Below are 115343 nucleotides of genomic sequence, written 5' to 3'. Positions count from 1 at the left end.
GCGTCGAGCACCTTCCGCTCGGCCTCGCTCCCGGTCCGCCACCGGGCGGCGACGACCGCCGCCGCACCCGCGGTGATGGCCGCGCGGACGAACCCGGGCCGTTCGTCGCGGCCGCGTTGCTGCGTCATGCCGGACTCGCAGGCGCCGAGCACGACCGTGCCGCACGCGCTGAAGTCCATCTGCCCCAACGCTTCCACGGTCACCTGTCCGTCGCCGAACTGCAGCCAGGACTGGTCGGGGTTCATGCGGTCGTGCATGCCGTGCGCGTTGATGCGGACGCGCTGGAAGCGGCCCGTTTCCAGCGTGCGCAGCAGCTCCGAGGCCTCCTCGACGACCACCGCCTCGTCGCCCCGCAGCTCCTGGGAACGTCGTCGCAACGGTCGCAGCGCGGACAGGCACGGCAGGCTGGACAGCGCGTGGGTCATGCCCAGGAACAGGTTCGCGCCGGGGACGGGCAGGCCCGCCAGCGGGATGTCGGCGAGGACGTCACCCGCCACCACCGCGATCCTGGTGGCCTTGGACGGCAGGGCTCCGACCACCTCGTCCAACGCGATCAGACCGGCCAGCTCGCCGAGCAGCGCACCGAGGATCGCCTTGTCGTACTTGGGTTTCCACGCCTTGATCCGGCGGATCGTGTCGGTCAGGTCGCCGATGTGGACGTCCGTCGTCACGTGCGCGGTCCTGCGCCCGATGATCAGGTGGTGGAGCCGGTCCGGCGTCGCGTGCATCATCCACACGACCTGGTCCTTCGGCAGGTGCCTGGTGGCGCTCGCGAGCCAGCGCCTGGCCGCCCGCAGGTCGGTGAAGCTCGGGAGCTCGCGCGGTTCGGGGAGGATCGACGTGCCCCGGGCGGCCTCGACGGCCACCACCAGCCCCGCCAGCGCTTTGTCGCCCTCCCGATGAACGCGCCGGGCCGCGGCCCGCACCCGGCCGTCCTGCACGCCGGGGGCGGCGCGCAGCATCCGGAGTTTGACGCTGGGGCTGTCCCGGTGGTCGGTGATGGTGTCTTCGATCCGGTGCGACTCGGCCCAGTGCTGCGCGGCCAGGTCCTCCTGACCCGCGTCGGCGAACGTGTCACCGAGTTCGCGCAACGCCAGCGCGGTGAGCTCGGGGTGCCCCGACCGGCTCGCGACCTCGAAGTGCGGCACGGCCTGGTCGAGCCGGCCCAGCGCGAACGCGAGCTCGGCGGCGGTCAGGTGCCACAGCGGGGAGTTCCCCTCGCCCAGCAGGCCTTCCGCCTTGATCAGCTCGTTCTCGGCGATCAGCCGGCGGACGTGCGAGAGCCTGCGTTCCGGGCTGAACGTCTGCGTGGCGTCCGGCAGCTGTGACACCACCTCCGGCCCGGCCGCGGCGACCAGCAAGGGGAAGAGCCTGCGCGCCGCACCCGCCTGCCGCGTCATGACCAGCAGCACCGTCAGCTCGTACAGCACCGCGAACCTCAGCGCCGCCTCGATCTGGTAGCCGGTGACGCACCTCGTCATCAACGCCAGCGCCTCGTCGTAGCGCACCTCGCGGCGCAGCGCGGCTGCCTGTTGCAGGAACTCGATCGGGGTGCGGGGCGTCCTGTCGTCGAGCTTCGCGACGCGGGTGCCCCTGCGCACGTCCAGCAGGAGCCGGTCGCGCCCGATGTGCTCGAGGTACTCAGGACGTCCGGCCCGGCGGAAGTGCCGCTCGGCGGCGTCCAGCTCGCTCTCCGCGGTGGGGTAGTCGTAGAAGTCCGCCGCCGCCAGCGCGGCGACCCGCGCGAGCCTCGCCTGCTCCAGTTCCGTGAGCTTCAGCCTCCGCAACTCCCGCACGTCCTGCTCGGCGGTGAGGTGATCCGTTGCGGCACTGCGGATCTGGGCGCGCAGCACGCGCAGAGTGGTGTCGTTGCCCGCGCTCAGGTACTCGTCGCACCGTTGCGCGGCCTTGGTGATCGCACCGAGGTTGAGCAGGGTCGAGCAGTGGTCGTGGGCCACGGCCGGGCTGATCCTCGCGGCCTTCTCGTAGGCGAGGTCGACGCCGAGCACGTTGCCGCGCAGGGCGGCGGACCTGGCGGCCTTGACCGCGTCCGCGAGTGGGGTGCCGGGTTCGATGCGCATTCAGTCCCCGCAGCCCCCGGCGGTCGCGAACGACACCGCTGAGCGGGGTTGTTGTCGTTGTGCCTTCACGGGTTGAAGCGTTCGTTGGCGCATGCACGTTCCTCCGTGCGTCGCAGATTAACGATCCAGACGGCCCACAGATCGTTTGTCAACTTTCTGTCCATGAACTCCTCAAACGATCTTGTCGGTGCTCCTCGGCACACTGGATCCACCACCGATCCGAGGAGACCACCATGTGCTGGGACTGCGACCACCCCGCCGACCGGATGGAAGAACACCTGGCCACCCTGCGCCGCTGCATCGACGCCCGCGGCTGGGCCGTGCAGGCAGTGGAACGAGACCGCGCCCACCCGCCCTGGGCCTACACCGTGGGCCTGAGCCCCCGCGGCCTCCCGGAACTCGTCGTGACGGGCATGGCCGTCCTGGAGGCGGGCCGCCTGCTCGACGACATGGCCGAGCACCTCGCCCACAGCTGCCTCCCCGCACCGGGAAAGCGCTTCACCGTCCCCGGCGGCCCGCTGCTGGAGGTCGTCCGCGTGGCCCGCCCCTGGGCCCACCTGCTGGTGTCCGCGCGGTTGTACGGGGAGGGCATCGAGGCCCTGCAGCTCGTGCACGCCGACGAGTCGGGGCGCTGGCCGTGGGACCGGTCCTACGAGGGGGTGGTGGGAGGTCAGCCGGTGCTGGGGGTGAGAGCGGGGCCGCCCGACGGGTGAGTGGTGCGGCGCTGGTACGCCGTGGTCCGGCTGGCCGGGGCTCGCCTGGTTCCTCGCGGACGGGCGTCACGTCCCGGCCGGGTGACTCCAGCAGCCGGTCGGTGGCAGCGCCGTGGCCCCGCGCCGCGGGTGATCCACCAGGGCGTCAAAGACCGCCGCGACGCCGTAACCCGTCGCACGGCCGATCCGCCAAGCGTCACAGGTGGTGTCCCGAACCCGGTGGGTCTAGCCGGCGCGTCCCCTCCAGCGGGTCCTCTGGTACCCGTTCGCGGTGCTGCGGGTCCAGCTACTGGTCCGCGGCGCCGGGCCGCCCCACCGACCGGCTGATCCGCTCACCCAACCCCCGAAGGTGCCCGATCAGCTCATCCGGCCCGTGCACCACGAAGTCACACCCCAGCAAGGTGAGGCGGAAAGCGAGGTAGTCGACGGTGTCCTCGACGCTGTGCCAAGAACACGAACCATCGTCGACAGCGGCCAGCTCACCGGCGAAGTCGGCCAACCGAGCCCGCGCCAGCTCCACCGGCAGCCGCAGCGTCACGCGGGCCCGGAACGTCGGGGCCGAGTCGTACATCTTCTGCGTCACGAACGCCGTCGCGTCCCCACCGGGCGGCACGCGAGGTGCGAAACGGGCCCCGGTCGCCACCGCGGAGGAGACTCGGTCCAGCCGGAACGTCCGCCAGTCGTCCCGTTCCACGTCGAAGGCGAGGAGGTACCAGCGCCGGTCGAGCGCTACCAACTGAATGGGCTCCACGTGCCGCTTGGACACCACGTTCTCGTTGGCCACGTAGGTGAACCGCACCCGTTCGCGGGCGGCGACCGCGCCGGCGACCAAGGTCAGCTGGCCCGGGTCCACCAGCGTGGCGTAGGTGGCCGAGGTGGGTGCGGTGGCCGACGTCAGCGACGAGACCCGCCGGGCCAGCCGGGGCGGCAGCACCTGCTGCAGCTTCGCCAGGGCGCGCAGGGAGGCCTCGGCGATGCCCGCCACCGGTTGCCGGGCGGCAGTGCGCAACCCGACCGCGATGGCGACGGCCTCTTCGTCGTCGAGCAGCAGCGGGGGCATCGCCGCGCCCGCGCCGAGCCGGTACCCGCCGAGCACGCCCAGCGAAGCCTCGACGGGATAGCCGAGGTCGCGCAACCGGTCGACGTCGCGCCGCACCGTCCGCGGCGTGACGCCCAGCCGGGCGGCCAGTTCGCTGCCGGGCCACTCGCGCGGGGTCTGCAGCAACGACAGCAGGCGCAACAACCGGGCAGCATCACTCATGCCGCAAATCTAGGCGAGAAATAGGACTGAACCCGTCCTACTTCGGGCATACGGTCGCCCCAACGAGCAAAGGGGAGACCAGATGAACGTCGTGCCCGAGGGCTACCACACCGTCACGCCGTGGCTGATCACGCAGGGCCGCACGGCCGAGCTGATCGACTTCATCGTCGAGGTGTTCGACGCGACCGAACTCGGCCGCGTCGGCGAGGCGCCGGAGATCGGCCACGCCGAGGTCCGCATCGGCGACTCGGTGGTGATGCTGTTCGACGTGCCGGCCTGGCCGCCCACACCCGCTTTCCTGCGCCTCTACATCGCCGACGACGCGGCCACGCTCAAGCGCGCCGTGGCACTGGGCAGCAGGGTCGTCACCGAGCCCACCGAACTGTTCTGGGGCGACAGGGTCAGCAGGTTCGCCGACCCGTTCGGCAACCTCTGGTGGCTGCACCAGCGCGTCGCCCAGCCCACCGAGGCCGAGGTGCACGCCCGCATGCAGGACCCGGCGTTCGTGGAGGCCATGGCCTACGTGCAGAGCGCGGACTTCACTCCGCAGAGGTGAACGGGCCGTGTCGCGGTGCCGCCCAAGCCCCACGGCGTCGAACTCGGCGTGGTGCGAGCCCTTCACGACACCGAGCCACCGGAGCGCGAGGGGGATGGGGGAGACGTCCGGCACCGGTCGCCCTCCTCCCGCACCAACGGCCCGAGCACGCCGCGCCCCGCGTCCCAGACCTGGGCCCGCTGGAAACCGTTGCCCCCGAAGTACTCGGCGTCCACGAACGCGACCGGCCCACACGCCGACCACCCCGCCAGCCGCTCGACGGACGCCCCAGCGGACAACGGCAGCACCTGTCAGCCGGTGACCCGCTCCCGCTCGTCCGCCGTCAGCGTCGGCTCCGGCGACCGAGACCGGGGCCCGCGCAGGGTCGCCCACATCATCTTGGGACTGACCAGGTTCGCCATCGGCGCGGACAGGGTGAACGCCTCCAGGAACGCACGGGTCACCGGCGCCTCCGTGGTCGCCGTGCGCACCAAACGGTCCACGTACCGCTGCAGCACCCGCCCGGCCAGCGGCAAAGGCTTCCCGACCGCGCCCGGATACAGGATGTCCTGGTTGGTCGCCATCGCCCAGGCCCCGTCGACCACCTTGCCGATGCCGCGCTGGATCTGCTGCGCGGACTGCCCGGCCGCGAGACCGGCGTCCAACGCCTGCGCGCTCTGCGCCGCGATCGACATCCCGTGCCCGTAGACGGGGTTGTAGGTCGCCACCGAGTCACCCAGCGCCAGCACCCCGGAGGGCCAGGACTTCAAGCGCTCGAAGAACATCCGCCGGTTCGCGGTGCTGTGCGAGCCGTACACCGGCGACAGAGGTTCGGCCGAGGCGATCAGCTCGCCCACGACCGGGTTGCGCACCGACCGGGCGAAGCCGACGAACTCCGCCTCGTCGGTCGACGGCTCGCCTCCGCGCGTCCCGGACAGCGTGACCAGCCACTTGCCGTCCTCGATGGGCAGCAGGGTCGCGGTGCAGCCGGGGAACGGGTCACGCGGGTTCGCCTGCACGTTGACGAGCGGGAACCCGGAGGCCGCCGTCGGGGGAGCCCGGAAGATCCTGGTGGCGTAGGCGAGTCCGGAGTCGACGCTCTCGGACTGCACGTCCGGCAGCCCGAACTCGGCCAGCCACGCGGGCAACCGGGAGCCGCGCCCGGTCGCGTCCACGACGAGGTCGGCCTCCAGCGAGATCCGCTCCCGCGAGATCCGGTCCTCGACGAGCACCCCGGTCACGGCGTCGCGGGAACCGAGCAACGACACCGGCTCGGTGCCGGTCAGCACGGAGATCTTGTTGTCCCGCAACGCCCGGCCGCGCACCACCCAGTCGAGCAGCGAACGACTGCACGTGACGATGAACTGCATCTCGGGGAACCTCGGCACCCACCCCTGGGCGCTCAGCGACACCAGGTCGTTCGGCACCCCGATCCGGTGCGCGCCGGCGGCGAACAGCGCGTCCAGCGTGCCGGGCAGCAACGCCTCGATCGCCCGCGCGCCACCGGACATCAGCAGGTGCGCGTGCCGGGCCTGCGGCACCCCGGAGCGGGACTCGGGGCCGTCGGGCAGCTTGTCGCGCTCCACGACGGTGACCTCGTCCACGTGCCGGACGAGAACGGACGCCGCGAGCACGCCCGCGAGTCCACCGCCGAGCACAACGGCGTGTGTGGGTGCCATCTAATCCATTCCCCCTGCTGCTTGCACGCGTGCCGCGTCGGCGACGGCGGCGTCGACTATCGGCGAGTGCTGGTACGCACGCGAGATCCGGACCCACCTGTCGTGCTCGACGGCGAGGTCGGTGCCGTCGACGATCTCCGCGGCGGGCCGGCGCTGGGGCGCTCGCGAGCGGCCACCGGACGAACCCGCCGCCCGCAGCTGGGCCGCCTCCACGACGGCGGCCACCTCGTCCTTGGTCAGCGAGGCCCGGTGCGCCAGCGAGGTCGCGGCCTCGCCCACCGAGAGGTCGAAGTACGGCGTGAGCGCCCAGCGCCAGTCGTTGAGCTCGATGATCTGCCGGCGCACGCGGTGGTGCGGGTTGAGGAACTTGCCGGGCGCCACCAGCACGATGCCGGGGTTCACGTGCACCAGCGCGCGGTGCAGCGGCCGCAACGCGAAGTACGTGCGCCAGCGCCGCACCCACTGCGAGGGCGACGGGCGGTTCGGCCCGAACACCGGCAGCGCCATCGCGATCACCAGCGGGATCATGCTCAGCGACGCCATCAGCGGCGCTGTCGTGCTCAGCACGTCGAAGCTGCGCTCACCGGCCCAGTCCATCAGCAGCACGAACAGCTTGATGACCGCGAACGCCATGGGGAACAACGCCGCCGCGCAGTACCACCGCAGCCCGAGGCGCAGCCACGGCCGCGCGGAGATCGCCTCGTCGCGCGAGCCCTGCCAGCAGTGGTAGGCCTGACCACCGCAGCCGATCATGGTGGAGACGAGGTAGATGAACAGGAAGACCGCGATCGTCGGCTGGGTCGCGTAGTAGGTGTCGAAGTCGATCTGACGTTCCTCGCCGACCTCGGACTTGAAGAACAGCACGACCATCGCGGCGACGACGGTGGCGTAGCTGACGACGATCAACCGGACCCGTTGCCACGCCTGGGCCGCCGGGTACCGCCAGTACAGCACCAGCGCGAACGCCGAACCGGCGAAGCAGACCACGAGGCTGTAGACGAGCAGCGCGGCGAAGTTCGGCACACCGGTCGTCCAGTTGATCCAGGTGATGTTCGCGGGTGCCGCGAAGAGGATGGCGAACGCCGAGAAGAACACCGTGCCGATGAGGGCGACGACCCGGGGACTGCCCCAGCTCGAGCGCAGCGCGCGGATCTTGTACGCGAGGAGGAAGAGGCCGACGACACCGCACGAGAGGTAGATCAGGTTAAAGATCGCCACGACGCACCCAGCGGGATCTTCCCTCGAGAGACTCGGCCACGCGGCGCACGTGCGCGGGCTCCTCGGTGGCGGCCGTGTCGGCCCACACCCGGTGCTCCGTCAGCCTTTCCAGCAGGTGGTCGGCGAGGTTCTCGGCCTCGCGCTCCTCGTCCTCGGTCACCGTCGTGCGCCCGGCGATGATCTTCGCCATCCGCGGCAGCAGGTGCGGGGCGAGCCTGCGCAGGCCCTCGTCGCGGCTCAGGGCGACGGGCTGGTGCTCGAGGAGCACGTGGGCGAACTCGTGCAGCAGCACGTGCAGGCGGTGGTACCAGGACGGGGAGTCGGCGCAGATGACGAGGTACGTGCCGTTCTCGAGCAACGCGGTCGCGCCGCTGAGGCAGACCGCGTTGGTGATGGCGGCGAACCGGACGTCGACGCGGCGCCCGAGCCGTTCGCTCATCAGCTCGCAGACCCGGCGGCTCGCCTCCTGGTGCGTGGCGTCGGGCGGCAGGCCGAGGTCCCTGGCGACCTCGTCGACCAGCTTGCGCAGTTTCCTGCGGTTCACCCGTCGCCTCCTCTCGATGTCGTCTGCAGCGGCCCAGGCCGAGATCTTCACGCCGTCGTCATCAGGTGTGGTCCGCGGAGGAGCGGCGGCTGTTCAACGGGAACGACCACCCCTCGCCGACTTCGAGGGCCTGCCGGAACCCTTCTACCGCAGCAGCCCTGGCCTGTGGGGAGAGATCGCCCGTGCGTTCGGCCAGACGGGTGACGAATTCGACGACGCCGAGTTCGCGCAGTGCCAGGAAGTCCGTCAGTTCCGAGTCGACGCGCGCCGCCAGTTCGTCGTCGAAGAAGTACGCGGGGTCGGCGCCGAAGTGATCTGCCAGGCCGAGGATGTGCTTGAGCCGCGGGTTGTCGCTGGTGTTGCTCAGGAGCTCGCGGATGTAGCTGGCGGAGATGCTGCCGAACTGGCCGGACGAGCTGATCGCGGCCGCGACCTCCTCCGGGGACCAGGGCCCGCGGTCCGGCGGGTGCACGGCCTCGAAGAGCGTGCTCAACGCCGTGGGCCTCCAACCAGGCCCTTCTGCCGTGCGCAGCTCACGGCGCCCACCCAGGAACACCGCGGGGTGCACGCCGAGCGCGCCGGCGAGGTCGACGATCGCCTGGCAGGTCGGGTTGTCCTTCACGCCGAGCCGCAGCTGCGAGATGTAGCCGTGCCCGATGTCCCCGCCCCGTGACTTCACGGCGGCGGAAAGCGCTACGTTGGTGACCTTGCCCCGGCCGTCGGGCGGGTTGTTGCACAGCTCGTTGAGGACCTCGGCGAACGGCCTCACGCCACACCTCCGCTGGAGCGACTCAGGGCCAGAGGATCGTTCCACTGCTGTGGAACCACGAGAGCATATGGCATCACAGGGGTTGAATCCACCAATCCGTAGTCCTATGATCACACTCCGCCGCTTGCACTGATGTGTCGCGTTTGACCCGAACGACGTCACCTCAGTTGAAGGGGGCAGATCGGACCGGTCAGAGCTTCCGGGGGGACTCATGGCGACAGCGCGGATGGGGCTACCGGTGGACCACGGTTCTCTGCGCCTGCACGACGAGAGCGCTCCCTCGCGCTGCGGTTCGTGCGCACAACCGGTCGGCGCCTGGGCGACGGACCGCCTGACGGGCCTCCTCGGCCGCTGGGGCTGGGACGACCAGGCGCCCGCGACGTACCGCCGCGCGCAGCGCCGGTGGGAGCAGGTCGCGCTCCTCGTGGTCGACCTCGACCGCTTCAAGAAGATCAACGATGAATACGGCCACCCGGCCGGCGACGTGGTCCTGACCGACGTCGCCGAAGTCCTCAAGGCGCACACGCGCCCAACGGACCTCGTGTGCCGCCACGGCGGCGATGAGTTCCTCGTGCTGCTGCCCCAGACCACGGGCAGAGAAGCGGCCATGGTGGCCGAACGAATCCTGCGCGGCATCCGCGCATTGCAGACCGAGATCACCACGAACGACGGCTACCACCTCACGCTGCACGGCCAGACGGCGTCCATCGGCGTCGCCTCCCACGTGCCCAGCGGCGAGGACACGCTGATCGACCTGGTCCGCGACACCGACGCGGCCTTGCAACGCGCCAAGCGAGGCGGCCGGGCCCGAGTCCACCTGCACGACCCCGGCGCGTACACCGCAGAGCGCACCGACACCTCGGCCCTGCACCACCTGCTCGCGTTGCAGGACCTGATGAGCAGCGACCAGCTGCCGCAGGTCCTCGTGTCGCTGTCCGACGGCCCCAAGGCGGCCGAGGACCTGGTCCAGGTCCTCGGCCCGCGAGTGATCCTCACCCTGGAACGCCTGCAGGACAACGGTCTGGTGCTCCGCCGGGCCTCGCGCTACGAGCTCACCGCCGCCGCCCGGGAGTGGATCACGGACGTGCTGCCGGCCGTCGCCGCGTGGACGAACCGCCACCACGGCCTGGTCCACTAGCTACTTCGTGAGCATCGCGATGGCCTGCCGCGCCAGCCACGCCTCAGCCTCGTCCCACGACCAGCCGCACTCCTTGACCAACGTCCGCCAGGCCCCGAAGCCGAAGCAGAACCACAGCACGTCGGCGGCCTTCTCGACATCGATCTTCAGCAATCCCTTGTCCCGCAGGTGTTCCGCGGTGTCCCGCAGCGCCCGCCGGTAGCTCTCCGTGCTGTGCTCCCACAACGCGGCGCCGTTCTCGTGGGCGGGAATCGCCGCGAAGAGCACCTCGACGACCTGCTGCTCGCTCTCGTTGCCCATCCGGGTTCCCCTGGCCAGCACCGTGATCGCCGCCGCGACGTCCTCGGTCCGCCGGATCGCCTCCGTCGCCGAGGCCGCGTCGCTGCGGGCGATCGACTCGCTGACGACCTCGTGCAGGATCTCGGACTTGCTGCCCGCGCTCGAGTACACCGTCTGCGGCGCGACCCCGGCCCGCTTGGCGATCTCCGCCACCGTGACGCGCGCGTACCCGTTGGCGGAGAACAAGTCCGTGGCCGCACGCAGGATGTCCCGCCGGGTGTCGGCGGCGTCCTGCGCGCGGCGCGGGGAGTGGTAGGACCTCGTCACAACCGGGCTTCCAGCGTCGCGGCCACCTCGTGCGCGTCCGGCATCGCGGCGATCTCCTTGGCGACCGAGGTGACGTTCTCCCGGATGTGCACGTCGGCCAAGACCGTCCGCACCGCGTCCGCCAGCGCCTGCGGCGTCTGCGAAGGCGGGTCGAGCGCGATGCCGACCTGCGCGGCGGCCACGCGTTCGGCCTGGAAGAACTGGTCGGCGCCCTGCGGCAGCACCACCAGCGGCACGCCCTTCATCAACGCGGCCGACGTCGTGCCGGCCCCGCCGTGCGTCACCACGACGTCCACACCGTCGAGCAAGTCTTCCATCGGCGTGAACCCGACGAACGTGACGCGCTCGTGGTCAACCTCGAACTCCTCGGCCTTCGACAGCAAACCCAATGTCACCACAACATCCGCGTCCACAGTGGACAGCTCGCGCAGCAACGGGCTGAGCTTGGCGGGATCACCGAAGAACGTCCCGAACGTCACGAGCACCCGAGCCCGCTCGGAGATCGGCAGCGCCACGGACTTCGCGCCAGGCTCCCGGAAGGCCTCGGGCCGCAACGGCGACCAACCCTCGAGCTCCTCCCACCCGTCCGCGCGCATCGACGCGGGCCACGTGTCGAGCAGCCACTTCCGAGGCTCCCACGCCACACCACGCGCGTCATGCCGCTTGCGCGCCTGAGCCTCCATGGCATCGGTGAACACCGGCGGCATCGGCGGCCCGAACGCCAAGGTCGCAACCGGCGCTCCCATCGCGGCCGCCACCAACGGCCCCACGAAGTCGCAGGCCTCGGCCACGACGAGGTCCGGCCGGAAATCCGCGGCGACGGCCAGCGCCTCGTCCGCCGTGAGGTCGATCCGCGTCCCCGCGAAGAACTCGGCCACCGAGTCGGGCGTGGGCGCGTGGGCAGGGTCGGCCCCGGTGCGGCGCGCGACCTCGGCGAACAGCACGTCCGGCAGCGGCCCGGCCGGCAGGTGCCCGAGCCCCTGAGCCGCGATCACCGGCGCCATGCCCGCGGCCGTCAGGACGGCGACCTCGTGGCCGCGCTCCCGGAACGCGCGGGCGAGGGGGAAGAGGGGCAGCAGGTGACCGTGCTGGGGAACGCTCGAGAAGAGGATGCGCATATTGATCAGAGTAGCCATCTAACGAATGCGCGTGGTGTCATGTGGATCACGCGGTCGAGCCGACACCCTTGATCCGGCCGTCCCGGAACGCGTCCACGAACAGCCGGTGGTCCTCCCGCGTCTGCTGCGCGTAGTCCAGCGCGAACTCGACGATCGAGTCGCAGAACTCCTCGTCGCGGCCCTCGAGCACGGACGCGATCGCCTCCTCGCACTGGAAGTCGACCAGGGTCTGCGAGGAGTCGGAGTCGGCGACGCAGTGCATCTTCGCGGTGGCACGGCCGAGATAGTCGAGCACGGGGAGCATGTCGGCGGGCTCGGTGAGGTCGGACCAGTCCAGGTCGGCCTCGTACGGGGAGAGTTCGGCGACGACGTAGCCGACGCCGTCGATCTGGGTGTGGCCGAGCCACGGGTCGGCGTGGGCCTGCAGGGCTCGCTGCGAGACGGCGGTGCGGTGGCCGTGGTCGGTGAAGTACTCGCGGATGCGCTCGTCGGGGACGATGCGGCTGGGGGCCGCGATGTTGGCCTGCTTCATCGACAGCACGACGTCGTTCTCCAACGCCTGGGAGCGGCCCTCGACCAGGATGTTGTAGGCGTGCAGGCCGGCGGAGCCGATGCCGAAGCCGCTGCGGCCGACGGCGTCCTTGACGGCGTAGGTGCGGCTCGACGCGCGTTTGCCGGTCGGGATGGTGTCCAGGTAGGACTCGAAGGCGCGCAGGACGGCCTCTTGGACCTCCGGCGGGAGTTCGTGGATGCCCTCGCGGTCGCGGCGGAAGCGGCGTTCGTAGTCGACGATCACGGTCTTGTCGTCCAGCAGGCCGATCCGGGTGGCGAGGCGGGCCCGTTGCAGGACGCGGTGCAGGGCGCCCTCGGTGCTGTCGAGGCGCAGGCTGAAGAGCTCGTCGTTCGGGTGCTCGGCGAACGAACGGACCTGGGCGACGTACGAGAGCACGTAGGTGCGGATCAGGTCGGTGATCGCGGTGTCCGGCAGAGCCTTGCGCCAGCCGAGCAGGGCCATCGAGGCGGCGAAGCGGCGGAGGTCCCACGTGAACGCGCCGAGGTAGGCCTCGTCGAAGTCGTTGACGTCGAACACGAGCGTGCCCTCGGAGTCCATGTAGGTCCCGAAGTTCTGCGCGTGCAGGTCGCCCTGGATCCAGATGCGGCCGGTGCGGTCGTCGGCCCATTCATCGGGCATTTCGGCCATGTCGGCGTAGAACAGGCACGCGCTGCCCCGGTAGAACGCGAACGGCTCGGCCGCCATCTTGCGGAACTTGTGCCGGAACGCGGCGGGGTCGGCGGTCATCAGCCCGGAGAAGGCCTCTTCGAGCACGCTCACAATGCGTTCGCCGCGATCGGTCATGGTGCATCCCAGCACGCGGAGACCCGAACCAGAAGGGGCAACACCGAGCAGGAATCGAGAAGCTCGGAAGAACGCCACCACCTAGCGTGAACAGCATGTGCTTCATGTTCGGAGCGAGCGAGGAACAGGTCCGCCGCGTGCTCGAGGACGAAGCGGACGAAGGGGAAGAACCGGTGGCCGAAGACTGGTCGCAGGACTAGGGATCGCGTTCATACCCGGCAGAACACTTCCGGGTATGAACGGATCGATGTCTCGCCGGAGCGTCCTCGCCGCAGGTGTGGCGGGCTCAGCGGCGGTTCTGCTCGGCACCGCGAACGCCTCCGCGGCGACCCTCGTCACCCACAGCGAGATCAACTCGCAGCCGACCTTCTACGAGGTGAACGGCGCCGCGTCGTCGTTCCGCTACGAGCCCGCGTTCTACGCGCGTCTGGAGGCGTGGCACGTGCACTGGCGCAACTGGACGCCGTACCACTGGACCGCGCCGCACAAGATCTACTCGTACGGCGCGTACGTGAACAAGTCCGGCATGCACGGTGAGGGCAGGGCGTTCGACCTCGCGCGCATGCTCATAACGAACCGCGACACGGGCGCGACGTTCACCGCTTTCAACGCCCGGTACGACCAGTGGAAGAACTCCACCGGCGACGCGCTGCGCACCGCGCGGATCCGTTACTGGGGAACGATGGCGTCGCTGCACTACCACTTCCGGCACGTCATCTCGTACCTGGACAACGCCGAGCACCACAACCACGCCCACGTCGACAACGCGATCTCGGGCAGCGCCGACTCCAGCTTCAACACCGGCTCGGCGACCCAGACGTACTTCGTCCAGGCCGCCTGCCAGTACGTCTGGGGCATCTCGACCGGCATCGACGGTGACTGGGGCCCGCAGACTCAAGCCAACTCCTCCGCCGCCCTCGCCCGCGCCGGTTCCGACGGCGCGATCACCACGCAGAGCCGCTGGCTCGCCTTCTGCAAGGCCAGCGCGCAGCAGGCCTGGGCGCTGGTGCCCTGACCGTCACGCGCGGCACTCCAGCAGTTCCTGCTCCGCACCACCTCCGTAGGCGCTCGGGTCCACCGGGGAGCAGTGCTGGGAGATCCACTCCTGGCGGCCGTTGTCGTCACGGCCGCCAGGGCCGCCCATCCGGTCACCGCCGCCGAGCACGAACTTCAGCCTGCCCTCGCCCACCCAGGACTGCAGCTGGTCGACCGACGGCGCGTCGTCCGAGCCGGAGAACCCACCCATGCCGATCACGACCTCGTCGGAGCCCATGATGAACGGCGAGGCCATCTGCGCCGAACCGGCGACCGCGAGGGTGATCTCCGCACCACCGCTGTTCTCCTTGGCGTAGTTGAGGATTCGCTTCTGCTCGTCGGTCAGCTCACCCCGGCCGGCACCCGGAGGAGCACCTCGCATCGGCCTGCCGGCGCGAGCGCCAGGGGGCGGCTGCCCGTTCGCGAAGATCTCGAAGCCGCCTCCGCCGCGTTCGTTCGGTCCGGCAGCGGGCATCACGCCGTTGGAACTGGCCGTCGCGGCGGTGGCGGTCGACCACACGGCGGGCACCAGCAGCACCGCGACGACCGCGGCCACCAGCCCGGCCCGGCGCAGTCCCAGCAGCAGCACGACCACGGCGGCAGCGCCGACCCCGAGCGCCGCCCACCGCGCCCACCCGTGGAACGACGTGTCGCGCGAGGCCACGACGAACGCCCACCCGGCCGTGATCACGACCGACAGCGGCAGCAGGAAGCGGACGAAACTCCTGGCGCGCCAGAACATCACGATCCCGGCGGCGCTGATGGCGGCGACGGCAGGAGCGAGCATCGTCGTGTAGTACGGGTGGAAGATGCCCTGCGCGAAGCTGAAGACGGCAGCCGTGACCAGCAGCCAGCTGCCCCACATGAACCAACCCGCGCGTTCGGCGGGATCGCCGGGGATCTTCTGACGCCACCGCAAAACGCCCGCGACCGACACAGCGATCAAGACCAGCAGGCACAACGGCAACAGCCACGAGATCTGGCCACCGACCGAGGCGTCGAACATGCGCGCGATGCCCGGCTGCCCGCCGAACATCGCCCCACCGGGACCGCCGAACTCCACTGTCCCCTGGCCACCCGAGGGCATGCTCCCGCCACCGCGGTTGCCGCTACCGCCGAACACGCGCCCGAGGCCGTTGTACCCGATGATCAGGTCCCACGCGCCACCGTCGGTGCTCCCACCGATGTACGGCTTGGAACCCGGCCAGAGCGCGTGCAGCGCCACCCACCAGAACGACGACGCCACCAGCACGGCACCGGCCCCGAGCAGGTCGAGAATCCGCCGCTTGAGCGGACCGGAAGTCCCCACCAGGTAGGCCACAGCGAAGCCAGGAACGACGATCCACGCCTGCAACATCTTGGTGAGGAAGCCGCAGCCGATGAAGAAAGCGCACCACAGCAACCACTTCGTGCGCTGCCGGCTGTCAGAGGCCTTCACAGACCGCGTGAAGGCGTAGGCGGAGGCGACGAGCAGCAACACCAGCAACGTGTCGGGGTTGTTGTCGCGGTTGATGGCCACGGTGATCGGCGTCAGCGCGAAGATCAACGCAGCCAGCAGCGCCACCTTCTCGTCCGCCCACAGCCGGACGGCGCGGTGCAGCAGGAACACCGCCGCGACACCCTCGACCACCTGCGGCAGCAGCACCGCCCAGCCGTGGAACCCGAAGACCCACACGGCGGCGGCCTGCGGCCACAACGACATCGGCGGCTTGTCGACGGTCACGACGCCGGCCGGGTCGAACGAGCCGAACAGGAAGTTGGTGAACGACGTCGACATCGACTTCGCGGCGGCCGCGTAGTACGCGTTGCCGACCTGGCCCGCGCCGATCGCCCACACGTAGAGCCCGCCGGCCAGCACGCAGATCACCACGAGAGCCCATGCGGGCCAACGGGACGGGCGTGGTGCGACGGGGTCGCCGGCGGGGGCTGCCACTTCGGCGGTGGCGGTCATGCCTGGTCCTTTCGGTCGGTGCGGCGGAACACCCAGCTCCGCAGCAGGAAGAAGCGCCCCACCGTGCCCAGCGCCGAGGAACCGAGCAGCACCACCAGTTCGAGGGTGCGCGGTGGGTCGGGGGAGACCGCGTGCAACACGAGCAGCGCGGCCGAGGTGAACGCGAAGTAGAGCCCGAACACCACGAAGCCCTGCAGGTGCGTCCTGCCGCGGGAGGTGTTGCGAGCCGTGAAGGTGAACCGCCGGTTGGCCTCCGTGTTGAACAGCGTGGTGATCACCAGCGCGGCGAGGTTCGCCGCCAGCACCGGCCACCAGAGCCGGAAGGCGCCGTACAGAGCCAGGTTCGCGAGCGTGGAGATCACGCCGATCACCGCGAACGACAGCACCTGCCAGGAGAGCCCGCCCTCGCTGCGGCTCAGCACGGCGTCCGGGTGGATGGCGCGGGGCTGCGGCCGGCGCGGCAGCCCGTTCACGAGGGCCGTGCCGTTGGCCTTCGCACGGGCCACGCGGATCAGCCCCTTGATGTCGTCGATCGCGGTGCCGACCACGTCGACCCGGCTGTCCACGTCCTCGACCCAGTCGACCGGCACCTCGTGCACGCGCAGACCGTTGTGCTCGGCCAGGAGCAGCAGCTCGGTGTCGAAGAACCACGCCTCGTCGCGCGCCTGGCCGAGCAACGGCCGCACGACCTCGGTGCGCGCGGCCTTGAACCCGCACTGGGCGTCGCTGAACCGCGCGCCGTGCGTCAGCCTGATCAACGCGTTGTAGGCGCGGGACACGATCTCCCGCCGCGGCCCGCGCACCGTCCGCGAACCGGGTGCGAGCCGTGAGCCGATCGCGAGGTCCGAGTGCCCGTTGAGCAGCGGCGCGACCAGGGGCAGCAGACCGTCCAGCCCCGTCGACAGGTCGACGTCCATGTAGACGACGACCGCGGCCTCGCTGGCACCCCACGACTCCCTGAGCGCGAGTCCGCGGCCCTTGCGGTCGAGGTGGTGCACACGCACCCGTTCGTGCTTCTCGGCCAGGCCCCAGGCGACCTCCAGCGTGCTGTCGGTGCTCGCGTTGTCGACGACGACGATCGACCAGTCGAACGGGAACTGCTCGCCGAGGAACTCGTGCAGCACCTCGACGCAGCCGGGCAGTGCGCGTTCCTCGTTGTAGACGGGGATCATGATGTCGACCGTTCCCGTGGCTTGCGCGGTGCTCACCGCCGTCATGGCAACTCCGTTCCACTGTGGACACAGCGGCGACCGCTGCACGACCGAGCGTGCTGACGGAGTCGTGAGAACGTCCTTGGCCCGCGCTGAGAGATTCGTGAGAGCGCGGATGCACAGCTGGCTCACAGCGAACGGCCCTACCGTCCCCGGCATGAGACTGCTCGTGGTGGACGACGACCCGGACGTGCGGGACAGTCTGCGGCGCAGCCTCGAGTTCGAGGGCTACGAGGTCACCACCGCCGCGGACGGTGCCGAGGCGCTCCCGCTCGTGCACCGCGCCGACCTGGCGATCCTCGACCTGATGATGCCGAACCTCGACGGTTCGGAGGCCTGCCGCCGCCTCCGCGCCGCCGGTGAACGCCTGCCCGTGCTGATGCTCACCGCCCGCGACGCGCTCGGCGACAGGGTCACCGGCCTGGACGCCGGCGCCGACGACTACCTGGTCAAACCGTTCGCGCTGGAGGAGCTCCTGGCCCGCGTCCGGGCGCTGCTCAAGCAGAACCGCCGCCGCCCGGCACCGCGCACGCTCCAGTTCGCCGACCTGCGGATGGACCCGCAGGCCCACGAGGTCGTGCGCGGCGGCGAGCGGCTCGACCTGACCCCGACCGAGTTCGACCTGCTGGCGGTCTTCCTGAACGACCCGGACCGGCTGCTGACCAAGCAGCACCTCAAGCACGCCGTGTGGGGCAAGGACCAGGGCACCAACCTGCTCGACGTGTACATCGGCTACCTGCGTCGCAAGACCGAGTCAGGTGGTCGCCCCCGCCTGCTGCACACCGTGCGCGGCATGGGTTTCATCCTGCGCGAGTCGCCATGAGCCGCCCGGTCCTGTTGCGCAGCAAGCTCGCGCTGATCACCGCGTTCGTCGTGGCGGTCGCGATCGCCGGGATCAGCGTCGTCACGTGGATCGCCACCGAGCACAATCTGAGCTCGCAGCTCGACAAGTCGTTGATGGCGAGCCTTCCGCCGGCACGGTTCAAGATCCGGTGCGACCTGGGCGTGCCCGCCGAAGGACTGCGGCAGGTCCTGCAGGGCATCCAGACCCTGTCCCTCGACGGCCCGAGCTGCGCGCCACCCGGCGTCGACCCGGTCGTCACCTCCGCCGCGGACTTCGTGACCACACCGACGTTCCGCGACGGCGTGACCGAGTCCGGTGCCGAGGCACGCGTTCTCCTGCAACCGATCGCCCCCGGTGAGGTGCTGGTCCTGAGCCGCAGCAAGGCCGAGATCACCAGCACGCTGAACACCCTCGCCGGAGTCCTGGTCGCCGTGTCGGTCCTCGGCGCGTTGCTCGTCGCCGGAGCGGGCCTCTGGCTCACCCGACAGGCGCTGGCCCCGATGGAACGCCTCACCGCGACCGCCGAGCACATCGCGCGCACCGAGGACCTGACCACCCCGATCACCGTCGACGGTCAGGACGAGGTGGGCAGGCTGGGCCGCGCGTTCACGTCGATGACCGCCGCACTGGCCGAGTCCCGCCGCCGCCAGAAGGACCTCGTCGACGACGCCGCGCACGAGCTGCGGACCCCGTTGACCAGCCTGCGCACCAACATCGACCTGCTGGTCCGCAGCGAGCGCACCGGACGTGAACTGCCTCAACGAGCCGAGGTCCTCGACCGCCTCCAGGCCCAGAGCGAGGAGTTCAGCGACCTCGTCACCGAACTGGTCGTGCTCGCGCGCGACGACGGCGAACTGGCCAGCGACCCCGTCGACGTGGCCGGCGTCATCGACAGGGCCGTCACCCGCGCCCGCAGCCGCGCTCACGACCACGTCTTCGACGTCGACCGGGCCGAGTGGTCGGTCGTCGGCGACGCTGGAGCGCTGGAGCGCAGCGTGCTCAACCTGCTCGACAACGCCGTGAAGTTCTCCCCGGCCGGCTCCGCGATCACCGTCCGCTCGAAGCCGGGCTGGCTCACCGTCAGCGACGAGGGTCCCGGTGTGCCGTTCGAGCACAGGACCTCGGTCTTCGAACGGTTCTGGCGCGCGCCCGGCGCCCGCGGCCTGCCCGGATCCGGTCTGGGGCTGGCGATCGTGGCGGACGTCGTGGCCGCCCACGCCGGCAGCGTGCGGTTCGTGCCGAGGCCGCGCGGTGCGTCCGTTCGCGTCGACCTGCCGGAAATTCGTTGAGCTGCAGACGATCGACGGTGGCTGGCACGGGCCGTTCTGCACCACGGTTGGGGCATGAAGCGCACACACCGGCGCCCTGCCTTGCTGATCACCGCGCTCCTCTGCATCGCGATGGTCAACGTCGGCAACTCCGCCGCAGCCCCTGACGAGCCGGCGAACCACTGGCAGTACGACCACTGGCCGCAGCAACAGCCGTGGCAGCAGACGAGGGACTCCGCCCGCGTGCTGTCGCAGGCCGGGTTCCCGGGCCCGATCGACCCGCAGAACTGGGTCAACCCCGACCACATGACGTGGGAGCGGGACTACAAGAAGATCCCCGGCACGAACTGGGCCGACCCGGCGGTCAAGGGCTCGGTGCGCAACTTCAAGGGCGCGCTGGTGCTGCTGGACTACCCGAACCAGCCGTTCGTCGTCACACAGGCCAAGAACTCCACGGTGTTCGGCAACCCGAGCGCCGAGGCCGCGGGAGTGCCCCGCGAGCAGGTCGGCCAGTTCTACCAGGACTTCCTGAACAAGCCGAACGGCCTCAACCGCGGCCACACCGTGCACGAGTACTGGATGGAGACCTCCGGCGGGCGCTACGGCGTCGAGCTGAAGGCGTTCGGCCCGTACACGATGCCGGGCAAGGACCACGAGTACGCCATGGAGTTCCAGGGCGGGACCGCCTGTCCCGCGGGCGACTCCTGCAACCGCAACATCCGCACCGACGGCCGTGCCGCGTGGGTGGCCGACGCCGGCGCGGAGGTGCCCGCGGGCTACGACTTCATCTACTACCTGTCGGCGGGCCAGGACGAGTCCGGCACCTGGCAGGAGTTCGGGATGATGAAGTTCCGGACCAAGGAGGACGTGACCGACGCGTTCGGCCCGCCGGACCCGGCGCTGCCGAACTGGTCGAACACCCGGTACGTCGACTGGACGTCGTGGGCGGCCGGCTCGTCGATCTGGCCCAACGCGGGCGGCGGTTCGTCCACCCAGGCCGAGAGTTCCGGCCAGGGCGTCTACGCCCACGAGCTGAGCCACATCCTCGGCATCGGCGACAACTACAACAACCCGTACGGCAGCCCGCCGCGCCGTGACTACAGCGGCCCGTGGGACATGCTGTCGCGCGGCTCGTTCAACGGCCCGGGCGGCCCGCACTCCCGGTGGACGATCCCGGCAACCGGCGGCGCGTCGCTCGGCGCGCAGCAGACCCTGCGCAACAAGATCAAGCTCGGCATCGTCGACGAGAAGAACGTGCTGCGGTTGTCCCGCGAGGCCCTCGCCGGGTCCGGCACGGTCATCGCGAAGATCACCGCTCGTGAGGTCAACCCCGGTGCCACCGGCCTGACCGGCATCAACCTCGCGCTGGGCACCGGCGACAAGACGCCCTCCTGCAACGTTTCCGCCGACCCGTTCTGCGACGGCGGCGGTTACAACAACTACACGCTCGAAGTCGTGGACAGGATGGGCGCGGACTCGTTCACCCCGGACTCCGGCGTGCTCCTGGCCAAGACCAAGAACGTCGACGCCGCACCGTTCACGTGGGTGATCGACTCCAACCCGCAGGACATCGGCATGACCGACTACGTCCTGCCCGACGGCACCAAGGTCCCGATCACCATCGGCGACTACCGCCAGCTGTCCGACGCGCTGTTCCACGCGGGCACGAACTCCGGCAGCGAGTTCGAGTTCGTCGACACGGCCAACCGCCTGCACTTCTACGTGCTGGACCTGCAACGCGACTCCCGCGGCGTGCTGTCCTACACGGTGGCGATCCGGTCGCTGGACGGCGCGGGCCCGCAGCAGCGCGGCGTGCGGGTCACCCCGACGGCGGCTCGCGTTGACTCTTCGGGCGTGGCGACCTGCCGCTTCCCGCTGACCAACACCGGGCGCGCGGCGGTGCCTGGCGGCCAGCACCCGGAACCCGTCGACCAGTACCTCGACGGCGACGTCTACCGCGTGACGGCGAAGGCGGCGGACGGCTGGACCGTCTCGGTGCCGAACGCGCTGGCCACGGCCAAGTTCGGCGGCCGCGTCGACGTCCCGGTGCACGCGCAGCGGGGCAACGGCCCGCTGATGTCCAAGGTGACGCTGACGGCCGTGTCGGAGAGCAACCCCGGCAGGTCCGCGACCGCCACCTGCACGGTGGTCGGCCGCTAGCGGTGACGGCTCCGGACCGGCCTGCGCCGGTCCGGAGCCTGCTGCGGCACCGGTCCCGACGTCAGCATCACGAAGCACGCGAGCAGCAGGATGGTTCCGCACGCCAGCCACGTCAGCGTCTGGACCGTCCCGACCGGTGCGATCACACCGATGCTGAACAGCAGCAACGGCATGCCGAGCGCGTAACAGACTCCGGCCGCGAACGTCCGCCCCGACCCGTTGAGCAGCAACGGCACCGCGGCGATCGCGGTGCTGACGGCGAACACCAGCCACGCGTACGTCATCCCGGTGTGCAACGCGATCGTGAGGTCCAGCCCGTCCTTCGCCCGGATCGCGGCCTCCACCTCCGCCGCGTAGCTGAACCCGACGGCGGCCCTCGTTCCCGCGGCGACGGCTGTGAGGAGCAGCGACGCCCCCAGGATGGTGCGACCGCGCCGGACGGGATCGACTCGCTTCCTGGTGTTCACGCACCCCAGTCTGTTGGCAACTCCCGGCCGGGTGCCGCGCCACACGCCCAAGTGCACTCAGTGGTGGTACGGGATGCGGGCCATCGGCTCGACCAGTTCCCCCTCCTCGTAGGACAGGTGCGACAGCAACGTGTCCGTCAGCAGGTCGACCGCTTCCTGCACCTCGATGATCTTCTGCGGCTCCGCGACCGCGGCCACCAGCGCCGCATCAAGGCGTTCGAGCACACCGTGGATCACCTGGTGCTCCTCGGTAAGCCGGTCGAGCACCGGCCCGAGCCGCGGGTCCCCCTCCCGCAGCTGCGGGTAGAGGCTCGTGTCCTCGAGCGTGTGGTGGATCGTGACGAGCCGGCAGTAGCTCTCGCAGTACGCGCCCATCGACCAGTTGTTCTGGCGCATGGTCATCGTGTTGATCTCGGACCGCGCCTCACCCACACCGGTGACGCCGTCCACGACCTGCTCGACGATCGAACGGACCTTCGTGAGCTCGTCGCGCAGGTGGTTGTGCACCCCGACCAGCTGACGACCCAACGCCCTGCCCGAAGCGCTGTAGACGGCGCCCGCTTCAGGCGCCGGACCTTTTGGGCGCGTCGACTCGTCCCACAGCGGTCGCGAACCGCGCTCCTTCTGCACGATCTCCCGCACGGCAGGAGCGACTTCCTCGGCGAACGCGCGCAGCTCGTCGTCGGTGTTCACCATCAGCACGAACCCGCTCATACCTTCGTCGAGCGCGAGCTCCGCGAGCTGCTCGGCGTTGAGTTCGGGCGTGATGTTGTAAAGCCTGCGGATGTCCTTGGGCGCACGACCGGCCTCGAGCGCGGCCTCGTCGATGATGGCGTTCATCGCTCGGAGGTCTTGCGGCGGCGCATACGGACTCGACGGCAGCCACCCATCGGCCTTCCGCCCGGTGAGCTGCAGCATCCGCTTCTTGTAAGCACCCAGCCAGATACCGATCTCGTGCGTCGGAATCGGTCCGGGCCGCGCCCCGTTGAGCGAGTAGTGCTTGCCCTGCAAGCGAACCCCGCGACCGGGCGTCCACAACGCCCTGATCACCGCGATGGCCTCTTCCAGCGCCTCGACCGACTCCGGCGCCGTGCGATGCGGCCCACCCATGGCGGCGATGGCGTCCCAGAACCCACCCGCGCCAAGCCCCAACTCCACGCGCCCACCGGTGATGACGTCAAGACTCGCCGCCGCCCGCGCAAGCACCGCCGGCGGCCTGAGCGGCAAGTTCGCCACGTTGGGAAACACACGCACGTTGGTGGTCGACGCAGCGATGACCGACAACGACGTCCACGTGTCGAGGTTCGCCGCGTTGTACGGGTGGTCCTGGATGCTGACGAGGTCAAGTCCCAGCACGTCAGCGGCCTTCGCAAGCCGCAACGTCTCGCTGAACCGCTCCGCCGCGGGCGGCAGGAACACCCCGAACTCCAGCGGGTGGCCATAATCTGTCATGCCGAAAGTATGCCACGCAGATGTTCTGCTGGACAGACGTTCTGTCCGGGCTATCATTGGCCGGGTGACCGCGCTCGAGGACGACTTCGGCTGGACCCTGGGCGTGGTGTTCCGCGCCTTCATCAAGGCCACGAACGCGGCCGTGGGTGACCTCCCGGGCGGCCATCGCGGTTACCAGATCCTCACCGCCTCGGTGCGTGACCAGCCGGAGAGCCAGTCCGCGCTCTGCCAGCAGCTGGGCATCGACCGCACGGTCATGACGTACCTGCTGGACGACCTGGAGCGCGCCTCCCTGGTCTCCCGCAAGCCCGCCCCCACCGACCGCCGCACGCGCCTGGTCGTGGCGACCGATGTCGGCCGCGCGCGGTTGGAGGAGCTGGACCTCCGGCTCTCGCACGCCGAGGCGCACGTGCTGTCCGGCCTTTCCGCCGCGGACCGGGGGACGTTCAAGGCGTTGCTCTGCCAGCTGGCCGGTCACGTCAACGAACTGGACCCGGTGCCGAGCGCGTGCGCGGCCGTGCAGGACATCGCGGCGAGCACGCCCTAAAGCGTTCGAACGCGAATGGTTGATTCGGCCAAATGCTGGATTTCGACTGGTCCGATCTGGACGGATCCGAGGTCGAGCAGCCACCAGGTGAGCGCCAGCATCGCCGTGATGACGGCCAGTGCGACCAGCAATCTCAGCAGCGCGCCCCAGGTGGCGGTGAGCCGGTGAACCAGCGCGGGCCACGTGCCCGGATCCTTCGGGGTCTTCATCGGAATGCTCCTCGGCGGGTCGTGCTCTTGATCTCTGCCTGAATTCAACGCAGTCGTCGAAGCCGTTGTCCAAAAGAATTCGGGCAAGTCGCCGGCAATTTTGTTATTTGCTGATTGTTTGCGGCAAGAGTTCGGCAAATCTGCCGATGGCAGGCAAATCTGCGGCAAGTTTGCAGCAACTTGACCACTTTCTGTCCATCTTTGCGGGAGCCTGCCCGGGTGGAATAGGTGTCGTGAGGTGTGCGAGGGGCGGGATCGGCTACGATTTCGGCTCCCCATAGATCTTCGTGCGTGCGCCGAGGAGTCCCCCTGTGTCCGTTCTCAATGAGTCGTCCCTGCACAAAGGGCTGGGCGTGCGCAGGCCGGACATCGCACACATCCGGATGTCACCGCTCGCCGGCCTGCTCCACATCGGACCCGACGACGAGCCCCTCGTCGTGCTGGCCAAGCTGTTGTGGCAGGTGAACCACGTGATCGAGCGCATCACGCAGGACCTGGTCAAACGGGAGGTCCTGAGGGTCGGCTACAACCTCCCGCAGGACGAGGAGCTGAACCGCCTCATCCACACGCAGCGGTTGGCGCTGCTGGCGCACGTCAATCATGGGAAACCAGGCTTCGCGAAGAACTCGAGCAACAAGACGGTCTCGGACAAAAGGCCGCTGATCAGCGAGTTCTGGAGGTTGAGGAAGAACCCTCCGGTCCCGCCGGAGCAGCTCGGGCAGATCGTGCTCGCCGAGGAAAAATACGAGCGCACGCGCATCGGCGCGGTTAGGCTCGTCCGCCCGAACATCACTCTTCAAGACTTGCTGCGCGACTTCAACGGCGCGCGGCTGGCGACCGTTGAAAGGACGCTGCCGCATTCGTCGCTGTTCTTCGAGGTGAGCGCGGCGGGATACGTGGTGACGGTGGAGGCCGGCGAGTACGAACAGTTGCCGGTGTTCACGACGGCCGAGCAGTTCGAAGCGTTCGCGGGTCCCGGTCACAAACCGGTCGAGGCGACCGGCCGCGAGGTGCTCGAACTGCTGGCCGATCACCGCGAGGTCGGACTGTCGGTGAACCCGATCGTCGGCGACGAGGAGCAGTGCCACTGGACCGCGCAAGAGGTTGCGCGGCTCAGGGAGGACGCCAGGAGAGGGGAGGCGTGAGGTGGAGAAGGTCGAAGCCGACCTCGACGAGATCGAGGCCGTGGCCCGCAAGTTCCTCGACATGGCGGAGGACGTGCGCGACCACGTCGCGTGGAAGTACGACGTCGACACCGAGCGCTGGCCGGCGGACGACCCGGTGCGAGCCGCCGTGATCACGTACCAGCAGAGCCTGCGGGCGGTGATGGAACGACTGTGCCTTCGCGCCGAACGCATCGCGATGACCCTGCGCGAGACCGCGGGGACGTACCGCGACGCCGACGAGGAGATCATCGCCAGGCTCAGAGCGTTCGGGGCCGGTGAGGCACCTTGACCGAGCCGCTCCCCGGCCGCCCGCCCGGCCACCCCGACTGGCTCCGCATCCTCGTGGAGACGAACGCCGCCCAGCGCGTCCCCCTCGCCGACGGCGCGGAGCGGACCGGTGCCATCGACCCGGCCCACTGGACAGGTGCCGCACGGAACGGGTTCACGGCAAGCGTGCTCAAGCTGGCCTCCCAGTTCCGCGCCGCGCTCGACGTGCACGGTGCGACCAGCGACGAGATCGGCGGCTACACCCGGTTCGTCCACGAACTCCAGCACCTGTGGGCGGACGAACCCGCGGAACGGCACCGCTGGAACGCCTTGTACAACACGACGTCCAGCCATCTCGCGCAGGTTCTCCAGGCGAAAGCGGCCCGGCTCGACGAACTGGTTCGCGACCCGGCGCCCGCCGGTGTGCCCGCAGCGCCGGTGCCTCTCCGCGAACACCGGCATCCCGAACCTCACAAGCCCGAGCCCCAGAAGACCGAACCTCGCAAGCCCGGGCGGCGGGAGCCTGAACCGCAGGACACCACCCACACCAACGTGGCGGAGGAGCCGAGGTTCGAGCCGAGGGCGGACCCGGCCGCGTTGTTCAGGGAACGCGTCCGCGACCACGAACTGCTCACCGAGCTCATGCAGGCGGGCCGGAGGATCGAGCGGATTCCGTGGAGGCGCCCGCTCGTCTGACCACCGGGAGGACGTGGTCCTGCCCGGCGTTCGTCATGCCGCCGGAGCCCATTCCGCCGTTGCAGCGGCACGCCCGTCTCCGCTGTGGAATCCTTTGGGCCGTACGGTCGAACGTGAACTGGGGGACAGGGTGAAGACGCCCGAGGAGTGGATGCGCGACTTCGAGTCGAAGATCGCCGACGCGCAGGCGAAGGCCGCCGCGGTCCAGGAGGGGCTGGCGCAGGCGGGCGGTTCGGCCTCGTCGAAGGACGGGTCGATCCTCGTCAGCGTCGCGCCCAACGGCGCGTTGACCGGGCTTGAGCTGACCGCGGACGCCATGCGGAAGTCGCACGGCCAGCTGTCCGCCGAGATCCTGGAGATCGCGCGCAACGCCCAGCGCGGCGCGGCCGTGAAGGTCGCCGAGACGTTCGCCGCGGTCGAGGGCGAGGGCTCCGAGACCTACCGCGTGATCACCGAGTACCTGCCGCCGCCCGAGGAGGAAGAGCAGCCGAAGCCGGCGGGGTACTCGTTCAACGAGGAGTACGAGGAGCGCGCCGCGACGGCGCCGCCTCCGCCGCCCGTCCGCCGTCCCGCGCCGCGTCCGAGCGCCGATGAGGACGACGACTTCGGTGGCGACTCGATCTTCAAGAAGCAGTAGGGGCTGGGGGAGCCGTGGCTGAGGAGAACAGCACGACCACGTGGTCGACCGGGGCGGGCGTGGTGGACAGCGTCGCCGGCTTCGTCGACACGTTGACGTCGGAGTCCGAGGGCGAAGGGCCGGACGTCATCGACGTCGCGCTCGGCGGTGCCGGCGTGGTGGTGGACGTGGTCGCCACGATGGCGAACCCGTTGGGAATGCTGGCATCCGCCGGTGTCGGCTGGTTGCTGGAGCACGTCGACTTCCTGCGCGAGCCGCTGGACGCGTTGCTGGGCGACCCGGACGAGATCAACGCGAACACCGACCAGCTCAAGCAGGCCGCGCTGCAGATGAAGATGGTCGCCCAGGAGCACCGCGAGGACATGCGCGCCGTCTCCGACTGGGAGGGCGCGTCGGGGGACGCGTTCAAGCGCGAGATGGACCAGATGGCCGGCGAGTACGACGCGCTCGGCAAGACCATGGACGGCACCGCGGCGATCTACGCGCTCTCCGGCGCGCTCGTCTGCGAGCTGCGGTCGCTGGTGTTCGGCTGGATCTCGGACCTCATCGGCGAACTGATCGCGAGCGCGCTCATCGCCGCCGCGTCGGCCGTGGTCACGCTCGGCAGTTCCATCGCCGCGTTCGCCGGCTACGCGGGCACCCGTGCCGCCATGATGGCCACCAAGATCGCGGGCAGGCTCTCGAAGCTCGCGTCCGCGATGGCGCGATTCGGCGGTCGCATGGCCAAGCTCGCCGAGAAGATGCAGGGCCTGGTCAAGGGGCTCGAACGGTTCTCGGAGTACGGCGGTTACGCCAAGTCCGCCTACGACGCCGTGAAGCCTTATGACATGCCGGCCGCCAACGCCTGATGACCGGCCGGACTCGGGGGTCCTCCTCTCATCACGGCGGCGGCTCGCACAGCAGCAACACGCCGTCGCCCTCACCTTCACCGTCACCGTCACCGTCGACGCCGGGCGGCGTCGGTGGTCGCGGCACCCGGATGGACCCGGACGCCGTCGAGTCGCTCGGCGGCAAGATCACCGGCCGCGGTGACCAGGTCCGCTCCTCCGTCGCGAGCAAGCTGAACATCAACGCCACCTCGGGCAGCGCGGGCGTGTTCGGCCAGGTGGCGATGCAACACGCCGACAAGGCGATCCAGACCGCTCGCGGCGGCGCCGAGAAGGCCGCCGCAGCCGCCGAACACGCGGGCACCAAGACCAGGGAGACCGCGCGCACCGCGCGCGACGCCGACCAGTCCGCCGCGTCGTCGATGAACCGCATCCAGTCGAAGGCGCCGGCCCAGACCTCCGCCACCGCGTCGACCAGCACACCTGCTACGTCCTCGTCGTCCGCGGGCAACCGGGCCTCCGCGCCACCTTCGATGCCGGGTGCCGCCTCGGGCAGCGGCCCCACCAGGACGCCCGCGCCGTCCGGACCACCGGTGACGCTGCCCGGCAACGCCACTCCGGCCGGGCCTTCGACCTCCACGACAGCGGCAGGCACCGGCCAGGGCGGGCGACCCTCCACATCCAGCCCGGTCCCGTCCGCGACCGGTGGTGCGTCTCCTCCGGGAGGAGGTGCACCACCGCGCACACCGAACTCGTCAGGTGGTCCTGGTCCGGGTGGTGCGCCTCGTCCCGGTGGCCAGGGGACCGGCACGGCACCCGCGGGCGGCCAAGGGCGTGCGCCCGCCGCAGGCCCGCCCTCGGGCATGCACGCAGCCGGAGGACAGGCACCCGCCGGCGGTTCACCTGCCGGCGGTCAAGGGCGTGCGCCTGCCGGCGGCCCACCTTCCGGTGCGGCCGCGGCGGGTGGTCAGGGGCGTGCTCCTGCTGGGAGCCCACCGGGTGGAGCAGCGGGTGGGCAGGGTCGCGCGCCCGTCGCCGGCTCGCCCGGTGGCCAGGGCCGTCCGCCAGGAGCGCCTGGGCATCCCGGTGGCGCGGCTGGACCGGGAACGCCAGGAGCGGGGCGGGTTGGACCCGGACAGGCCCCTGCCGGACCTGGTCAGAGAGCAGTCCACGCCAACCCCGGCGGATCGACTCCCGCGTCGGCTCAGGGCTTCGGGGGCCCGCACGGTGGCCCGGCTCCCGGTGGACAGGGACGCGGTGCGCCCAACCCGCACGCGCCTGGAGGCCCAGGCCAAGGGTTCGGGCAGAACGCCGGTCCTGCCGGACGCAACGCACCCGGCGCCCCTCCCGCCGGCCAGGGCATGCGCCCCGGTGCACCGCCTGGCACACGCCCGGATGGTCGCGGCATGCCGCCCGGCACCCACATCGGGAATCCCGGCGTGCCGCAGAACGGTCAGGGCATGCGCCCTGGCGGACCTGGTGTACCGCCCGGTGGCCCCGGCACACGTCCTGGCACACCGCCGGGTGGTCACGGGATGCCGCAGGGTGCTCCGGGCATGCGCCCCGGCATGCCCGGCAACGGTCAGCACACGCGTCCCGGCACGCAGCCGTGGGGACAGAACACGCATCCCGGCTCCCACCCCGGCGTTCCGAATGCACCCGGCTCCCACCCCGGCGTTCCGAACGCGCCCGGCTCCCACCCCGGTGTTCCGAACGCGCCCGGCTCCCACCCCGGTGTCCCGAACGCGCCCGGCTCCCACCACACCCGTCCGAACGCGCCCGGCGCCCACCGCCCAGGCGGCCCACCTCCGGGCCTGCACCAGCAGCCCCCGCCCGCGCACCGCCCGCCCGGCATGCCGGGACACGGCACCGCGCCGGTTCCGCAGGCCGGCGACCGGCGTCCCGGTGGTCCGCCGCAGTCGTTCGCGCCTCCGGCACGTCCGCACCAGGGCATGCCGCAGGCTCCCGGCACGTTCGGCCCGCCGGGTGGGCAGCACCCCGGCACCGGGCCGGCGCCGGACGCGCACCAGCCGACTCCGGAAGAACCGCCGAAGCCGCACCCGTCCTACACGTCGCCGCTTCCCGGACCCGACGGCGGGCCGCCGGTCGCCATCCGGGGCCTCGACCCCGTCCACTACGGCGTGGACCCGTCGAAGGTCGTCTACCGGGACGTCCCCGGCTGGATGAGGGACGAGAACGTCCTGTACCGCGGCGACACGCGCTCGCCGGAGGAGATCAAGGCGGCGGGCGGCTTCGACGTGCCGAGGCACTGGGAGGAGCCGGACTTCCGCCGGCACGTCGACGCGCACACCAACGCTTTCGTCAGCACCACGCCCAACGAGAAGGTCGCGATGGAGCGGTCGGGCACGGGCGAAGGCAAGGTGTACGTCATCAAGGCGCCAGGCGGCATCATGACCGACGCGACGCTGGACAACGTCGTCCACAACCGCAGGTACGCCGAGAACGAGACGCTCTTCCCCGGCGGCATCGACTGGCGCTACGTCGAGGGCTGGCACCAGGTCAGCTACGACGGCGGGCGGGTGCTCGGGCCGTTCGTGCCGAACCCGGACTTCATCGGCCACCGCAGCGCCGACAGCACCACCGCGCAGGCGGACGGCTCCACGGACACGCGAGCCGACACCCGCGCCGACCGGACGCCTCCGAATCGGGAGCCGGTCGCGCCCCGGCACAGCGACATCCCGGTCAGGTCCGACGTGCCCGAGCAGCGCCAGTCCGGCCCGGCGCAGCCGCTGCCACGCCAGCCGGACCTGCCCCGTCCCTCCATCGCGGAGCGACTCAGCTCCACGCCGCAGCCGACCGGCCAGGTGCCCGGCACCGAGCGGCCGTCGCCGAGCCACACCCAGCCCGAAGCCCGCCCGGACCACCCGCACGATCGTCCGCACCAGGAGACGCCCCAGGACGGCCCTGCCCAGGACCAGGCACGGCCCGACTCCCCGCGGCACGAGGACACACCGTCCAAACAGGACCGGGACGAGCAGCGCGACACCGATCGCCGCGACGAAGAACCCCCGCAACGCCCGCAGAAACCCCTCAGCGACCGACTCGACTCGCTGCGGGAAGGGCTCGACCCGGTCGTGCGGGACCACGTGCACAGCACTCCCGCCGGCATGTCGATCTTCGACAGGAGCACGCACAACGGCGGGTACTACACGGCCGCCGAAATACCGAGGATCCCCGGCCAGTTCGTGGTCGACGTGCACAGCACCGCGCAGAACGCACAGGTGGGCAACCACCCGCTCACTCCGAGGGACGTCGCGGACGTCATCCGCGCCAACCCCGACTACAGGGGCGACCCGATCACCCTCGTCGGGTGCGAGTCGGGCAGGCACCAGGACGGGTTCGCGGCTCAGCTCGCTCAGGAGCTCGGCGTGCCGGTGACCGCGCCGAACACGGACGCCTGGGTCGACTACGACGGCAACGTCTTCGCCAGCAGGCAGGAGAACGACCGTCCCGGCTGGCCGCCGAACGGCGAGTGGAGCACGTTCGGCCCGGACGGCTCGCAGACCATCCACGAGGGTCCTCACCCACCAGGGCACACGCCCGACTGGGGCGACGAGACGCCCGAGTTCGCGCCGATGGGCGCGGAGCGGCGGGGTGAGCGGGAGGACGACTTCCGCGAGGTGCGCGAGGACAACCGCGAGAAGCGCGAGGAGGGCCTGGACTCGGTCCGCGAGCTCACCGGCCGCAACCCGAGCACGGACGCCGAACGCCGCCCGCACGAGCGCACCCTGTCGACGGCCCGCTACCGCAGTGATCGCGACGGCGAGTCGGCCGACTTCTACAACTTCAGCGGCAAGCAGCACGACTGGAGTCCCGCCGCGGAAGCCCCGCAGCAGCCGCCGAAGAACGAGCGGCTCTTCGAGACGTCCAACGCGACCTCGTACGACCCGGAGAGCGGGGCCTGGCGCGACGGCGGCGGCACACCGAGGGTCAACGACTCGGAGCCGAAGATGTTCGAGGACCTCGCGCGGCACCAGCTCGCCGAGCACAGCGGGTTGTCCCGCAACGAGGTCGATGCGGCGTTGCGGGACGCCAACAGGCTGGTCGACAGGCTCGACAAGGACGACCCGAACTACTACCGCGACGGCTTCAAGGGCGAGGTGCAGCGCACGCAGGACCGCATGTCCCTCGCGATCGACGAGCTGAACAAGCGCGCGGCGGCGAGGGCGGAGGCGAACGGCACGACCCACACGCCGTTCTCCGCCGCGGACATCTCAGGTGATCTCCGCATGGTGGTCGACCTGCCGTCGGCCAAGCGCGACGGAACCCCGGCCGAGTTCCAGATCTGCCTGTCGTGCCAGAAGATCATGCTCACCTACGAGCGCGTCTTCCCGAACATGCGCCTGGAAGTCGTCAACCGAGCAGGAGAAAGGCTTTACCCGCTGTGAACCATCCGACTGACAACCCGGGCGAGCGCATCGACGCGATCTTCGACCGCGTGTGCGCGAGCGGTCTGCGGCGCGGATCCGTGGTCGGCGCGTCCGACGACCAGATCGACCAGATGGCCGCAGACCAAGGCGTGGAACAGGTTCCCGAGGCGGTGCGCGAGGTGTTGCGCATCATGGGTGTCCGATCAGGACTGTGGCTCGCCGGAACCGCGTTCGGTGTCGATGCGATGACCGCGGAACGCAAGCGGCACGTCGTCGCCACGTTGGGCGGCCTCGACCACGAGCTGACCGACCCGCGCGGCCTGCTGGCCCTCACGGCGCACCAGGGCTACGCCTACCACGTCGTCGACGGCGCCGACCTGGACCAGGACGACCCGCCCGTCTGGGACGTCGTCGAGGGAGAGGGCGCGCGCAGGGCGTGGGCCAGCGTCAGCGACTGGTTCGCGGGCACCGCGCCGAACGTCGCCGACCTCCGGGACATGTTGGAGATGATGGAGGAAATGGGCAAACAGCCGCCGAAGTGGGCCGAGTTCATCGAAACGCGCCAGTCGTGACCGTCTTTCCTTTGTACGGCAAGGAGTGAAGCACGTGCAGTTCGACATCGCGATCGACGGGAACACGGCGTTCCGGCTCGAACCCGGCACGAACGCGACGACCGGGCAGTTCGAGACGGTGCTTGGTGCCGAGGTCTGGCGAGTCACCGAGGAAGGTGCGGTGCCGACGGACCTGGATCCGTTGCAGGGCCACGTGAGCACCGATCGGCTGGTCCTCCTCCGCACACTGCCGTCGATGCGCGGCGGCTGGCCGCAGTACCCGTCGCTGCCTCCCGGCGACACGATGCCGCGCACCAACACCTCGATCGCGGGCCGGGTCGAGGAAGCCGTCGTCGCGCTGGCACCGGAAGGCTGGCAGCAGATCGACCTCCAGTGCCGCGCGCTCGGAGGCCACATGGAGATCGTCGCGACGGTCGTCGTGGACGGCACCAGCCATTCGTGGGCGCCGCCGGTGATGGTCAGCCAGTGGCTGCACCGGCAGCGGCTGCGCGACTTCCGCAACAGCCTCGGCACGTGGTTCACAGCGAGCTTCACCTTCGTCCCCGGTGGCGAGACGACCCGCCGGTTCGTGATCGAAGGTCAGCCGGAGTGGCTGGTTCCGGTGCATTACGGCAGCGCTCTCGACAACGCCTCGGACGAACTGCGGCTGATGCCCAGGCGACCGGAAGCGGTGCCCGACTGGATGTGGCACGCGGCGGGCAAGGCCCAGCAGTCAGGCCGCGCCCACGCGTTCCTGCCACGGGAGCCGGAGGTCGCGGTCCCGCTCGAACTGGTGCGCGCCTTCGACGTGGTCGAGGACGGCAGAGGCGTCTGGTACCGGCCGATGGTCGGCGCCAGGGAGAAGTACCTGCTGCTGCAGTACCTGGAGAGCGCCCCGGTCGTCCTGTCGTCGCGCGGCTCGGCGAACGACCTCTTCAGCGGCGCCGAGCGGGTCGTGCCGCTCGCCTTCCGGACCGACGGGCGCTGGGTGTGGCCGGAAGGCGTCGCGCACTACCTGCGCGAGCACGACATCCCGCCGTCGATGGCGCTGGTCGACCACATCCGGCAGCACCGCTACGAGTGCCCGGTCGTCACGGAGAACGCGAAGGCCCGCGCGGCCGCGCTCGCGATGGGCAGGCCGTTCAACGAGAACCAGATCGAGGCGGCGTTCGACAGGGCGCTGGCACCGCTGCGCCTGGTGATCACCCGTGTCCAGACCAGCCCGCGCTTCTACAGCCTGGAAGGCCACCGCGACCAGGCGTGGTGCCTGGTCCGCGACGGCGACTGGTACGAGGTCTACTGGGCCGAGGGCGAGCAGAAGGCGAAGCTCGAGAGGTTCGCGGACGTCCGCAACGCGGTCACCTACCTGATCGGCCAGCTCATCGAGAACCAGGACGCGCTGCGGTTCGAGATCGACGAGGAACTGCCGGCCTGGCAGTCGCCGTACCAGGTGATCTCCGAGCAGGACCCGCAGCTCGACACGATGACCGGCGTGCGGCTGACCCAGGTCGAGGACCTGTTCGTGCACCGCTACGGCGATCCCGACGGCAACCTCGCCTACGAGAGCCCGATCGACTCGGACCGCGAGCACCACCTCTACCGCCTCAAAGGCCCGTGGACGCTGATCACCGCCGTCACCGCGGAAGGCGTCCGCGCCTACGTCCTGCCGAACCGGTTCACCGAGTTCCCGGGCTACATCGACGACTTCACACTGCACCCCGGCCTCCCCCCGATCACGGACTCGATGCGCGAACAGGCCCGCCTCCAGGTCCCCGACAGCTGGCTGTGGTGCGCCGACCCCGAGGTGAACCCGAACTTCATCGAGGGCGTCCCGGACGCCACGCTCTTCGGCGCGTACGGCGTGGGCCCGGACGGCGAGTTCACCGGCGAGACCTACCTCAACCCGAACTACCGCCCCGGCCCGCAACGGCGAGGCTTCCCCGAACCCCTGGCGAACCTCGACGTGTCGCTGGGGTACGCGGCGGCCGGCTGGGCACCGCAGCACAGCCTGCTGAAGGCGACGCTGGACGCCCACCTGATCCTCGAGACCGACGGCCAGGGCAACCTGCGCATGGGCGTCACCCAGGACGGCCAACGCTTCGTGGCGGCCTGGTCGGCACCCGGCCACCTGCCGCCCGAGGCCGCCTCCCCGATGGAGACGACGGGCCGCGAACTGGCCCCGGCACTGGCAGGCGCCGTGCTCGTCATCAACCCCGGTGGCCAGCTGGGCGTGGAGTTGCCGGGCGACGACCTGATCGCCGCGCTGAACGCTTGACGAAGAAGGGCCGCGACCAAGAGCGGCCGCGGCAGGACGAGGTGCGTTGTGGTCCAAACGGGTGTAGTTCGCTGAACCCGCTCACGTTCCTGCCCGCGGTCCCGACGTTCAGGAAGTCAGGTGCGGAGAGGGGCGGCGAACGTGATCACGACTGGGGCGATCGACGATCATCCGATGTTGCTGCGCGGCTTGGGTGCCTACCTGGCCGAGCAGGCGCCGGACATCCGGCTGGCGGCTGTGTGCCCCTCGGTGTCGGCGTTGCTCGAGATGGAGCCCGTTCCCGCGGTCGTCCTGCTGGACCTCCTGCTTCCGGACGACGAGCCGGTCGGGGACAACGTGCGGCGGCTGCGCGAGGCAGGCGCCCAGGTGGTCGTCTACACGTCGGACTCACGTCCCGGGTACGTGCACCAGGCGTTGAAGGCGGGGGCTGTGGGCCTGGTGCTGAAGGGCGATCCGGAGGACCGGGTGGTCGAGGCGATCCGGGCTGCGGCGCAGGGGCAGAGCTCGTGTTCGAGCCGGCTGGCGCACGCGATCATGGAGGACCGCCGGGCGTTCATCAAGTTCTCGCAGCAGGAGCGGGACGTGCTGTCGCTGATTGCGAAGGGCTTGCCGCGCAGACTGGTCGCGAAGGAACTGGGGATCAGCGAGAAGACGCTGCCGACCTACCTCGACCGGGCACGCGAACGCTATCGGGAGGCGTTGGACGTGCCGGTGCCACCGAGCCCAGGGGAGATCGTGGCTCTCGCACTCGAAGACGGGCACATCGAGCTGCCGTACCGGCATCGCCATGACGAACCCTGAGCTGGTCGAGACCTACGGGTACAGCGTCGAACGAGGCATGCAGCGGTCGTTCGCCGCGCTGGCCCTGCTGCTCGTGGGATCACACCTCGGCACGATTCTGCCGGTGCACGAACGGCTGCCGGTGCCAGTGCTCGTGATGTCAGCCGCGTTCGTCGTTCTTCTGACGGTGACGGCCGCACGGGCGTGGTACGTCCGGCTCGCCCCGGCGGACAGCGTTGCGGCGGCGGTGTTGTCCGTGGTCAGCGCGTTCACCTACCTGGTGCCGGCAGAGCAGGTGCTGCCGATGGCGACCAGGAGCAACGCGATGGTCGTGGCCGCGACCCTGGCTGCCGGCTACCAGCGCACGAAGCCCGCGATCGGGATCTGCGCCGGACTCGTCGTGGTCTACGTCCTGACCGCAGTGCGGATGGACGGGCTGGGGGGAGCATTGCTGGGGACGTGGCCTTTGCTGGCCGCGCCACTCGCCGCGGGAGCGGTGAGCAAGGTGCTCAGGCAGACGGCGGCCAAGGCCGATGCGGCGCGGCGCGCGGTCCACGAGACGCAGGTCCGTGCGGCTGAGGAAGAGGCGAAACGGGCGGCGCACAAGCAGTTCCAGCGCACCTTGCACGACGACGTGGCGTCCGCTTTGCGTGCCGCGGCTCTTTCCGGCGTCGCCCCGGTCGAGGTGCGCAGTGCCTCCGCGGCGGCGATCAGACGGGCAGAAGCCACACCCGCACCACCTTCGGCGGAGCTTCAGGATCTGCGCGCACACCTGGACGAGCTGCCTGGGCCTGCAGGCGTGCGAATGGTCCGCGAGGGGGACACCGCGGTGTTCGCGCCCGCCCACGTCGTCGGGGAGGTGGCCGACGCGGCAGCGGAACTGTTGCGCAACATCGGCAAACACGCCAGGGCCTCGACCGCCTGGGTCACGCTTTCCGGCGACGACAACGGGTTTGTGCTGTGGGTTCGCGATGACGGTATCGGGTTCTCGGCACGGGCGGTACAAGCCACCTCGCTCGGGCTGCGTCGGTCCGTTGCAGGACGTCTTGCCGAAATCGGCGGCAGCGCTGAGATCAGTTCGCGGCCAGGTGAGGGCACCACCGCGGAACTGCGGTGGCAACGTCCGTCCGTCGAGCAGGAACGGCAGGGGTTCTCGCGGATGCGAGGCATGCGATCGGCCGTGGACGACCTCCGGCAGCCGCTCGCCGCGGTCTGCCTTCCTTACCTGTTCAGCATGGCGTTGCCGGTAGTGCACAACCTCGATACCGCGCCCGGCATGGACTGGCTGGCCGCGTGGTACGCGGTGATGGCAGCGGCGACCGTGTGGTTGATCCTCCACGCGCGCAGCCAGCCACCGTTGTGGACCGGGGTGCTCGCAGCCGTGTGGACGGCGGGCGGTGCGGTGGCCGGTGTGCTGGTGATACCGGCGGACAGCCTCACGACGTTCGTCTCGTGGCCGGTCGGCGCGCCGGGACCGATGTTGGTCGTGCTGGCCACGTTGTGGCGCTGGCCGCTGGCGGTGCTCACTCTGCTCGTCGAAGAGGTCGTGCTGATCACGTTGGTCCTGCGCGGCCAGTTCGTCACCGAGGCCTTCTCCGACGCGGCGCCGGCGATCACCGCGCCCGTGCTGGCGCTCGCGATGGGCCTGGTCATCGCCAACACCGTCGCGCGGCTGGGCGCGATCGTGCTGTGGTCAGGGGCCGAGCGCACCGAGATCGCCACGGCTGCGGCGGCTCGTGAGGCCAGGACCTCGTTGCACGCCGCCAGGATCGCCGACATCGGTGCGGAGATCCTGCCGTTCCTGCGGCAGCTCGCCGAGAGTGACGACGCGCTGGTCTCCGCCGAGCCGACCCGCATGCGCGCCCGCAGGCTCGAGTGGATGGCGCGCGACGAGCTGCACATCCCCGGTGTGCTGGACCCCGATCTCCGACACCGGATGATGGACGCCAGGGCCGACGGGTGCGTGGTGGTCGTGCAGGCGGACACCGACACGATCGACCCGCCGCAGGCCGTGCGCACGATCCTGGCCGCCGCGCTGTCCACCACGCCGCTGCCCGACGAGCTGACCCTCACCCTGTCCTCAAGAGACGACGCCGTCACGGTCAACCTGTTGTGTCAGCCGAACAACGCGGCACGGGCGACAGCTCTGCGGATCGCGGTGCCGGAGGCGGAGCTCACCGAGTACGCCGACGAGGCCATGAACGTGGAACTGGCCGTGGTTCCCTCGACCGTGTCCTGAATTTCACGGACAGCGCCCAGCACCTCCGTCGAGTCACTCTGATGTCACCGGCCCGCAGGCCCGGGACTTCAGGACTCAACAGGGGAGTGGACACAATGGATTCCTTGCGAGAGGCGTTCACCACGGCGCAGCGCGTGGGAAAGCTCGTCATGCACGTCACGCTGACCGACGCGGTGTCGATGAAGGAGCACGGCGACGCGCACTGGCTGCCGACGATGGGCTGGTTCTACGACCAGGTCGGTGACGCCGTGGCCGGCCATGGCGGCACGATCTGCAAGTACCTCAACGACGGCGTCGTCGCCACGTTCTCCCTCGACCTCGGCGCGGAGGCCATCAACGCCGCGATCCAGGTGCAGGAACGGATCGCGGAGGCCCAGCGCGAGAACACCTACCGGTGCAACTGCGCCATCGGCATCGGTGCCGGCAAGGTCGTCGAGTTCAGCAACGGCGTCCACGCCGACTACATCGGCACTGCTGTGGACCGGTCGGCGCGGCTGGCCAACGCGGCGAACGCCGGGGCGATCTTCGTGGACAACGGCACTGTCGACGCGTCCAACATGATGCGGGTGTTCGCCAACTACGGCAACGTGATCAACCGTGAGGGCGGCCAGTACCTGTCGCAGGTGGAAGAACTGCCGGCCGCCGACTTCCCCGAGCGGATCAAGTACCGCGAGATCCTCTGGGCGGCCCAGCCGTTCAGCGTGCGGGCCCGCGAGGTCACCAAGATCGTGGACCTGCCCGCGCCGCCGGTGCAGAAGGCCGCCGGCAACTCCCAGCGCCGATCCTGGCTGAGGGGAACGGTGACCAGGTGGGCCGAGGACCGCGCCAACGGCTTCATCACCGCGGCCGACGGCACCACGTACTTCCTGCACCGCACGCACCTCACGGGCCAGAACGCACATCCCACCACCGGCGCCACCGTGTTCTTCCTGCCTGAGGCTGCACACGGAGAGGGCAGGCACGCACGCGCCGTGTGCGCGCTCCTGCTCGATTCCACCCTCACCGTCACGGTCGATCGGGTGTGCGTCGCATACGGCTTCCACCGCCTGAGCGACTCACGCGGATTCGTCCAGGACCTGTTCCTCGACCTCGGTCCGGACGCCCCCAGCCGCTTCGAGACGGGGCAGCGCCTGGAGGTCCGGATCGCTCAGAACCCCAGAGGCCCGATCGGCGTGATCACGTCGGCCGTACCTCAGGCCCTGTCCGCATGACCTCCCGTCACCACGCCGGCACCCGCTTCGCGATGGCGCTGTCCATCGCGGGCGGGATCGCCGTCGTGGCCGGCGGGTTCGCCGACGGGTACGCCCAGTCGGTCGCCCTCGAACTAGGCGCGGCCTTCCTGCTGGTGGCCCCGCTGGTCTGGGCGGAACGCGCGTTCACCGGCCAGATCAGGCGGCAGGTCTCCGACAGCCTCGCCGAGGCGTTGAACGGCTCGGCGAGCTCCGCCCACCCCGACGACGTCACTCGCATTCGCAGTCGGCTGCTGAACCGGTCGGGCGGCGGGAGTCCGTGGCAGGCGGTGCGGACCGAACACGCGAGTTTCGACCTCGTGCTGGAGAACGGGCAACGCCGGATCGCCATCGCCATCAAGCGGACCCCGTTCGCCCTCGACTCGGCCACGGTGTCCAGGCTGCACACGGAGGCCAGGCGTTCCGGCATCCCAGAACTCGTGGTGATAAGCCTGACTGATCCGACCGACCTGGCCAAGAACCTAGCCGCACACACGCCTGGACTCACGTTGCTCGACGAGTCCGCGGCACTTGACACCTGGCTGGAGCAACGGTCATGACGACGTCTGTTGTTCACGAACGGGTTCGTGAACAACAGACGTGTCGGTTGGACCCATCGTGAGAAGCAGCCAGCGGCCCCCGAGGACCGGCCGGTCCTGGTCATCCACAGGGCGGGGTCATGCCTCCGGCAGGGGACCTGGTAGGGCGGGTCTACGCCGGGTTCTCCGCGACGGCGAGGTAGTCCGTGTAGATCTGCGGCGAGCCCGAGAACGAGGCCAGCTGCTTCCACTCCTCGTACATCTGCTTGGTGTCGCGGTGGGCGGCCGCGAACTCCGCGCCCTTGTCCGTGGCGATGTCGGGCTCGGGGTAGAAGACGTCGAGCGCGTCCAGGCTCGCGATCTCCATCATCATCACGTACTGGTCGAGGCGGTTGCCCCGCTCGCCCTTGAGCACGTGGAACCGCCAGTCCGGGTAGTCGTCGATCCGGTGGTGGTTCTCGGCGATGAAGCGGTCGAACATCTCCTCGGTCACACCGGCGCGCAACGCCAGGTTGTGGATCCCGACGACCCGTGCCACGGGCTCTTCGCCTGGGCGGTCGCGGTAGCGGGGGCCGGGCGTGACCGTGCTCCGCGGGTTGTCGGCCAGCAGCCGGTAGTCGGTGAACAACGTGGGCAGCTCACCGAACGTGCCCAGCCGCCGCCATCGCGCCAGCACGGCCTCCGCCTCGGGATGCTGTGCCCAGAACTGCCTGGCCTGCTCGGTCTGCTCACCCCGGGCTGTGACGTAGCGGTCGCGCTGCTCGGCGCTGTCGATCTCGTACAACATCAGGTACTGCCCGGTCCGCTCCCCGCGCAACCCGCGCAGCAGAGTCCACCGCCACCCCGGGTACAAAGGCAGGTGAACGCCTTCAGCACGCACGAAGGCCTCGAACTCCTCCGGCGTGACACCGGCCTCCGTGTCGATGGCGACGTACTGGAAGGTGAACACCGACGAGCGTCCCATTGCGTCCAATCCTCGGGCCGGCAAAGGAGAACGCGCGTCCGACAGCACGACCCCCTGCGTCACATCCTGCCAGCAAGAGAAGGCCTACCGGTCCGACGGGCACTCGCCGAATGTTCCGCGTGCGCGAGGCCGAGTTGCTGGCTGGCATCAGCAGGCCCCCGGCGCACGAGGTGGTCGCGACCCTTTCGAAGCAACGCTCTGCTCGCGTCAACCGGGCCGAGTGGGTCGCCGAGGGGATGGTGGGCGACTGGGAGGCTGTGGCGAGATCGGGCAGCGCTTTCAAGAACCTGGGCAAGTTCAACGAGTCCTTCGCCAGCGTCGTGTCGGGCGGTGTCGACACGACGTTCAAGGCTGGAGGGCAACGCGGCGACCGCTGCACGGTCCTTCTTCGATCAGTTGTCAACGGCTCTGCGCACAGATCAGCGCACTCAACAACACTGGCCATCAGTTCAAATAGGCCGCCTTCGGCGTGTGGGGCTTGGCGAAGACGATCGTCAGCCTCCTGGAACTGCTGTCGGACCTCGTTATCGCCTGGGCCATCGAGGCAGCAGCCACCGCAGCCGCGTCTTGGACCGTAGTCGGCGCGATCGCGGGCGGCGCGGTCATGGTCGCAACCGCGATGGAGGCGATCTCGGTGGGGGACGTCTACAAAGCCCACGGCATGGCGTGGACGATCTGCACCGGCGTCGCTTGCACGGTCGCCGGCTATCTGAGCCTCTTACACGACATGAAGGACCACCCGCTGTCCAAGGGCACCTACGAATGCCTGGGAGCCTGACGTGACCAACCCCAGGTCGGAGCCGCTGCTCGACGTGGCCTGCGGCGACGCGTCCCGCTCTCACGTGCCGCGCGAGTCGCTTAAGATCCTCTGCGACCGCTCGGCCGACCCGGCGGCCGGCAAGCTCGTCGACGACGTCCTGGTCGGCGTCGAGGCCTGCGTGAGGCGGTAGCGAGCCCACTGTTCAACCAGGCCTCGCGGCAGGCGTACAGGAGACGGCTCAGCGCTACAAGGAGACGTCGGAGGATGAGCGTGAGCGCCTCGCCGGTGAGGGAGAGCGTCGGCTGGAGCGCCTTCGCAACGACCTGGGTCAGCCTGACGACGAGGACTTCGGCGACACGACCTACCTGCGTTCGTCGAGGTAGCAGCGGCGGCGCAAGAACTGCATGGCCGTGGGCCTACTTTGCGGAGCGTGCAGCCGAGCAAAAGTTCACTCCGGCTTGATCGTCGCAAGGGTCTTGTCGGACTCGGTGATGTTCCAGAACGTCCATCCGTTGCGGTTGGGATGGACCTTCGGATTGAGCGCTTGCACGATGGCCATCGCCGCATCGCTTGGGCTTTTGAAAGACCTGCCGGCCAGCACTCCTGTGCCGGAATCAACTCGTTTGGTCCTTGTGTGGTAAACGGCGTCGATACGTTGACCCTCGTACATGGCGTGGATGGGAACCTCGTCGTCGCCATGCTCGCGCGATGCCTGCCCGCCGGACCGCACGAACTCGTCCAGCAAACGGCGGATCACGTCACTCGGCGAGACGTCCCACACCCTGGCGAGCAGGGCCACGCGCTCATGGACGCTGTCACCCACGTCGATCGTCTTCATCTCCATCCCAGTCTCAAATTTAGAGAAATAGTAACCTGAGGCTAGGCTGAGACAACTTGATCTACTGCAACGGCCAGTGCAGGCGACCATGCTTCTGTCGATCATGTTTGGAGCCACCACCGTGCTCGCGACGGCGCCGTCCGTGATCGCCGCGTGCGTGCTTGGGCTCGCGCAGGTCCACAGCTTCAACGCGATCGCGATGCGATACAGGGAGAGCTACTCCTTGAAGGCGGGATCCTGACATTCAGAAACTCGGCGGGCTGGCGTGAGCCATGAAGCTTTGCGCTGCCTCTGGCTGGGGCGGGTACGGACGCCAAACCGTGGAGGCAGGAAAGGTGGCTGACGGATGTCAGGGTCTCAAGCGAGCTCAGGGCCGCAGTTATCCAGGCAGACGTGGAGCACTGAACGCTTGCCGGTCAGGAGCTGACTGCCAATAGGCGTGCGCGACGCCGTTGTTAGCGGTGATCGTCTGTATTAGGCGCGCTGGCCTGTCGACTTAAACGAGGTCGCACAGCAATCGGTTGTGCTGCCCGGTCTGGCCTGAATGAGCTACGAGCGGGTCTTTCGAAGGTGCGACCCCGTTCAACCTCGTCGAACAGCCGCTTGGACACGTCCGCCGAGCTGGACTCACGTCGTGTCCCAGCAGCAGCGCAGTGTTCTTGTCGTCCCGTTCGGCGATGCTTTCAAGCACTCGCACCGCAGGGTGATAATCCACCTGAGGTGCGCGCCTACGGCGGTTCCATCTAGTCGCTGGCACTTGGTGGTGGGACGTAGTCGGGATTGGGTACCAAGCGGCGATGCAGGTGCACTACGTCGAACTCTCCGCGGAGGCCGATGGTTTTCTGCCAGACCTTCTCGGTGTCGTCGATATTTTCGCCATCACGTGTCGTTATGACGATCACGGCCTCGTTGCCAAGTCCTTTGGTCTGGGTGAGGGCCGACCAGAACAAGTCTTTGAAGGTGCCTGGGTGTCCCCACACGACCAGCCGGTCCGAACCTGCGCGGGTCGCGGTGCATCGATTCGGTTTTATCGCGACCGAGTCGGGTCTCACCGTCCAGGAGTCGCTGAGTGCGGCACCGACCACCTCTTGTGGACCCTTAAAGCGCTCCGGAAGGTACCTTACGTAAGGTCCGATTCCTTCCTGAGCGCGTGCGTACTCCTTCATGACGACGTCTTTGAGCCAGACTCGGACGTCCTTCTCCGCTCCGTGTAGAAGCATGAGTCCACCGACTTCTCTGTCATCGACCCAGCTGCGGTACTGTGCGGTTTTCTTGGAGTTCGAAAGAAGCTGCCAGTCCATCTCATCTGCACGGCGATACATAGCGTAGATGATCTGGTCGCGCAACTCTGTGGGAAGGTGTATCGCGGGCACGAATCACTCCTGGCCTTCATGTATGTCAGGGAACTGGAGTCGATGTTCGTCGTAGGCGGTCTCCAGGCTTGCCGCGTCCTTGATCCATTCCTCCATCAGGGTCGCGACCCGCTGGTCGCTGAACTCGATTCTGGACTGATCCCGTGTCTTTAGCACCTCAATTTCGCCTGTCCTGCTCAGCGATCGCTTGAGGTTCAGCACTGCCGCGATTCGGCGAAGGTCACTGACGAAATCCAGGACGATGACGCGGTCCTTGCCTTCCCTGAGCCGCAGGCCGCGTCCCAACTGTTGTACGAAGATGCGCCGGGAGTGCGTGACGCGCGCAAAGCAAAGTATGTTGACGTCCGGAACATCGACTCCTTCGTTGAGGATGTCGACTGCCACAAGGATCGGGGTGTCGCCTGAACGGAAGGCCAGCAGTCGTCGCTGGCGCTCTCGCTTCGTCAGCGACGCGTGCAAGGCGTCAGCGCCTGACCACAGTGGTGTCTGGCGCAATAGCTCCGCGAGGCGTTCAGTGTGCTCGACAGTGCGACAGAACACGATCGCCCGCGGTCTAGGAGTGCTCATCCACACGGCGGCCAACTGGTCTCTGATCGCCTCATCACGCTGTGGCAGGAAGAGTTTTGAGTTCAGCTCGGCTAGCCCGTACGAGTGGGTGCTGGCGTCCCTCACGACGTCCCAGTCGAGGTCATCGACGAACAGCTTGTAGTCGACCTGTACGAGGTAGCCCGCGCGCATTCCATCCTCGATGCCCAGGCGGAAGCTTGGAGGCCCCAACTGATCAGTGATGTCGTGCGCGTCTCCTCGCCACGGCGTCGCGGTGACGCCGAACTGTCGCGAGTGTTCGAGCGTTCGCAGTAGCTCTTCGTACTGTCCTTCAGCACCAAGATGATGGGCCTCGTCGACCATCAGAAGGCCGGGCCGGTACCCGAATCGGGCAACGTTCAGGGCGGAGGCCACCGTCGCACAGGTGACACCTGACATGTCATCTGTCTTGTTGTCACCGGTCAGCAGTCTGGTCGATACCTGTTTCGGAAGGTGACGCCACAGCGCTCGTTCAAGCTGGTGCACAAGGTCTTTGGCATGCGCCACCACGAGGATCTTGTCGGTGGGATTGCGGCTGAGGTGCGCGTTGACGGCTTCGCCGCCGATGACAGTCTTTCCCAACCCAGTGGCGAGAACCAGGAGCGCGCGGCCAGTCGACTCGAGATCAGCCTCTATCCGATCGAGTGCTTTTCGTTGATAGTTTCGCAAAGTCGGCGTTCCGAAGCGTTCAGGAAGCTTGTTGAACGCTGCTGCGAGATGATCTCCAGTCCAGAGCAGGATCGGCGGGCCGAGCCTGGTCAGCTCAGCTGCCCTGCGTCTAGCGGGCAGACTGAACTGTGTGTTCGTGACGACGACCGCCTGGTCCGCGCGATAGGTCTCACGCGCTCGGATCACCTCGTCGACAGCTTCCGGGCCTACCGCGCTGCGCTGTTTCCACTTGCACTGAATCACCCAGTCCTCGCCTCCGCGACGAGCGAGGATGTCGCCACCCTCGTCCCCAGGACCGTCGATGTTGACGACTGACGTGCAACCTATGTGCCACAGGAGTCTTTCGATCTGCCTTGGGAACTGGGACGGACCTGCGTCCCGCAGGCTCGTGGCGTCGAGGAAGTGGTGCATGTGATCAGTCAGTGTCGGCCAAGGCTCGAACAACGAGACGACAGCTCGACCGCGTTCGCGTCAGCTCCTCGATGTCGAGCCGGGGACGATGTTGCTCCAACAACGCGAGGTCACTCAGCGGATTGATCAGCCGCTCGACGACCAACTCCCTGGCGTTCGGATTGTTAATGGATCGGAAGGGACGGTTGAAAACCTTGCCGTCTAGGAACTTCTCCGGCGTCGCCGTGATGATGCGCACCACAGCGTTGGCGGGGAGATATCGGACGAAGTCGCCGTCCGCGATCTTCTCCTCCCATTTGGTCGCGTTGGCCGACTCGATGGCGTAGCGCTGTTCCGCGTCGGCACGTTCCCCCTCGGTGAGCAGGTCCCAATGGGTGCTGGGATCCTCGGCCACATAGGCGACCATGCCCGACCTGACCAGGTTGAGGACACGCTCTGCTTCGTCCGCCATGGCGTGTGGGGTCAAGGGAACGATGTTGCTGATCGCCTTCAACTCACGTACCAACCCGGTGAGCGGGGTGGACGTCGAGTTCGCCCGCACCCTGAGAAACTCCGCCGCCTCGACCAACGCCAGGTCGCGGACGTCGGTGCCCTGAGCCTGGAAGAGGTCATCGGTGACGTTCACAAAGATCTCCAGGCGTGGCGGGCGGGCCATGAACGCGACGACCGGAGCCTGGTTTCCCTTGCTGTCAACGAGTGCGTCGTGGCTGCGGACCGCCCACACGACCAGTTCGATCGACCCCAGATCCTTCAAGGTGTACGGACCAGCAAGGTCAACGATCTGCTCACCCGCTTCGCGGTAGCTCTGCAATCGCTCGGCGAGCGTCGGCTCCTTGACCGGCGGGGTTGGCGGGTCTGTGTGCACCGGGGTGCCACCAGGTGCTGAGCCGCTGGTAGCGGGCTTTGGGTCTGGGAGGTCGTTCCCGACTCCGGGCAGGATCTCGTCGTCGTCCTCGCCGGCCGGCGGAACAGTGACAGGATGATCGTGTTGGTAAGCGGCGTCATACCACTTCTGGTCAGTCCGGTAGTCCTGATCCCCTCTGCGGAACTTGTCGGCCCACTCGATCGCCTTCTCGTGCAGCGCGCGGTTCCCGTCCCCAGGGATCAGGTAGTTCAAGCCAGGGTCCTGCCGCCGGTAGCCAGCGTAGAGTTGAGCCAACGGGCTCGTGTTTTCCGGCAAACCGAGATCTTTAGCCTTGATTGGACGCAGCGGGCTGCTACCGCGGATCGAGTGGAGCACCTGGCGCCACTCGTGGGTGTCGAACTCGAACGCGTTCTTCTGGTAGTTCGGCGTCACGTGGTCGCAGTGGATCTCTCCTACGATGCGGCCAGTCGGGCTCTTCGAGTCGATCGGGTACTCGAGTTCGGGCTCAGTCAGTTCGTCCTCGTCCTGCCACGTGAAGACACGCTTGTCCTTGAGAAGGATCTTGCGACCGTTGCGCATGAAGTCCAAGCCGTAGTCGGAGCGATGCACATAGCGTTGGACACCGATCCACCCCCAGATCTGGCGCTCACGCAGTTGGAGCCGCTCCTGCCCACACTCCTCGCACGTCTCTGCTTCCACGGCGTTCCAGTGCCCGCAGGAAAGGCAGGCTTTCTTGACTTTGAGGGGCACGTTGATCTGCTGGACGGCACGGATGTCCACACCCCGACGCGTGACATGCCTGGTTTCATCCCAGAGGCACGGCAGCCGCGGTTCGACCTTCTTGTTGTTGATGGTGAGGAGGAACCCGCGTTCGCGAAGCAGGTAGCTGTAGATGTCGCCGAGCTTCTCCCTGATGATCGTCTGCGTTCGCGGTCGCTTCAGGGTCTCGAACTGATCCGTCTTGAGGTCACTGATGGTGACTGTCGTGCCGTGCTCCGCGATGTCGTTCTTCGGCACCAGGCGGTACGGCGCTCGGTACTCCGCTGATTCGGCGATCCTTGGTAGATCGAGGACCACTTCGACCCAGTGAGGGTCGCCGGCTCGACTAGAGCGGACGGTGGTGTGCCTGCCCAACCGGGCGGTGCTGATGTTGAAGCCCATGCCGAACAGGCCGAGCGAGCCGTACCTGCCATTGCTCGTCCAACCGGCGCTGATGGCGTTGGTGATCGCATCGAGGCTCATGCCCCGCCCGTTGTCCTTGACGGTGATGCCCGCTGTGGAGCGGCTCGCGTTGGCGGCTGGGAGCGTGATCGAGACGGCCGGCCGGCCGACCGCGTTCCCAGCAGCCTGGAATTCATCGAACGAGTTGTCGACGAGTTCAGCGACGCACTGCCAGTGCGCGAACTCGATGTCGCCGAGCACGCCGAGGATTCTCGGGTGTGGCGTGACGTTGATGAACTGGCTGTCGCTCACGCGTCTCCCTGTGCACGAATGGTTCCTGCCGTCGCCTCTGTGAGCTGCAGCTTCAGGCGCCGGAGGGTGTGGCGGTGATCGGTGCGCCCCCGTGTTCGTCACACTAGTACTGACAGCGTCTTCTTGTGCGCGATCACACACGATCTTGTGCGGGGCTTGAAGGCCTCATCGTCGTGCGAGTGGTGCTGTTACATGGAGCGCGGCAGATGTCATGGTGGTCTACCTGTGACACTCTCGCGGCATCGTCAGATCAGGAAACATTGGAAAGTTGACTTGGTATGGTCTCCGCCATGGCCGAACCACAAGCGGGACAACACAAGGACCGCACTGCCGTCGAACTCTTCGCTGGCGGTGGAGGCTTGGCCATGGCTGTTCAGAACGCCGGCTTCCGCACTCTCCTGTTCAACGAGTTCGCCAAGCGCGCGTGTGACACGCTCGAGGACAACGCGATGGCTGGTGGCGTCGCCGAGGGTGAGACTCCATGGATCCCTGCCGGTGGTCAAAGACCACCGCTCGTGCGAGGCGACGTTCAACAGCTCGACATGAGCTACCTCGCGGGACAGGACGTCGACGTACTCGCTGGCGGGCCGCCATGTCAACCGTTCAGTCTCGGAGGTATCGCGAAAGGCGACGAGGATCGCCGGAACATGTTCCCGCAGATGTTTCGCGCGATCCGAGAAATGCAGCCTAAGGCCGTCATTTGTGAAAACGTCCGCGGTTTGCTCCGGCCTTCTTTTGCGCCGTACTTTCAATATATTCTTCGTGAGCTAGAGTTGCCGTTCGAAGAACGTTCGGCTGAGTCTACTTGGCAAGAGCATGACGCTTTGCTTCGCGGGCGGATAGAGGATCCTAGGCAGGGGCCTGATAAGCGGTATGTCGTGCGCCATTTTCCTGTTAACGCGGCGGACTACGGTGTCCCGCAGATTCGTCATCGGGTGATCGTGGTGGCGTTCCGCGCTGACCTGAATGTCGACATCAAGGCTTTTGAGGATTCCGTCAAGAAGACGGAGTACTCTGAAGTCGCGTTGATTCGTTCTATGGTCGACGTGGATGGGGAGTACTGGCAAAGGCATTCCGACGTGCCGTCTCATGTGCGAGATTGGGTTATCTCGAGGCTGCCTTTGAATCCGCCGTTGGATGATGGAAAGAAGCCGTGGCGCACGTTGCGGGACGCTCTCGTTGGTGTTTGTGCCGACGGGAAGAGGCTGCCGGAGATTCCGGAAGCACATCTGGATCGTGTCGACCGCAAACCCAAGGGCTACAACAATCATATCGGGTGGCCGGACGCCCGAATCTACGACGGTCATACGCCGAACGAGCTTGACAAACCGGCGAAGACCGTGAAGGCGGGAGTCCACGGCGTCCCCGGTGGCGAGTCCGTCATGCTGACCGATAGGCTTGCCGGAAACGATCATGAGGGTGGCCAGCGGTACAAGCACCGCTATATGACTGTCCGTGAGACTGCACGAGTCATGACATTCCCTGACAAGTGGATTCCCGCAGGACCGCGTGGCGAGCAGATGCGACAGCTCGGTAATGCCGTGCCGGTTGTACTGGGTGAGGTGTTCGCCAGGGCCGTCGCGACAGCCTTGGACAAGGCAGAGAATCCTGGGTGACGTTTGTGGCGTCGTCAAAGTTGAAGCCGCCTGAAAGGGCGTGGAAGGCTCGCCCGGGTCGATCGCGCTCGGCTGCTCTGGCCGAACAAGATCGAACAGCGGGCGGCCGGGCTCGTCGCCTGGTTTCGGTCGAAGAGGGCCGTTATATCCTCGCCACTGTGGTATTGAAGTCCGGCTCGCGTGATGCAACGATCAGGGCATATCTGAAGTTTGCTTCTCAAGGAAAGTCGTCCACGGTGTTCTTGGGGACGGTGGACGAAGCTGTCAGATCAAAGAATCTCGCACAAGGGTGGCGGCTGGCCAGAGACAAAGGGCTCCTTGCTGACGAGGTCGCGGAGTCGGGCTCGTGGGCGTCATCGGCGGCTGTGCGGTCCTCGATGAGGGGAAATCGGGGGAAGAACACAGGGCCTGAGCTAAGGCTTCGTGCATTGCTGCACAGGGCGGGCCTGCGCTATCGGGTCGGCGTTGCTCCTTTGTCTAATGTGCGCAGGACGGTCGATGTAGTTTTTCCGAAGGTCAAGGTCGCGGTGTTCGTGGATGGGTGCTTTTGGCACGGGTGTCCTGCGCACTATCGCCCGGCAGCGACGAACAAGAATTTTTGGCGCGCCAAGATCGAGGGTAATAGGTCCCGTGACCGAGAGACCGATCGGCTCCTGCGTGACGGCGGATGGGAGGTGATCCGCATGTGGGAACACGAAGATCCGGAAGATTGTGCGTCACGCGTGTTGGCTATAGTGAGAAGTCGTCAGATCTGAATGCGCTGACAAAATTCGAGATCGTTGGTTTGGGTGGATTTTTCATTCGAGGGGAATTCGATGGGTGGCGAACCACGCGGTTTGACTCCTGGTGGTCTGTCCGCAGGGTTTGAAGGCTATCTGTCGCCGTCGGATGAAGACTATCGTGCCGTATTGACTTCTGGACTGGTCGTTCTTGACACCAACGTGCTATTGAACCTCTATCGTTTTGATCAGCAGGCTCGGGTTGACTTGCTGGCCGTGCTGTGGCGGATTCGAGATGGCATCTGGATTCCTCATCAAGCTTTGGAAGAGTTCTGGCGCAACCGTGAGGCTGCCATTCTCAGTCGTTCAAACATGCGTCGCGAGGCGCTCGATGCTCTGCAGAAGCCGGTGCGTGCGATTTCGCATACGATAGAAAACTGGTGTCGGAGCGTGGGTATATCCCGCGAAAGACAATCCGAATTAATGGACTTAGTTGACTCCACGCACAGGGCCCTCCGCGGAGTGATCGAGGTTCCGGATGGTGATGACCCGCTACATGGAGCACGTGACACAAACCGTGACCCGGTGTTCGCTGCTCTACGTCCGATGCTCGAGGGCCGCGTCGGGACCGGGTTGCCAAGCGAGGATTTGGTGGTTGCCCTGCAGGAGGCAGATCGGCGTGCCGCTGGACGGATTCCTCCTGGTTATATGGATCGAGACAAGCCTGATCATCGTGGTCCGGGTGATTACCTCGTCTGGGAGCAGACTCTTCGCGAGGCGGGCCAACGGTCAGTTGACGTCTTGTTCGTGACCAGTGACGTGAAGGAAGACTGGTGGCGGAAGGTCAGGGGCGCGCCAGCAGGTCCTCGCGTTGAGCTGGTTGATGAACTGCGCGATCGGGCGGGTACGAGGCTCTTCATGTTGCAGCCTCAGCAGCTCTTGGGCATAGTTGGGCGCCTGCTTGATGTCGAGGTGCGACCTGACTCGGAGAAGCAGATCGAGACTGCTGCCAAGGGGACGTCAGGGCAGGGAAGTGGCGATGGGGATCGGGTGCGCCTGTACCTGACCTCGGCCTTGGAACGTCTACTGCCGTCTGGATCGGAGGTCGCGACGAATGTGGCGGTCAACAGGTCCGCGTGGGATGTTTCTGTAACGGTCGGTGAGAGTCTGGGGGCCGTGGTCTGGATCTATGACCCGGTGAAACCATTCAATGACCTGGCGACCGACTCCGTGATCTTGACAGCTCGCCAGATGGTTGAGCAGTTCAAGAACGCCGTCAGACGTCCGTGGATGGCGTGCGTGGTAGATCTGGCGAACCTGATGACGCGTATGCGAGCAGATGTCAATCCGTGGGAACGAGCGCGTAACGGTGACGGTGAGCTCATGAACAGGGCGGTCGACACCTTCCAGCCGTACTTGGATGAACTACGCCAGATCGGGTTTGACGAGGTGGAAGTTGTGGCAGGGGTGGATCAAGGGGAGCCTCCGGCAGCAGAGGCGTTCCAGCGCATCGACCGCCTAGTGCAGCGGCTAGCGACGAGTTTGGACACGGCTGACTCCTAACCTGGCAGTTCGCGTGCATCGAAGGCGCATCGCCTGAACCAGGTTCTTAGCTACACGGGCGGACTAGGTAGATCGTGTGCATGTCAGTGTGTCGAAATAGTGCCGTACCAGCGGGCGTGCAGCTTCGCGCTGCGCAGAGCCTCATCTAGATTCGTACGCCTGGGTCTACTGCGGTGTGCTGCTGTGTACTGGCGGTAGTTGTGCCGCTAACGCGAAGAACCGCCACTGATGTGGTGGCGGTTCTTCGACTTCGGTGCCCCCGGCAGGATTCGAACCTGCGCTCCCGCCTCCGGAGGGCGGTGCTCTATCCCCTGAGCTACGGGGGCCGTAGCTACGTGGAAGATCCTAGCGCACTCCCGCCACCCCGTTTCACACCCACCCTCAGCGGGGGTTGAGCATGACCTCCGTCACCAAGCAGTGGGACGGGAATACGCCGGATTGCACTCATGCGCATGTCGCTATATGTTCCGGAGCATGGGTCATGGCCACGGGCACGGATCGGCGAGCGCGAGCGGGCAGCACGCCGGCAAGCTGTGGGTCGCGTTCGGCATCGGCGCGGTCTTCATGGTGGTGGAGTTCGTCGTGGGGTTCGCGACGTCCTCGCTGGCCCTGATCTCGGATGCCGCGCACATGCTCACCGACGTGCTCGGGGTCGGGATGGCACTGGCCGCGATCATGGTCGCGAAGCGGGCCAGGGCGGGGAAGAACCGCACGTTCGGGTTCTACCGGGCCGAGGTGCTGGCGGCGCTGGCCAACGCGGTGCTGCTGTTCGGCGTGGCCGGGTACGTGATCTACGAGGCGGTCGGGCGGTTCCAGGACCCGCCGTCGGTGCCGGGGTGGCCGGTGCTGATCGCGGCGACGCTCGGGCTCGGGGCCAACCTCGTGTCCTTCGCGGTCCTCAAGGAGGGCGCGAAGGACAGCATCAACGTCAGGGGTGCGTACCTCGAGGTGCTCGCGGACCTGGTCGGGTCGGTCGGTGTGCTGATCTCGGCGCTGGTCATGATCACGACGGGGTGGAAGTACGCGGACCCGATCATGGGTGTGCTGATCGGCGTGTGGGTGCTGCCGCGGACGTACGGGCTGGCCAAGAACGCGCTGCACATCCTGTTCCAGCACGCGCCTGAGCGGTTGGACGTCACGGAGATGCAGAAGGCGCTCACGGAGCTGCCCGGGGTCACGGAGGCGCACGACCTGCACGTGTGGACGCTCACCAGCGGGATGGAGGTGGCTTCCGCCCACCTCACGACCGCCGAGAACGCCGATCACGGGGACGTGCTCAAGGCCGCGCAGTCGTTGCTGGCGGCCAAGTACCACATCGAGCACGCGACGTTGCAGGTCGAGGGCGGGTCGTCAGCGCAGAGGTGCCGCGAGCTCTCGTGGTGAGGCCGGCAGGTCGCGGATGCCGTCCTTGGTGGACTGGGCGCCCGTTCGTGACGGAACGATCGGCTGACGGGGTTGTGGCACGAGGGCTCGGACACGGCCTCGTTCGAACGGCACCACAAGAGCCTCCCCAGTCACCGCACACGAGTTGACAAGATCTCATCGGAGTATGTCTGAAAGGGATAGATCCTTTCAGGTGAACGGGAAAGGCCGCGTTCCGTGACGGAACGCGGCCTTCCTCGTCAGTCGCGTGCTACAGGCCGGCGCACTGTCCTGCCTTCGGGCCCTTCACGTCGTTCGCGAAGCCGTTGTTCGACGGCTCCGGGGTGTTGCCCGTGCAGGACAACGGCCCGCCGACCGTGGAGAAGGCCACGACCGACCTGGTCTTGTTCGACGTCAGCGACACGGGGCCGCCGACCGAGGTGTTCTCCACGGCGACCTCGGTGGCGGAGCCGTGCACCGTCACCGGGCCGTTCACGCGAGTGCCGACCAGCACGACGGACGCCGCGTCCGCCGCCGACAGCGGGCCCTTGATCTCGCCGCCGAAGACGTACAGCGTCGCGCCGCGGGCCACGGTCACCGGACCGCTGATCGTGGCACCGTCCACATAGGTCACACCCTTGACCTGCAGCGGACCGTTGACCGTGCCGGTCACCGTGGTGGTGGCCGCCGGCAGCGGCTTCGACATCAGCTCGAACTCGCCGAGCGTCACGTCACCCGCGAACTCCAGCCGGTAGAAGTTGTACCTGCCCGGCGAGGCGATCTTGAACGACCGGGTGTACTGCTGCCACTGGAAGGTCTCGCCGGAACGCTTGTCGACCGTCGACCACGTCTTGCCGTCGTAGGAGCCCTTCAGCTCCCACGCCGAGGGCGACGTGCCCGTCTTGCCGTTGGTCAGCGTGTAGAACTCCGCCTTCTCCTTCGCGTCCGCGGCCTTGAAGTCGAACGAGCGGACCACCGCGGAGGTCGAGGAGTTGTTGTCCACCAACGCGGCCGTGCCGACGCCGGAAGCCACGTCGCGCAACGGGGCCGGAACCGCGTCACCCTTCGTGATCGACTCCGGGACGTCGTTCGCGCCGGTGCCCCAGGCGGAGGGCTTCGGGCCCATGTCGAAGTCGATCGTGGCGCCGGCCGCGAGCACGTCGTGCGGCAGCGTCGTCTTGTTCCACGCCTTGCCGTTGACCTTCACGCCCTGCACGTAGATGTTCTTCGCGCTGTTCTTGGGCGCGTTGATGACGAGCTTCTTGCCGTTCTCCAGCTTCACGGTCGCCTTGGTGAACAGCGGCGAACCGATCGCGTAGGCGGGCTTGCCCATCTGCAGCGGGTAGAAGCCCAGCGAGGAGAAGAGGTGCCACGCCGACATCTCGCCGTTGTCCTCGTCGCCCGCGTAGCCCTGGCCCTCCTGCGAGCCCACGTACAGGCGCGTCAGGATCTCCCGCACCTTCTCCGCCGTCCGCGCGGGCTGGCCGGCGTAGTTGTACATGTAGGCGATGTGGTGCGACGGCTGGTTGGAGTGGCCGTACTGGCCCATCCGCACGTCCCGCGCCTCGATCATCTCGTGGATCACGCCGCCGTAGCCGCCGGGGAACTTCGCGGTCTCCGGGAGGGTGAAGAACGAGTCGAGCTTCTGGGCGAGCTTGTCCCGTCCGCCGTACAGGTTCGCGAGACCCTGCCCGTCGTGCGGCACGGTGAACGCCATGTTCCAGCCGTTGGTCTCGGTGTAGTCGTAACGCCAGTCCTGCGGGTTGTACTTCGACGGGTCCTCGACGCGCCAGGAGCCGTCGACGTTGCGGTTCTGGAAGAACTCGATCCGCTTGTCGAACGTCAGCACGTAGTTCTGGGCGCGGTTGAGGAAGTACTCGTACTCCTCGGCGTACCGCTTCTCGCCCGTCTTCTCGTGCAGCGACTTCGCCATCGACGCGATGCCGAAGTCGTTGACGTAGCCCTCGATCGCCCACGACCAGGCCTCGTCGAGCTGGTCGTTGCCGGTGTAGCCGAGGAAGATCGACTTGTCCATGCCCTTGCGGCCGACGTTGTTGCTCGGCGGCACGACGGAGGCGTTCTTCACCGCGGCGTCGTAGGCGGCCTTGATGTCGAAGTTGCTGACACCCTTGAGGTACGCGTCCGCGAACGCCACGTCGGAGCTCGTGCCCGTCATCAGGTCCGCGTAACCGGGGGAGGACCAGCGCGAGACCCAGCCGCCGTCCTTGTACTGCTGGACGAAGCCGTCGGCCATCTCGCCCGCCTTCGAAGGCGTGAACAACGAGTAGGCGGGCCAGGTCGTGCGGTAGGTGTCCCAGAACCCGTTGTTGACGTAGACCTTGCCGTCGACGATCTTCGCGCCGGTCTGCGTCGGCGTGCTCGGACCGGTCGCGGGCGACACCGGGGACGCGTACTGGGTCTTGCCGCCGACGTTCTCGAAGCCCGAGTTCGGGTAGAGGTACAGGCGGTACATGTTGGAGTACAGCGTGATCAGCTGGTCTTCGGACGCGCCCTCGACGGAGATGATGCCGAGGATCTTGTCCCACGCGGACTGGGCGCGGTCGCGCACCGAGTCGAACGTGTCCGAGCCGCTGACCTCCTGCGCCAGGTTGGACTTCGCCTGGTCGACGGAGATCAGCGAGGTGGCGATGCGCAGCTCGACGGTCTTGTCGCCGAACGAGAAGTAGCCGCCCACGTTGTCACGGCCCGCGCCGATGAGCTTGCCGCTCGCCGTCACCGCCTTGTCGACCTTGCCGTAGACGAACAGGCGGGTCGCGCCGGTGGACAGGCCGCTCTTCACGTCCGAGTAGCCCGTGACGACACCGTTGGCGGCGTCGAGGGTGAGGCCGCCGGAGTTGTTCACGTTGTCGAAGACGAGGTTCTTCTGGGCGTCGTCGTTGAACGTGAACCGGAAGACCGCCGCGTGGTCCGTCGGCGCGATCTCGGTCTTCATGCCGTTCTCGAAGGTCACACCGTAGTAGTGGGCCTTCGCGACCTCGTTGTCGTGCCTGAACGGCAGGGCGCGCAGCGCGCGGTCCTGGGTCGGCGCGACGTTCGACGGCATGACCTGGAACGTCTGGCGGTCACCCATCCACGGGCTGGGCTCGTGGGAGGTCGTGAACGCCTGCAGCGTCGGCAGGTTCTGCGCGTTGTTGCGCTGCGCGTACTCGTACAGCCAGCTCTGCGAACCCGCGTTGGTCATCGGGGTCCAGAAGTTGAAGCCGTGCGGCACCGCCGTCGCCGGGAAGTTGTTGCCCCGCGAGAACGAGCCGTTCGAGTTCGTGCCACGCGTGGTCAGCACGTAGTCCGACGGCTTCGCGTACTGCTTGGTGACGACGTCGCCGATGCGGATGTCGTCGAACCAGGCGCCGAGGTCCGTCGGGCCCTTCGGGCCGTCGTAGGCCACCAGGATCCGCTTGATCGTCTTGCCGGCCGCGACCGCGCCGATCGTGGACGCCACCTTGTTCCACTGGTTGGCGTACAGGAACTTGCCCGCGCCCTGGCCCTGCGGCGACAGCGTCGCGCCGTGCTGGTCGACCGCCTTGAGGTCGCTCAGGTACGTGCCGTCGGAGAACGCGAGGTCGACCGACGAGTACGTGCTCGGGTAGTTCAGGTTGTCGTTGATGAAGTCCGGGAAGACCATGTACGACAACTCGGTCTTGGCGTTGACCGGGACGTCGACGTCGAAGACCTTGTTGTAGCTGTACGCCCGTCCTTCGACGGTGTGGCGGCCCTGGGTGCGGAACGCCTTGACGCCGGTCCAGCCCGCGCGTGACTTGGCCGTGTAACCGCCTGTCGGGCCGTTGCCGACGACGCTGCGCATGATGGGTGACGGCGGGTTCGTGGAGCCGTCGGACAGCTGCACCTCGGCGAGCTGCACGATGTTCGTGGAGCCGTTGTTCAGCGTCACGTCGAGCTTGTAGTGCAGGAACGACTGCGGCGCCGCGATGTCGTAGGTCTTGGTCTGGAAGCGCTCGGGGAACGTCTCACCGGTGCGGGTGTCGAGCACGGTCCAGTCGGTGCCGTTGGCCGAGCCCTGCAGCGTCCAGTTCTTCGGGTCGCGCTCGGGGGAGTCGTTGGCCGAGGACAACGCGTACTTCTTGATCGTGCGCGCCTCGTCGAACTTGAACGTCGCCCAGCCGGTGGTCGCGAAGACGAGCCACTTGCTGTTGACGTTCCCGTCGACGAGGTTCTCCTTGCCCTCCGCGGGTCCGTTCTCCCCGTTGACCTGGACGTCGACCACCTTGTCGGAGACGTTGCCCGGGATGCCGGAGCTGTCCGAGCCGATCACGCCCGACGACTTCGGGTTGCCCGACGCGTCGGTCTCGACGGTGTTCGACCACGACGGTTGAGGTTGACCGTCCTCAAAGGACGACGAAAAACCCACTCCTGGCTCCTCTGGTGCGGCGGCCGCGTAGCCGTTGCTCACGCCGCCCACCAGTGTCGCAGTGATCGCGACGCTCAACAGAGTTCTGGTTCGTCTCTTCCCCAGTTGCCTCATTGCAACCCTTCCGCCGCCTAGCCTGCCCCTTTTGGTGGGGACCTTTTCTGCACCTGACATCGTTGTCAAGGGAGCGGACAGGAATTGTCGTGCAACCTGTCTCTTCAACAGTTGCGCGCATGCGCAGTGGATCAAGATCTAGAATTGGCCGGTGAGCGACCGCAAGCCGCCAGAGGTGGGTACACCAGCGGGCATGCGCGTGCTCAACCAACGCGCTGTGCTCGGCCTGTTGCGCCGTCTGGGTGCCGCCACGCGCCCCCAGATCGCCAAGGACGCCGGCCTGTCCAAGCCGACGGTCGGGCAGGCCCTGGCCGACCTCGAACGCCACGGCCTGGTCCGCCCCATCGGCCGCACCACCGCAGGTCCTGGCCGGTCCGCCGTGGTCTACGAGCCCAATCCCGTCGCCGGCCACGTGCTCGGCGTCGACATCGGCCGTGAACGGATCCGGGTGGCGCTCGCCGATCTGGGCGGGTCGGTGGTGGCCCGCGTGGACGAGCGCAACCGCAGCCGGTCGGCCGCTGCCGTGGTGCGCACCGTGACCGAGCTGGCGTCACGCACCGTGGCGGACGCTGGGATCGCTCTCACGGACGTCGTGGTGAAGGTGATCGGCAGTCCCGGCGTGATCGACCAGCGCTCGCGGGTCGTGCGGCACGCGCCGCAACTGCCCGGCTGGGAGTCGCTCGGCGTGCTGGACGGGCTGGAGTCGTCACTCGGTTCGGCGGTGGTCGTGGAGAACGACGCGAACCTGGCCGCGCTGGGCGAACACGTCTACGGGGTGGCGCAGGGAGCGCGCGTGTTCGTGTGCGCGACGGTGGGCACCGGTGTCGGCATGGGCATCGTCGTGGACGGCGTGCTGTTCCGCGGCGCGCACGGCGCGGCGGGGGAAGTCGGGTTCCTGCCGTACGGCGAGTCCGGTTCGGACGTCCGTCGTGGACAGTTCGAGGACGCGGCCTCGGCGGGATCCGTTGTGGCGCGGGCACGTGAGCTGGGTCTGACGGCGCGCTCGGCCCGTGGCGTGTTCTCACAGGCGCGTGCTGGGAACGTGGCGGCTCTCGAGGTCGTGCGGCTGGAAGCGGAACGGCTCGCGTTCCTCGTGGCCGCCGTCACCGCGGTGATCGATCCGGAACTGGTCGTCCTGGGTGGCGGTGTGGGGTCGAACGTCGACCTGCTGCTCGAGCCGCTGGAGGCGAAGCTCCGCACGATGACGCCGCTGGCGCCCCGGATCGTGGCGGGCTCGCTGGGGGACGGCGCGGTGCTCTCCGGGGCCATCGCGATGGGTCTCGAAGCCGCTCGTGAATTGGTCTTCGAAGTTACTCTCTGAGAGTAGTTGAGTACCCCTCACCTGGTAGTTCACTCAATTGTCGTAACTGTTAACGGTGTTTTGTGGCTTAGCGTTACCGACACCTCCACCTGGAGGGTTGTGTCCTTCCGTTGCAAGGGGAGTCGGTAGGGGGATGCGGGGGACGTAGCCCCCTACCGGCCGTGCACTGGGCAGGTGCCGCGCCCGCACCACCATCAGCCTGCCCAGTGCAGCAACGGGGGGCTAGCGGGGCGTCGGGCGGTGGACGTTCGCCGCCGCTGACTCGTGGTGCGTGGAGTCCGCGATCCACGGCCCCGGGATGGACGCGTCGACGATGCCCTCCTCCAGCCAGGCGTACTCGCCGGCGAGGACCTGCCCGGCCACCACCAGATCGCTGTCGTCGGTGTTCTTCCAGAGCTTCTCGAACAACTCGTCGACACGGATCCGCGCCTGCCTGGCGAACGCGTCGGCCAGCACCTGGGAGTTCGGGTTCCCGTCCTGCACGGCCCGCACGCACGCGGCGCTGATCGCGAACAGCTCGGCCCCGATGTCCACGACCCGGCTCAGGAACCGCTGCTTGCGCTCCATCTTCCCCTGCCACCGCGACATCGCGTAGAACGTCTGCCGCGCCAGCTTGCGCGCCGACCGCTCGACGAACCGCAGGTGCTTGGCGAGCGGCCCGAACTCCGTGTAGCCGGCGGGAGTCTGGCCCTTTCCGACGACGAGCGTGGGCAGCCATTTGGCGTAGAAGCCGCCCGCCTTGGCTGCGGCCTTCATCTTCGCGTTGCGGTCGGCGTCCGGGTCGATGATGTCGCCGGCGACGCTCAGGTGCGCGTCCACGGCCTCGCGCGCGATCAGCAGGTGCATGATCTCGGTGGAGCCCTCGAAGATCCGGTTGATGCGCAGGTCGCGGAGGACCTGCTCGGCCGCGATGCCGCGTTCTCCGCGCGCCGCCTGGCTCTCCGCCGTCTCGTACCCGCGCCCACCGCGGATCTGGACCAGTTCGTCGGCCACCAGCCAGGCCTTCTCGGACGCGTACAGCTTCGCCAGCGCCGCCTCGATGCGGATGTCGTGGCTACCGGCGTCCGCGAGCTCGGAACTGAGGTCCAGCACGGCTTCCAGCGCGTAGGCGGTCGCGGCGATGTAGGCGATCTTGCCCGCGACGGCCTCGTGCTTGCCGACCGGCAGGCCCCACTGGATGCGTTCGCCCGACCATTCGCGAGCGATCTTGAGGCACCACTTGGCACTTCCCGCGCAGAGGGCCGGGAGGCTCAGGCGTCCGGTGTTGAGGGTGGCGAGCGCGATCTTGAGACCGGCGCCCTCCTTGCCGATCACGTTCTTCTTCGGGACGCGGACGTCGTGGAACCTCGTCACGCCGTTCTCCAGGCCCCTGAGGCCCATGAACGCGTTGCGGTTCTCGACGGTGATGCCTTCGGCGTTCGCTTCGACGACGAACGCCGTGATGCCCTTGTTCGGCACTTGGGCCATCACGACCAGGAGGTCGGCCACGACTCCGTTGGTGGTCCAGAGTTTCACGCCGTTGAGGACGTAGTCGTCGCCGTCCTCCGTCGCGGTGGTGCCGAGTCTGGCCGGGTCCGAGCCGACGTCCGGTTCGGTGAGCAGGAAGGCGGTGATCTCGCCCTTGGCGCACCTCGGCAGGAACTCCTGCTTCTGTTCCGGGCTGCCGAACATCGCGACGGGTTGCGGAACGCCGATGGACTGGTGGGCGCTGAGCATCGCGCCGATCGCCGGGCTCGCCGAGCCGACCAGCATCAGGGCCCTGTTGTAGTAGACCTGGGTGAGACCGATGCCGCCGTACTCGGGCTTGATCTTCATGCCGAACGCGCCGAGGTCCTTGAGGCCCTTCAGGACTTCGTCGGGGATTTGGGCGTCTCGTTCGATGACCGCGTTGTCGATGGTGGTTTCGGTGAACCTGCGGAGTTCTTCGAGGAACTTCTCGCCGCGGTGGCGGTCTTCGGTGGTGCCGCTCGGATGTGGGTGGATCAGGTCGATTCGGAAGTGACCCAGGAAGAGCTCCTTGCCGAAGCTCGGTCGCTGCCAGCGGGTTTCGCGTGCTTGTTCGGCGACCTGCCTGGCCGCGCGCTCGTCGACGGTCATGGTTACCTCCGAGTAGGGGTGTGACCCACGTTACTCAGGGGTAGGCGGTTGTCCAGACGGCTTTGGGCCTGTTGTGGGAGGGGTTGCGCGGGTCGGCTTTGTGTTGTGGGTGCCTGTTCCAGCGGGGTTGGTCGCGTTCCCGGAAGAGAAGTCGCCTTGCGAGGACGGGCGCGCAGGTCGTGACGAATCAAGGGCTGGCGATTGGGGCTTGACCTCGAGCCTCTGGCGAGGCGCTGAGACGGCCGGAAAAGCCGGGCTGAAAAGCGCCCGGCCGTGCCCGATCAGGGGTAGCACCCCGCCCCTCAAGGTCAAGCCCCAATCGCAGGAGCGGGGTGTACCGCTGCCCAGTCGGCAGCAGGTTCGGACGGCTCGCTTCGCATCGCCACGCCAGGTTTCGTCCGAGGTTGCTCGTGCGTTTGTGGCTGTCCGGTTGGCACCGCGCGGGTGCGGGTTGCGGTGGCTGGTTGCTGTTCCAGCGGGGTGGTCGCCTTGCGTGCGTTTGTCGCCTTGCGGGGATGGGCGCGCTTTGCGCAATTCCTGTGCTGACAAGCGAAAGGGCCGCCCCCACACCTCTGGGGACGGCCCTCGCGCAGCGACAAGAGGAACCGGGCTACGGCAGCGGGGCGGCTCCGCGCTTCGCCAGGTAGTCCTTCATCAGGTCGGTCTCGGCGGACTGCGACTTCAGCATGTTGTCGGAGAGCGTTCGCACGAACGGCTGGCCGGCGGCGGTCGAGGCGTACTCGGCCATCGGTGCGCCGCCCATGTGGTGGCGGAGCATCAGCTGGAGCCAGTACACGTCGAAGTCGCGTCCCTGCGGCATGGTGCGCAGCTTGGTCAGCTCTTCGGTGGTGGCCATGCCGGGCATGATCGGCTTGCCCGCCTCCGGGGTGGTGGCGCCGTGGCCGTGGACCCCGGCGGCGTCCATCCACTTCATGTAGACGCCGGAGATGTTCTGCTCGTGCTCGTTCCACATCATCAGCCAGCCCTTCATCCGCCCCACCTGTTCGAGCTGGGTGGAGGAGATGTCGAAGGCGAGCTGGCGGATCTCCGGGTCGGTGGAGCGGTCGCGGGCGGTGTTCGCCATCTGGATGCCCTGCAGGTGGTGCATGGACATGTCCTGGCAGAAGCCGACGTCCACGGAGCCGGAGGCCGGGGCCGCGGACGTCGTGGAGGAGCCCGGGAGCTTCACCAGCAGGCCCACGGCCGCGCCCAGCAGGAGCACGGCCAGGACCGCTGCGCCGATGACGAGGGTCCGGGTCAGCCCCGAAGGGCCGCCGGACCTCTCGTCGGCGTCGATCGGAGCGGACATCAGCTCGACGGGGGCGTCGACACGGAGTTCGACGACGGCGGCGTGCTCGTGTTCGGCTGGCCCTCGGTCTTCGAGTCGTCCTTGCCGCCGTCCATCGGCACGGCGTCGGCGCCCGGCTTCTCGGCCACGAACGGGGCCGGGTTCGACAGGAACTGCGGGTTCTCGCAGGACGCGCCGACCTCGGGGTAGGTGTTCGGGTTGCGCAGCAGCGAGGAGATGAACTGGTCGACGCGCTCGTCGTCGACGTTGTCCAGCTTCAGCTGGTGGCCCCACGACTGCAGGGAGACCGGCTTGTCGAGGCCTGGGAACGGCGACAGCGCCATGTACGGGATGCCCTCGACCTTGACCTTCAGCTTGTTGAGGGCCTCGTCCTTGATCTGGTCCGGGTTGTACGCGATCCAGACCGCGCCGTGCTCCAGGCCGTGGACGATGTTCTCCGTGCGGATCGCCTTGTCGTAGACGACGCCGGTGCAGTCGGCCCAGGTGGCGTCGTGCGGGCCACCGAACGCGGGGGTCTGGTCGTAGGCGACGCGCTGGGTCGGCTCGACGTGGCGGGAGCCCTTGTACTCCTTGACCACGATGCCCGCGAGCGCGGTCGACGGGTCCTTGTTCGTGTCGGAGGGCTTCCACTTGGCCAGGGCGGCCTCTTTGACGTTGTTCGCGTGGATCTGCGAGTACGCATACCCGAAAACACCGCCCGCGAGGCCCAGCACCGCGATGACCGCGATGATCGTGCCCCACGGCTTCGGCTTGCTCGCCACCACCGAGGAACGGGCCGCGGCCACGCTGTTGCGCGTGGCCTTCGTCTTCTTGCCGCTGGTCATGTCCGCCTCAGATGTCGTCCTGGTCAACCGGCGCCAGTGTAGGGACATCGTGTCTGGTCACCGTCAGCGCAGTGCGATACCACGTGTGCGTTAACACTTGCCGTCTCACCCTCCGAGACCCGGTAACCCGGTCGAGACCTGCGACAACGCTTCTCTAAACTCTTCTGGCGTGACACCCGAAGCGCTCGCCGATCTCGTCAGGACCGCGGTTGCCCAGTTGCTGGCCGACCGGGGTCTCGACACCACCGCCACACCCGAGCGGGTGACGGTCGAGCGACCCAGGAACCCCGGGCACGGCGACTACGCCACCAACGTCGCGCTCCAGATCGCCAAGAAGACCGGTGTCCCCCCGCGCGATCTCGCCACGTGGCTCGCCGAAGCCCTCGTGAGCCGGTCCGCCATCGCGAAGGCCGACGTCGCCGGCCCCGGCTTCCTGAACCTCACGATCGCCGCCGAGGCCCAGGGCGCGATCCTCCAGGACGCGCTGGAGGCCGGTTACGGCACGGGCGCCGAGCTGCGGGGCAAGCTGATCAACCTGGAGTTCGTCTCCGCGAACCCGACGGGCCCCATCCACCTCGGTGGCGCGCGCTGGGCGGCCGTCGGCGACGCGCTGGGCCGGATCCTGCGGGCCCGCGGCGCCGAGGTCACCCGCGAGTACTACTTCAACGACGCCGGCGCGCAGATCGACAGGTTCGTCCGGTCGCTGATCGCCGCCGCGAAGGGCGAGCCGGCCCCCGAGGACGGTTACGCGGGCACGTACGTGAGCGACATCGCCGCCGAGGTCCTGCGCCGCGAACCGGGCGCCCTGGGCGACCCGGAGACGGTGCGCAGGGTCGGCGTCGGGCTCATGTTCGAGGAGATCAAGCGCAGCCTGCACGAGTTCGGCACCGACTTCGACGTCTACTTCCACGAGGACTCGCTGCACGAGAGCGGCCGCGTCGAAGAGGCGATCACGAAGCTCAAGGCCAACGGCTCGCTCTACGAGAAGGACGGCGCCTGGTGGCTGCGGTCCACGGACTTCGGTGACGACAAGGACCGCGTCGTCATCAAGAGCGACGGCAACCCGGCCTACATCGCGGGCGACATCGCCTACCTCGTCGACAAGCGCGGCCGCGGCTTCGACCTGTGCATCTACATGCTCGGCGCCGACCACCACGGCTACATCGCGCGCCTCAAGGCCGCGGCGGCCGCGCTGGGCGACGACCCCGGCAGCGTCGAGGTGCTGATCGGCCAGCTCGTGAACCTCGTCAGCGACGGCCAGCCCGTCCGGATGAGCAAGCGCGCGGGCACCGTCATCACGATGGAGGACCTGGTCGACGCGGTCGGCGTGGACGCGGCGCGCTACGCCATGATCCGCTCGTCGGTCGACTCGGGTCTCGACATCGACCTCGACCTGCTGCGCAAGCACGAGAGCGAGAACCCGGTCTACTACGTGCAGTACGCGCACTCCCGCACGTCGTCGATCCTGCGCAACGCCGCCGAACTGGGCATCACCCCCGATGAGGACTTCGCGCTGCTCACCCACGAGCGCGAGGGCGCACTCATCCGCACCATCGGCGAGTTCCCGCGAGTGGTGGCCACCGCCGCCGAGCTGCGCGAACCCCACCGGGTGGCGAGGTACCTCGAAGAGCTGGCCGGGGCCTTCCACCGCTTCTACGACCGCACGAACGGCGTCCGCGTCCTTCCCCAGGGCGACGAGGCACCCACCCCGTTGCACCGGGCGAGACTCACGCTCTGCGCCGCGACCAGGAATGTTTTCGGAGCCGGCCTCGGCCTGCTCGGCGTCACCGCACCGGAGCGAATGTAATGCGAGCACATCCCGCTGGACCTCGGCACGCCGACGTCACGGCACCCGGCAACACCGCCGGCGACCGCCCCTCCTCCACCGACCAGCTCGACCACCTGCACCCCACCGTGTGGCCCCGCAACGCCCAGCGCAACGACGCCGGCGTCCTGGAGCTTGCGGGCGTGGACGTGCGCACGCTCGCCGAGCAGTACGGCACCCCGTTGTTCGTCATGGACGAGCAGGACTTCCGCGCGCGGTGCCGCGAGCACGCCGAGGCGTTCGGCGACCCGACGCTCGTGCACTACGCCTCCAAGGCGTTCCTGAGCGTGCAGGTCGCGAAGTGGGTGGCCGAAGAGGGCCTCTCCATCGACGTCTGCAGCGGTGGCGAGCTCGCCATCGCCCTGCGAGCGGACTTCCCGGCCGAGCGCATCGCGTTGCACGGCAACAACAAGAGCGTTCCCGAACTGATCGCGGCCGTCGAGGCCGGTGTCGGCGGGATCGTCGTCGACTCCTACTACGAGATCGCGAGGCTCGACCAGATCGCGCGCGACCGCGGTGTGGTGCAGCCGGTGCTGATCCGCGTGACGGTCGGCGTCGAGGCGCACACGCACGAGTTCATCGCGACCGCGCACGAGGACCAGAAGTTCGGCTTCTCGCTGTCCTCCGGCGACGCGGCCGAGGCGGTGCGCCGCGTGCTCAAGGCGAGCGGCCTGGAGCTCGTCGGCCTGCACAGCCACATCGGCTCGCAGATCTTCGACGCCTCCGGCTTCGAGGTCGCCGCGCGCCGCGTGATCGGCCTGCTCGCCGAGATCCGCGAGGAGCACGGCGACGTGCCGTCGTTGAACGTCGTCGACCTCGGCGGCGGTCTCGGCATCGCCTACACGCCGGACGACGACCCGCCCCCGCCCGCCGAGCTCGCGCGGCAGCTGCACAACATCGTGCAGAAGGAGTGCGAGCACAACGGCCTGCCGATGCCCCGCATCGCGGTCGAGCCCGGCCGCGCGATCGTCGGCCCCGGCACGGTCACCGTGTACGAGGTCGGCACGATCAAGGACATCGAGCTCGACGGCGGCGCGCGCCGCCGGTACGTCAGCGTCGACGGCGGCATGAGCGACAACATCCGCACCGCCCTGTACGACGCGGTCTACGACTGCAAGCTGGTCTCACGGGCGTCCGAGCCCGAATCGAGGGCCGTGCTGTGTCGTGTCGTGGGCAAGCACTGCGAGTCCGGTGACATCGTGGTGCGCGACTGCTGGCTGCCCGACGACCTCGCGCCGGGCGACCTGGTTGCGATCGCCGCCACAGGGGCCTACTGCTACTCGATGGCGAGCGGGTACAACCGACTTCCGAGGCCCGCGCTCGCCGCGGTGACCGACGGGGAGGCGCGGCTGCTGCTGCGTCGCGAGACCGAGGACGACCTGTTCCGTCTGGAGGTATGAAAGCCGTGAAACCGATTCGGGTCGCCTTGCTCGGCTGTGGCACGGTGGGCACGGAGGTAGTCCGGCTGCTGACCGACCAGGCCGAGGACCTCACCCAGCGCATCGGCGCGCCGGTCGAGATCGTGGGCATCGCCGTGCGCAGGCCGAACAAACACCGTGAAGTGCCGGAGCACCTGCTCACCACGGACGCCGCGGCGCTCGTGAAGTCCGACGACGTGGACGTGATCGTCGAGGTCATCGGCGGCATCGACCCGACGCGCGGCCTGCTGCTGGAGGCGTTGCGCGCCGGCAAGTCCGTCGTGACGGCGAACAAGGCGCTGCTGGCCGAGCACGGCTCGGACCTGTTCGAGGCCGCTGACGCGTCCGGCGCGGACCTGTACTTCGAGGCCGCCGTCGCCGGCGCGATCCCGTTGCTGCGCCCGTTGCGGGAATCCCTTGCGGGAGACCGGATCACGCGCGTCATGGGCATCGTGAACGGCACGACGAACTTCATCCTGTCCGCGATGGACGCCACGGGCGCGGGCTACGCCGAGACGCTCGAGGAGGCCTCGCGCCTCGGTTACGCCGAGGCCGACCCGACCGCGGACGTCGACGGGTTCGACGCCGCGTCGAAGGCCGCGATCCTTGCGTCCCTTGCGTTCCACACGCGGGTGACGGCGTCGGACGTGTACCGCGAGGGCATCCGCGCGGTGTCCGCGGCGGACATCGCGGCGGCCAAGGGCCTCGGCCGCACGGTGAAGCTGCTCGCGATCTGCGAGCGCGTGGTCAGCCCGTCCGGCCAGGAGTCAGTCGCCGTTCGAGTGCACCCGGCCATGATCCCCAGGACGCATCCGCTGGCGAGCGTCAACGGCGCGTTCAACGCCGTGTTCGTCGAGGCCGACGCGGCGGGGGAGATGATGTTCTACGGGCAGGGTGCCGGTGGCGCCCCGACGGCGAGCGCCGTGGTCGGCGACCTGGTCGCCGTGGCGCGCAACATGGTCGCGAGCGGGCACGGCCCGCGCGAGTCGGCCTACGCCGCGTTGTCAGCGCAGCCCATGGGCAACACGCCCACCCGCTACCACATCAGCCTCGACGTGGCGGACAAGGCGGGTGTCCTCTCGCAGGTCGCCGCCGTGTTCGCCGAGCACGACGTGAGCATCGCCGCGGTGCGCCAGGAAGGCCGCACCGAGGACGCCAGCCTGGTGATCGTCACGCACGCGGCGACCGACGCCGCTCTGCGGTCCACTGTGGACAAAATCGGTGGCCTCCCCGTGGTGCGGGACGTCGTCAGCGTCATGAGGGTGGAGGGCGAAGAGTGAACGCCTCAAGAGCGGGCTGGCCCGGGCTCATCAACGCCTACCGGGACCGCATCGAGATTCCCGAGGGCGCCGAGGTCGTGACGCTGCACGAGGGCGGCACGCCGCTGGTGCACGCCAAGCGCCTCTCCGAGGCGGCCGGGTCCGACGTGTGGGTCAAGGTCGAGGGCGCGAACCCGACCGGCTCGTTCAAGGACCGCGGCATGACCGTGGCCATGACGTACGCGCTCGCCTCCGGCCTCAAGGCTGTGATCTGCGCCTCCACCGGCAACACGTCGGCCTCCGCCGCGGCCTACGCGGCCAAGGCCGGTCTGACGGCGGCCGTGCTCGTGCCCAGCGGCAAGATCGCGATGGGCAAGCTCGCGCAGGCCGTCATGCACGGCGCGAAGATCCTGCAGATCGACGGCAACTTCGACGACTGCCTGGAGCTGGCGTCGAAGACCGCCGCCGAGTACCCCGTCACGCTCGTGAACTCGGTCAACCCCGTGCGCCTGGTCGGTCAGCAGACCGCCGCGTGGGAGGTCGCCGACGTGCTCGGGCAGGCTCCGGACGTGCACTGCCTGCCGGTCGGCAACGCGGGCAACATCACCGCGTACTGGAAGGGCTACACGTCCTACGACAAGGGCCTGCCGAAGATGTTCGGCTTCCAGGCCGCGGGGGCCGCGCCGCTGGTCAGCGGCCAGCCGGTGCCCAACCCGGAGACCATCGCGACCGCGATCCGCATCGGTTCGCCGGCCTCGTGGACGGGTGCGGTCGACGCCCGTGACGAGTCCGGAGGCCTGATCGACGCCGTCACCGACGAGCAGATCCTCGCCGCGTACCGCCTGCTGGCGTCGTCCGAGGGCATCTTCGTCGAACCGGCGTCGGCCGCGTCCATCGCCGGTCTGCTGATGACCGCCGAGGACGGGCGCCTGCCCAAGGGCTCGACGGTTGTGTGCACCGTCACGGGCCACGGTCTGAAGGACCCCGACACGGCGTTGCTCGGCGTCACCGAGGTCGAGCCGATCCCGGTCGACCCCGGTGCCGTCGCGTACGCGCTGGAGCTCGCGTGAAGTTCCTCGTCTCCGTCCCCGCGTCGACCGCGAACCTCGGGTCGGGGTTCGACGCGCTCGGCATGGCGCTCGGCATGTACGACGACGTGGAGGTGGCCGGCGGCGAGGGTGTCGACGGCCTCTCGATCACGGTCGACGGTGCCGGATCAGGCGACGTCCCGCTCGACGAGACCCATCTCGTCGTGCGGGCCGTCCGCGCCACCGGCTACACCGGTGGACTGGCCCTGAAGTGCCGCAACACCATTCCGCACGCACGGGGACTGGGCTCGTCGGCCGCCGCGATCGTGGCGGGAGTCGTAGCCGGGTTCACCCTGACGGGTCGCGAGTTGGACACGGACGCGTTGCAAATCGCCGCCGAGTTCGAGGGGCACGCGGACAACGCCGCCGCCTCCTTGTACGGCGGCGTCGTCGTCGCGTGGTCCGAAGGGGAGCGGTACCGCGCTGTCCGGACGGACGCCGACGCACGGGTGCGCCCGGTGGTCCTGATCCCGGCCGCGGAGTCGTCCACCAAGACCACGCGCGGCCTGCTGCCGGCCGAAGTTCCGCACGCGGACGCCGCGCACGCCGCGGGGCGCGCTGCCCTCGCGGTGCACGCGCTGACGCGCGATCCGTCCGTTCTCCTTGCTGCGACTGAGGATCGACTTCACCAGAACTACCGCGAGCCCGCATGGCCCGACACCGTTCGGGTGATCAACGATCTTCGCAAGCTCGGTGTTCCCGCCTGCGTGTCCGGAGCGGGACCCACCGTGATCGCCTTCGGTGATCTTCCGGCCGAGGTCGACACGCACGGCTTCGACGTGCGCAGACTCGACGTCGACGCCGCCGGCGTGCGCGTTCGTCCATTGGACTGACACGCCCGACCCCGGTTGTTGCATGGTGGAGGACCGGCGTCTACCCTCGGGGGCGATCAGTCACTGCGCGCACGGGCGCCGGTGTCGCGCCCGGACACTCGTTCCGGGTCGCAATCCTTTTGTGTTCCGGCTCTGTGCCGTGCGGGCGGGGCGGACGCAAAGAGGCACCCGATCGCCGTGAACTGAGAAAAGTCCCGTGCTTGCCGGAAGCGGTGTGTGCTTCCGTCTGCATCGGACTGACCGTCGTTCCCCGGTTGAAGTGGGAAGACGGGTCCGCTGGGTCGCGTAGGAGGCGGGGCCTGGTCAGGAAGGACATGCGTGAGCAACACCGATTTGCTGAGCAGCGCAGCTGCATCTGGTTCTGGAGCCGAGGAGAACGCTCTGTCCACCCCTACGAACGGCACGACGCCGCGCCGCCGCGCGGGTCTGTCCGGCATGGTGCTCGCTGAGCTGCGTGAGCTCGCGGGCCAAATGGGCATCACCGGAACCGCAGGCCTGCGCAAGGGCGACCTGATCGCGGCCATCAAGGAGAAGCAAGGCTCCGGCGCCCCGGCGAAGGCCGAGAAGCCCGCGAAAGCTGAGAAGGCCGCCGCGAAGGCCGAGGCCCCCGCTGAGAAGCCGGCTGTCGCCAAGGCCGAAAAGGCCGTCGAGAAGCCTGTTCAGCAGCAGCTCGAGGTAGCGGAGAAGCCCGCGGCCGCCGAGTCCGGCGACGACGCCCGCTCGTCCGAGGACGGGGGGCGCCGTGGAAACCGTCGCCGCCGTTCCGGCCGTGGCGGCGGCAACGCCGAGGGCGAAGGCCAGCCGCAGCAGTCCGAGCAGCGCGCCGAGCGCCCTGAGCGTGGCGAGCGCACCGAGCGTGCTGAGCGTCCCGACCGTGGTGAGCGCGCTGAGCGTTCGGACCGCGGCGAGCGTTCGGACCGTGGTGACCGCGCTGAGCGTTCCGACCGCGGTGACCGCGGCGAGCGTTCTGAGCGTGGCGACCGCGGTGACCGCAACGAGCGTGGCGGCCGTGACCGCAACCGCGACCGCGGTGACCGCAACGAGCGCGGCGACCGTGGCGGAGACCGCCAGGGTGGCGGTCCCTCCGACGACGACGGTGACGGCCGTCGTGGCCGCTTCCGCGACCGCCGCAGGCGCGGTGGCCGTGGCGAGGAGCAGGGTGGCGGCGGTCGTGGCGACCGCGAGACCGAGGTGCGCGACGACGACGTCCTGCTCCCGGTCGCGGGCATCCTGGACGTGCTGGAGAACTACGCGTTCGTCCGCACCTCCGGCTACCTCGCGGGCTCGAACGACGTCTACGTCTCGCTCTCGCTGGTCCGCAAGTACGGCCTGCGCCGCGGTGACGCCCTCACCGGCGCCGTCCGCCAGCCGCGCGACGGCGAGCAGCAGCGCCAGAAGTTCAACCCGCTGGTCCGCGTCGACAAGATCAACGGCCTGGACCCGGACGAGGCGCGCAACCGCCCGGACTTCACGAAGCTGACGCCGCTCTACCCGAACGAGCGTCTGCGCCTCGAGACCGAGCCGCACATCCTCACCACCCGTGTCATCGACCTGGTGATGCCGATCGGCAAGGGCCAGCGCGCCCTGATCGTCTCCCCGCCGAAGGCCGGCAAGACCTCGGTGCTGCAGTCGATCGCGAACGCGATCACGACGAACAACCCCGAGTGCCACCTGATGGTCGTCCTGGTCGACGAGCGTCCGGAAGAGGTCACCGACATGCAGCGCTCGGTGAAGGGCGAGGTCATCGCCTCGACCTTCGACCGCCCGCCGTCGGACCACACGACCATCTCCGAGCTGGCGATCGAGCGCGCCAAGCGCCTCGTCGAGATGGGCCACGACGTCGTGGTCCTGCTCGACTCGATCACCCGCCTGGGCCGCGCCTACAACCTGGCAGCCCCGGCCTCCGGCCGAATCCTGTCCGGTGGTGTCGACTCGACGGCTCTCTACCCGCCGAAGCGCTTCCTCGGCGCCGCCCGCAACATCGAGGGCGGCGGCTCCCTGACGGTGATCGCGACGGCACTGGTCGAGACCGGCTCTGCCGGCGACTCGGTGATCTTCGAAGAGTTCAAGGGCACCGGCAACGCCGAGCTCAAGCTCGACCGCAAGATCGCCGACAAGCGCACCTTCCCGGCAGTCGACGTGGACAGCTCCGGCACCCGCAAGGAAGAGCTCCTGCTCTCGCCGGACGAGATGGCAGTCACGCACAAGCTCCGCCGCGTGCTCCACGCCCTCGACGGTCAGCAGGCCATCGACCTGCTGCTCGACCGCCTGCGCAAGTCCCGCACCAACATCGAGTTCCTGATGCAGGTCGCGAAGACGACGCCCGGCGCCGAGCAGGACTGACGGCCCGTGTGAGTTTCACGTGAAATGGCCCCCGCTGCAGGTCAGCGGGGGCTTTTTCATGTCAGTCACTCGAATGCCGAAGCAGAACCGGGGGGTCAGCGACACCCAGCGGTCTGACGACTCTCGTCGTTCTGCACCACCAGCCGGAACACCAGCCCCACCAGAACCGGCACCCCCACCACGGTCGCCGCCAGAGCCGGTACCTCCACGGCCCCGACCGCCACCCCGAGCACCAGCACCGCGCCCAGGTAGGGCCATCGGAGCCAGGTCCGCGACCAGGCCCGCCGCCACCGGACCCCGCCGGACACAGCCGCGGCCACCGCGACCCCGGCCCCGGAGACCACGGACGACAGCGGCACCGTCGCCCAGGCGCCGGTCAGCAGCCCAGCGGCTCCCATCAGGCCGAACACCGCGGCGGCGAACACGAACGGCAGGACCAGCCACACACGCTGGTCCATCGGCCGCTCTAGGGTGCAGAACACGGCACACAGTCTGATGGACGCTGTCCAACAACACAGAGCCGCATCTGGCCCAACGGCCACACCTTGCGCCGAACGGCGTACCAGCGAGGTTAAGCGGCTGTGACATAAGCCACGACCACGCCTGGGGAACAACCGCGTTTTTGCACGTGTTGAACGGTCTGGCAAACTAAATGGTCGAGTCCGGCTCCGGTTCACCCGTTCACCAACTGGGACCCGGCGGCCATCCTTGAAAGGGACAAGATCTTGAAGACTGGCATCCACCCCGAGTACACGGTCACCGAAGTGACCTGCAGCTGCGGCAACGCGTTCACCACGCGCAGCACCACCTCGGCGTCCGAGGTTCGCGTTGAAATGTGCTCTAACTGCCACCCGTTCTACACGGGCAAGCAGCGCATCCTGGACACCGGCGGTCGCGTCGCGCGCTTCGAGGCGCGTTACGGCAAGCGCAGCAAGTAGCTGCTTTCACGGCGCTCGACCCGGCCTCACGAGGCTGGGGCGGGCGCCGTCGTCGTTTCCAGGGAACCCCGAACCGAAAGCAGGAGACGTGTCGCAGTCGCTGGACAGCTTGCTCGCCGAGTACGACGAGCTGGAGAAGAAGCTCGCCGACCCCTCCGTGCACGCTGACCAGGCAGGAGCGCGCAAGCTCGGCAAGCGGTACGCCGCGCTCGGGCCCATCGTGAAGACGGCGAGGGACATCGAGCAGGCCAAGAGCGACCTCGAGGCCGCCAAGGAGCTCGCGGCCGAGGACAAGGGGTTCCAGGAGGAGGTCGAGCAGATCGAGGAGCAGCTCCCCAAGCTGGAGGAGAAGCTCACCGAACTGCTGCTGCCGCGCGACCCGCACGACGGCGACGACGTGCTGCTGGAGATCAAGTCCGGCGAGGGCGGCGAGGAGTCCGCGCTGTTCGCGGGCGACCTGCTGCGCATGTACACGCGGTATGCGGAGCGTCACGGCTGGAAGGTCGAGATGCTCGACGGCACCGACTCCGACCTCGGCGGGTTCAAGGACGTCACGGTGGCCATCAAGGCCAAGGCGACGACCCCGGACGGCGTGTGGAGCCGGCTGAAGTGGGAGGGCGGCGTGCACCGGGTGCAGCGCGTGCCCGTGACCGAGTCGCAGGGGCGCATCCACACCTCCGCCGCCGGCGTCCTGGTCTTCCCCGAGACCGAGGAGACCACCGCGGTCGAGATCGACGAGAAGGACCTGCGGATCGACGTCTACCGGTCGTCCGGCAAGGGCGGCCAGTCGGTCAACACCACCGACTCCGCGGTCCGCATCACCCACCTGCCCACGGGCATCGTCACGTCCTGCCAGAACGAGCGCAGCCAGCTGCAGAACAAGGCCCGCGCCATGCAGGTGCTGCAGAGCCGGCTCGTCGCGCTCGCCGAGGAGCAGAAGGCGCAGGAGCAGTCGGACGCCCGGCGCACCCAGATCCGCACCGTTGACCGCAGTGAACGGGTGAGGACCTACAACTTCCCCGAATCACGCATCTCCGATCACCGGGTTGGGTACAAAGCGCATAACCTGGACCAGGTGCTCGACGGGGACCTGGACGCGGTGGTGGACGCACTCGCCGCCGCTGACCGGGCAGAACGGCTCGCAGGCGGGTAATCCGACGTGGGAGGGGCGCGTTGTGGCCGAGATCCTGGTAGATCCGCAGACAGCGCCTCTCGACCACCCGGTCGACGTGCTCGTCTCCGGCCTGAAACCCGGCCAGACGATCACCGTGCAACTCTCCACGGGTGATCGCGCTTCTCGTGCCGTGTTCGAGGCCGACGACCGTGGTGTCGTAGACCTCACAAGGCACGCACCGATCGAGGGCAGCTATCGCGGTGTCGACCCGATGGGGCTGTTCTGGTCGTTGGAACGCACAGGCGGCAAGGCCGGCCCAGCGGTCATCTCGGTCGAGGGCGTGGGAGACCGCGTTCTGGAACGGCAGGAGCTCCCCGAGGGCGTCGAGCGGCTGGAGGTCCGGGAAAGCGGGCTGGTCGGCACGCTGTTCGCCCCTGAGGACGACGGAGGCGAGCTGTCGGGCGTCATCGTCCTCGGCGGGTCCGAGGGCGGTGTCCACGAGACCGACGCGGCGCTGCTGGCCGCGCACGGGTTCGTCACGCTCGCCCTCGGCTACTTCGGCATGGAGGGCCTGCCGGAGCACCTCGAGGACGTGCCGCTGGAGTACTTCGGCAAGGCGATCGACTTCCTGTCCGACCACGCGGGCGAGATCGGCGTCGTCGGCGGGTCGCGCGGCGGTGAGCTGGCGTTGCTCGTCGCCGCCACGTTCCCGCAGGTCAGCGCGGTCGTGAGCGTGGTCGGCAGCGGCGTGGTCACCCAGGCGATCGGGCCCGGCGCCAACCTGTTGCAGAAGCTCTCGCACGAGGCGGCGTCGTGGACGCTCAAGGGCGAGCCGCTGCCGTACCTGCCCTACGAGATCGGCGACGAGCTGCGGTCCAAGATGGTCAACGGCGAACCGGTGCCGCTCAGGCTCGCGTTCAGCACCGAGGACGGCATCGCGGAGGACGCGGAGATCCCCGTCGAACGCATCGCGGGCGGTGTGTTGCTCATCTCGTCCGGACAGGACGACGGATGGCCCAGCACCGAGCTGAGCGACGTCGCGATGCGACGGTTGAAGGACCACGAGCACACGTTCCCGCACGAGCACGTCGTGTATCCCGAGGCAGGACACCTGATCGCGGGCCCGCCGCACCGGCCGGCCACCGACGTGACCTATCCGGGGCCCGGTGTCACCTTCTCGGGTGGCGGTTCGCCGCAGGCCACCGCACACGCGCGGGCGGACGCCTGGAAACGGACGGTTGAGTTCTTGCGCGAGCAGCTCGGGACCTAGGGTGTGCTCATGAGCGCACACTTTGATGTCGTCGTCGTGGGTGCGGGTCCCGGCGGGTACGTCGCCGCGATCCGTGCGGCTCAGCTCGGGCTGAAGACCGCCGTCGTGGAGGAGAAGTACTGGGGCGGTGTCTGCCTGAACGTGGGCTGCATCCCGTCGAAGGCACTCCTGCGCAACGCCGAGCTGGCGCACCTCTTCACGCACGAGCAGAAGACGTTCGGCATCAAGGTCGAGGGCACCGTCAGCTTCGACTACAGCGCGGCGTGGCAGCGCAGCCGCAAGGTCGCGGACGGGCGCGTCAAGGGCGTGCACTTCCTCATGAAGAAGAACGGCATCACCGAGTACAACGGGTGGGCCAACTTCACCGACGACCACACCCTGACCGTCGGGGACGAGACGATCACCTTCGGCCACGCGATCATCGCCGTGGGCGCCACGACCCGGATGCTGCCGAACACGCAGAAGTCCGACCGCGTCGTGACCTACGAAGAGCAGATCATGACCGAGGACCTGCCCGAGTCGATCATCATCGCCGGCGCGGGCGCGATCGGCGTCGAGTTCGCGTACGTCATGCACAACTACGGCGTGAAGGTCACCATCGTCGAGTTCCTCGACCGCATGGTGCCGCTCGAGGACGACGAGGTCTCCGCCGAGCTCTTCAAGCGCTACAAGAAGCTGGGCGTCGACGTGCGCCTCGGCACCCGCGTCGAGTCGATCGACGAGTCCGGCCCGAAGGTCCGCGTCACCGTGTCGAAGAACGGTGCCGAGGAGGTCCTCGAGGCCGACAAGGTCATGCAGGCCATCGGTTTCGTGCCGCGCGTCGAGGGCTACGGCCTCGAGAACACCGGCGTGAAGCTGACCGACCGCGGTGCCATCGACATCGACGGCCGCGGCCGCACCAACGTGCCGCACATCTTCGCCATCGGCGACGTCACCGCGAAGCTGATGCTCGCGCACACCGCCGAGTCCATGGGCATCATCGCCTCGGAGACCATCGCGGGCGCCGAGACCATGGAGCTCGACTACGTGATGATCCCGCGGGCGACGTTCTGCCAGCCGCAGATCGCCTCGTTCGGCTACACGGAGAAGCAGGCGCGCGAGAAGGGCTTCGACGTCCAGGTCTCGAAGTTCCCGTTCACCGCGAACGGCAAGGCGCACGGCCTGGCCGAGCCCGGCGGTTTCGTGAAGCTGATCAGCGACGGCAAGCACGGCGAGCTGCTCGGCGGCCACATCATCGGCCCCGAGGCGACCGAGCTGCTGCCCGAGCTCACGCTGGCGCAGCAGTGGGACCTCACCGTCCACGAGGTCGCGCGCAACGTCCACGCGCACCCGACGCTGTCGGAGGCCGTCAAGGAAGCGGTGCACGGCCTGGCCGGGCACATGATCAACTTCTGAGATAGCTTCTTCCCGATGTCTTCGACGATGAACCGGCAGCCGCTCCGCCTCGCCGTGTCCGAGGCGGCCAAGATCCTCGCCGAGGCGGGCGTGGACAGTCCGCGCGTCGACGCGGAGTACCTGGCCGCGCACGTGCTCGGCGTCGAGCGCGGACGGCTGCCGCTCATCCCGCTGGTCGACCCGTCGGTGATCGACCAGCTGCACAAGCTCGTGCGGGTCCGCGCCTCGCGGATCCCGTTGCAGCACATCCTCGGCTGGGCCCCGATGGGCGCCATCTCCGTCGAGGTCGGGCCCGGGGTGTTCGTGCCGCGGCCCGAGACCGAGCTGCTGATGGAGTGGGGTCTGAAGGCGCTGGCCGGTGTGTCGTCGCCGGTCGTCGTGGACCTCTGCACGGGGACGGGTGCGCTGGCGTTGTCCATCGCGGCCGCCCGTCCGGACGCCGTGGTGCACGCGGTGGAGATCGATCCGCAAGCGCTTGCCTGGACGCGCCGCAACGCCGACGCGCGGGTGGCCGCGGGCGACACCCCGATCAAGCTGCACTTCGGGGACGCCACCGACCCGTCGCTGCTGTCCGATCTGGACGGTCAGGTGGACCTCGTGGTGTGCAATCCGCCTTATGTGCCGGAGGGAACTCCTGTGCAGCCCGAGGTCGGTGAGCACGACCCGCACCACGCGGTGTTCTCCGGCGCCGACGGGCTGGACGTCATCCGGCACGTCGTGTGGGCTGCTGCGCGCTGGTTGAAGCCCGGCGGTTCCGTCGGCATCGAGCACGACGACACCCAGGGGGAGTCCGTGCCGGCGCTGCTGGCCGCGCGCCGGGTGCTCACGGACGTCGCCGACCACGCCGACCTGGCGGGGCGGCCGAGGTTCGCGACCGCCCGCAGGGTCGGGTAGCTCTCCCTAGAACAGGGAGTCGAAGGCCTTCGACAGGTCCTTCATCTGCTGGCCGAGACCGCGGTCCGCCAGCTTGTCCATCAGGTGGTCCGCGACGTCCTTGCTGGGCTTGGGTTTGCGGGCTTCCGCGCGGAGGTCGTCCACCGCCTCGATGGTGGTCGTGGGCGCCTGGGCCTCGTTCAGGTCCTCGCGCAGCTCGTCGAGCAGCCGCAGCACGGTGCTCACGTCCTTGATGTGTCCGATGTGGACGTCCCCGGTCCTGGCGCGGCCGCTGGTGCCGACGTTGCTGCCGATCACCGGACCCTGGATCTCGAAGTTGCGCTCGTTCACGAGTTCCCCTTGCCCACGTTGGCCTTGCCCGTGCGCGCTCTGCCGGTCGTGCCGATGTTGCTGGAGATCACCGGACCGGTGATGTGGACGTTGTTGCTCGTCACCTGCATGGCCTGTTCCATGAACTCGGTGACCGAGATGCCCTTGCTCTCCAGGAACTCGCCCAGCGTGCGCAACAGCCGTGACTCCAGCACCTTGACGTAGCGCTCGACGTCGGTGAGCTGGAAGTAGTTGTCGACCTGGCTCATGCTCGCCAGCTCGCGCAGGCTGGTGCTGGCGCCGTACCGCTCCGCGACGAACGTGCCCTCGGCCTGGTGGATCGGGCGCATCCAGCCGAACGCCGTGGCGAACCGCTTCGGCACCGACATCGGGAACTTCAGCAGGTCGACGACCGCGTCGAGGAACGGCCTCAGCGACTGCGCGGGCAGCACGTCGATCTTGCGGTGCTCGGCGCGGATCGGGTACAGGATGCAGGGCGTCCACTCGACGTAGAGCATCTGCTCGTCGAGCCCGAAGGTCAGGTAGGCGGAGACGACGACGTCGCGGTCCCACGTCTCGACCTGGAACGAGCGGAAGTAGCGCATCCACTCCATCGGCCTGGCGATCAGATCGTCCACAACGGACCTGCGCACCGCCGTCTGCGGCGAGTGGTCCTTGTCCGGCAACACGATCCGCGCCTCGGCGTCCTCGACGTGGTCGATCAGCTCGACCGAGGAGATGACGACGCGGTCACCGGTCTTCAGCTCGCTCAGCCGGTGACCCGGCGACAGAGACGGCGAACGACCCGTCTTGACCAGCTCGGCCGTGATGGCGTCGTAGAGCTCCGGCAGCGCGAACCCGGGCAGTGGCGCGCCGGTCCCGTCCCCGGCCGGCTTGAGGGGCAGCGCCATGGACCACGGCTCGAACATCGTGCCGGAGCCGACGAACGGGCGATAACCGTGGTAGACGATCACCTGAGCGTCGTCCGCGTCGTCAGGCTCGTCTTCTTCGTCGATCGTGTAGAGCGCGAGCGCTTCGGCGTAGCTCGAGTGCCCAAGCCTTCGGGTGGTCCACTCGTTTCGCCACAGCTCCTGCTCGCCCCGGCTGGTGCGGAACCCGGCGCGCCGGAAGCTCTTCGTGATCAGCAGCCACGTCACCACCCGGTCCGCCAGCAACACCCCGAAGATCAGTGCGATCGCGATGATCAAGACCGCGAGCGAGGCGCCGCTGCTGTCCTGCGCGCATTCCTCGTACCTGGGCCTGCAGTACCTGCTGGAGTACCTGTCGGCGGCTTCGATCTCGGCGATGTACTTGTACAGCACGAAGAAGAGCGCGATCGCGCTGGCGATCACGCCGAGCACGACCGGCCCGCGCGAGTGCGGCGTCCCCCGCCGAGGCCGGTTCAGCGCCAGCCGCGCCCCGGTCCCGAGCGCCGCGATCACGGCGACCACCAGCCACACCCCGAGCAGGGTCCCGCTCGCGACGAACAGCACCAGCAACGCCAACGCCAGCAGCACGCCGTCGCGCACCTTGCGCCGCGTACGCGCCGCCACCGCCTCCCGCAACACCGCGCCGGAGTTGACGCCCGGCGACCGCGGAATCGACCGAGTGGCCTCCACCAGGTACTCGCGAATGGCCGAGTCCGCGAACTCCTCGTCGCGGTGAGCGGCTCCGCAGAGGAAGCGGGTCGTGTCGTCGCGCAACCTCGGGGAATCGTTTCCCGCCGTCGCCACGGGAGTTGACATCGTCCTGTCCACTTTCTGTCATTGAATCGAGCACTCTGTGTTTGTGCTGGTCAGGGACATGGTCAGGCAACAACAACACGCATTGTCGTACCGCTGCTGGAACAATAGTCGTTCCTCATCGGAATGGGAGGGAGTCGGCATAACTGCGCATTGTCAATGCGCCGAACGAGGGCAAATGGCGCACTTCTCCTACTGCGAGAGCCTCAACGCCACGCGCAGTGGTCTCCCGGTAACGCAATCACGGGAGCAGTGGTCAAAACCTGGCCAATTGCACGACGTTTCGTCACATTAGGACCGAACGGTCGTATGTTCTCGGCGGGGAGGGCACGCGGTCACGCGCTCGAGGAACCGCCGCCTCGCGCGTGACCGCGTGTGCGCCTACTTCGTCGCCGGAGCGGGATCGCGGACCGGGAGCCAGGCGACGAGGAAGAGGAACACGCCGTTCATGAGCACGGCGAGCAACAGCAGCAGGTTCTGCGCGAGCCCCACCTCATCGGGTTCGAGGTTGCCGGCGACACCCGTCCTGTCGATGACGACGTCCATCTCGGTGCCAGGATCCTGAGCTGAATGAGACGACGTCGGGGAGTAGTGCAACTGCCTGTCCCCGCACTGCAGTTCGTTGCTGTAGGTGGTGGGGCCGCGTCGGCCGGGGTGCTCCTGGATGCTGATGACCCTGCAGTGCGCGGTCTCCCCGAACGTGGTGAGCCACAACGAGTGGCTGCCGACGTTCGCGGGAAAGATCGTGATGATGCCGATCGCCATGGCGGGGAGGCCCGCCCACCTCGACGGTCTGGGCCGGTAGCTCCCGGCGTCGAGCACGTAGAAGATCAAGCACACGACCATGGCGAGCGCCACGAGGATGAAGGCCTTGCCGACGGCCATGAGCAGGAAGCTGCTCGCGATGATCCCCAGGACGAGCAGGCTCATGCGAACGAGCTTCTTCGGCTGGAGTGCGGGTCTGGTGTCGTTCACTCGTCCAGTGACCCTTGCTGCCGGGGGAACGTCCTGCCCTGGTTCTCCAACTCGTCGTACTTCGCCCACTCGCGGAGGTGGTCAGCCGTGGCCTTCGCGACCCAGCCTCCGTCTTCGACGTTCGGCATCGAATGCGGCGTCACCGTGCCGTCGGGGCGCGTACGCGGTTTGTACGGCGTGTAAGCGCCGACCGCCTCCTGGGAGTGCTCGGAAACCCTTTTGACGCTGTCGCGGTTGCCCCAGGGTTCCTCGTACTTGTTCTTCCAGACGTTGCCCGCGTCCCCGTAGCCGTCCTTGAACTCCCGGCCGGCCTGCTTGAGCCTGTCTCCGGCGTCGCTGAGCGACGGGCGGGTGTTGCCCCAGTCCTCCAATCGCCTGCCCGCGTCCGCAAGACCGTCGCCCCGAACCGAAGGGGTGTGCGGCGCGCTCGTACCGCCACCTCTGCCGAACCTGCCGAGCCGCTTGAGCGCGTCGCCCAGCCGGCTGAAGAGGCCCTTCACGCGGCTCATGATGCGCGTGACCAACTTGACCAGCTTGGCCAGCTGCTGCGTGATCTTGCCGAGCACCACGGCTCCGCGCCCGACGGCCCACGCCGAGAACGCCGCGACCGAACTGCCCAGGGACACGACCGAGGACGCCAGCGCGATGACGGCGTTGCGGATGACCTCCCAGATGAACAGCGCGATGAGATCGCGGATCATCCCGCGGATCGCTGCCGTGATGGTGCCCGCGGTGGCGATCTCGGACGCGACGTACGCGCTCATCTTCGACACCATCGCGATCTCGGCGGCCAGTTCGCCCTGGCTCTGCCGGAACTTCTCCGCCGCGGTGCCCTGCTCCCAGCAGGGGAGCTCGCTCTTGACCGCCCTGTTCTGCTGCTCGCCGATGGTGTGCAGATCCGCCGCGACCTGGTTCCAGGTGGTGACCGCTGCTTTGATCTTGTCGCCGTTCCCGGCCAGCCAGTCGAGCGGCTCGCGGAGGAAGCTGAGGTGTTCGATCAGCCAGCCGATGCCGGCGGTGGCCAGCGCGCCCACCGGATCCATGACGGCGCCGAGCAGGTCGAGGCCGGTCGCGGCCGCGTTCATGCCGAACTCGGCGAAGTCGCCTTCTCCCAGGCGCTTCGCGGAGTCGATGGTCTGGGCCAGCGACTCCGCGGGACCCGCGCCCGCGTAGTTGTCGGGGTGCGCGAGGCCGTCGCCGAAACCGGTCCAGCTCATCGCGGTCCTCCGAACCGATCGCGGTTGGCGTCCTCGTGCGAAGCGTAGGTCTCCGCTGTGGCTGCGGTGTCTTCGGAGGCGTTGCCGGCAGCTGTGGCCAGCTCACGGATCGCGGCGGTCGTGCCCTCAGCCCACTCCTGCGCGTTCGAGGCGAAGAAGGACAGCAGCTGGCCGAACGTGTCACCGCCCAGGTCGACCCCGGCCGCTTTGCCGGCGACGGCGTCGAGTGCGTCCTGTCGCGTCCGCTGACCCTTCGCGAACTCGAGCAACTCTGCCGGATCAACGCCGAAGCCGGTCATCGGAGCACGCTCCCGAAGCCGTCCTCAGCCGGGCGCTGCGGCTGCGGGGTCGGCCTCGGAGCGGGTTCGTTCCACGAGACCTGGTTCGCCGCGCTCGGGTCGTACTTTTCGGTGGCCAGCTTCTTCATCTCTTCGTGCTGCTGGCCCAGGTAGTTCGCGTTCGGATGCGGGACAACGGACTTGACGGGCGCCATGAGATTTCCCTCCTCGGGCGGCGTTACGGCAGTTTCGGTGCGATCAGTTCGGCGGCCTTCGAGGCGCGCTCGCAGGCGGCAGCGGTGTCGTCCGAGGACGCGGTGAGGTTTCCGATCACCACGACCGAGGACGACTCGGTGACGGAGATCGCGATGGTGCAGCCGTGCTTCGCGCCATCTGGTGCGTCCACCTTGGTCGCGTCGTATTTGCCCACCTTGGTCGGCGAGACCTTGTCACCGTCGAGGTTCAAGTCCTTGCCACCGGTCTTGGTGCGAATGCCCGCGCGAAGCCCGCCGTTGCCGCTGATGTTCCAGGAGCAACCGTCCGACGTTCCGGCCTGCTCGTTCTTGCCTGGGTACTTGAGGCTCACCGCACTTCCTCTCAGCGCCGCTCACCCTTTCTCCGCGTATGCCCGAACAGCCGTTCCAACGGGTTTATCGGCACCATGTTGGCGGTCGTATGTTCTCGGCAGGCAGTCAAAGGAAGTCTTTGCCGAGCTCACGTCGGGCCACGGGTGCGCTGGGCTTCCACCGCCGTCGTTTCAACACGACCAGGACGAACGCCACGCCCACGACAGCGGCGATGGGCACCAGGGCGTTGCGCCACCACGCCAGCTCAGCCGGTTCGAGCACCCTGACGACCCCGGTTCGATCGAGGACGAGGTCGACCCGATCGCCCGTCCTGCGGAGCTCGTCCTGGCCACCGCTCGGGAAGTGGCTCGGGATCCGCTGCGAGCCGCACAGGAGGTCGTTGCTGTAAGACGTCGGAGACTTGCTGCTGGTGTGCTTGTTCACCGAGACCACTTCGCAGCTCGAGACGTCCCCGAACGTCGTGAGCCACAGGGAATGGCCGCCGAAGGCGCACAGGCCGGCCACGGCCAGCACCGCGAGCGGAGCGGCCAGGAGACCTGTCGACTTCGGCCGGAGCTTGAGCATCGCGAAGCCGGCCGCGAAGGCGCAGACGACCACGACGGGCACGGCGATGAGCGGTGCCATGCCCGGCATGCCCGTCAGGAAGCCGGAGACGAACCCGACGGTCAGCGCGAGGCCCAGGACCACTGCGAACCGCCTGCGCGAAGCCGCCTCAGTCGTGGTCACAGGTCGAGGTATCCCTGCTGTCGCTCGAAAGCGGGCTTCTGGTCCTTCTCGACGCCTTCCAGCTGCAGCTCGTCCTGCTTGGACGCCTCGCGCAGGACGTCGGCGCCGAGCTTGACCTGGTAGCCGCCGTCCAGGACGTTCGGCACCGAGTGAGGGGTGACGGAGCCGTCCGCCCTGGTGATCGGCTTGAACGGCGTGTAGGAGTCGACGGCGTCCCGCTGCCACGGAGCGGACGGGACCTTCTCGCCGTACGGTTCTTCGTACTTGTTCTTCCAGGTGTTGCCGGCGTCCATGTAGCCGTCTTTGAGCTCTCGGCCGCCTTGCTTGAGCTTGTCGAACGCCTCCCCGGCCGTTGGGCGCGACTGGCCCCAGTTCTCCAACCGCTTGCCGGCGTCACTTACCGCGTCCGCCTTCGGTGTCCGCGGCACGCCAGGCGCGTCGACGGCCTGGCCGCCGCCCTTGCCGAACCGCGCGAGCCGAGCCAGGACGTCGCCGAGCTTCGCGAAGAGGTTCTTGAGCCTGCCCGCGATCCTGGTGATGACGCCCATCAGCTTGGCGATCTGCTGGGTGATCTTGCCGAGCACCCCGGCAGCCGCCTCCTGCCAAGAGCCGACCTGGCCCTGCACGGCCTTGTTCTGCTCGTCCGCGATCTGCGCGATCGCGACCGACACCTGGTTCCACGTGCCGACTGCGGCCTTGATCTTGTCGCCGTTGCCTGCGAGCCAGTCCAGCGGCTCGCGCAGGAAGCTGAGGTGCTCGATGAGCCAGCCGATGCCCGCGGTCGCCAGCGCGCCGACCGGATCCATGACCATGCCGAGCGCGTCGAGGCCCAGCGCGGCGGCGTTCAGCCCCAGTTCGGCGGCGTCCCCTTCACCGAGCCTGCCCATCGAGTCGACGGTCTGGGCGAGCGACTCGAACACACCGGCACCCGCGCAGTTCGCAGGGTCGCTCCACTGCTCGCCGCCCTTGAGGTCGGTGAAAGTCATCCGGGTCCTCCGAACCGCCGGCGGTTCGCGTCCTCGTACTGCTCGTAGAACTGCGCGGTGGTCTTGGTGTTCTCCGCGGCGTCGCCGACCCCGCCGGCCAGCTCGCGGATGGCCTCGACCGTCTTGCGCGCCGCCTCTTCGGCATCGTCGGCGAAGAACTGCAGCAGCACGCCGAACGTGTCGCCTCCGAGACTCACCGAGTCAGCCTTGGACGCGACAGTTTCCAGCGCCCGCTGACGCGAGAACTGGTCCTTGGCGAACGAGTGGAGCTCGCTCGGATCAACCTGGAAGCCGGTCATCGGAGCACGCTCCCGAAGCCGTCCTCGTCGTCCTCCGCCGGCCGTTGCGGTCGCGGCGCGGGCTTCTGCGCAGGCTTCTGGGCGGGCTCGTTCCACGAGACCTCGCGCATCACCTGTCCGTCCTCAGGCGGTGGCGGCGCTGCTTCCTCCTCCGGCTGCGGGATGAAGCTGCGCAGGAAGTCCATCGCCTCGGTGTCACCGAACTCCGGCTCCACAATGGACGCCACCTGCTCGGCTGCCTGGATCTGGGCCTTCTGCACGGTCTGCATCACGAGCTGACCCAGTTGCACGTGCGTCAGGCGCATCGCGGCGGGGGAGAACTCGATGTGCTGCAACGCGCCGTTCGGTGCGACTTGCACGGTCACCGCCTCGTTGGGCGAGGTGGTGGTGCTGGTGGCGTGCTGGATCTGCTCCTGCATCTGCTGGGAGCGTTGCTGGAGCTGCTGAGCCCTGGACTCGAGGTCCGCGATCATCTGTTCCGGATTCATCGTTCGCTCGTCATCGCGAGAACCTGCCCGAGGTGCCGTGCCAGGCCCGAGTTGTCGGCCGGACCGATCGTGAACCAGCCGGAGCGCGCCGGAACGTTGGAGTAGCGGCCCGCGTTGGTGTCGACCCACGTGACGGGCGGGAAGTCGCGCTTGGCACGGCCCTGCCCCATCTGCACGAGGAAGTGGCCGTTGCCGATCGCCGGACCGGTCAGCATCTTCTTGGCGAGGCGGACGTCGTCGTTCTCGGTGGCCCGGACCGCCTGCCGGAAGCCCTCCTGCTGCGGTTGCGCCTCGAACGCCTGGGCCGGCACCGTCACCGGCTTGCCTGGCCCCGGCCGCCCCGGCGGCATCGCGTTCGCGAGGCTGGTGGCGATCTCGTTGGGCTGCACCAGGTTCAGCGTGACGGCGGTGTCCTCCTGCGTCACCAGCACCGCGTAACCGCCCCGCGCCACCACGCTCGCACGCACCAGCTTCTCCTGGTTCACGTCCGGAACGCACAGGGCGATGACGCGGAGTTCGGGACGCGCCAACAGGTTCAGCGCGTCCTCGAGCTCAGGCTCCGGCCTGCCGCGCCGCGCGAGCTTCCGGCGTTCGAGATCGGCGTACACGGCAGCCTTGATGCGCGCACGTTCGTCGAGCGTCTCACCGTGCGGGCTGACGTCGAAGGGGTAGGGAACACTCCCCGCCCGCAGGTCCTCCCAGAGGACCTCGAACGCGGGCAGGGAGAGCTGCGCGATCTGCCTCATCCGCCGATCACCGGCGGCGCGACCATGCGATCGTCGTCGAAGAACTCGTCCGTGGGCACGAGGTAGTTGGACTTGTGCTCCTTGTCCTCCTCGCCCTTGCCACCGGCACCAGCACCACCTCCGGCACCCATGCCACCCGCACCGGCCGCACCCCGGCCACCGGCACCCGCGGCACCTCCAAGCCCGCCCGCACCACCACCGGGACCACCCGCGACACCGGCGCTACCGCCCGGCGTGGCAGGCCCGAAGCTCCCCATGCCACGACCCGAACCACCCATGCCGGCCATGCCACCGGAACCCGCACCACGGCCGCCACCGGCTCCACCACCACCACCACCACCACCGGCTCCACCGCCAGGCCCGCCGGGCCGCATGCCCGGTCCACCACCAGGAGGCCGCCCCTGCCCGCCACCGGGCGGACGCGCGCCGGGCGGCAACATCCCGGGCGGCGTGAACGGCGGCCGGTTCTGCCCGCCGGGGTTGTTCTGGTTGTTGTTGCCACCGGGCTGCTGCAGCGACGGATCCTTGGTCTGTGGTGCTACCCATGCGGCGTTGGTGGTGCCGTTGCTGTTGCTGGAACTCGACGGCATCGACGGCATGCCCGCGTTGTTGTTGCTGAACCGCTGCTGGGCGTTGACGTTGCTCAGGCTCTGCGAACTCGTGCTGCTGCTCGTCTGCGTGACGCCCTGGTCCTGCGTGACCTGCGGGGTGGATTCCATGGTGGGCATGGACATCGCCGCGGCCATCATCGTGTTGTCCCGCGTCTGCATGACCTGCACGGCCTCGGCCTTGGCCTCTTGCTGCGCGTTGTGCTGGGCCATCATCTCGAAGGGGGCGCCGACCATGGCGGGCGGGAAGATGACCGCGGGGACCGCGAACTTCTTCAACGTGTCCATGGGGCTGAACTTGACCGGCTCGGGCATGCTGCGGTTCGCCTGCACCGCCGCATCTCGTTGCTGCGCAATGGCGTCCGAGGTGCGCACGAAACCGTCGCCGGTCGTTTCGGCGAACGTCCCAACCTTGGTGAGCGCGGCTCGGACCCCCTCCGCGGCCTTGCCCGTCCACGCCGTCTGCGAACCGTTGACCAGGATGGTGAAGTCGGTGGCCAGTTCCTGGAATCGTGAGCCGAGCTGGCCCCAGGCGTCGATCACCTGGTTCGCCGCGTTCGGGTCGTACTTCTCGGTGACCAGCTTCTTCATCTCTTCGTGCGGCTGGCCTGGGTAGTTCGCGTTCGGATGCGGAACGGCGGGTTTGACGGGCGCCATGAGATCCCCCTCTGGTGGCGTTAAGGCAGTTTCGGTGCGATCAGTTCGGCGGCCTTCGACGACCGCTCGCAGGCGGCGGCGGTGTCGTCCGAGGTGAGACCACTGCTGCCGATCACCACGATGGAGGACGACTCGCTCACCGAGATCGCGATCGTGCAGAGGTGCTTGGCCCGGTCCGCGGCCTCGACCTTCTTCGCGTCGTACTTGCCGACCTTGATGTCCGAGATCTTCTCGCCGTCGAGGCTCAGGTCCTTGACGCCGGCGTTCGTGCGGATGCCCGCACGGATGCCGCCGGCACCGCTCTTGCTCCAGTCGCAGCCGTCAGAACTGGCGATCTGCTCGGCCACCCCCGGATACGTGAGGCCGAGACTTGCGACCTCCGCTTCGGTCAGCAGGTCGCACGGCTTGAGCGCTCCCAGACCGGAGTTCGATTCAGAGCTGCTGGTGGGAGTTGGATCGCCACCGGTCGACGTCGGGTTGGCGTTGCCCGTGGTGCCGGTGCATCCAGCGGTGAGCACGGCCAGGCCGATCGTCGTGGCGATGAGGATGCGTTTCATTGCTTCCCGTCAAGTTTCTTGAGTGAGTCGGAACTGGCCTGGTCAACGGCCTTGTAGGACGCGCGGCTCTTCTCGATCTGCGTCTTCAGGTCCTGAATGGCCTTCGCGAGGTCTCTGAGCGTCTGCTGTGCGGCCGTGCCGAAGGTCCTGTTGTTCTGGCTGATCGATTCGGCGTAACCGCCACCGAGCTTGGTGTCCATGCTGAGGTCCTGGGCGCCCCTCGAGACCTTTTCGAGAACGTCGCCCATCTCAGTCAGTTTCTTGATCATGGCGTCGACCAGTTGCGGGTCGACGGACAGTTGCTGCGTCTCCACGGCCACCGCTACGGCTTTGCCGGCGTTCATGATGGCGCTCAAGCCGCTGCCGAAGATGCCGTCCCACGCGCCCCCGGACGCTCTGTCGGCGAAGCTGCCGGCCTTGCCGCTCGTCACCACTTCCTCGGACACAGAAGCTCGACCTCCCCCATTGCGCTCTGTGGTCGACCCATGACCTTACAGTTGCGCGTCCGTTTGGGGGATGCGTTGAACTACTTAACCCGTTTGAGCTGAAACTGTGCCTGGTCGGAGGGCCGTCAGAGGCGTCAAGTGAGAACAAAGACGCAGGTCCCGCATCAGACCACCCCCGGACCGACGCCGCCCCGGTGGTTCCGGTGGACGGTGAGAAGGCAGGCTCTGCGTCACCCTGTCGAGGAGGCTGGCTAGGCTCACCGAGGTGAGCACGGTCTACGACTGCAGCGAACCGGACAACCGCGCGGCAGGTCTCGCCGCTGCCGCCGGCGCGGTGCGGAGCGGACGCCTCGTCGTCCTGCCCACCGACACCGTCTACGGGATCGGCTGCGACGCCTTCGACGCCGAAGCTGTCCGGAGTCTTCTCGACGCCAAGGGGCGCGGGCCCGACATGCCCGTGCCCGTGCTGGTCGGGTCCTGGACCACCATCGACGGGCTGGTTCTCAGCGTGCCGCGGCAGGCTCGGGCGCTCATCGAGGCCTTCTGGCCCGGTGGGCTGAGCATCGTGCTGCCCCACGCGCCCAGTCTGGCCTGGGACCTGGGGCAGACGCGCGGCACGGTGATGTTGCGGATGCCGTTGCACCCCGTGGCGCTGGAGCTCCTCCGGGACGTCGGGCCGATGGCCGTGTCCAGCGCCAACAGGACCGGGCACGCGCCGGCGTCCAGTGCGCAGGAGGCTCGTGACCAGCTCGGCGACGCCGTGCCCGTGTACCTCGACGGTGGGCTGAGCGGTGAGAACATCGCGTCGACCATCGTTGACCTCACCGGGCCCGACGCGCTGATCCTGCGCGAGGGTGCGGTCAGCAGGGAAGAGGTCAACGAGGTGCTGGGCGTCGAGGTCGAGGTCGCACGGTAGTGAGCTGCTGCCACAATTGATCATGGTCGCCGCGAGTACCGTGGCGAGCACCCCGAACACCCCCGATTGATTGGTAGGCCCGTGGGGCCCGCATCCTCGTTCGTCCTTCCCGTGCGCGAGTACCTGCTCGTCGCGTTGATCGCTGCCGTGGTGACGTTCCTGCTCGTGGGACTGGTGCGCGCGTTGGCGTTCCGGCTCGGAGCGGTGGCTTACCCGCGGCAACGAGACGTGCACGTGCAGCCGATGCCGCGCATGGGTGGTGTCGCCATCTACGGCGGCGTGCTGTGCGGCATGTTCGTGGCGCACCAGTTGCCGGTGCTGCGGGCGGCGTTCGACTTCTCCAACGACCCGTGGGGCGTCATCGTCGCGGGCGGCGTCATCGTGCTCGTGGGCGCGATCGACGACAGGTTCGAACTCGACTCGCTCACCAAGCTCGCCGGCCAGGTCACGGCGGCGGGCATCCTCGTGCTGTTCGGTCTCCAGTGGATGATCGCGTGGGTGCCGTGGGACGGCGGCGCGACCATCTCCCTCGACCAGAACCAGGGCGCGCTGCTGACGGTGCTGCTCGCCGTCACGATGATCAACGCGATGAACTTCGTCGACGGCCTCGACGGACTCGCCGCCGGCATCGGCCTCATCGCCGCCGCGGCCACGGCCGTGTTCTCGATCGGCCTGCTCGTCGAACGCCAGGGCGCCGTCGAGGCCTACCCGCCCGCCCTGATCGCCGCCGTGCTGGCGGGCGCGTGCCTCGGCTTCCTGCCGCACAACTTCAACCCCGCGCGCATCTTCATGGGCGACTCGGGCTCCATGCTCATCGGCCTCATGCTCGCCGCCGCCACCACCAGCGCGTCCGGCAAGATCAACCAGGCCACCGGCAGCGCGGCCGACCTGCTCGGTCTGCTCTCGCCGCTGATCGTGGTCGCCGCCGTGCTGTTCGTGCCGCTGCTCGACCTGCTGATGGCGATCATCCGCCGCACGCGCCGCGGCGAGAGCCCGTTCTCCCCGGACAAGATGCACCTGCACCACCGGTTGCTGGAGATCGGGCACTCGCAGCGCCGCGCCGTGCTGCTCATCTACTTGTGGGCCGGCGTCCTGGCGTTCGGCGCCGTCGCTCTCACGCTGTTCGACCCGATCATCGTGGCCACGTGCTTCGTCATCGGGCTGATTGTGACGTTCGTGGTCTCGGTGATCCCGCGGCTCAGGGACGCCCGCAGCAAGTCCTGACGAGGTCAGATCGGGTTCTCCACGCAGGGGCGCCCGATCAGCTCGAACGAACCGTCGTCCGTCTGCCGCCACCCTTCGGCGCAGTGCTTCTGCCCGTTCGCGTAGTCGCGGTTGACATCGTGGTAGTAGAGGCTGTTCTGGCCCCATTTGCGAGTCTCCGACGTCACGTTGTAGTCCGGGCCGAACAGCCGGTAGAACCCGGTGAACGCGATGTACGGGCCGATCGAGCTGGTCTTGACCCAGACCTGCCTGACGTGGCCGCCACTGCCCGCGGCGGTCACGGCGACGCTTCCGTTGATGCCGCTCTCGTCCGCGTGCGCGACTGGCGAGGCCGCCAACAGGGCTGCCGTGGTGGCTGCCAGTGCGACGGAAGCGGTGCGAACTTTGCTCATCGGATCCCCCAACGGTGGTTGCCAACTGGGCTGACCCTAACCATGCGTTGCGCCATTTCACCTACATGAGAAGTAGGCGAACGGAGTAGCGTCCCTGGCGGTTGACAGTCTGGGGGGAACAGCTGTGAAGAGCTGCGAGTTCGGTCTGCTCGGAGAGCTTTCGATCGACGACGGCGCGGTGACGCTCAAGGCGGCCAAGCTGCGCGCCCTGCTCGCCGCGCTCCTGTTGCACGCGGGAAGACCGGTGTCCCAGAACGACTTGGTCGAGCGCGTCTGGGACGAGCCCCCGTCACGGGCGAGCTCGACCCTTCAGGTGTACGTCGTTCGCTTGAGACACGCGCTGGGCCACGTCGGTTCGTCGATCGTGCGCAGCAGTACGGGCTATCGCATCGACGTGGAGGCGGACCAGGTCGACCTGCACAGGTTTCGCCGGTTGGTCGCGCACCGCGTCACCGATGCTCGGACTGAGCTCGGTGAACTCCGGGAGGCGCTGTCGCTGTGGCGCGGTCCGGCGCTCGCCGACATCACCTCGGAGGCGATGAGGTTCGAGGCCGATCGAATCGACGAAGAGCGACTCGCCGCGGTGGAACGCCGAATCGAGCTGGAGGTCGAACTGGGTGCGCACCGCGAACTGGTTCCCGAACTCCGCGCGCTGACTCGGCGGCATCCGCTGCGAGAACGGTTCGCCGAGTTCCTGATGCTCGCGTTGCACCGCGGAGGACGTTCGGCGGACGCGCTGGAAGTCTATCGAGGTGTTCATCGGATGTTCGCCGATGAGCTGGGAGTTCGGCCCGGCCGGAGGCTCGCCGAGCTCAACGCGCAGATCCTCGGTGGCCGGGAAATTGGTCCACCATCTTGTTTGGGACCGCTTAACCGCCGTTAACGAGGGCTGCCCGCAGCCGCTGTAATGCGGCTTCCTACACTTCGGGACATGAGCGACGCGGACAAGGCCGTCACGCACGAGCTGACCGTCCAGCGACTCGCCGGGGAAATGTTCCGCGAGGCCGCGTGGGCCGCGCTCGGCACGTTTGTCCTCGGTGTCGTCGTGTCAACTGTGATCTGGGGGACCGCGGGTCTCTACGGGTCATTGATCGGTGGTGCGATCGCCATCGGTTCGAGCCTCGCGACGCTGTTGTTGATGCGCAAGACCGCCGCACTGGATCCGATGTTCGTGATGGTCGCCGCACTCGGTGGATTCATGGGCAAGCTGATCGTGCTGCTACTCGCGGTGATCTTGCTGCGCAACCAGTCGTGGCTCGAGCCCAAGGCACTCGGAATCACCCTGGTGGCGACCGTCCTCGTGACGTCGTTCCTGGAGGCCAGAGCCTCCAAGCGGAGCCGTAGTCAGATGGTGGTCCCCGCCTCCGACGGCGCTTAGACCTGCTGATATGGTCCGCGTGACCAGGGACACCCGATCGCAGGGGTGCCTCTGGTAGTCGCTTGCGAACCGTAAGGTACGTTAAGTCCAGATCGTGACGATTCCCCCGGCGGAGTGAACGCCGGCCGGGAGAACCGGAAGGAACACAGTGACCAAGTTGCTGGCTTCGGGGAGTGAGTTCGTCGCTCCCGGCGTGAAGGACTTCTTCCTCCCGCCGATCTTCGGCTCGGTCACGAAGCCGATGGTCCTGCTGGTGCTGTCGATCGTGATCATCGCCGTCTTCTTCATTGTGGCGACCCGCAACCTGAAGGTCGTTCCCGGCAAGTTCCAGTTCGCCGCCGAGTCGCTTTACGACTTCGGGCGCAACAACATCGCCCGGGAGCAGATCGGCGCGAAGGACTTCAAGCCCTTCATCCCGCTGGTGCTCACGATCTTCACCTTCATCCTGGTGAACAACCTGTTCGGGCTCATCCCGATCGTGCAGTTCCCCACGATGTCTCACATCGGCTTCCCGCTCGCCGTTTCGTTGCTCGTCGTTTACCCGGTGTACCACTTCGTCGGGTTCAAGCGGCACGGCTTCGTGGGTTACTTGAAGCACCAGACGGTTCCGCCGGGCGCGCCGTGGTTCGTGCTCCCGCTGCTGATTCCGATCGAGTTCTTCCAGAAGTTCATCCTGAACCCGCTCACGCTGGCGATCCGAGTTTTCGCTGCCATGTTCGCGGGTCACCTCCTGCTGCTGGTCTTCACCCTGGCCGGTGAGTTCCTGCTGCTCAACGGCGGGATCACCGTCATCGTGGCGCCGGTGTCCTTCGCCTTCGCCATCGCGCTGACCTTCCTGGAGGCACTGATCATGTGCCTGCAGGCCTACATCTTCGCGCTGCTGTCTGCCAGCTACATCGGCATGGCGCTGGCAGAAGAGCACTGAGAAACAGCACTAAGCCTCCGATCCGCGAACTCTCGCGGACCGAGTTGGAAAGGGAACAGCAACAGTGAGCGCTCTCCAGATCGCCCAGGACGCCGTCAACCTGAACCAGGGCCTTGCCGCCATCGGTTACGGCCTCGCGGCCATCGGCCCTGGCATCGGCGTGGGTCTGATCTTCTCCTCGGTCATCAGCGGCACCGCCCGCCAGCCCGAGGCCCGCGGCGTGCTGCTCGGTCTCGCGTGGACCACCTTCGCCATCGTCGAGGTCCTCGCGCTGATCGGCTTCGTCGTGTACTTCATCGCGACTGCCTGACCGAATCCAGATCGCGTTAGGAGAAACCGTGATGGACACCCTCATCCTGGCTGCGGAGGGTCCGGTCAACCCGGTCATTCCGCACACCTCGGAGATCATCCTCGGTCTCGTCGCGTTCCTGCTCCTCCTCTTCGTCATCAAGAAGTTCGTGGCGCCGCGCTTCGAGGCGCTGTACGAGGAGCGGACTGCCAAGATCGAGGGTGGCATCGAGAAGGCGGAGCAGGCTCAGGCCGAGGCTCAGCGTGCTCTCGAGCAGTACAAGGAGCAGCTGGCCGAGGCTCGCGCCGAGGCCGCGCGCATCCGCGACGACGCTCGGGCCGAAGGCCTGCAGATCGTCGAGGAACTGCGTGAGCAGGCGCAGGCCGAGTCCGCGCGCATCGTCGCGCAGGGCCAGCACCAGCTGGACGCCCAGCGCGCCCAGATCGTCGCGGAGCTGCGCGCCGACCTCGGTCGCACCGCCGTCGAGCTGGCGAGCAAGGTCGTGGGCGAGTCCCTCGAGGACGACGCCCGCCGCCGTGGCACCGTCGACCGCTTCCTCAACGAGCTGGACGCCGTCGCGGCGCCCGCGGGCAAGTAGAGGCAGCCGATGACGTTGCATGCCGCAAGTCGTGAAGCTCTGGCAGCCGCGGAACTGCGGCTGCTGGAGCTGGCCGACGCCACCACGTCGACGGACGACCTCGCCAAGCTCGGCGAGGAGCTCTTCGCCGTGCTCGGCCTGCTGATCGAGCAGCGGACGCTGCGCGGCTCGCTCGCCGACGCCTCCTCGGAGGCCGGCGGTCGTGAGCAGCTGGCTCGCGGCCTGTTCACGGGCAAGGTGAGCGACGCGACCCTGCAGATCCTGGTCGCCGTCGTGACCGCGCGCTGGTCCAGCCCGCGCGAGCTCGTCGACGGTGTCGAGTCGCTCGCCCGCACCACGCTGCTGGTGCGCGCCGAGCGTGACGGTCAGCTCGACTCGACCGAGGACGAGCTGTTCCGCCTCGGCCGCATCGTGGCCGGTTCGAACGAGCTCGAGCTGTTGCTGGCGGACCCCGCCGGTGACGTCGCCGGCAAGGTCGCACTGGTCGGCTCCCTGATCCAGGGCAAGGTCAGCCCGGTCACCAAGACGCTGGTGGACCAGCTGATCCGCCACCCCCGCGGGGTGCGCGTGGCGGACGGGCTCTCCGAGCTCGCCGACCTGGCGGCCAAGCGCCGTCAGCGTTCCGTCGCGCACGTGAAGTCCGCGGTGGAGCTGACCGCCGAGCAGGTCGACCGCTTGACCGCGACGCTGACCACGATCTACTCGCGCCCGATCGCTCTGCACGTCGAGGTCGACCCGGCTCTGGCCGGCGGTCTCACGATCAAGATCGGCGACGAGATCATCGACGGAAGCATCGCCGGCCGGTTGGCGGCACTGCGCCGCAATCTCGCCAGCTAGCCCCCGAGCCCTTTCCCAAGAACGAAGAAGTGAGAGCAGGAACGACATGGCGGAGCTGACGATCTCGTCGGACGAGATCCGCAGTGCGATCGAGAAGTACGTCTCGAGCTACTCCCCGGAGGTCAGCCGGGAAGAGGTCGGTACCGTCTCCGAGACCTACGACGGCATCGCCATCGTCGAAGGCCTTCCGGGCACGATGACCAACGAGCTGCTCGAGTTCCCCGGCGGCGTCCTCGGCGTCGCCCTGAACCTCGAGGTCCGCAACATCGGTGCGGTCATCCTCGGTGACTACGACAAGATCGAAGAGGGCCAGGAAGTCCGCCGGACGGGCAAGGTCCTGTCCGTGCCGGTCGGCGACGGCTTCCTCGGTCGCGTCGTCAACCCGCTGGGCCAGCCGATCGACGGCCTCGGTGACATCGTCGCCGACGACAACCGCGCGCTCGAGCTGCAGGCCGCTTCCGTGCTGCAGCGCCAGCCGGTGTCCGAGCCGATGCAGACCGGCATCAAGGCCATCGACGCGATGACCCCGATCGGTCGCGGTCAGCGTCAGCTGATCATCGGTGACCGCAAGACCGGCAAGACCGCGGTCTGCATCGACACGATCATCAACCAGAAGAAGGCCTGGGAGTCGGGCGACCCCAAGCAGCAGGTGCGCTGCGTCTACGTCGCCATCGGCCAGAAGGGCTCCACCATCGCGGGCGTCAAGACCGCGCTGGAGGAGGCGGGCGCGCTCGAGTACACGACGATCGTCGCCGCCCCCGCTTCTGACTCCGCGGGCTTCAAGTGGCTGGCTCCGTACACCGGTTCTTCCATCGGCCAGCACTGGATGTACCAGGGCAAGCACGTCCTGATCATCTTCGACGACCTGACCAAGCAGGCCGAGGCGTACCGCGCCATCTCGCTGCTGCTGCGTCGCCCGCCGGGCCGCGAGGCCTACCCCGGCGACGTCTTCTACTTGCACTCGCGTCTCCTCGAGCGTTGCGCGAAGCTGTCGGACGAGATGGGCGGCGGCTCGATGACGGGTCTCCCGATCATCGAGACCAAGGCGAACGACGTGTCGGCGTACATCCCGACCAACGTCATCTCGATCACCGACGGTCAGTGCTTCCTCGAGTCCGACCTGTTCAACGCCGGTGTGCGCCCGGCCGTCAACGTGGGTATCTCGGTCTCCCGCGTCGGTGGTGCCGCGCAGATCAAGGCGATGAAGTCGGTCGCGGGCTCGCTGCGCCTCGACCTGTCGCAGTTCCGCGAGCTGGAGGCCTTCTCCGCGTTCGCGTCCGACCTCGACGCCGCGTCGCGCGCCCAGCTGGACCGCGGTGCCCGTCTGGTCGAGCTGCTCAAGCAGGGCCAGTACTCCCCGGTCCCCGTCGAGGAGCAGGTCGTCGAGATCTTCGCCGCGACCAAGGGCCACCTGGACGACGTCCCCGTCGCCGACATCCGTCGCTTCGTGGCCGACTTCAAGGACTCGCTGCGCCGCAACCACTCCGACCTGCTGGGCTCGATCGTCGAGACCAAGCAGTTCGGTGACGACGCCCAGCGTCGCGTGGTCGACGCCGTGACCGAGTTCAAGAAGCAGTTCACCGCGTCGGACGGCTCGACGATCGTCAACGAGGCCCCCGAGAAGGCGCTCGACGCCGACAAGGTCGGCCAGGAATCGGTGAAGGTCAACAAGCCCGAGCCGACCAAGAAGTGATCTGAGCCATGGGCGCACAGATTCGGGAGCTCCGCCAACGGATCCGAACGGTCAACTCGACCAAGAAGATCACGAAGGCCTACGAGCTCATCGCGACGTCTCGCCTCGCGAAGGCGCAGACCAGGGTCGCGGCCTCCCGGCCGTACGCGGAAGAGATCACGAACGTGCTCTCCGCGTTGGCCGAGGCCTCGGCGAACCTCGACCACCCGCTGCTGACGGAGCGCACGAACCCGAAGCGCGCCGCGGTGCTGGTGATCACGAGCGACAAGGGCATGTGCGGCGGTTACAACGCCAACGTGCTCAAGGCCGCCGAGCAGCTGCTTCAGCTGCTCCGGTCCGAGGGCAAGGAGCCGGTGCTGTACGTGGCCGGCCGCAAGGGCCAGGGCTACTACCAGTTCCGCCGCCGCGAGGTCACGGGCGCGTGGAGCGGGTTCTCGCAGACCCCGCACTACGTGAACGCGGTCGAAGCCGGTGACGCGGTGGTGGAGGCGTTCCTGGAGGGCACGGAGAACGGCGCGCAGGGCGTGGACGAGATCCACGTCGTGTACACCGAGTTCAAGTCGATGCTGGTCCAGACGCCGGCCGCCAGGCGGATCGCGCCGATGGACGTGGAGTACACCGGCGAGACCCCCAAGGGCCCGCGCGCGGTGTACGACTTCGAGCCCAGTGCGGAGACGCTGCTGGGCGCGATGCTGCCCAAGTACGTCAAGACTCGCCTGTTCTCCGCCATGCTCGAGGCGGCGGCTTCGGAGTCGGCTGCCCGTCGTACGGCCATGAAGGCCGCGACGGACAACGCGACGGAGCTGGTCCGGAACCTCAGCCGCGCGGCGAACTCGGCCCGTCAGGCCCAGATCACCCAGGAGATCAGCGAGATCGTCGGTGGCGCTGCCGCGCTTACCGGTGGCGCAGGAAGTGATGAGTGACATGAGTGCTACTGCCACCACCACCCGCACCGGCCGTGTGGTCCGGGTGATCGGTGCGGTCGTCGACGTGGAGTTCCCGCGCGACAACGTGCCCGAGCTGTTCAACGCCCTGAAGGTGGAGATCACCTTCGAGGCCGTCGCCAAGACGCTGACCCTCGAGGTCGCGCAGCACCTCGGCGACAACCTCGTCCGCACCATCTCGATGCAGCCGACCGACGGTCTGGTCCGCGGCGCGCCCGTGTCGGACACCGGCAAGGCCATCTCGGTGCCCGTCGGCGACGTCGTCAAGGGCCACGTGTTCAACGCCCTGGGCGACTGCCTCGACGAGCCCGGCCTCGGCCGCGACGGCGAGCAGTGGGGCATCCACCGCAAGGCTCCGTCGTTCGACCAGCTCGAGGGCAAGACCGAAATCCTCGAGACCGGCGTCAAGGTCATCGACCTGCTCACCCCGTACGTCAAGGGCGGCAAGATCGGCCTGTTCGGCGGCGCGGGTGTCGGCAAGACCGTGCTCATCCAGGAGATGATCACGCGTATTGCCCGTGAGTTCTCCGGTACCTCCGTGTTCGCCGGTGTCGGCGAGCGCACCCGTGAGGGCACCGACCTCCACCTCGAGATGGAAGAGATGGGTGTTCTCCCGGACACCGCTCTCGTCTTCGGTCAGATGGACGAGCCGCCCGGCACGCGCATGCGCGTCGCGCTGTCCGCTCTCACGATGGCGGAGTACTTCCGCGACGTGCAGAACCAGGACGTGCTGCTCTTCATCGACAACATCTTCCGCTTCACCCAGGCCGGTTCCGAGGTGTCGACCCTGCTGGGCCGCATGCCTTCCGCCGTGGGTTACCAGCCGACGCTGGCCGACGAGATGGGTGAGCTCCAGGAGCGCATCACCTCGACGCGCGGTAAGTCGATCACGTCGCTGCAGGCCATCTACGTGCCCGCTGACGACTACACCGACCCCGCCCCGGCGACCACCTTCGCCCACCTGGACGCGACGACGGAGCTCTCCCGTCCGATCTCCCAGAAGGGCATCTACCCGGCCGTCGACCCGCTGTCGTCGTCGTCTCGAATCCTCGAGCCGTCGATCGTCGGCGAGGAGCACTACCGGGTGGCCCAGGAGGTGAAGAGGATCCTGCAGAAGTACAAGGAGCTGCAGGACATCATCGCCATCCTCGGCATGGACGAGCTCTCCGAGGAGGACAAGGTCCTCGTCGGTCGCGCCCGTCGCCTCGAGCGCTTCCTCGGCCAGAACTTCTTCGTCGCGGAGAAGTTCACCGGCCAGAAGGGCTCCTTCGTTCCGATCAAGGAGACCGTCGAGGCGTTCGACCGCGTCTGCAAGGGCGAGTTCGACCACTTCCCGGAGCAGGCGTTCTTCTCCTGCGGCGGGTTGGACGACGTCGAGGCCAACGCCAAGAAGCTGGCCGGCAACTGAGCTGAGTCCTGGCTTTCCGAAGGGCCGTTCCTCCTCTGTGGAGGGACGGCCCTTCGGGCTTTCCGGGGTCATGACGTTTCCGTTGGGCGGAAACCGCACTCCCGCGCGCACGGTCCCAGGTCGCACGATGCAGAGCGTCACCTGGCCCTCGACGAGGAGAAGCGCGTGAACAAGTGGGTGTTGCCGCTGTGCTGGACCGCTGTCCTGCTCGACGGCTTTGACCTCGTGGTGCTCGGCACGGTGATTCCCGTGCTGTTGCAGGAGAAGATGCTCACCACGGCCAGTGCGAGCGTCGTGTCCACGGCCGGGCTGGTCGGGATGATGCTCGGCGCGCTGGTCATCGGGACCATCACCGACGTCATCGGGCGCCGCAAGGTGATGATCTTCGCGGTGGCGGGCTTCTCCGTGTTCACGCTGGCCTGTGCGTTCGCGCCGGACGCCACGACGTTCGGGGTGCTGCGGTTCCTCGCCGGGCTGGGTCTGGGCGGGTGTCTGCCCACGGCCATCGCGCTGGTCAACGAGGCTCGGCCGCAGCAGGGTGGGCGGGCCACGACGTTGATCATGACCGGGTACCACGTCGGTGCGGTCATCACGGCGTTGCTGGGGATCGTGCTCATCCCGCAGATCGGGTGGCGGTCGCTGTTCGTGGTGGGGGCGTTGCCCGCGCTGGTGCTGATCCCGTTGATGGTCAAGCACTTGCCGGAGACCGCGGTGCGCAGGGCGCCCGCGCTGGAGGCGGTCGGGTCGCTGTTCAAGCCCGGGCTGCGGAAGGCGACGATCGCGTTCTGGGTGGCGTCGTTCATGGGGCTGTTGCTCGTGTACGGGCTCAACACCTGGTTGCCGCAGATCATGCGCAGCGCCGGATACGAGTTGGGGACCGCGCTCGCGTTGTTGCTGACGCTCAACATCGGTGCTGTGGTCGGGCTTCTGATCGCCGGCGCTGTTGCCGACCGCGTCGGGATCCGGCCTGCGGCCATCGGCTGGTTCGCTGGAGCCGTGGTGTTCTTGGCGTTGCTGAGCATCAAGTTGCCCGGCGTCGGGGTGTACGTCGCCGTGTTCTTGGCCGGGTGCTTCGTGTTCAGCGCGCAGGTGCTCGTTTATGCCTACGCGGGGCGGGTTTACGAGGAGAACCGGGCCACGGGCATCGGGTGGGCTGCCGGCGTTGGACGGCTCGGCGCCATCAGTGGGCCGTTGCTCGGCGGTGCGTTGCTCACGGCTGGATTGGCGCATCCTTGGGGCTTCTACGCGTTCGCGTTCATCGCGGCGTTGGGCGCAACGGCCGTTGGTGCGATTGGGCTGAAGGCGAAATCGGTCGTGGCGCCCGCCGGGTGATGGCAAGGTCAGGGCATGGCCCGACACGTCCCCTACGACGACCCCGGTACGCCGGACGTCCGATCACCCTGGCGGTACCTGTGGTGGCTCGTGCTCGCGCAGCGGGGACGGGTGCTCGCCGGGGCGTGGTGGGGGTCGCTCTCGATGTGCGGGCTCGTCCTGCCGCCGTACCTCATCTCACGGGCCGTCGAAGAGGGTCTGCGGGGTGGCGACCGGGTCGCGTTGCTGTGGTGGTGCGGTGCCCTGCTGGCGGTGGCCGTGGGGCTGGCCCTGGTCTTCATCGCCCGGCACAGCACGATGACGCTCGTGCGGACCGATGCCTCGTTGCGCACGGCGCAGATCGTCGTCCGGCACGTCACGCGGCTCGGCGGGGTGGTGCGGCGCAAGCTCTCCACCGGGGAGATGACGTACCTGCAGAACGGCGACACGGCGCGGATCGCGCACGCGCTGACCAGTACCGGGCCTGGCGTGGGGGCGGTGGTCGCGTACGGGGTCACGGCGGTGCTGCTGGTGCGGATCTCGCCGCTGGTCGCGGTCGTGGTGCTGCTCGGCGTGCCGGTGCTGGCCGTGGTGACCGGGCCCGTCCTGCGGCGGTTGCACTCCGTGGAGGCCGCCTACCGGCAGCGGCAGGGGGAGCTGAGCTCGCGGGCGGGTGACATCGTGGGCGGGCTGCGGGTGCTGTCCGGGGTCGGTGGGAAGCAGGCGTTCGAGTCGCGTTTCCGGGGGCTGTCGCGGGAGGTCCTCGAGGACGGCTACCGGGTGTCGGCGTGGCTGAGCTGGGTGCAGGCGTTGACGTGGGGGCTGCCCGCGCTGTTCCTCGCCGTGGTCACGTGGATCGTGGCGCGGATGGTGGTGAGCGGGGCCATCACCGTCGAGGAGATGCTCGCGGTGTACCTGTACGTCACCACGCTCACCGTGCCGGTCGCCTTCTTCATGGAGGGCGCGGACGCGATTCCCCGTGCGCTCGTATCTGCGCGTCGGGTCGTGGACGTCCTTCGCCTGCGGCCTGAGGAGAGCGCCGACTCGGAGCCTCTGGACGTGAAGAACGGCGCGCTGACGGTGGTCGTCGCGACGAACGCGACGCAGGCCAGGGCTGCTGTCGACGGGCTGCCGGGGGTGGTGGCGGACAATGACGACTACCTGTTCGCGGGAACGGTGCGCGAGGCGGTGTCGGTGGGGGAGCACCTCGACCACGAGCTGGACGAGGCGTTGTACGCGGCGGCCGCGGTGGACGTCGTGGAGGCGATGCCGGACGGGCTCGACTCGCACCTGGAGTCGCAGGGGCGCAACGTGTCCGGCGGTCAGCGGCAGCGCCTGCGGCTCGTGCGGGCGTTGCTGAGCGAGGCGGACCTGCTCGTGCTGGTGGAGCCGACGTCCGCGCTCGACGCGGTCACCGAGGCCGCGGTGGCGAAGCGGGTGCGGGAGAGCCGGTCGGGGAGGACCACCGTCGTGGTGTCGTCGTCGCCGTTGTGGGCGGGGCAGGCGGACAAGGTCGTGCACCTGGAGGAGAGCCGGTGACCGGGCTGCCGATCGCGGATCGTCGTGAGGTGCGTCAGGCGGCCGTGAGGCTGCTGCGGGGCGAACGGCGTGAGCTGGCCGTGGTGCTCCTGCTCACGGCGCTCTCGGCGTTGTCCGGGCTCGTCGGGCCCTACTTGCTCGGCAAGATCGTCGGCGGGGTGGAGGCCGGTTCGCTGACGCTGTCCACTGTGGACCAGATCGCGCTCGGGGTGCTCGGCGCCGCCGTGGCGCACCTGTTGCTGGTGCGGTACAGCGCTCTGCGGACGGCGAGGCTCGGCGAACGCTTCCTCGCCTCGTTGCGGGAGGAGGCGGTGGCGCGCACCCTGGCGTTGCCCGCACGGGTGGTCGACCGGCTGAGCACCGGCGACCTGCTCACCCGTGTGACGAGCGACGTCGGCACGGTCGGCCAGGCCCTGCGGGACGGCGTGCCCGAGGTGCTGGCGGGGGCCGTGCACGTCCTGGTCGTGTTCGCGGCGGTGTTCTGGCTGGACCCGGTGCTCGGCCTCGTGTCGCTCGCCGGGACGCCGTTCGTGGTGTGGGTGGTGCGCTGGTACCTCCGCCGCGCGCGTGCGGCGTACCTCGCGGAGAGCGCGGCCAACGGGGACGTGGCGGAGATCTCCGCCGCCGTCGGCGAGGGCAGCCGGACGATCGAGACGTACGGGCTGAGGGCTCGGATGGTGGCGGCCGCGGACCGCGCCATCGCGCGGTCGTACCGCACCCGGCTGGGCACCCTGCGGCTGCGGAACGTGCTGTTCCCGGTGACCACCTTCGTGAACGTCCTGCCGGCCGTCCTGGTGCTGCTCGTCGGCGGGTTCTTCTACGCGGCCGACGGGGTGCGGATCGAGGTCGTCGTCACGGCGGTGCTGTGGGTGTGGCGGCTGGTGGAGCCGATGGACCGCATCCTGTTCTGGGTCGAGTTCCTTCAGCGCGGCGGCGCGTCGTTCGCCCGGATCGAAGGCATCGGGGCCCACGCCGAACCCCCACCCGCGGTGGGGGAGCCCGCCGGCGACCGCATCGAGGTGAAAGGCGTTCGTTACTCCTATGTGGACGGCCACGAGGTGCTGCACGGCGTCGACCTCGTGGTGCAGCAGGGAGAACGGCTGGCGATCGTCGGCGTCTCGGGCGCGGGCAAGTCGACGCTGGGCAGGCTGATCGCCGGTGTCGACCGGCCGGCCGAGGGATCGGTGCTCGTCGGCGGAGTGCCTGTCGCCGACCTCGTGGCCGCGGGCGAACAACGGATCGTGCTGGTGACGCAGGAACACCACGTGTTCATCGGCACGGTCAGGGAGAACCTCGCGATGGCGGCCCCGGACGCAGTCGATGGACGGCTGCTCGAAGCGCTGCGCACCGTCGGCGCGCGCTGGTTCGACGAGTTGCCCGAAGGGCTGGACACGCTGCTCGGCGCGGGCGGTGTGGAACTCGACCCCGCGCAGGCCCAGCAACTCGCGCTCGCCCGTGTCGAGGTCGCCGATCCGCACACGCTGGTGCTGGACGAGGCCACGTCCTCACTCGACCCGGCCACCGCCCGGCACGCGGAGCGCGCTATCGCGGCCGTGCGGGAGAACCGCACGGTGATCGCGATCGCGCACCGCCTGCAGACCGCACGCGACGCCGACCGCATCGCGGTGGTCGACGCGGGTCGTGTCGTGGAGCTTGGCTCCCACGCCGAGCTGGTAACTAGGGACGGCGTCTACGCGACGCTCTGGCGTTCGTGGCACGGCTAGGGCGAGCTGTGCTGCCGTACGTGCTCGTCAGGGCGTCCGGCAGAATGTCCTGAGCAGCAGGCATGCCGTGCGCGGCAGTGCCTGCGAACGCAACGCCAGGCAGTCCTCGAGTCCCCTCCGGCGGTCGTCGGAGGCGCTGACACCGGGCGGGGCGGCAAGGTCGTCAGGCGACCGTTTAGACTCAGATCGACTCCAGACGACGAGGGAGATACGCGTGGCCGAGATGACCGTTGAACTGGTCGCCGTTGAACGCCGCCTGTGGTCCGGTAAGGCCACCTCAGTTTCGGCGCAGACGACCGAGGGCGAGATCGGCATCCTGCCCGGTCACGAGCCCGTTCTCGGCCAGCTGGTCGAGGGTGGCGTGGTGCGCGTGCGCACGACGGACGGTGGCCTTGTCACCGCCGCTGTGCACGGTGGCTTCCTTTCCGTGACCGGCACCGGCGTGTCGATCCTCGCCGAGGACGCCGAGCTCGCGGGCGAGATCGACGTGGACGCGGCGCGAACGGCGCTGCAGGACGCGGACGACGCAGAGCGCGCACGTGCGGCAGCGCGCGTGCGGGCCGTGGAACAGTCGGCCTGAGACCGGGCACGAGGCCGCAGCCGTGGGGATCACCGAGATTGCCGGTCTGATCCTTCTTGGGGTGCTGATCGTCATCGCCTACTTCGCCTGGCGCCGGATCCGGCTCCTGCGCGAAGGAGGCGTGCACGTCGCCCTGCGCAGTCAGTTCGACGATCGCGGGCGTGGCTGGCACCTGGGTGTGGGGCACTACCGGGGTGACTCGTTCGCCTGGTTCCGGGTGTTGTCACTCGGGTCCGGGCCCAATGAGCTGATTCCCCGGGACGGGCTCGAGATCGACGCGCGGCGGGAGCCGACCGGGCCTGAGGCCTATGCGATGCCGATCGGGGCGACCGTGCTCCGGTGCCGGTCCGCGTCGGGTGAGGTCGAGATCGCGATGGGGCCGGATGCTTTGACCGGGTTCTTGTCCTGGCTGGAGTCTTCGCCTCCTGGACGATCTATTCCTTGGGCTTCTTGAGGTTTGTTGACGACCCGTCGGGGGTTTCCGGCGGGTCGTTTTTCGTTTTGCGCTCGGTTTGGCGGGGGTTGGTCGCGTTCCGTTGGGTTCTGTCGCGTTGCGAGGGTGGTCCCTCGGGTCGTGACGAAGAGCGGGGTTGCGATTGGGGCTTGACCTTGAGCCTCTGGCGGGGCGCTGAGACGGCCGGAAAAGCCGGGCTGAAAAGCGCCCGGCCGTGCCCGATAAGGGGTAGCACCCCGCCCCTCAAGGTCAAGCCCCAATCGCAGGAGCGGGGTGCACCGCTGCCCAGTCGGCAGCAGGTTCGGACGGCTCGCTTCGCATCGCCACGCCAGGCTGCGTGCATGGACGGCTTGCGATGTCGGCTATCCGGTTAGCACCACGCGCCAGGCTTGCGTCCGAGGTTGCTTTGCGTGGGCGAGTGCCTGGTGGCACCGCGCGCCAGGCCTGCGTCCGAGGTTGGCTTGCTCAGCCAGGCACCACCTAGGTGCCGTAGCGAGGCAGATCCCGCCCCAGCGCAGGGGTCATCTGCCCGTGCCCGTGTCCGCCTCGCCCAGCCCGACCCTCAAATAGCTACGCGTTCTCGCCCGGCTGCCACAGCACGTCGCCGTCCGGGTTGGCCACCCGCGCCAGGATGAACAGCAGGTCGGAGAGCCGGTTCAGGTACTTGGCCGTGAGCACGTTGGTGCGGTCCGCGTCGTCCTCGATCAGCGACCAGGCGCGGCGCTCTGCCCGGCGGGCGATGGTGCGGGCCTGGTGCAGGAGGGCCGCGCCGGGGGTGCCCCCGTTCAGGATGAACGAGTCGAGTTTGCCCAGGCGTTCGTTGAACGTGTCGCAGTAGCCCTCCAGGCGGTCCACGTAGGCCTGGGTCACGCGCAGTGGTGGGTACTTGGGGTCGGGGACGATCGGGGTGCAGAGGTCCGCTCCGACGTCGAAGAGGTCGTTCTGGACCTTGCGCACCACGTCGTGGACGTCCGGGGCCAGGTTGCCCAGGGCCAGGGCCACGCCGAGGGACGCGTTGGTCTCGTCCACGTCGGCGTAGGCCTCGATGCGTGGTGAGGTCTTGGGGACGCGGGAGAAGTCGCCGAGGCCGGTCGTGCCGTCGTCGCCCACGCGCGTGTAGATCTTGGTGAGATGTACCGCCATGGCTGGCACTTTAAGGCCGTACGTAGGATTGCCGCGTGAGCGAGCATTTCCGGGTACACGGTGGCGCAAGGCTGGTCGGCGAAGTTGATGTCGTCGGCGCCAAGAACAGCGTGCTCAAGCTGATGGCTGCTGCTCTCCTCGCGGAGGGCACCACGACCATCACCAACTGCCCGGACATCCTCGACGTGCCGCTGATGGCGGACGCGCTGCGCAGTCTCGGGTGTGAGGTCGAGCTCGAGGGTGACGTGGCGAGGATCACGACGCCCGCCGAGTTGAGCCATCGGGCCGACTCCGAGGCGATGGGCAAGCTGCGGGCGAGCATCTGCGTGCTCGGGCCGCTGGTCGGGCGGTGCAAGCGGGCCGTGGTGGCGTTGCCGGGTGGGGACGCGATCGGGTCGCGGCCGCTCGACATGCACCAGAGCGGGCTCGAGAAGCTCGGTGCGACGACGTGGATCGAGCACGGCTGCATCGTCGCCGAGGCCGAGGGGCTGCACGGGACGCAGATCTGGCTCGACTTCCCCAGCATGGGCGCTACCGAGAACATCCTGATGGCGGCCGTGCTGGCCACCGGCACGACGGTCATCGACAACGCCGCGCGCGAGCCCGAGATCGTCGACCTCTGCCTGATGCTCAACCAGATGGGCGCGAAGGTCGAAGGTGCCGGCACGTCCACGCTGACGGTGCACGGCGTGACGGAGCTCAAGCCGACCGAGCACCGCGTGATCGGTGACAGGATCGTGGGCGCCACCTGGGGTTTCGCCGCCGCCATGACGCGTGGTGACGTGCGGGTGCGCGGGGTGAACCCGCACCACCTCGACCTGGTGCTCGAGAAGCTGCGCATGGCCGGGGCCGAGGTCACCGTCTACGAGGGTGAGGACGAGGGGTTCCGCGTCGTCATGGAAGGGCGGCCCAAGGCCGTCGACTTCGTGACGCTGCCGTACCCCGGCTTCGCCACGGACAACCAGCCGTTCGCGATCGCGCTGTCCACGGTCTCCGAGGGCACGGCGATGATCACCGAGAACCTGTTCGAGTCGAGGTTCCGGTTCATCGACGAGATGATCAGGCTCGGGGCCGACGCGCGCACGGACGGGCATCACGCCGTCATCCGCGGCATCGAGAAGCTGTCGAGCGCGCCGGTGTGGGCGTCGGACATCCGCGCTGGTGCGGGGCTCGTCCTCGCCGGTCTGTGCGCGGACGGGGCCACCGAGGTGTACGAGATCTTCCACATCGAGCGCGGCTACCCCGGCTTCGTGGAGAACCTCCGCAAGCTCGGCGCCGACGTGGAGCGCGTCAGCTCCTAGGTCTTGAGGACGAGCCGCGCGTTCGGGACGTCCGCCGGGAACACCATCACCTGGTAGGGCGCGTTCCTCGAACGCGTGGCGCGCACGCCGTTGCGCTTGAGCTTCTGCACGAGGACGTTCGCGGCTTCCTCCGTGGGCACGACCGCCACCTCGCTCAGCAACCCGAAGTCCGTGCCGTCCAGATCCGGCACGGGCCGCTTGTCGTTGCCCGCGAAGTACCGCAGCGTCAACGCCAGCAGTCCGAGCACGCCGAACACGACGACCGTCTGGTAAATCCCCGTCACCCCTCCATCATGCGCTCAGTGGTCTCGATTCAGTGAGCAAGCGCACGCGCAGCAATGGTTACCGGCCAGTACGCTCCGTGGAACGACGATGTGGGAGGTTGCTGTGCCGTACCCAGCTGACCGCGAACGCGACCGCCCCTGGGTGATGCGGACGTACGCGGGGCACTCCTCGGCCGCCGCTTCCAACGCGCTCTACCGCCGGAACCTGTCCAAGGGGCAGACCGGGCTGTCCGTGGCGTTCGACCTGCCGACGCAGACCGGTTACGACCCCGACGACGAGCTCGCGAAGGGCGAGGTCGGCAAGGTCGGTGTGCCCATCAGCCACATCGGCGACATGCGGCAGCTCTTCGACCAGATCCCGCTCGCCGGTGCCAACACGTCGATGACGATCAACGCGACGGCCATGTGGCTGCTCGCCATGTACGTCACCGTGGCCGAGGAGCAGGGCGCGGACCCGTCGGTGCTGGCCGGCACGACGCAGAACGACATCATCAAGGAGTACCTGTCCCGCGGCACGTACGTGTTCCCGCCGGGACCGTCGCTGCGGCTGATCACGGACATGGTCGCGTGGACCGTGTCGAACGTGCCGAAGTGGAACCCGATCAACATCTGCAGCTACCACCTCCAGGAGGTCGGCGCGACGCCGGCGCAGGAGGTCGCGTACGCGATGTGCACGGCGATCGCCGTCCTGGACTCGGTGCGCGACTCCGGTCAGGTGCCGCAGGAGAAGTTCGGTGACGTCGTCGCCCGCATCTCCTTCTTCGTGAACGCCGGTGTGCGGTTCATCGAGGAGATGTGCAAGATGCGCGCGTTCGCCCAGCTGTGGGACGAGATCACGCGCGAGCGCTACGGCGTCGAGAACCCGAAGCACCGCCGGTTCCGCTACGGCGTGCAGGTCAACTCGCTCGGGCTCACCGAGGCGCAGCCGGAGAACAACGTCCAGCGCATCGTGCTGGAGATGCTCGCGGTCTCGTTGTCCCGCAACGCCCGTGCGCGCGCCATCCAGCTCCCGGCGTGGAACGAGGCCCTCGGCCTGCCGCGCCCGTGGGACCAGCAGTGGGCGTTGCGCATGCAGCAGGTGCTCGCGTACGAGACGGACCTGCTGGAGTACGAGGACATCTTCGACGGCTCCCCGGTCATCGAGGCGAAGGTCGGCGAGATCCTCGCCGGCGCCCGCGAGGAGATCGACCGGGTGCAGGCGATGGGCGGCGCCGTCGCGGCCGTCGAGTCCGGCTACATGAAGTCGAACCTCGTGTCGTCGCTGGCGGACCGCCGTCGCCGCGTCGAAGCGGGTGAGGACGTCGTCGTCGGCGTCAACAAGTTCGACACGACCGAGCCGTCGCCGCTGCAGGCCGAGGGCGCGAACGCGATCGAGACCATCGACCCGATCGTCGAGCAGCACGCCGTCGAGGCGATCCAGCAGTGGCGTTCGCAGCGCGACAACGCCGCCGTCGAGGCCTCGTTGGACGCTCTGCGCGAGGCCGCGAAGACCGACCAGAACCTCGTCGAGGTGACGCTGGCGTGTGCGCGCGCAGGCGTGACGACGGGCGAGTGGTCGCAGGCGTTGCGTGAGACGTTCGGCGAATACCGTGCCCCCACAGGCGTTTCCGGCGCGTCGGCTTCCGGCGAGGCGGGTTCGGAGATCGCGCGGGTGCGCGACCGGGTGCGGTCCACCGGCGAGGAACTGGGCGAGCGGCTGCGCATGCTGGTCGGCAAGCCCGGTCTCGACGGCCACTCCAACGGCGCCGAGCAGGTCGCCGTGCGGGCCCGCGACGTCGGCTTCGAGGTCGTCTACCAGGGCATCCGCCTCACGCCGTCGCAGATCGTGGCCGCGGCCGTGCAGGAGGACGTGCACGTCGTGGGCCTCTCGATCCTCTCCGGCTCGCACCTGGAGGTCGTGCCCGCCGTGGTCGACGGCCTGCGCGCGGCCGGTGCCGGGGACATCCCGGTGATCGTCGGCGGCATCATCCCGCCGGACGACGCGGCCAAGCTGCGCGAGCGCGGTGTGGCCAGGGTGTTCACGCCCAAGGACTACGAGCTGACCGAGATCATGGACGAGATCGTCACCGTGATCCGGGAGGTGCGTGAGCTCGGCTAGGGCCTTAGTGTCGCGGAATGGTTGACGTTTCGCGGGACGGGTCGGTCGTCCGGATCACGATGAACCGCGCGGCCAAGCGCAACGCGCTGTCCGCGGAGCACCTCACGGAGTTGCTGGAGGCGTTCCGCGAGGCGCGCACGTCCGACGCCGCGGGCATCGTGCTGGCCGCCGAAGGGCCGGTGTTCTCCGCAGGGCACGACTTCGCGGACGTGCACGCACGCGACGAAGAGGGCGTGCGGCTGCTGCTGGAGCTGTGCACGGTGCTGATGAAGACCATCCAGTCCGCACCGCAGGTCGTGATCGCGCGCGTGCAGGGGCTGGCGACGGCGGCCGGGTGTCAGCTGGTGGCGTCCTGCGACCTCGCGGTCGCCGCGGACACGGCCGGGTTCTCGTTGCCCGGAGGCAAGGCGGGGTGGTTCTGCCACACGCCCGCGGTGCCGGTGGCCCGGTCGATCGGGCGCAAGCGGTTGATGGAGCTGGTGCTGACCGGGGACGTGATCGACGCGGCCACCGCGGTGGAGTGGGGGCTGATCAACCGGGCGGTGCCCGCCGAGGAGCTGGACGCCGCCACGGACGACCTGCTGGCGCGGGCCACGCGGGGGAGCCGTGCGTCGAAGGCCGTCGGCAAGCGGACGATCTACGCGCAGCTCGACCGGCCCGAGGCGGACGCCTACGAGGTCGCGCTGAACGTCATGGCCGAGACCTCGCAGTCGCCGTCAGCCAAAGAGGGACGGGCGTCGTTCCTGGAGAAGCGGCCGCCCGTGTGGCCCGACTAGTCGCGAGGAGCTTCAACGCGTCGGCGTTCGGGCCCGGTTCCGCCTGGTAGACCACCAGGAACTGGCCGGGGGCCTCGCGCACGTCGAACGAGTGGTAGGTCAGCTTCAGCGGACCGACCGCCGGGTGCGCGAACTCCTTGGCGTCCTGGGTCTTCCCGCGCACCTCGTGGTTCTCCCAGAGCTCCCTGAACACCGGGTTGCCGCTCAGCTCCGCGACCATCCGCCCCAGGCGCGCGGAGGCCGGGTCGGCTGTCAGCCGCAGGTTCCCGACCGTGCTCTGCGCGACCCAGTTCCAGCGCGGGTAGAAGCTCGGGGCGGCCGGGTCGAGGAACGTCATCCTGGCCAGGTTGTCGGCGGGCTCGAACGGTTCGTACAGGGCGTCGGCCAGCGCGTTGGTGGCGAGCAGGTCGAGGTAGGAGCTCATCACGAACGCCGGCATGTCGTGCATGCCGCTGATGAGCTGCCGCAGCTCGGGGCTCACCTTGTCGCTCGAATGGCCTTCGTCCGCGACGACACCGGCGAGGCGGTGCAGGTGCGCGCGGGCGTCGGTGTCGAGTCGCAGAGCGCGGCTCAGGGCGTCGAGGACCTGCGCAGACGGGTTGGTCTCGCGGCCCTGTTCGAGCCGGGCGTAGTAGTCCGCGCTCACCCCGGCGAGCACCGCGACCTCTTCGCGCCGCAGGCCTTTGACCTTGCGCTGGGTGTGACTCGGGAGGCCCGCGTCCTCGGGGTTGACGCGGGCGCGGTGTGCTTTCAGGAACTCGCCGAGCATGCCTGCGAGCCTATGCGCCGGGGTCGTTCCCTGCCTGGGTGTGGCGCACCTAGGGAAAGGGTGTCCTGGTCGGACGCGGGTTTCGCGCCGAGTGTTGTGTCCATGAGCAAAGTCATTCTGATCAGTGGAGCTTCCAGCGGTATCGGCGAGGCCACGGCCCGCATTCTCGCGAAGGCGGGGCACAAGGTGTTCCTCGGTGCCCGGCGCGAGGACCGGCTGAAGGCGCTGTCGTCTGAGATCGGCGCCGGGTACGCCGTTCTGGACGTGACCTCGCGCGAGTCCTTCCAGTCCTTTGTGGATGCGGCGGTCGCCGAGCACGGCCACGTCGACGTGCTGGTGAACAACGCGGGCGTGATGCCGTTGTCCCTCATGGACTCGTTGAAGGTCGACGAGTGGGACCGCATGGTGGACGTGAACATCAAGGGCGTGCTGAACGGCATCGCCGCCGTGCTGCCCCTCTTCACCGGCGGAGGGCACGTCGTGAACGTCGCCTCGATCGGCGCGCACCTGGTCACGCCGACGGCCGCGGTGTACTGCGCGACCAAGTACGCGGTGTGGGCGCTGTCCGAGGGACTGCGCCAGGAACGCGACGACCTGCGCGTCACCGTGATCTCCCCCGGTGTCACGGAGTCCGAGCTGGCGGACACCATCACCGAGGACCACGCGGCGTCGTTCATGGCGGAGTACCGCAAGAACGCGCTGCCCGCGTCGGCGATCGGTGACGCCATCGCGTACGCGATCTCGCAGCCCGAGACCGTCGACGTCAACGAGATCGTGGTGCGGCCGGTCGCGGACCGCTAGGCGCCCGTCGTCGAACCCGGCCGCAGGATCATCAGCACGGTCACGGTCGCCCACAGCAGGTTGAAGACGCCCGTGTACATGGCCAGCTGCTTGACGTCCTTCGTCTTCAGGGCTTTTTCCTGCCCCGGCAGGATCTTCAGGGCGAGCACGAACGCGGCGGCGGTGGTGAGCGCGATCGACACGATCACCCAGGGGTGGCCGGTCACGCCCATCACGCCGGCCGTCGCGAACCCGAAGAGCGGCACCGAGATGCCGACGAGCGCGTAGACGCGGCAGATCCGGTGCAGCAGCTCGGGGTTGCCGGCCGTGGTCACCGCCTTCGGGAACATGCTGGCGGCCACCGTCACCGGACCGATGGCGATGATGGCCGCGAGGACGTGCAGGGACAGGAAGAGCTTGCTCACGCGGCCCTCCACGCGGTGCCGCGTCGCTCGTGGGCGAACAGCTCCTCGACCTCCAGGGCCTTCTGCGCGCCGAGTTCGCGTTCGAGCAGGTGCAGACCGAGGTCGACACCCGAGGTGACACCGGCCGCGGTGACGAGGTCGCCGTCGTCGACGATCCGGGCCCGGATGGCGTTCACCCCCATGGACTCCAGCGCGTGCAGGCCGAGGTGGTTGGTGGTCGCGTTGCGGCCCTTGATCAGACCGGCGATGGCGAGCAGCAACGATCCGCCGCACACGGTTGCGATGAGCGAGTTCGTGTTCCTGAGCGCGGGCCCGATCGTGGCGGCGCCAGCGCTGAGCAGGGCGAACACCTCGTCGTCCTGCAACGCCGCCGCGCCGGGGACGATGACGAGGCCGACGTCCGGGTCGAGCCGGGCGGTGGCTTCGAGGGACAGCAGGTTCAGGCCGGCGGGGACCGTGCGGGCCCCTTCGACGGTCACCAGTTCCGTCGGGATCCCGCCCGCGGCCAGCGTCTCGTACGGGCTGATCGCGTCCAACGGGTCGAAGCCGTCGAACAACACCACTTGAGCTCTCACTGCGTCCACTCCTCGCTTCGGTGATCAAACCGTAGGAGCGCACGGGGCCGGCGAGAACTGGCTGGAATGCCATGTTCCAACGGATTCTCGCCAGCTACGGTGGAGGGCGTGCACGAGGTGGCAGTGGTGGCGATGGACAGCGTGGTCCCGTTCGACTTCGCGACGCCGGTCGACGCGTTCAACTGGACGGGGCACTACCGGGTGCGCGTCTGCGGTCCGAAGAGGACTGTTGACGCAGGCTGTTTCGAGATCAAGGTCCCGCACGGCTTGGAGTTGCTGTCCGAAGTGGACACGATCGTCCTGCCGGGTCACGACCCGGAGATGGTCGTGCCCAAGCCGGTGGTCGAGGCGTTGAGGAAGGCCGCGGCGCGAGGGGTCCGGATCGCGTCGATCTGCACGGGCGCGTTCGTGTTCGCGGCGACGGGGTTGCTGGACGGACTGCGCGTGACCACGCACTGGCTCGGGGCCGGGGAGCTGGCCGCGCGGTTCCCCGCCCTGGAGGTCGACCCGGACGTCCTCTACGTCGACAACGGCCAGTTCCTCACGTCCGCCGGTGCCGCTGCGGGGCTGGACCTGTGCCTGCACATGATCCGGCGCGACCACGGGTCGGCGGTGGCGGCCGACGCGGCGCGGTTCGCCGTGATGCCCCTGGAACGCGAAGGCGGGCAGGCGCAGTTCATCGTGACGCCGCCCGTGGCACCTCAGGGCGCCGAACTCGAACCGTTGCTGCTGTGGATGGAGCGCAACGCGCCGCGCGACCTGACGCTGGAAGACCTCGCGAAGCAGGCCGGGATGAGCACGCGCACGTTGAACCGGCGGTTCCGCGACCAGACGGGAACGACGCCGCTGCAGTGGCTGCACCGGGCGCGGGTCCGCCAGGCGCAGCACCTGCTGGAGACGACGAAGGACCCGGTCGAGCTGATCGCGAGCAAGGTCGGGTTCGGCTCGGCCACGGCGTTCCGCGACAGGTTCAAGCGGATCGCCGGCACCTCACCGCAGAGCTACCGGGCGGCCTTCCAGGGCTGCCGGGACTAGGGCTGGGAGTGCTCGTGCAGCAGCAGGAGCGTGTAGGCGGCGATCGACTGGGCGTCGGTGATCTCGCCCTTCGCGATCATCGACTCGAACTCGGCGCGCGGGAACCACCGCGACCGCATGTCCTGCTCCTCGGGCTCCCGCTCGTGGAACCCCTCGACGAGCTGGGTGGCGAGGAAGACGCGCCCGCGTTGCGACGACATGCCGGGCGCCACGTCGAGCAGACCGAGCTCGATCATCTTGCCGGCCCGCAACCCCGTCTCCTCGCGCAGTTCGCGCGTCGCGAGCTGCAACGGGTTCGAGTCGGCCCGGTCCGGCGCCGTGCCCTGCGGGAACTCCCAGCGGCGCAGCCCGATCGGGTACCGGAACTGCTCCACGAGCCGCACGCGCTCGCCGTCGAGCGGGATGATCAGCGCGTAGTCGGGCTTGTCGACCACGCCGAAGACGCCGCTGGTGCCGTCCGCGCGCTGGATTGCGTCCTCGCGAACGCTCATCCACGGGTTTGCGTACACCTGACGGGTGCCGAGGCTTTCCACGCCACGGACCGTACCTAACGACTCGTTCCCGGACGTACCCCGTAGCCTGTCGCGGTGCGTCTCGTCATCGCTCGCTGCAAGGTCGACTACGTAGGCCGACTCACCGCCCATCTGCCGATGGCGCAGCGCTTGCTGCTCATCAAGGCAGACGGCTCGGTGTCGATCCACTCGGACGACCGCGCGTACAAGCCGTTGAACTGGATGAGCCCGCCCTGCTGGCTGATCGAGGACCCGGACATCTGGACAGTGCAGAACAAGGCGGGGGAGAAGCTGATCATCACCCTCGAGGAGGTCCTGCACGACTCCAAGCACGAGCTCGGCCCGGAGCCCGGCCTGCAGAAGGACGGCGTAGAAGCCGACCTGCAGAAGCTGCTCGCCGAGCACGTCACCACCCTGGGCGACGGCTGGACCCTGGTGCGCCGCGAGTTCCCGACCGCGATCGGCCCGGTCGACCTGATGTGCCGGAACTCCTCCGGCGGGTCGGTCGCCGTGGAGATCAAGCGGCGCGGGGACATCGACGGCGTCGAGCAGCTGACCAGGTACCTGGAGCTGCTCAACCGCGACCCGCTGCTCGCGCCGGTCGCCGGGGTGTTCGCGGCGCAGCAGATCAAGCCGCAGGCGCGGGTGCTGGCGGAGGATCGCGGGATCCGGTGCGTGGTGCTGGACTACGACGCGTTGCGGGGGATCGAGCCGGACGAGTTCCGGCTGTTCTGACCTCTCAGAGGAACATGCCGATGGCCTGTATCGCCGCTTGAAGCGAGTGGTGCGGGCCTGACGCCTCATGGGCGAGTCTGATCGCCCACATCGGCCTGCCCGCGACGACCAGGTCCATGAGCTCTGCGAGCTTTTCGTCGGACAACGACTCCAGCAACGCGAGCGCCGCGTTCTCCCGTGCTTCGCACTCGGACATGACCGAAGTCTCCGTGTCGAGTTCGGTTTCGCGCACCTCGATTTCCCTGCTCCAGGGCTTCAGTGAGCGCCTTCTCAAACGCCGTGGTTTGGTGATCATCCACACGGGGTAGGACTGCGCTCACCTGGAGTACTGTCCTCTCCTGGTCGATGATGTTCGACTTTGTTTGAAGTCTTGGGAGGTGGACGGTGTCGATCTTGGCTGAGGCGGACCTGCGGCTGGACGCGGGACCGATCGACTACGCGTTGCTGCTGGTCTATTTCGTGGTCGTGCTCGGCATCGGCGTGATGGCGAGACGCTCCGTCTCCTCCAGCCTCGACTTCCTGCTGTCCGGGCGGTCGCTGCCGGCGTGGGTCACCGGTCTCGCGTTCATCTCCGCGAACCTCGGCGCGCTCGAGCTGATGGGCATGACGGCGAACGGCGCGCAGTACGGCCTGGCGACCGTGCACTACTACTGGATCGGCGCCATCCCCGCGATGGTGTTCCTCGGTCTG

The 115343-nt window shown here is 68.4% G+C and carries 111 protein-coding genes and 1 tRNA gene (2 of these 112 cut by a window edge); 62 read left to right on the top strand and 50 right to left on the bottom strand.

What is annotated here, in order from left to right:
• Positions 1-2081, bottom strand: partial view of a TIR domain-containing protein gene (locus tag IE307_RS24560; RefSeq protein ID WP_191301506.1) — the 5' portion only. 1003 nt of this gene lie to the left of the window's left edge; only the first 2081 of its 3084 coding nucleotides appear in the window; the start codon lies at positions 2079-2081; its stop codon lies beyond the left edge, outside the window.
• A gap of 233 nt (positions 2082-2314) precedes the next feature.
• Here IE307_RS24560 and IE307_RS24555 point away from each other — a divergent pair, with 233 nt between their 5' ends.
• Positions 2315-2794 (top strand): DUF4262 domain-containing protein, encoded by a 480-nt coding sequence (locus IE307_RS24555; protein ID WP_191301504.1) that lies wholly within the window; start codon positions 2315-2317, stop codon positions 2792-2794.
• 286 nt (positions 2795-3080) lie between these two features.
• Here the strand turns inward: IE307_RS24555 and IE307_RS24550 are convergent, their stop codons facing one another.
• A complete protein-coding gene (locus tag IE307_RS24550; RefSeq protein WP_191301502.1) occupies positions 3081-4055 on the bottom strand; it encodes a helix-turn-helix transcriptional regulator in 975 nt (324 codons plus the stop codon).
• Positions 4056-4137: 82 nt separating this feature from the next.
• Between IE307_RS24550 and IE307_RS24545 the strand changes: the two genes are divergently transcribed.
• A complete protein-coding gene (locus IE307_RS24545) occupies positions 4138-4611 on the top strand; it encodes a VOC family protein (protein ID WP_191301500.1) in 474 nt (157 codons plus the stop codon).
• Between the two features lie 62 nt (positions 4612-4673).
• On the opposite strand, the gene IE307_RS24540 is transcribed toward IE307_RS24545, so the two are convergent.
• The 5 genes from IE307_RS24540 to IE307_RS24520 all read right to left on the bottom strand — a co-directional run bounded on the left by IE307_RS24540 (position 4674) and on the right by IE307_RS24520 (position 8800).
• Positions 4674-4889 carry a hypothetical protein gene (locus tag IE307_RS24540; protein ID WP_191301498.1) on the bottom strand — a complete coding sequence of 72 codons (216 nt, stop codon included), beginning with the start codon at positions 4887-4889 and terminating at the stop codon, positions 4674-4676.
• 12 nt (positions 4890-4901) lie between these two features.
• Complete coding sequence (locus tag IE307_RS24535) at positions 4902-6269, bottom strand: NAD(P)/FAD-dependent oxidoreductase (protein ID WP_191301496.1); 1368 nt, start codon at positions 6267-6269, stop codon at positions 4902-4904.
• A complete protein-coding gene (locus IE307_RS24530; protein WP_191301494.1) occupies positions 6270-7487 on the bottom strand; it encodes an MAB_1171c family putative transporter in 1218 nt (405 codons plus the stop codon).
• Positions 7474-8031 carry a hypothetical protein gene (locus IE307_RS24525; protein ID WP_191301492.1) on the bottom strand — a complete coding sequence of 186 codons (558 nt, stop codon included), beginning with the start codon at positions 8029-8031 and terminating at the stop codon, positions 7474-7476. The genes IE307_RS24530 and IE307_RS24525 overlap by 14 nt, the downstream gene beginning before the upstream one ends.
• Positions 8032-8092: 61 nt before the next feature.
• A complete protein-coding gene (locus IE307_RS24520) occupies positions 8093-8800 on the bottom strand; it encodes a helix-turn-helix domain-containing protein (protein WP_191301490.1) in 708 nt (235 codons plus the stop codon).
• Between the two features lie 238 nt (positions 8801-9038).
• Here IE307_RS24520 and IE307_RS24515 point away from each other — a divergent pair, with 238 nt between their 5' ends.
• Complete coding sequence (locus tag IE307_RS24515) at positions 9039-9938, top strand: GGDEF domain-containing protein (protein WP_191301488.1); 900 nt, start codon at positions 9039-9041, stop codon at positions 9936-9938.
• On the opposite strand, the gene IE307_RS24510 is transcribed toward IE307_RS24515, so the two are convergent.
• From IE307_RS24510 to IE307_RS24500, 3 genes are read right to left on the bottom strand one after another with little or no spacing between them, the layout of a single operon-like run.
• The gene (locus IE307_RS24510; RefSeq protein WP_229905021.1) at positions 9939-10544 is read right to left on the bottom strand and encodes a TetR/AcrR family transcriptional regulator; all 606 of its coding nucleotides are present in this window, start codon (positions 10542-10544) and stop codon (positions 9939-9941) included.
• Positions 10541-11662: a glycosyltransferase gene (locus IE307_RS24505; RefSeq protein ID WP_191301486.1), complete on the bottom strand. Its 1122-nt coding sequence runs from the start codon at positions 11660-11662 to the stop codon at positions 10541-10543. The genes IE307_RS24510 and IE307_RS24505 overlap by 4 nt, the downstream gene beginning before the upstream one ends.
• 46 nt (positions 11663-11708) lie before the next feature.
• The gene (locus IE307_RS24500) at positions 11709-13019 is read right to left on the bottom strand and encodes a DUF2252 domain-containing protein (RefSeq protein ID WP_191301483.1); all 1311 of its coding nucleotides are present in this window, start codon (positions 13017-13019) and stop codon (positions 11709-11711) included.
• A 247-nt stretch (positions 13020-13266) separates the two neighbouring features.
• Here IE307_RS24500 and IE307_RS24495 point away from each other — a divergent pair, with 247 nt between their 5' ends.
• Positions 13267-14034, top strand: a complete 768-nt coding sequence (locus IE307_RS24495) for a hypothetical protein (protein ID WP_191301481.1) — start codon at positions 13267-13269, stop codon at positions 14032-14034.
• A gap of 3 nt (positions 14035-14037) precedes the next feature.
• On the opposite strand, the gene IE307_RS24490 is transcribed toward IE307_RS24495, so the two are convergent.
• Both IE307_RS24490 and IE307_RS24485 read right to left on the bottom strand, forming a co-directional pair.
• A complete protein-coding gene (locus IE307_RS24490; protein WP_191301479.1) occupies positions 14038-16005 on the bottom strand; it encodes an ArnT family glycosyltransferase in 1968 nt (655 codons plus the stop codon).
• Complete coding sequence (locus IE307_RS24485) at positions 16002-17222, bottom strand: bifunctional glycosyltransferase family 2/GtrA family protein (protein WP_191301477.1); 1221 nt, start codon at positions 17220-17222, stop codon at positions 16002-16004. The genes IE307_RS24490 and IE307_RS24485 overlap by 4 nt, the downstream gene beginning before the upstream one ends.
• A 151-nt stretch (positions 17223-17373) precedes the next feature.
• Here IE307_RS24485 and IE307_RS24480 point away from each other — a divergent pair, with 151 nt between their 5' ends.
• The 3 genes from IE307_RS24480 to IE307_RS24470 are packed head-to-tail and all read left to right on the top strand — an operon-like array spanning position 17374 to position 21488.
• Positions 17374-18039, top strand: a complete 666-nt coding sequence (locus tag IE307_RS24480) for a response regulator transcription factor (RefSeq protein ID WP_191301475.1) — start codon at positions 17374-17376, stop codon at positions 18037-18039.
• Positions 18036-19349 (top strand): HAMP domain-containing sensor histidine kinase, encoded by a 1314-nt coding sequence (locus tag IE307_RS24475; protein WP_191301473.1) that lies wholly within the window; start codon positions 18036-18038, stop codon positions 19347-19349. Before IE307_RS24480 ends, IE307_RS24475 begins: the two co-directional genes overlap by 4 nt.
• Positions 19350-19403: 54 nt before the next feature.
• Positions 19404-21488 (top strand): M6 family metalloprotease domain-containing protein, encoded by a 2085-nt coding sequence (locus tag IE307_RS24470; RefSeq protein ID WP_191301471.1) that lies wholly within the window; start codon positions 19404-19406, stop codon positions 21486-21488.
• Here the strand turns inward: IE307_RS24470 and IE307_RS24465 are convergent.
• Both IE307_RS24465 and IE307_RS24460 read right to left on the bottom strand, forming a co-directional pair.
• Positions 21485-21955: a hypothetical protein gene (locus tag IE307_RS24465; RefSeq protein ID WP_191301469.1), complete on the bottom strand. Its 471-nt coding sequence runs from the start codon at positions 21953-21955 to the stop codon at positions 21485-21487. The genes IE307_RS24470 and IE307_RS24465 overlap by 4 nt on opposite strands.
• A 57-nt stretch (positions 21956-22012) precedes the next feature.
• Complete coding sequence (locus tag IE307_RS24460) at positions 22013-23407, bottom strand: LLM class flavin-dependent oxidoreductase (protein ID WP_191301467.1); 1395 nt, start codon at positions 23405-23407, stop codon at positions 22013-22015.
• Positions 23408-23471: 64 nt separating this feature from the next.
• On the opposite strand from IE307_RS24460, the gene IE307_RS24455 reads away from it, so the two are divergent.
• Positions 23472-23954, top strand: a complete 483-nt coding sequence (locus tag IE307_RS24455) for a MarR family winged helix-turn-helix transcriptional regulator (protein ID WP_229905020.1) — start codon at positions 23472-23474, stop codon at positions 23952-23954.
• Here the strand turns inward: IE307_RS24455 and IE307_RS24450 are convergent.
• Positions 23951-24163, bottom strand: a complete 213-nt coding sequence (locus IE307_RS24450; RefSeq protein ID WP_191301464.1) for a hypothetical protein — start codon at positions 24161-24163, stop codon at positions 23951-23953. The genes IE307_RS24455 and IE307_RS24450 overlap by 4 nt on opposite strands.
• 311 nt (positions 24164-24474) lie before the next feature.
• On the opposite strand from IE307_RS24450, the gene IE307_RS24445 reads away from it, so the two are divergent.
• The 5 genes from IE307_RS24445 to IE307_RS24425 all read left to right on the top strand — a co-directional run bounded on the left by IE307_RS24445 (position 24475) and on the right by IE307_RS24425 (position 27777).
• Positions 24475-25308 (top strand): SseB family protein, encoded by an 834-nt coding sequence (locus tag IE307_RS24445; protein WP_191301463.1) that lies wholly within the window; start codon positions 24475-24477, stop codon positions 25306-25308.
• A gap of 1 nt (position 25309) precedes the next feature.
• Positions 25310-25618, top strand: a complete 309-nt coding sequence (locus IE307_RS24440; RefSeq protein ID WP_191301462.1) for a hypothetical protein — start codon at positions 25310-25312, stop codon at positions 25616-25618.
• Positions 25615-26292 (top strand): hypothetical protein, encoded by a 678-nt coding sequence (locus tag IE307_RS24435; RefSeq protein ID WP_191301461.1) that lies wholly within the window; start codon positions 25615-25617, stop codon positions 26290-26292. The genes IE307_RS24440 and IE307_RS24435 overlap by 4 nt, the downstream gene beginning before the upstream one ends.
• 130 nt (positions 26293-26422) lie before the next feature.
• Positions 26423-26929, top strand: a complete 507-nt coding sequence (locus tag IE307_RS24430) for a YbaB/EbfC family nucleoid-associated protein (RefSeq protein ID WP_191301460.1) — start codon at positions 26423-26425, stop codon at positions 26927-26929.
• Between the two features lie 14 nt (positions 26930-26943).
• Positions 26944-27777, top strand: a complete 834-nt coding sequence (locus IE307_RS24425; RefSeq protein ID WP_191301459.1) for a WXG100 family type VII secretion target — start codon at positions 26944-26946, stop codon at positions 27775-27777.
• Positions 27778-27808: 31 nt separating this feature from the next.
• On the opposite strand, the gene IE307_RS24420 is transcribed toward IE307_RS24425, so the two are convergent.
• Entirely contained in the window at positions 27809-28411 is a 603-nt protein-coding gene (locus tag IE307_RS24420) for a hypothetical protein (RefSeq protein WP_191301458.1), read from the bottom strand.
• Between the two features lie 751 nt (positions 28412-29162).
• Between IE307_RS24420 and IE307_RS47480 the strand changes: the two genes are divergently transcribed.
• The 7 genes from IE307_RS47480 to IE307_RS24385 all read left to right on the top strand — a co-directional run bounded on the left by IE307_RS47480 (position 29163) and on the right by IE307_RS24385 (position 39781).
• A complete protein-coding gene (locus tag IE307_RS47480; protein WP_191301456.1) occupies positions 29163-32165 on the top strand; it encodes a DUF8616 domain-containing protein in 3003 nt (1000 codons plus the stop codon).
• Positions 32162-32719, top strand: a complete 558-nt coding sequence (locus IE307_RS24410; protein ID WP_191301454.1) for a hypothetical protein — start codon at positions 32162-32164, stop codon at positions 32717-32719. The genes IE307_RS47480 and IE307_RS24410 overlap by 4 nt, the downstream gene beginning before the upstream one ends.
• Positions 32720-32753: 34 nt before the next feature.
• A complete protein-coding gene (locus IE307_RS24405; protein WP_191301452.1) occupies positions 32754-34973 on the top strand; it encodes an SseB family protein in 2220 nt (739 codons plus the stop codon).
• A 141-nt stretch (positions 34974-35114) separates the two neighbouring features.
• The gene (locus IE307_RS24400) at positions 35115-35774 is read left to right on the top strand and encodes a response regulator (protein WP_191301450.1); all 660 of its coding nucleotides are present in this window, start codon (positions 35115-35117) and stop codon (positions 35772-35774) included.
• Positions 35761-37992 (top strand): sensor histidine kinase, encoded by a 2232-nt coding sequence (locus IE307_RS24395; protein WP_191301448.1) that lies wholly within the window; start codon positions 35761-35763, stop codon positions 37990-37992. Before IE307_RS24400 ends, IE307_RS24395 begins: the two co-directional genes overlap by 14 nt.
• A gap of 95 nt (positions 37993-38087) precedes the next feature.
• A complete protein-coding gene (locus tag IE307_RS24390) occupies positions 38088-39203 on the top strand; it encodes an adenylate/guanylate cyclase domain-containing protein (RefSeq protein WP_191301446.1) in 1116 nt (371 codons plus the stop codon).
• The gene (locus IE307_RS24385; protein WP_191301444.1) at positions 39200-39781 is read left to right on the top strand and encodes a restriction endonuclease; all 582 of its coding nucleotides are present in this window, start codon (positions 39200-39202) and stop codon (positions 39779-39781) included. The genes IE307_RS24390 and IE307_RS24385 overlap by 4 nt, the downstream gene beginning before the upstream one ends.
• Before the next feature lie 151 nt (positions 39782-39932).
• Here the strand turns inward: IE307_RS24385 and IE307_RS24380 are convergent, their stop codons facing one another.
• Positions 39933-40724: a hypothetical protein gene (locus IE307_RS24380; protein WP_191301442.1), complete on the bottom strand. Its 792-nt coding sequence runs from the start codon at positions 40722-40724 to the stop codon at positions 39933-39935.
• A gap of 478 nt (positions 40725-41202) precedes the next feature.
• Here IE307_RS24380 and IE307_RS24375 point away from each other — a divergent pair, with 478 nt between their 5' ends.
• Complete coding sequence (locus tag IE307_RS24375) at positions 41203-41502, top strand: hypothetical protein (RefSeq protein ID WP_191301440.1); 300 nt, start codon at positions 41203-41205, stop codon at positions 41500-41502.
• A 1-nt stretch (position 41503) separates the two neighbouring features.
• Positions 41504-41674 carry a hypothetical protein gene (locus IE307_RS24370; RefSeq protein ID WP_191301438.1) on the top strand — a complete coding sequence of 57 codons (171 nt, stop codon included), beginning with the start codon at positions 41504-41506 and terminating at the stop codon, positions 41672-41674.
• 258 nt (positions 41675-41932) lie between these two features.
• On the opposite strand, the gene IE307_RS24365 is transcribed toward IE307_RS24370, so the two are convergent.
• Positions 41933-42322 carry a hypothetical protein gene (locus IE307_RS24365; RefSeq protein WP_191301436.1) on the bottom strand — a complete coding sequence of 130 codons (390 nt, stop codon included), beginning with the start codon at positions 42320-42322 and terminating at the stop codon, positions 41933-41935.
• Positions 42323-42410: 88 nt separating this feature from the next.
• On the opposite strand from IE307_RS24365, the gene IE307_RS24360 reads away from it, so the two are divergent.
• Positions 42411-42563, top strand: coding sequence for a hypothetical protein (locus tag IE307_RS24360; RefSeq protein WP_191301434.1), 153 nt, complete (start codon positions 42411-42413; stop codon positions 42561-42563).
• A gap of 502 nt (positions 42564-43065) precedes the next feature.
• Here IE307_RS24360 and IE307_RS24355 read toward each other — a convergent pair.
• The 3 genes from IE307_RS24355 to IE307_RS24345 are packed head-to-tail and all read right to left on the bottom strand — an operon-like array spanning position 43066 to position 47698.
• A complete protein-coding gene (locus IE307_RS24355) occupies positions 43066-43695 on the bottom strand; it encodes a hypothetical protein (protein ID WP_191301432.1) in 630 nt (209 codons plus the stop codon).
• Between the two features lie 3 nt (positions 43696-43698).
• Entirely contained in the window at positions 43699-45360 is a 1662-nt protein-coding gene (locus IE307_RS24350; RefSeq protein WP_191301430.1) for a DEAD/DEAH box helicase family protein, read from the bottom strand.
• Positions 45361-45364: 4 nt separating this feature from the next.
• A complete protein-coding gene (locus IE307_RS24345) occupies positions 45365-47698 on the bottom strand; it encodes an ATP-binding protein (RefSeq protein ID WP_191301428.1) in 2334 nt (777 codons plus the stop codon).
• 290 nt (positions 47699-47988) lie between these two features.
• Between IE307_RS24345 and IE307_RS24340 the strand changes: the two genes are divergently transcribed.
• Genes IE307_RS24340 through IE307_RS24330 form a run of 3 tightly spaced genes read left to right on the top strand, consistent with a single transcriptional unit; the run spans position 47989 to position 51596 of the window.
• Positions 47989-49314 carry a DNA cytosine methyltransferase gene (locus IE307_RS24340; RefSeq protein WP_191301426.1) on the top strand — a complete coding sequence of 442 codons (1326 nt, stop codon included), beginning with the start codon at positions 47989-47991 and terminating at the stop codon, positions 49312-49314.
• Positions 49311-50069 carry a very short patch repair endonuclease gene (locus IE307_RS47475; RefSeq protein ID WP_191301424.1) on the top strand — a complete coding sequence of 253 codons (759 nt, stop codon included), beginning with the start codon at positions 49311-49313 and terminating at the stop codon, positions 50067-50069. Before IE307_RS24340 ends, IE307_RS47475 begins: the two co-directional genes overlap by 4 nt.
• 33 nt (positions 50070-50102) lie before the next feature.
• Positions 50103-51596 carry a PIN-like domain-containing protein gene (locus IE307_RS24330; RefSeq protein WP_191301422.1) on the top strand — a complete coding sequence of 498 codons (1494 nt, stop codon included), beginning with the start codon at positions 50103-50105 and terminating at the stop codon, positions 51594-51596.
• 254 nt (positions 51597-51850) lie between these two features.
• Here IE307_RS24330 and IE307_RS24325 read toward each other — a convergent pair.
• Positions 51851-51922: transfer RNA gene (locus tag IE307_RS24325), tRNA-Arg, on the bottom strand.
• Positions 51923-52070: 148 nt separating this feature from the next.
• Here IE307_RS24325 and IE307_RS24320 point away from each other — a divergent pair.
• Positions 52071-52979: a cation diffusion facilitator family transporter gene (locus tag IE307_RS24320; protein ID WP_191301420.1), complete on the top strand. Its 909-nt coding sequence runs from the start codon at positions 52071-52073 to the stop codon at positions 52977-52979.
• Between the two features lie 250 nt (positions 52980-53229).
• Here IE307_RS24320 and IE307_RS24315 read toward each other — a convergent pair whose 3' ends face one another.
• Positions 53230-57459 (bottom strand): GH92 family glycosyl hydrolase, encoded by a 4230-nt coding sequence (locus IE307_RS24315; protein ID WP_191301417.1) that lies wholly within the window; start codon positions 57457-57459, stop codon positions 53230-53232.
• Between the two features lie 151 nt (positions 57460-57610).
• On the opposite strand from IE307_RS24315, the gene IE307_RS24310 reads away from it, so the two are divergent.
• Positions 57611-58780 (top strand): ROK family transcriptional regulator, encoded by a 1170-nt coding sequence (locus tag IE307_RS24310; RefSeq protein ID WP_191301415.1) that lies wholly within the window; start codon positions 57611-57613, stop codon positions 58778-58780.
• A gap of 222 nt (positions 58781-59002) precedes the next feature.
• Here IE307_RS24310 and IE307_RS24305 read toward each other — a convergent pair whose 3' ends face one another.
• From IE307_RS24305 to IE307_RS24295, 3 genes are all read right to left on the bottom strand, one after another.
• On the bottom strand, positions 59003-60877 hold the full coding sequence (locus IE307_RS24305) for an acyl-CoA dehydrogenase family protein (protein ID WP_191301413.1): 1875 nt from the start codon (positions 60875-60877) through the stop codon (positions 59003-59005).
• Between the two features lie 610 nt (positions 60878-61487).
• Positions 61488-62186, bottom strand: coding sequence for a DUF305 domain-containing protein (locus IE307_RS24300; RefSeq protein ID WP_191301411.1), 699 nt, complete (start codon positions 62184-62186; stop codon positions 61488-61490).
• Entirely contained in the window at positions 62186-63010 is an 825-nt protein-coding gene (locus tag IE307_RS24295) for a thioredoxin-like domain-containing protein (protein WP_191301757.1), read from the bottom strand. The genes IE307_RS24300 and IE307_RS24295 overlap by 1 nt, the downstream gene beginning before the upstream one ends.
• 169 nt (positions 63011-63179) lie before the next feature.
• On the opposite strand from IE307_RS24295, the gene argS reads away from it, so the two are divergent.
• The 6 genes from argS to rho all read left to right on the top strand — a co-directional run bounded on the left by argS (position 63180) and on the right by rho (position 71776).
• Positions 63180-64817, top strand: coding sequence for an arginine--tRNA ligase (gene argS / locus IE307_RS24290; protein WP_191301409.1), 1638 nt, complete (start codon positions 63180-63182; stop codon positions 64815-64817).
• Positions 64817-66235 carry a diaminopimelate decarboxylase gene (gene lysA / locus IE307_RS24285; RefSeq protein WP_191301407.1) on the top strand — a complete coding sequence of 473 codons (1419 nt, stop codon included), beginning with the start codon at positions 64817-64819 and terminating at the stop codon, positions 66233-66235. Before argS ends, lysA begins: the two co-directional genes overlap by 1 nt.
• On the top strand, positions 66232-67533 hold the full coding sequence (locus tag IE307_RS24280) for a homoserine dehydrogenase (protein WP_191301404.1): 1302 nt from the start codon (positions 66232-66234) through the stop codon (positions 67531-67533). The genes lysA and IE307_RS24280 overlap by 4 nt, the downstream gene beginning before the upstream one ends.
• Entirely contained in the window at positions 67530-68582 is a 1053-nt protein-coding gene (gene thrC / locus IE307_RS24275) for a threonine synthase (RefSeq protein ID WP_191301402.1), read from the top strand. The genes IE307_RS24280 and thrC overlap by 4 nt, the downstream gene beginning before the upstream one ends.
• Positions 68579-69433, top strand: coding sequence for a homoserine kinase (thrB, locus tag IE307_RS24270; protein WP_229905019.1), 855 nt, complete (start codon positions 68579-68581; stop codon positions 69431-69433). Before thrC ends, thrB begins: the two co-directional genes overlap by 4 nt.
• A 318-nt stretch (positions 69434-69751) precedes the next feature.
• Positions 69752-71776, top strand: coding sequence for a transcription termination factor Rho (rho, locus tag IE307_RS24265; RefSeq protein WP_191301398.1), 2025 nt, complete (start codon positions 69752-69754; stop codon positions 71774-71776).
• Positions 71777-71871: 95 nt separating this feature from the next.
• On the opposite strand, the gene IE307_RS24260 is transcribed toward rho, so the two are convergent.
• A complete protein-coding gene (locus IE307_RS24260) occupies positions 71872-72234 on the bottom strand; it encodes a hypothetical protein (RefSeq protein ID WP_191301395.1) in 363 nt (120 codons plus the stop codon).
• A 267-nt stretch (positions 72235-72501) separates the two neighbouring features.
• Here IE307_RS24260 and rpmE point away from each other — a divergent pair, with 267 nt between their 5' ends.
• The 5 genes from rpmE (at position 72502) to prmC (ending at position 77387) form a co-directional block, all read left to right on the top strand.
• Positions 72502-72714 (top strand): 50S ribosomal protein L31, encoded by a 213-nt coding sequence (gene rpmE, locus IE307_RS24255; RefSeq protein WP_191301393.1) that lies wholly within the window; start codon positions 72502-72504, stop codon positions 72712-72714.
• 88 nt (positions 72715-72802) lie between these two features.
• Positions 72803-73867 carry a peptide chain release factor 1 gene (gene prfA / locus IE307_RS24250; protein ID WP_191301391.1) on the top strand — a complete coding sequence of 355 codons (1065 nt, stop codon included), beginning with the start codon at positions 72803-72805 and terminating at the stop codon, positions 73865-73867.
• Between the two features lie 22 nt (positions 73868-73889).
• Positions 73890-75098 (top strand): acyl-CoA thioesterase/bile acid-CoA:amino acid N-acyltransferase family protein, encoded by a 1209-nt coding sequence (locus tag IE307_RS24245; RefSeq protein WP_191301388.1) that lies wholly within the window; start codon positions 73890-73892, stop codon positions 75096-75098.
• Between the two features lie 9 nt (positions 75099-75107).
• Positions 75108-76493 carry a dihydrolipoyl dehydrogenase gene (gene lpdA, locus IE307_RS24240; protein WP_191301385.1) on the top strand — a complete coding sequence of 462 codons (1386 nt, stop codon included), beginning with the start codon at positions 75108-75110 and terminating at the stop codon, positions 76491-76493.
• Between the two features lie 27 nt (positions 76494-76520).
• Positions 76521-77387: a peptide chain release factor N(5)-glutamine methyltransferase gene (gene prmC / locus IE307_RS24235; RefSeq protein ID WP_191301756.1), complete on the top strand. Its 867-nt coding sequence runs from the start codon at positions 76521-76523 to the stop codon at positions 77385-77387.
• A 6-nt stretch (positions 77388-77393) separates the two neighbouring features.
• Here the strand turns inward: prmC and IE307_RS24230 are convergent, their stop codons facing one another.
• The 15 genes from IE307_RS24230 to IE307_RS24160 form a co-directional block, all read right to left on the bottom strand.
• Positions 77394-77717, bottom strand: a complete 324-nt coding sequence (locus IE307_RS24230; protein WP_191301383.1) for a hypothetical protein — start codon at positions 77715-77717, stop codon at positions 77394-77396.
• Positions 77714-79441 (bottom strand): AbeC-like domain-containing protein, encoded by a 1728-nt coding sequence (locus IE307_RS24225; protein WP_191301381.1) that lies wholly within the window; start codon positions 79439-79441, stop codon positions 77714-77716. The genes IE307_RS24230 and IE307_RS24225 overlap by 4 nt, the downstream gene beginning before the upstream one ends.
• Before the next feature lie 378 nt (positions 79442-79819).
• Positions 79820-80368, bottom strand: a complete 549-nt coding sequence (locus IE307_RS24220; protein WP_191301379.1) for a hypothetical protein — start codon at positions 80366-80368, stop codon at positions 79820-79822.
• 41 nt (positions 80369-80409) lie between these two features.
• A complete protein-coding gene (locus tag IE307_RS24215; protein ID WP_191301376.1) occupies positions 80410-81630 on the bottom strand; it encodes a hypothetical protein in 1221 nt (406 codons plus the stop codon).
• Complete coding sequence (locus IE307_RS24210; RefSeq protein WP_191301374.1) at positions 81627-81929, bottom strand: type VII secretion target; 303 nt, start codon at positions 81927-81929, stop codon at positions 81627-81629. The genes IE307_RS24215 and IE307_RS24210 overlap by 4 nt, the downstream gene beginning before the upstream one ends.
• Positions 81926-82123 (bottom strand): hypothetical protein, encoded by a 198-nt coding sequence (locus tag IE307_RS24205; RefSeq protein ID WP_191301372.1) that lies wholly within the window; start codon positions 82121-82123, stop codon positions 81926-81928. The genes IE307_RS24210 and IE307_RS24205 overlap by 4 nt, the downstream gene beginning before the upstream one ends.
• 23 nt (positions 82124-82146) lie before the next feature.
• Positions 82147-82494 carry a DUF3558 family protein gene (locus tag IE307_RS24200; RefSeq protein WP_191301370.1) on the bottom strand — a complete coding sequence of 116 codons (348 nt, stop codon included), beginning with the start codon at positions 82492-82494 and terminating at the stop codon, positions 82147-82149.
• A gap of 106 nt (positions 82495-82600) precedes the next feature.
• Positions 82601-83221: a hypothetical protein gene (locus IE307_RS24195; protein ID WP_191301368.1), complete on the bottom strand. Its 621-nt coding sequence runs from the start codon at positions 83219-83221 to the stop codon at positions 82601-82603.
• Positions 83218-84207: a hypothetical protein gene (locus IE307_RS24190; protein ID WP_191301366.1), complete on the bottom strand. Its 990-nt coding sequence runs from the start codon at positions 84205-84207 to the stop codon at positions 83218-83220. The genes IE307_RS24195 and IE307_RS24190 overlap by 4 nt, the downstream gene beginning before the upstream one ends.
• Entirely contained in the window at positions 84204-84506 is a 303-nt protein-coding gene (locus IE307_RS24185) for a type VII secretion target (RefSeq protein ID WP_191301364.1), read from the bottom strand. Before IE307_RS24185 ends, IE307_RS24190 begins: the two co-directional genes overlap by 4 nt.
• Positions 84503-84994, bottom strand: a complete 492-nt coding sequence (locus IE307_RS24180; protein WP_191301361.1) for a YbaB/EbfC family nucleoid-associated protein — start codon at positions 84992-84994, stop codon at positions 84503-84505. Before IE307_RS24180 ends, IE307_RS24185 begins: the two co-directional genes overlap by 4 nt.
• A complete protein-coding gene (locus tag IE307_RS24175; RefSeq protein ID WP_191301359.1) occupies positions 84991-85740 on the bottom strand; it encodes an ESX secretion-associated protein EspG in 750 nt (249 codons plus the stop codon). Before IE307_RS24175 ends, IE307_RS24180 begins: the two co-directional genes overlap by 4 nt.
• The gene (locus IE307_RS24170; protein ID WP_191301355.1) at positions 85737-87005 is read right to left on the bottom strand and encodes a hypothetical protein; all 1269 of its coding nucleotides are present in this window, start codon (positions 87003-87005) and stop codon (positions 85737-85739) included. The genes IE307_RS24175 and IE307_RS24170 overlap by 4 nt, the downstream gene beginning before the upstream one ends.
• Before the next feature lie 20 nt (positions 87006-87025).
• Positions 87026-87562, bottom strand: coding sequence for a DUF3558 family protein (locus IE307_RS24165; protein ID WP_191301353.1), 537 nt, complete (start codon positions 87560-87562; stop codon positions 87026-87028).
• On the bottom strand, positions 87559-88008 hold the full coding sequence (locus tag IE307_RS24160) for a type VII secretion target (protein ID WP_191301351.1): 450 nt from the start codon (positions 88006-88008) through the stop codon (positions 87559-87561). Before IE307_RS24160 ends, IE307_RS24165 begins: the two co-directional genes overlap by 4 nt.
• A 265-nt stretch (positions 88009-88273) precedes the next feature.
• Here IE307_RS24160 and IE307_RS24155 point away from each other — a divergent pair, with 265 nt between their 5' ends.
• Together IE307_RS24155 and IE307_RS24150 are read left to right on the top strand one after the other, a co-directional pair.
• On the top strand, positions 88274-88924 hold the full coding sequence (locus tag IE307_RS24155; RefSeq protein ID WP_191301349.1) for an L-threonylcarbamoyladenylate synthase: 651 nt from the start codon (positions 88274-88276) through the stop codon (positions 88922-88924).
• An 81-nt stretch (positions 88925-89005) separates the two neighbouring features.
• A complete protein-coding gene (locus tag IE307_RS24150; protein WP_089921589.1) occupies positions 89006-90148 on the top strand; it encodes a glycosyltransferase family 4 protein in 1143 nt (380 codons plus the stop codon).
• Positions 90149-90153: 5 nt separating this feature from the next.
• Here the strand turns inward: IE307_RS24150 and IE307_RS24145 are convergent, their stop codons facing one another.
• Positions 90154-90540 carry a hypothetical protein gene (locus tag IE307_RS24145; protein ID WP_191301347.1) on the bottom strand — a complete coding sequence of 129 codons (387 nt, stop codon included), beginning with the start codon at positions 90538-90540 and terminating at the stop codon, positions 90154-90156.
• A gap of 124 nt (positions 90541-90664) precedes the next feature.
• Between IE307_RS24145 and IE307_RS24140 the strand changes: the two genes are divergently transcribed.
• From IE307_RS24140 to IE307_RS24075, 14 genes are all read left to right on the top strand, one after another.
• Entirely contained in the window at positions 90665-91423 is a 759-nt protein-coding gene (locus tag IE307_RS24140) for an AfsR/SARP family transcriptional regulator (protein WP_191301344.1), read from the top strand.
• A gap of 48 nt (positions 91424-91471) precedes the next feature.
• Entirely contained in the window at positions 91472-91918 is a 447-nt protein-coding gene (locus IE307_RS24135) for a Cg1360 family ATP-synthase-associated protein (RefSeq protein WP_191301343.1), read from the top strand.
• A gap of 148 nt (positions 91919-92066) precedes the next feature.
• Positions 92067-92843: a F0F1 ATP synthase subunit A gene (gene atpB / locus IE307_RS24130; protein ID WP_191301341.1), complete on the top strand. Its 777-nt coding sequence runs from the start codon at positions 92067-92069 to the stop codon at positions 92841-92843.
• A 64-nt stretch (positions 92844-92907) separates the two neighbouring features.
• The gene (locus IE307_RS24125) at positions 92908-93153 is read left to right on the top strand and encodes an ATP synthase subunit C-like protein (protein ID WP_191301339.1); all 246 of its coding nucleotides are present in this window, start codon (positions 92908-92910) and stop codon (positions 93151-93153) included.
• 31 nt (positions 93154-93184) lie between these two features.
• The gene (locus IE307_RS24120; RefSeq protein WP_191301338.1) at positions 93185-93730 is read left to right on the top strand and encodes a F0F1 ATP synthase subunit B; all 546 of its coding nucleotides are present in this window, start codon (positions 93185-93187) and stop codon (positions 93728-93730) included.
• 9 nt (positions 93731-93739) lie between these two features.
• Positions 93740-94567, top strand: coding sequence for a F0F1 ATP synthase subunit delta (locus tag IE307_RS24115; protein ID WP_191301335.1), 828 nt, complete (start codon positions 93740-93742; stop codon positions 94565-94567).
• 46 nt (positions 94568-94613) lie between these two features.
• Positions 94614-96260: a F0F1 ATP synthase subunit alpha gene (gene atpA, locus IE307_RS24110; RefSeq protein ID WP_189154028.1), complete on the top strand. Its 1647-nt coding sequence runs from the start codon at positions 94614-94616 to the stop codon at positions 96258-96260.
• Positions 96261-96268: 8 nt separating this feature from the next.
• Positions 96269-97183, top strand: a complete 915-nt coding sequence (locus IE307_RS24105; protein ID WP_191301333.1) for a F0F1 ATP synthase subunit gamma — start codon at positions 96269-96271, stop codon at positions 97181-97183.
• Positions 97176-98612, top strand: coding sequence for a F0F1 ATP synthase subunit beta (atpD, locus tag IE307_RS24100; protein ID WP_229905018.1), 1437 nt, complete (start codon positions 97176-97178; stop codon positions 98610-98612). The genes IE307_RS24105 and atpD overlap by 8 nt, the downstream gene beginning before the upstream one ends.
• Positions 98613-98777: 165 nt before the next feature.
• Positions 98778-99944, top strand: a complete 1167-nt coding sequence (locus IE307_RS24095; RefSeq protein ID WP_229905017.1) for an MFS transporter — start codon at positions 98778-98780, stop codon at positions 99942-99944.
• Positions 99945-99959: 15 nt separating this feature from the next.
• Positions 99960-101462 carry an ABC transporter transmembrane domain-containing protein gene (locus IE307_RS24090; RefSeq protein WP_191301328.1) on the top strand — a complete coding sequence of 501 codons (1503 nt, stop codon included), beginning with the start codon at positions 99960-99962 and terminating at the stop codon, positions 101460-101462.
• On the top strand, positions 101459-103186 hold the full coding sequence (locus IE307_RS24085; RefSeq protein ID WP_191301325.1) for an ABC transporter ATP-binding protein: 1728 nt from the start codon (positions 101459-101461) through the stop codon (positions 103184-103186). The genes IE307_RS24090 and IE307_RS24085 overlap by 4 nt, the downstream gene beginning before the upstream one ends.
• A gap of 214 nt (positions 103187-103400) precedes the next feature.
• Positions 103401-103766: a F0F1 ATP synthase subunit epsilon gene (locus IE307_RS24080; RefSeq protein ID WP_089921576.1), complete on the top strand. Its 366-nt coding sequence runs from the start codon at positions 103401-103403 to the stop codon at positions 103764-103766.
• 22 nt (positions 103767-103788) lie between these two features.
• On the top strand, positions 103789-104220 hold the full coding sequence (locus IE307_RS24075) for a DUF2550 domain-containing protein (protein ID WP_191301323.1): 432 nt from the start codon (positions 103789-103791) through the stop codon (positions 104218-104220).
• 570 nt (positions 104221-104790) lie between these two features.
• Here IE307_RS24075 and IE307_RS24070 read toward each other — a convergent pair.
• Entirely contained in the window at positions 104791-105363 is a 573-nt protein-coding gene (locus IE307_RS24070; protein WP_191301317.1) for a cob(I)yrinic acid a,c-diamide adenosyltransferase, read from the bottom strand.
• 35 nt (positions 105364-105398) lie between these two features.
• On the opposite strand from IE307_RS24070, the gene murA reads away from it, so the two are divergent.
• Entirely contained in the window at positions 105399-106664 is a 1266-nt protein-coding gene (gene murA / locus IE307_RS24065; protein ID WP_191301316.1) for a UDP-N-acetylglucosamine 1-carboxyvinyltransferase, read from the top strand.
• Here the strand turns inward: murA and IE307_RS24060 are convergent.
• On the bottom strand, positions 106661-106948 hold the full coding sequence (locus IE307_RS24060; protein ID WP_191301314.1) for a hypothetical protein: 288 nt from the start codon (positions 106946-106948) through the stop codon (positions 106661-106663). The two genes, murA and IE307_RS24060, sit on opposite strands and share 4 nt — an antisense overlap.
• 103 nt (positions 106949-107051) lie before the next feature.
• Between IE307_RS24060 and IE307_RS24055 the strand changes: the two genes are divergently transcribed.
• Entirely contained in the window at positions 107052-109046 is a 1995-nt protein-coding gene (locus IE307_RS24055; protein ID WP_191301312.1) for an ethylmalonyl-CoA mutase, read from the top strand.
• Between the two features lie 17 nt (positions 109047-109063).
• Positions 109064-109822 carry an enoyl-CoA hydratase-related protein gene (locus IE307_RS24050; RefSeq protein WP_191301310.1) on the top strand — a complete coding sequence of 253 codons (759 nt, stop codon included), beginning with the start codon at positions 109064-109066 and terminating at the stop codon, positions 109820-109822.
• Here IE307_RS24050 and IE307_RS24045 read toward each other — a convergent pair.
• The gene (locus IE307_RS24045) at positions 109737-110591 is read right to left on the bottom strand and encodes a helix-turn-helix transcriptional regulator (protein WP_191301308.1); all 855 of its coding nucleotides are present in this window, start codon (positions 110589-110591) and stop codon (positions 109737-109739) included. The genes IE307_RS24050 and IE307_RS24045 overlap by 86 nt on opposite strands.
• Positions 110592-110693: 102 nt before the next feature.
• On the opposite strand from IE307_RS24045, the gene IE307_RS24040 reads away from it, so the two are divergent.
• Positions 110694-111392: an SDR family oxidoreductase gene (locus IE307_RS24040; protein WP_191301306.1), complete on the top strand. Its 699-nt coding sequence runs from the start codon at positions 110694-110696 to the stop codon at positions 111390-111392.
• On the opposite strand, the gene IE307_RS24035 is transcribed toward IE307_RS24040, so the two are convergent.
• A complete protein-coding gene (locus IE307_RS24035; protein ID WP_191301304.1) occupies positions 111389-111796 on the bottom strand; it encodes a hypothetical protein in 408 nt (135 codons plus the stop codon). The two genes, IE307_RS24040 and IE307_RS24035, sit on opposite strands and share 4 nt — an antisense overlap.
• On the bottom strand, positions 111793-112371 hold the full coding sequence (locus IE307_RS24030; RefSeq protein ID WP_191301302.1) for a DJ-1/PfpI family protein: 579 nt from the start codon (positions 112369-112371) through the stop codon (positions 111793-111795). Before IE307_RS24030 ends, IE307_RS24035 begins: the two co-directional genes overlap by 4 nt.
• Before the next feature lie 108 nt (positions 112372-112479).
• On the opposite strand from IE307_RS24030, the gene IE307_RS24025 reads away from it, so the two are divergent.
• A complete protein-coding gene (locus IE307_RS24025; RefSeq protein WP_191301300.1) occupies positions 112480-113406 on the top strand; it encodes a GlxA family transcriptional regulator in 927 nt (308 codons plus the stop codon).
• Here IE307_RS24025 and IE307_RS24020 read toward each other — a convergent pair.
• The gene (locus IE307_RS24020) at positions 113403-113939 is read right to left on the bottom strand and encodes an NUDIX domain-containing protein (protein WP_229905016.1); all 537 of its coding nucleotides are present in this window, start codon (positions 113937-113939) and stop codon (positions 113403-113405) included. The genes IE307_RS24025 and IE307_RS24020 overlap by 4 nt on opposite strands.
• A 54-nt stretch (positions 113940-113993) precedes the next feature.
• On the opposite strand from IE307_RS24020, the gene nucS reads away from it, so the two are divergent.
• Positions 113994-114653 carry an endonuclease NucS gene (nucS, locus tag IE307_RS24015; RefSeq protein WP_191301296.1) on the top strand — a complete coding sequence of 220 codons (660 nt, stop codon included), beginning with the start codon at positions 113994-113996 and terminating at the stop codon, positions 114651-114653.
• Between the two features lie 4 nt (positions 114654-114657).
• Here the strand turns inward: nucS and IE307_RS24010 are convergent, their stop codons facing one another.
• Positions 114658-114885, bottom strand: a complete 228-nt coding sequence (locus tag IE307_RS24010) for a hypothetical protein (protein WP_191301294.1) — start codon at positions 114883-114885, stop codon at positions 114658-114660.
• A gap of 152 nt (positions 114886-115037) precedes the next feature.
• Here IE307_RS24010 and IE307_RS24005 point away from each other — a divergent pair, with 152 nt between their 5' ends.
• Positions 115038-115343 carry the start of a sodium:solute symporter family protein gene (locus IE307_RS24005; RefSeq protein WP_191301292.1) on the top strand. It continues 1386 nt past the right edge of the window, so 306 of the gene's 1692 nt are visible here — the first part of the coding sequence; the start codon lies at positions 115038-115040; its stop codon lies beyond the right edge, outside the window.

Source organism: Lentzea cavernae (assembly GCF_014653695.1).
Classification (GTDB): Bacteria; Actinomycetota; Actinomycetes; order Mycobacteriales; family Pseudonocardiaceae; genus Lentzea; species Lentzea cavernae.
The sequence above is the reverse complement of the archived record's forward strand: the minus strand, read 5'-3'. Positions and strand labels throughout refer to the sequence as shown.

Coding starts and splice junctions, on each gene's coding strand:
- IE307_RS24555 (WP_191301504.1), top strand. CDS start 2,315: ATGTGCTGGGACTGCGACCACCCCGCCGACCGGATGGAAGAACACCTG.
- IE307_RS24550 (WP_191301502.1), bottom strand. CDS start 4,055: ATGAGTGATGCTGCCCGGTTGTTGCGCCTGCTGTCGTTGCTGCAGACC.
- IE307_RS24545 (WP_191301500.1), top strand. CDS start 4,138: ATGAACGTCGTGCCCGAGGGCTACCACACCGTCACGCCGTGGCTGATC.
- IE307_RS24535 (WP_191301496.1), bottom strand. CDS start 6,269: ATGGCACCCACACACGCCGTTGTGCTCGGCGGTGGACTCGCGGGCGTG.
- IE307_RS24505 (WP_191301486.1), bottom strand. CDS start 11,662: ATGCGCATCCTCTTCTCGAGCGTTCCCCAGCACGGTCACCTGCTGCCC.
- IE307_RS24500 (WP_191301483.1), bottom strand. CDS start 13,019: ATGACCGATCGCGGCGAACGCATTGTGAGCGTGCTCGAAGAGGCCTTC.
- IE307_RS24495 (WP_191301481.1), top strand. CDS start 13,267: ATGTCTCGCCGGAGCGTCCTCGCCGCAGGTGTGGCGGGCTCAGCGGCG.
- IE307_RS24490 (WP_191301479.1), bottom strand. CDS start 16,005: ATGACCGCCACCGCCGAAGTGGCAGCCCCCGCCGGCGACCCCGTCGCA.
- IE307_RS24485 (WP_191301477.1), bottom strand. CDS start 17,222: ATGACGGCGGTGAGCACCGCGCAAGCCACGGGAACGGTCGACATCATG.
- IE307_RS24480 (WP_191301475.1), top strand. CDS start 17,374: ATGAGACTGCTCGTGGTGGACGACGACCCGGACGTGCGGGACAGTCTG.
- IE307_RS24475 (WP_191301473.1), top strand. CDS start 18,036: ATGAGCCGCCCGGTCCTGTTGCGCAGCAAGCTCGCGCTGATCACCGCG.
- IE307_RS24470 (WP_191301471.1), top strand. CDS start 19,404: ATGAAGCGCACACACCGGCGCCCTGCCTTGCTGATCACCGCGCTCCTC.
- IE307_RS24460 (WP_191301467.1), bottom strand. CDS start 23,407: ATGACAGATTATGGCCACCCGCTGGAGTTCGGGGTGTTCCTGCCGCCC.
- IE307_RS24450 (WP_191301464.1), bottom strand. CDS start 24,163: ATGAAGACCCCGAAGGATCCGGGCACGTGGCCCGCGCTGGTTCACCGG.
- IE307_RS47480 (WP_191301456.1), top strand. CDS start 29,163: ATGCCGCCCGGCACCCACATCGGGAATCCCGGCGTGCCGCAGAACGGT.
- IE307_RS24395 (WP_191301448.1), top strand. CDS start 35,761: ATGACGAACCCTGAGCTGGTCGAGACCTACGGGTACAGCGTCGAACGA.
- IE307_RS24390 (WP_191301446.1), top strand. CDS start 38,088: ATGGATTCCTTGCGAGAGGCGTTCACCACGGCGCAGCGCGTGGGAAAG.
- IE307_RS24385 (WP_191301444.1), top strand. CDS start 39,200: ATGACCTCCCGTCACCACGCCGGCACCCGCTTCGCGATGGCGCTGTCC.
- IE307_RS24380 (WP_191301442.1), bottom strand. CDS start 40,724: ATGGGACGCTCGTCGGTGTTCACCTTCCAGTACGTCGCCATCGACACG.
- IE307_RS24365 (WP_191301436.1), bottom strand. CDS start 42,322: ATGAAGACGATCGACGTGGGTGACAGCGTCCATGAGCGCGTGGCCCTG.
- IE307_RS24360 (WP_191301434.1), top strand. CDS start 42,411: ATGCTTCTGTCGATCATGTTTGGAGCCACCACCGTGCTCGCGACGGCG.
- IE307_RS24350 (WP_191301430.1), bottom strand. CDS start 45,360: ATGCACCACTTCCTCGACGCCACGAGCCTGCGGGACGCAGGTCCGTCC.
- IE307_RS24340 (WP_191301426.1), top strand. CDS start 47,989: ATGGCCGAACCACAAGCGGGACAACACAAGGACCGCACTGCCGTCGAA.
- IE307_RS24320 (WP_191301420.1), top strand. CDS start 52,071: ATGGGTCATGGCCACGGGCACGGATCGGCGAGCGCGAGCGGGCAGCAC.
- IE307_RS24315 (WP_191301417.1), bottom strand. CDS start 57,459: ATGAGGCAACTGGGGAAGAGACGAACCAGAACTCTGTTGAGCGTCGCG.
- IE307_RS24305 (WP_191301413.1), bottom strand. CDS start 60,877: ATGACCGTCGACGAGCGCGCGGCCAGGCAGGTCGCCGAACAAGCACGC.
- IE307_RS24300 (WP_191301411.1), bottom strand. CDS start 62,186: ATGTCCGCTCCGATCGACGCCGACGAGAGGTCCGGCGGCCCTTCGGGG.
- IE307_RS24295 (WP_191301757.1), bottom strand. CDS start 63,010: ATGACCAGCGGCAAGAAGACGAAGGCCACGCGCAACAGCGTGGCCGCG.
- lysA (WP_191301407.1), top strand. CDS start 64,817: ATGCGAGCACATCCCGCTGGACCTCGGCACGCCGACGTCACGGCACCC.
- IE307_RS24280 (WP_191301404.1), top strand. CDS start 66,232: ATGAAAGCCGTGAAACCGATTCGGGTCGCCTTGCTCGGCTGTGGCACG.
- IE307_RS24260 (WP_191301395.1), bottom strand. CDS start 72,234: ATGGACCAGCGTGTGTGGCTGGTCCTGCCGTTCGTGTTCGCCGCCGCG.
- lpdA (WP_191301385.1), top strand. CDS start 75,108: ATGAGCGCACACTTTGATGTCGTCGTCGTGGGTGCGGGTCCCGGCGGG.
- prmC (WP_191301756.1), top strand. CDS start 76,521: ATGAACCGGCAGCCGCTCCGCCTCGCCGTGTCCGAGGCGGCCAAGATC.
- IE307_RS24225 (WP_191301381.1), bottom strand. CDS start 79,441: ATGTCAACTCCCGTGGCGACGGCGGGAAACGATTCCCCGAGGTTGCGC.
- IE307_RS24220 (WP_191301379.1), bottom strand. CDS start 80,368: ATGAGCCTGCTCGTCCTGGGGATCATCGCGAGCAGCTTCCTGCTCATG.
- IE307_RS24215 (WP_191301376.1), bottom strand. CDS start 81,630: ATGAGCTGGACCGGTTTCGGCGACGGCCTCGCGCACCCCGACAACTAC.
- IE307_RS24210 (WP_191301374.1), bottom strand. CDS start 81,929: ATGACCGGCTTCGGCGTTGATCCGGCAGAGTTGCTCGAGTTCGCGAAG.
- IE307_RS24205 (WP_191301372.1), bottom strand. CDS start 82,123: ATGGCGCCCGTCAAGTCCGTTGTCCCGCATCCGAACGCGAACTACCTG.
- IE307_RS24190 (WP_191301366.1), bottom strand. CDS start 84,207: ATGACTTTCACCGACCTCAAGGGCGGCGAGCAGTGGAGCGACCCTGCG.
- IE307_RS24185 (WP_191301364.1), bottom strand. CDS start 84,506: ATGACCGGCTTCCAGGTTGATCCGAGCGAGCTCCACTCGTTCGCCAAG.
- IE307_RS24180 (WP_191301361.1), bottom strand. CDS start 84,994: ATGAATCCGGAACAGATGATCGCGGACCTCGAGTCCAGGGCTCAGCAG.
- IE307_RS24175 (WP_191301359.1), bottom strand. CDS start 85,740: ATGAGGCAGATCGCGCAGCTCTCCCTGCCCGCGTTCGAGGTCCTCTGG.
- IE307_RS24170 (WP_191301355.1), bottom strand. CDS start 87,005: ATGGCGCCCGTCAAACCCGCCGTTCCGCATCCGAACGCGAACTACCCA.
- IE307_RS24165 (WP_191301353.1), bottom strand. CDS start 87,562: ATGAAACGCATCCTCATCGCCACGACGATCGGCCTGGCCGTGCTCACC.
- IE307_RS24145 (WP_191301347.1), bottom strand. CDS start 90,540: ATGAGCAAAGTTCGCACCGCTTCCGTCGCACTGGCAGCCACCACGGCA.
- IE307_RS24135 (WP_191301343.1), top strand. CDS start 91,472: ATGAGCGACGCGGACAAGGCCGTCACGCACGAGCTGACCGTCCAGCGA.
- IE307_RS24120 (WP_191301338.1), top strand. CDS start 93,185: ATGGACACCCTCATCCTGGCTGCGGAGGGTCCGGTCAACCCGGTCATT.
- IE307_RS24115 (WP_191301335.1), top strand. CDS start 93,740: ATGACGTTGCATGCCGCAAGTCGTGAAGCTCTGGCAGCCGCGGAACTG.
- atpA (WP_189154028.1), top strand. CDS start 94,614: ATGGCGGAGCTGACGATCTCGTCGGACGAGATCCGCAGTGCGATCGAG.
- IE307_RS24105 (WP_191301333.1), top strand. CDS start 96,269: ATGGGCGCACAGATTCGGGAGCTCCGCCAACGGATCCGAACGGTCAAC.
- atpD (WP_229905018.1), top strand. CDS start 97,176: ATGAGTGACATGAGTGCTACTGCCACCACCACCCGCACCGGCCGTGTG.
- IE307_RS24090 (WP_191301328.1), top strand. CDS start 99,960: ATGGCCCGACACGTCCCCTACGACGACCCCGGTACGCCGGACGTCCGA.
- IE307_RS24070 (WP_191301317.1), bottom strand. CDS start 105,363: ATGGCGGTACATCTCACCAAGATCTACACGCGCGTGGGCGACGACGGC.
- IE307_RS24050 (WP_191301310.1), top strand. CDS start 109,064: ATGGTTGACGTTTCGCGGGACGGGTCGGTCGTCCGGATCACGATGAAC.
- IE307_RS24045 (WP_191301308.1), bottom strand. CDS start 110,591: ATGCTCGGCGAGTTCCTGAAAGCACACCGCGCCCGCGTCAACCCCGAG.
- IE307_RS24040 (WP_191301306.1), top strand. CDS start 110,694: ATGAGCAAAGTCATTCTGATCAGTGGAGCTTCCAGCGGTATCGGCGAG.